Raw genomic sequence first — 80,938 nt, forward strand, 5'->3', positions numbered from 1 at the left:
GACCCGTTGGGGGCCCTCAGGCGGAGGTCAAGAACGGGCGGTGTTAGCCCGCTTTCTTTGCTTACTTTCTTTGCGGCGGCAAAGAAAGTAAGTGCCGCCCCGCACAGGGGCAACGCCTGAAGCACCAGTAACAAAACGCGGATGCCAGCGCAAAGCTCAAAAAAACCAAGAATGAATCGACGTCGAGAAGCGAGCGCGGCGCGCGGACTCAACAAGCCTTCGTTACCGCGCTCGCGGTGACATAGTGCTAGTGCCCGCCCGCGTCGATCTCGCTCAGATGCATGCCTTTCGTTTCCCGCACCGAACGCAGAATCACAATAGCCGCCAGCGCTGCACCGATCGTGAACACGGCAATGCCAAGCGCGATGGTCATATCAGATGCCTTGACGGTCGACAGCACAATGTACGGTGCAATGCCGCCGCCAACCACACCGATGTTGTAGAGAAAGCCCACACCTGAGGCCCGCACATCGCGCGGCAGGTTCTCCGTCAAAATCGTTCCCCAGATTCCCGACGATCCGACCAGGAAGAAACCGCTCAGAAACGCAAAGCATTCGGCCAGCATGAACTGATTGACGCTGTACACGAGCGCCACGACGCACACCGCGCCCGCACCCAGCATCGCGCTGATTCCCGCGCGCCGCCCGATCCGCTCCGCGATAAAGCCCGATGCGAAGAAGCCGAACACCTGCCCGACTGCCGACGTCATCGTGAGCCACGTGACCGTCAACGGATCGAACGACAACGACTTCAGATACGTGGGAAACAGCCCCTGGAACGGCCACGACCCGAAGCACAGCACGAGCATCAGCAACGCAAGATAGCCGACACGGCGCGGATAAAGCCTGAACAGCACGATAGCCGGATTGTCGCGCAGCGGCGTGCGCAACTTTTTGGCGCTTTGCCTGAATGCCTGCGACTCCGGCACGCACATCAGGATAAACACCGCGAGCAGAATCGCCGGAATCACGCCGACGAAGAACATGCCGCGCCAGCCGAAATGCGGATAGACGAGATCATAGGCAATCGCTGCACCGATTGCGCCGAGTCCCCAACCCGTATCGAGAATGCCGATGCCAATCGCGCGATGACGCTCCGGCCACGATTCGGCAACCATCGTCGCGCCGAGCGAAAAGCCCGGCGCCATGCCAAAGCCCAGCAGCAGACGAAACACCGCTAGCGACAGGAAACTCCAGGACAGCCCGGTCAGCACCGCGCCCGCCGTGAACCAGGCCAGCGTGATCACCAGCGGAATCTTGCGCCCGATACGATCGCTCAGACTGCCGAACATCAGCCCGCCGATCCAGCGCACGCCATATGTCGCGAACAGCAGCAGCGAGGCCGTGCTGAGCGGCACGTTGAACTGCTTTGCAATGTCGTTCAGCACGAAGGTGATCGCGAGAAAGTCGACCGCGTCCATCACCCACACGCCCCATGCGGCGATCAGCACGCGCCATTGCGGCCACGAGATTTCCCTGTACCAGGGCAGCGCGTTCGTGGTCGAAACACGTGCGGCTGCATCGGTGGCTTTCATCACACCTCCTCCTGACCGGTTGTCCATACCGGGTCTCCTGTCTCTTGAATTGGATTGCGAGCCGGGCGCTTACATGAAGCGATACCCGGCACATTTAGGCGCGTATAGGAACGTCGTGGCCCATCAGGCCAGCGTCGAATCGCCGAATGCGATCACAGTCTGCTTTTGCGTGCCGAGTCCTTCGACACCGAGTTCCATCACGTCGCCCGGTTTCAGGAAGCGCTCGGGCTTCATGCCGAGGCCGACGCCGGGCGGCGTGCCTGTCGTGATCACGTCGCCGGGTTGCAAAAGCACATGCTGGCTGACGTACGACACGATCGTCGCGAGCTTGAAGATCATGTCCGACGTCGATGAATTCTGGATGCGCTTGCCATTGAGGTCGAGCCACAAGCCGAGATTCTGCACGTCGTCGATTTCATCGGGGGTCACGAGCCAGGGCCCGAGCGGGCCGAAGGTCGGGAACATCTTGCCCTTCACCCATTGGCCGCCGTGTTCCAGTTGCATCTCGCGTTCGGACACGTCGTTGCAGACGCAATAGCCCGCCACGTAGTCGAGCGCGTTCTCTTCCGGCACGTAGAGCGCGCGCTTGCCGATCACCAGCGCGATCTCCACTTCCCAGTCGCATTTCGTCGATCCGCGCGGCAGCACGACGGGATCGTGAGGCCCCGAAATACACGAAGGCGCCTTGTTGAAGATGATCGGTTCGTCGGGAATCGGCGCGTTGGTTTCGATTGCGTGTTGCACGTAGTTGAGACCGATCGCGATGAAATTGCCCGGCTGCGCAATGCACGAACCGACGCGCGGTTGGCCTTCGACCACAGGCAGCTTCGTCAGATCGGCTGCGCGCAGTTTCTCGATCCCGCCTTCCGCAAAGAAGGCAGGCGTGTAGTCGCCGCAAAGCGACGACGCATCGCGAATGTTGCCTTGCGCGTCGAGCAGGCCGGGTTTCTCGTTACCTTCGGGACCGAATCTGAGTAGCTTCATCGTGTTTCCTGATTTTGAAAATTGGGTGTAGCGAGGCGGCTGATTTCGAGCGTGAAGACGCCCGCACCTTCCGCTGCTTCATCGCGTGTCGCCGGGTCTAGACGGTTCAACAGGCGCTCGAGTTGTTGGCGCGCCGCGTCGAGTGTCGAGGTTTCGACCAGCAGCACGCGCGGCGGCACGACATACGCGCGGCCGCGCGCTTCGCGTGTGTCGAGATGGCTGGCGGCATCGTCGGCGACGAACAGATGTGCTGCCAGCACGCCTGTATCCGACGTGATGGCAGGCGCGTCGCCGTCGAATAGCGCACTGGCGTCGAAGTCCGCAGGCAGCGGCAATGTCAGCGCGTGGCCCCCTGTGCTCGCGCCCGCCGTCTTCTCGATGACGCAGATCGAACGCGCTGTGTTGCGAAATGCCCGCACCGTGCTCTGCGTGAGCGGCGTGGGATTGTTCAGGCGATCGAGATAAGCGGGACTGGTCAGCACATCGACGTCTTCAGCTTCGTAGATCGTCAGCCATTCCGTCACGCCGCTGCCGCGATAGCGACGGCCGCGCAGAAAGCCCGGCACTGCCAGTCGCTCGGGTATGTGCTCCTTGTCGTGCCAGCCATAGAATTCATCGCGCCCGGTCTCGATCACGTCGTTCCAGATCAGCACGGCTGCGTTGCCCAGCAGCGACATCATCGGGCTCCCTGGTGCGCGCCGAAAAATTCGGCGATAGCGTCGATCTGGCCGCTGTGCATTTCCTGCCCGGTGACGACATGCGCGCCACGTTCGCGCGCAAGCGCGACGAGCGTGGTCGGGCTTGCTGACGGTCGCAGCACGACGTCACCGACCAGGCTTTCCGTGCCGATCGCACCAGGATCGCCGGGCAAGCCATCCGCATCCTTCATGCCGACGATCGACGCGTTGACGACGATCTCATGCGCTCCGCCATCATTGCCGATGCTCACGTCACACGCACCGAAATGCGCGGCCAACGCATCGCGCAAAGCACGCGCCCGCTGCGCATCGGGATCGACGAGCGAAATCGACCGCGCGCCATGCGCCGCCATTTCCGCGGCAATCGCAGCGCCCGCGCCGCCGCAGCCGAACAGCAGGACGCGCTTCGATTCGATCGACGTGACTTTCCGCGCGGCGCTTACGAAGCCGACGCCGTCGAACATATCGCCCGTCCAGCTTCCGTCTGCCTCGCGGCGCAACGCATTGATCGCGCCGACAATCTGCGCACGCGTCGACAGCCGGTCCGCAAACGCGAGCGCTGCAGTCTTGTGCGGCGACGTGACCAGCAGGCCGTCCAGGTTGCCGAGCGACATCAGGCCGCGCATTGCGGTATCGAACGCATCGCTGCTTGCCTGCGCGGCGAACAGCACGGCGTTGATGTCGTTGCGCGCGAAATGTTCCGTGTAGACCGACGGCGAACGCACCTGCACGACAGGGTCGCCGATAATCGCGTAGAGCCGCGTGGCGCCATCGATATTCATTGCTGTTTCTCCGCGAGCCATTGCGCGATGCGTGCCGAACGGAAGCGGCGTTCGCGCGCGACCACTTCATCGTGAATGCCGAGCCGCTCCGGTTGGAACAGACGCGCATCCATCGTCTTGAGATCCGGCGACACCTGCGGGCGAAACTCCATCTGCGAGAAGATATCGCGTTCGAGATCGACGCCCGGCGCCACTTCGATCAGTTCGAGCCCTTGCGCACCGATGCGGAACACAGCGCGTTCGGTCACATACAGCGCGGTCTGTCCGCGCTCACGCGCAAACGTCGCGTTGTAGCAGACCTGTTCGAGCTTGCGCACGAACTTCTTGTGACGGCCTTCTTCGCGTATCACCGTCTGCCCCGCTTCCCAGCCGATATCGAGACCGCCCGCAGTCAGCGTGCCGCTGAAAATCACGCACTTCGCGTTCTGGCTGATGTTGATGAAGCCACCGACACCGATGATCTTGTCGCCGAAACGGCTGATGTTCACATTGCCCTGCGCATCCACTTCCGCGAACGACAGGAACGCGAGATCGAGCCCGCCGCCATCGTAGAAGTCGAACTGCGACGGCTGCTCGATCATCGCGGCAAAGTTCTGCGCGCCGCCCGAATCGCGGCCCGTAATCGGCGCGCCGCCGATCAAGCCCTGTTCGTTGGTCAGGACGACCTTGTCGAGCAGGCCCTCTTCCGCGGCAACCGTCGACAGCCCCGTCGATACGCCCGCGCCGAGATTGCACACGGCGCCGGGATACAGTTCGAGCGCTGCACGTCGCACGATCACCTTGCGTGGCCCGAATGGCAGCGGCTTGATTTCGGACAGCGGCACGCGCAGTTCGCCCGCGTAGCTCGGGTCGTAATCCGTCGCGTAGGTCTGGCGCTGATCGGGCACGACGACCACGAAATCGACGAGGATGCCAGGAATCTTCACCTGCTTGGGCGGCAGCGTATTGCGCGTCGCCATCCGCTTGACCTGAACCACGACGATGCCGCCTGCACGGCGCGTAGCCTGCGCCATCGCGAGCATTTCGCCGAGCACGGCTTCCTGCTCCATCGTGATGTTGCCGTCTTCATCGGCCGTGGTGCCGCGCAGGAACGCGACGTTGATCGGTATCGGCTTGAAGCGCAGCCATTCTTCGCCATCGAGTTCGAGCAGATCGACAAACGCGGCCGGTGTACGCGGACTTTGCCGTGCACCTTGCTGACGCGGATCGACAAAAGTGTGCAGACCCGTTTTCGTGATCAGACCGGGCCGGCCGCCCGCCATTTCGCGCATGAGTTGCGACAGCACGCCTTGTGGAAACGTGTACGCCTCGATCTTGTCTTCGGCCGCGAGCGTGACGAGGCCCGGTGAGTCGACCAGTGCGCTCGTGATCGCGCGACGCAGCAGTCCTTCATGCGCGAGATGGCTCGCGCCCAGCGCCGCGCGGTCGCCTACGCCGACCACGCTGATCGAAGTCAGATTGCGCGGCTCGCCCGCGCTCATGAAGCGCGCCCCGAGCGCGGCCAGCAGGGCTTCCGGCACGGAATGGCCGCCACCCGAGCCGCTGATCAGAACGGCGTCCTCGTCGCGCACCAGCGATGCCGCCTCAGTCGTAGAAATGATGTGCATGTTGCGTGTCTCGCTTGGTTGGAATTGAAGCCGCCGTCGCAGCCTGAAAGCGCGCCGCCGGTGGAATCAATGTAACCGGTTACACGCATGATGAAAAGCGGTTTCTCAATCCTCCAGGGAAAACCACTAAAGCACGCCTTTTACATCCATATTTACAGTACATTGGCGGATATAGACACATTTGCAACCGGTTTCACATTCAACCGAAAACGTTAGCGGAAACGCTGCAAACGGCGAGACCGTCTTTTCAGGAGCTTTGAGCATGGCCATCAAGGGCGTGGAGATCGGACAGGAATTCAGGTTCGCCAAGACAGTCGGCGAAACCGACGTAACGCTATTCGCGGGACTGACGGGCGACTTCAGCGACACCCATATCAACGAGCAGTACATGCAGGAAAAGTCGTCGATCGGCACGCGCATCGCACACGGCGCGCTGCTGGTCGGCTACATGTCGACGGCATCGACGATCAGCATTGCGCATGTGATCCATCGCACCGATCTCGACGAGTTCCCGGTATCGGCGGGCTATGACCGCATCCGCTTCATTCGCCCCGTGCTGCTGGGCGATACCGTCACGGTGATCTACCGGGTGGCGGAGATCGACGAAGAGAAGCGCCGCAGCACGGCGGACATGGAAGTGGTGAACCAGCGCGGCGAAGTCGTCGCGGCGGGCCGTCACATCATGAAGTGGGCGAAAAAGCTTTCATCGAAGTAAGCGGTGCGCGCGTTGTGCGCGGCCATTCTGAGGCGTTTGTCCGATGACGCCGCCGTTATAATTGCAGCGGAAAACTCTACGGCAATCGACATGGCAAAGGCTGCGCGCCCCACTCCACCTGAACAGCCGGCCACGCCATCCACCTCGGTCCGGGTGGGCACGGCAACGCTGCGCGACGTCGCGGAACTCGCGTGCGTATCGAAGGCGACGGTGTCGCGCTTCGTCAATTCGCCGGAGATCGTGTCGCCGAGCGTGCGCGAGCGCATCCAGGTGGCCATCGATCATCTCGGCTGGGTGCCGCACGCCGCCGCGCGCGCGCTCGCGACGCATCGCACGGGCACCATCGGCGCAGTCGTGCCGACGCTCGCCAACGAGCATTTCGCCACAGCCATTCAAGTGCTGCAGGACGAACTCGAAGAAAAGGGCTATACGCTGCTGCTCGGCTGCTCGGAATACGACTTGCAGCGTGAGTACCGGCAGGTTCGCAAGATGCTCGAACGCGGCGTCGATGCGATTGCCGTGGTGGGCGAAGGCCATCATCCCGATCTGTATCCGCTGCTCGATCAGCGCAACGTGCCGTGCGTCAGCACCTTCACGTTTGCCCCGGACCATCGCTCCGTCTGCGTCGGCGTGGACAACTACCGTGCGTTTTACGATGCGACCCAATATCTGGTCGGGCTCGGCCATCGGCGGATCGCGATGATCGCGCAGAATGCCGATACCAATGACCGAGCCGCCGCGCGCCGCGAAGGCGTGCGCGTCGCGCTGGCCGAGCATGGCATTGCGATACATCCCGCGCATATGGCGGAAGGCTATTGGGGCGTTCAGGAAGGACGGCGCCTGTTCAGCCAGATCATGGCTGCACCGATCGAACCGCCGACCGCCTTCATCTGCGGTAACGGCTCGTTCGCGACGGGCGCCATGCTCGAAGCGATGGCGAAGGGCTACGACGTGCCGGGTCAGTTAAGTCTGATCGGTTTCGACGATTTCGAAATCATGGCGGAATTGCCGATTCCGATCACCACGGTGCGCGTGCCCAGCGCGGAAATCGGCAGGCGCACGGCGGATCTGCTGATCGCGCAACTGAACGGCGACAGGGAAACGCAGAGTATCGAATGCGAGGCGACGCTGATCGTGCGCGAGTCCTGTGCTGCGCCGCGCACTGCGTAGTTGCGCATCGCAAATCGACTAGACCGGGAAGCGAGCGAGGTACTGTCAGGCCAGATGTTTACAGGGCAATGTGCCCTTGCGAGCAGATACCGGAAGCTTTAAGCAGCGCAACTTGCCTTAGCCTGGCGCTCGCGCCGAGAGAGACTTACGTGAAAGTTAACGGCGCAGCGTCGGCATCCGGTCAAATCAGATTGCGCGTCTGACCGCTCGTCCGCCAATCTGCACGACGCCGTCCGCATATCGCGCGATGAGCGTGCATGGCTGGCCGAGCGCGTCGCCCTGCAGCAGCGTCAGGCTGCGTTCAAGCGACAACGCGAGCGCGCCCGCCGCGACGCCCGTCGCTGCGTCTTCGAAACGCGGCTCCAGATGATTGAAATTGCGCCCCGCGTAGACACCTTCATCGACGCGGCAATATGCGTACATGCCCGAAATGCCGTGTTTGCGGCTCCAGTTGGCAATGCCCGTCAAATCCGGGCGCAGCGCCGCCAATACCGATTGATCCGCCACCTCGACCAGCAGCTTTGCGCTGCCAACCGATGCAACTTGCGGTGGGCGCATCAGATCAGCCGAGTCTACCCCAAGCAATTCAGCCGTTTCCGCGACATCGCTCGTCAATGAAGGGCAAGGCTGTGCGCTCATGCCAACGAAAATCTGCTGACCAATCCGCTCGATCTCGAGCGGCTGCCGACGCATGCTCGTCACGTACCTGACCGCGTCCCTCTCCGGATGACGCTCGAAAAACACCGCGCTCGCGGCGAGCGTCGCATGCAGGCAAAGCGGGCTACGGCTATGCGGATAGTAGTAGTCAAGCTCCATCTCGCCAGCAGCGTTCGCTTCAACGAACACCGACGCGCTCGCGTCCTGCTGCTGTGCAAAGTTCAACCGTTCCGGTTCGTTCAGAGCCGAATCCTCGACGACGAGCGCCGCATTGCCGCTCTCGTCATTGCGGCCAAAACACAGCATGCGATGAATTTTCATGGTCGGTCGTGTTGACGTTTGTTTTCGCGGAGACGGGAAATATCCCACACTTCGCCGCGATAAACACGCCCCACCACGCCCAAACACATCCAATTCCATCGAACGAGTTCGTCGGCAAACGCGTACGTCAAACAGTCACCCGCGCTCTACGATCACTTTCATTCGCTACGCAGTATCGCGAACGACACACCACGCGAAACACGACTTTCTCCCATTCCAGAGGACACACATGAAGTTCTATTTCCATCCGTCGCCGAACCCGCTCAAGGTCGCCCTGCTGATCGAAGAACTGGGCCTGCCGTATGAACTGATCGCCGTCGATACCTTCAAGGGCGAGCAGCACACGCCCGAGTTTCGCGCGATCAACCCGAACGCCAAGGTTCCCGCCATCGTCGACGGCAATGTGACCGTATTCGACTCGCAAGCCATCCTGCTGCATCTCGCGGCCAGGCACGAGCGCTTCGTGGCCCGCAACGCCGCCGATCACGGCGCGATGCTGTCATGGCTGATGTTTATCGGCACGGGCCTGTCGCCGTTCTCAGGTCAGGCCGTGCACTTCCTGCACCACGCACCCGAAGCGATCGCGTATGCGCGCAACCGCTATCTGAAGGAAGTGGAGCGCCACTATCGCGTGCTCGATGAGCGTCTTGCCGTGTCGAAGTACCTCGCTGGCGACGAATACACCATCGCCGATATCGCGCTGTGGGGCTGGGCCAATTTTGCGGGCTATATCCTCGGCGAAAAGGGATTGAGCGACTATCCGCACGTCAAGCGTGTCGTCGATGAAATTTCGGCGCGTCCCGCAGCGGTCCGCGCGCAGGCACTGAAGGAAAAGCTGACGCTGAAGGCCGATTTCGACGAAGAAACGCGCCGCGCGCTGTTCCCGCAAAACGCTGCGCTGTGAAGCGTTGATGCTGTAATGCTGTGAAAGGGCGCAACGCATTCCGGATGCGTTGCGCCTGCTCGTGTTCCGCCAGTCCAGGCGGCAGTCGCGCGAGCCAGCGGTCACGCACCGCCGCGACTGATTACAATCGAACGCTGCGCACCTTTCAACCGTTCATCGCGGAAAGGTTTGCCGCCGATTCACTTGACACGAAGCCATGAACTCAGACGATCTCGAACTGTTCGCGCGCGTCGCGAAAACGGGCAGCATCTCACGCACCGCCATGGACCTCGGCGCCAATCAGTCGACCGTCAGCCGGCGCATCGGCATGCTGGAGGCTGAGCTGGGCGTGCGTCTGTTTCGCCGCAGCGGGCGCGGCGTGTGGCTGACCGAGCGCGGCGAGCAGCTGCTCGGCTATGCGCTCGCGATGGAAAAAACCCTCGACGAAGCCCGCATCGCGATGCAGGACAGCGGCAAGCGCGGTCCCGCGACGCTGTCGATCGCCGCGCAGCCGACGATTGCGCGCATCATGTTCGGCCGTCTCGGGCATCGGCTGAAAGCGCGCTATCCGGACACGCGGGTTCGCTTCGTCGAAGGACTGGCGACGCATATCCTCGGCTGGCTCAACGACGGCGAGGTCGATCTCGCGCTCATGTACGTGCCCGAGCATCCTGGCGCGAGCCAGTTCGACACCTTGCTGTCCGAACAGGTGTGCCTCGTGACGCCCGCGGCATCGAACGTGCCGGACGGGCCGTTCGCCGTGAGCGGCCTGGGCAGCATTCCGTTGATCCTGCCGAGTACGCATCACGGCCTGCGCGTGCTGGTGGAATCGCTGGCGGCGCGGCATGGGTTCACGCCGAATATCGCGCTCGAATGCGATGGCTCGATTTCGATCACGAAGCGGCTTGTGATCGAGCGGTGCGGCGCGACTGTGTTGCCGGCGGCCGCCGTGGTCGAAGAGGTCGCGTCGGGGCGTGTGAAGTGCTTTCCGCTGACCGACCCCGTCGTGCAGCGCGAAGTCGCGATTGCGTGGCCGCAGAATCGCGTGATGCCGGAAGGCGTCTGGAACGTCGCGCAGATGGTTCGCGAACTCGCCGCCGATCTGGTCGGCGACGGCAGCTGGCCGGGCACGACATTGCACGCGCCGGCCAATACCTGAACCAAAGGCGCGCAGGCGCCCTTCCTGTTACGCCTGGTCGCGCACCAGCTGACCGTCGACGAGTCTCCAGATCCCGCGCGGATTGTCCGACTGCAGCGATTCGGGCAGCAGCGTATCCGGCACGGCCTGGTAGCAGACGGGCCGCAGGAAACGATCGATTGCCGATGCGCCAACTGATGTCGTGCGGCTATCCGATGTCGACGGGAATGGCCCGCCATGCACCATCGCGTAGCTGACCTCGACACCCGTCGGGAAGCCGTTGAACAACACGCGGCCCGCCTTGCGTTCTAGCGTCGGCAGCAGCTTGCGCGCGAGCGCGTGATCGTCGTCATCGAGTTGAACGGTCGCCGTCAACTGGCCCGACACGCGTCGCAGCACGCGATGCAACTCGTCGATATCGCGGCACGCAATGACGAGCGAACTCGGCCCGAACACTTCGTCTTCCAGCGATTCATCCGCGAGGAAGCTTTCCGCGTCCGTGCGCAGCAGCGCGGCAACGGCCTCGTATGCGCCGCTCGCTGCCTTGCCCGACGCGAGCTTCGTCACGGCGCCTTGCTTCGATAGACGCTCGACACCACGGCAATACGCACCATGAATGCCCGGCGACAGCATCGTCGTTGCAGGCTTCGCACTGAGCGCGTCCACAGCCGCTGCGCAGAACGCATCGAGCGCGGGGCCTTCGATGGCAAGCACGAGACCCGGGTTCGTGCAGAACTGTCCCGCGCCGAGTGTGAGTGAATCGACGAAATCACGCGCAATCGTCGCGCCGCGCGAAGCGAGCGCAGCAGGCAGAAGCACGACGGGATTGATGCTGCTCATTTCCGCGTAGACGGGAATCGGCTCGCGCCGATTCTGCGCGATCCGTTGCAGCGCGAGACCGCCTTGTCGCGAGCCCGTGAAGCCGACTGCCTGAATCGCAGGATGACGCACCAGCGCTTCGCCGATCGCGATGCCATCGCCCAGCACCATCGAGAACACGCCTTCGGGCATACCTGTGTCGCGAGTGGCCTTCGCAATGGCACGCGCAACCAGTTCCGATGTGCCGAGATGCGACGGATGCGCCTTCACCACAACGGGACAGCCGGCCGCCAGCGCCGAAGCCGTATCGCCGCCCGCCACTGAAAACGCCAGCGGAAAATTACTCGCGCCGAACACCGCAACAGGACCCAGCCCGATGCGCCGCAGTCGCAGATCGGGACGCGGCAGCGGCGTGCGTTGCGGTTGAGCCGTATCGATCACCGCGCCGTGCCAGCGGCCATCACGCACGAGACTCGCGAACAGCTTCAGTTGACCGACGGTGCGCATGCGCTCGCCTTCCAGACGCGGCATCGGCAGGCCTGTTTCCAGGTGTGCGCGCTCCGTCAGCGCGGCGCCGAGATCGACGATCGCTTGCGCGATGGCATCGAGAAATTGCGCGCGCTGTTCGTCGGGCAATTGCCGATACGCATCGAATGCTTCTTCCGCCAGCGTGCAGGCGCGCTCGACGTCATCACCCGTTGCCGCGCCGAACGCTGGCTCGAGGCGCTCGCCGGAAGCCGCCGCAATCGCATACACATCGCCGCCACGCGCCTTGAAAGCCTGCTGGCCGATGATCAGTTCACCACGAATGTCCATCGTCGGCCTCACGCTGCGTTCAAACGGTTGGTCGGCGTGATCTGGCGCGGATCGGTGACGAGTTCGATCAGTGCCGCAACGCCCGCCTTCTGCGCGCGCTCGAATGCAGCGGCGAAATCTTCCGTGCGTTCGACGCGTTCCGCGTGCGCGCCGAACGACTTCGCGAACGCGATGAAATCGGGATTCGCAAGGCGTGTTGCCGACACGCGGCCCGGATACTCGCGCTCCTGATGCATGCGGATCGTGCCAAGCATGCCGTTGTTCACGACGATCACGATGAGCGGCGCATTGAACTGCAAGGCCGTCGCCAGTTCCTGCGGATACATCATGAAGCAGCCGTCGCCCGCAAAGCAGACCACACTGCGCTTCGGATCCCGCAGCGACGCGGCGATCGCGGCGGGAAAGCCGTAACCCATTGCACCGTTGGTCGGCGCGAGTTCGGTAGCAGGCTTGCGGTAGCGATAGAAACGATGCACCCAGACCGTGTAGTTGCCCGCGCCGTTCGTGATGACAGCATCTTCGGGCAGCACTTCGCTCAGGTGACCGACGACCTGCGCGAGATCCACGCCCTCGATTTCCGCCGACGGTGCGGGCGGCGTCGAATGCGCGACGTAGTCGGCGCGTGCGTCCGCGGTCCACTGTTGCCACGCTTGCGAGGCAACCGGCTCGATACCGTCGAGCGCCAGCGCGAATTCGCGCAGACCGGCGTTGATCGGCAGACGCGCCTGATACACGCGGCCGAGTTCCTGCGGATCGGGATGCACGTGGACCATCGTCTGCTTCGGCGTCGGGCTTTCGAACACCGTATAGCCCGACGATGTCGTCTCCGCGAGCCGCGAGCCGACGACGATCACCAGATCGGCAGTACGGGCACGTTCAGCAAGCTTCGGCGACACGCCGAGCCCCAGTTGACCGACGTAATGCGGATCGCGGTTATCGAACAGATCCTGACGGCGGAACGAGGCCGCCACCGGCAGGTTGTTCGCAACGACGAAGCGCTTGAACGCGTCTGTCGCTTCAGCGTCCCAACCCGTGCCGCCGATCACAACCAGCGGACGCGATGCCTGCTCCAGCAGCCCGCGCAATTCGCCGAGCGCAGCCGCCGTCGGCGCTGCCTGCACGACACGCGCCGCAGGCGCATCGGCGACGGTTGCCGAACCGAACAGCACATCTTCAGGCAGCGCGATCACGACAGGACCCGGACGGCCCGACATCGCGATGCTGAACGCCTTCGCGATGATCTCGGGAATGCGCTCGATGCTGTCGATCTCCGTTACCCACTTCGCGATGCCGCCGAACATCTGCTGATAATCGACTTCCTGAAACGCGCCGCGTCCGATGAAATTCTGTTCGACCTGGCCGATGAAGAGAATCATCGGCGTCGAGTCTTCGCTTGCGGTGTGCACGCCGTTGGCCGCATGCGTGGCGCCCGGTCCGCGCGTCACGAAGCAGATGCCGGGACGGCCCGTCAGCTTGCCGTACGCATCGGCCATGTTCGATGCCGCGCCTTCGTGACGCGTCGTGATGGTGCGGATGCCGTGTGCGTCGTGCAGCGCGTCGAGAACGGCGAGATAGCTTTCGCCCGGCACGCAGTAGACGGTATCGACGTGATTGCTGGCCAGTGCATCGACGAGGATGCGGCCGCCGTGGCGCGGCTGTGCAAGATCAGACATGAGATTCAAGCTCCATATTGCGGGTTTCCGGAAGGAACACGGCGACGATCAGAACGAGTACGTACGACAACGCAGCCCACACGCCGATCGATTTCGCGAGGCCCAGCGAAGCGCTCGTGATGCCGACGGCTGCCGGCACGAGCGAGCCGATGCCGCGCCCGAAGTTGTACGAGAACCCGCCCGCCGACGCGCGGATCTCCGCGGGGAAAAGTTCGGTGAAACAGGCGCCCATGCCCGAGACGATGCCCGACTGGAACAGACCGAGCGGAAAGCCGAGGATCAGCAGCGTCGACATCGGCAGTTGCAGCCGCGTGTAGGCGAGCACCGTAAGCGCCGCGCCGAGTGCGGACAGCGCGAAGGTCCAGCGCCGTCCGATCGCGTCGCTCAGATACGCCATGCCGATGTAGCCGCAGAACGAACCGAAGATGTTGACGCCGAGATAGAGCGTGGTGAGATTGACCGTCAGGCTCTGCGTTTCGCGCAGATACGTGACGAGCCACGTGAGAATCGTGTAGTTGCCGCCGAGCGCGCCCGCCGCCATCAGCGACGCGAGCAGCGTGCGCGACAGCACGTTAGGCGCGAAAATGCGCGCGAACGTGCCGAACGAATTGCTGTTCTTGCGATACGTTGCAGCCGACTGGAACGCTTCCGATTCATCGATGTTCCGGCGCATCCACAGCACGAGCAGCCCCGGCAGCAGACCGATCAGGAACAGCACGCGCCACGCCATATGCTCGGGCAGCACGCCAAACAGGCCCCAGTACGCCAGCGCCGCGAGCGCATAGCCTACGGGCCAGCCGCTTTGCACCGTGCCCACAGCGCGGCCGCGAATGCGCTTGTCGACGACTTCGCCGATCAGGATCGCGCCCGCCGCCCATTCGCCGCCAAAGCCGAGCCCTTGCAGGCTGCGCGTGATGAGCAGTTCATGGAAGCTGTTGGTGAACGCGGAAAGACCCGTGAACAGCGAGAACCAGAGAATAGCGAGCTTGAGCACCGCAACGCGACCGATCCGGTCAGCCAGCACGCCCGCGATCACCCCGCCAATCGCCGATGAAACCAATGCCGATGTGCCGATCACGCCCGCTTGCGCCTTCGTCATGCTCCAAGTGGTCAACAACGTGGGAATGACGAACGCGAAGAACTGCACGTCCATTGCATCGAGAACCCAGCCGAGAAAACACGCCCAGAAGGTGCGGCGCTGGGCGGGCGCCATGGTGCTGTACCACGGTTGCATGCGGTCTATCTCCATCAGGCAGAGGGCCTGTCGTTGTTGTCGCTTTGGTTCTTGTCGGTGTGCCGTCGCGGCCGCAGCCACGCCGGGCACGCGAACTGACGTCAACGGATTATGCGGTTGGCGTCGTGCCTGCTCATTGCAGGCAGTGCATACCAGCTATGCTTCTCGTGGCGGGAAACGCGCTGAGCGCGCGTGCGGCGGGGGGTTAAGCGTGGGAATCGGCGGGAAACTGCGTCCCCGCCGATGAAGCGCGATGAAGGACGGCAGCAGATACCGTCCGGCGCTGTGTGGGCAGCGTTCGCAGCCGCCCGAGAATCAGGCGTGAGCCGCCGGCTTGACCCGGAAAATCGACACCACGTCGCTGAGTCCGCGTGCCTGATGCGCCATCGATTGCGCGGCCGCCGAAGCCTGTTCGACGAGCGCCGCATTCTGCTGCGTGACCTGATCCATCTGGTTCACGGCCGTGTTGACCTGGCCGATACCCGTGCTTTGCTCGTCCGACGCCGACGAGATTTCCTGCAGGATGTCGTTCACGCGTGCGACGTCGCGAATGATCGTGTCGATGGTGCCGCCCGCGTCGCGCACGAGCGTCGCGCCCGTGTCGATGCGCGAGGTCGCTTCGCCGATCAGCCCGCGAATCTCGCCCGCGGCCGTCGCAACCCGCTGCGCGAGCGTGCGGACTTCCGAGGCGACCACCGCGAACCCGCGCCCCTGATCGCCTGCGCGCGCCGCTTCGACCGCTGCATTGAGCGCGAGAATATTGGTCTGGAACGCGATGCTTTCGATCGTGCCGATGATCTCGTTCATGCGCGACGAACTCGTCGATATCTCCTGCATCGTCTCGACCACGCGGCCTACCACTTCGCCGCCGCGCTGCGCCGTGTCCGATGCCGTGCCTGCAAGCTCAGTAGCGCGCTTCGCGTTGTCGGCGTTCTGTCGCACGGTGGCCGTCAGCTGCTCCATGCTGGACGCCGTCTCTTCGAGCGATGCGGCCTGCTCTTCCGTGCGTTGCGACAGATCCGTATTGCCCGCCGCGATTTCCTGCGCGGCCGTATCGATGGCGCTTGCGCTCTCCCTGACCGTGCCGATCATGTCGACGAGTTTCAGCTGCATCGATTGAAGGCCGTTCATCAACTGGCCCATTTCGTCGTGCGAGCGGACTTCGACGCGCGCGGTCAGATCACCGCTTGCGATGGCCCTGAAGTGCGTGAGCGCTTCCTGCAAGGGTCCGCCGATAGCGCGTTGCAGCGAACGCCACGCGAGCGCGGCGGCAACAAGCGCAAGGCCGACGCCCGCAACGGCAATCGTGACGAACCACTGGAAACGGGTTTGCGCGCGCTCGTAGGTCTCGACGGCGGCGGAAGCCTGCTTTTTCTGCAGGGCATCGATGCCGCCCGTCACGTCCTGATACAGCGCCGACGACGTGTTCTGCACGGCGCTCTTGATGGCCGCCGCATCGTGCGTCGAGATTGCCTGGAAGATCGGCTCGTAGCCCGTCGTGACGAGGCTCTGGAGCTTGCCGTTCAGCTCGTTTGCCTCGCTGGCTTCCGATGCATCGGCGTAAGCCAGCTGGCGATACGCTTCCCACGCCTTGTGCGATTTCTCCAGCTGGTCGCGTGCGTTTTGCGTGAACTTCGGCAGGTCGGGGTTATCGGGGTCCAACGCGATGCGGAACAGCCAGAGCCGCGATCTTGCCAGCGCGACGCTCGCTTCACTGAGTCGTGTGGATGAAGCAAGCTGATCGGTGTACAGGCTCTTGAGATCGCCGTTCGTCATGTTGACGCCGACGATACCCATTGCGCCTCCCGCTATCAGGAGAACGCCGAGAAAGCTCATCGCCAGCGCAAGGCGGGCGCGGATTGTGATTTTTTCGAACATGGTGCCAGACAGTCACGTAAGCGTGCAGAAAGGAATCGGCCAGGGCTCCCGCCTGGATGCAGAAGCCCTCACGGACATTACGGCTGACTGTTCTGGAACTTGAATCGATATTTATGACGAGGGCTTACAAAGACTCTCCTGGTTTGACATCGATCAAACTGCTCGCCATCACCGCGACGCCATCGGCCGCACGAACACCTTGGCCTGCCGGCAGCACGAACAGAGGATTGATTTCCGCTTCGACCAGTCGCGCGCCGAGCCGCACCGCCATCTGCGCAAACGCGACGATCGCCGCTGCAAGTGCGTCGATGTCCGCGCGCGGTCTGCCTCTGAAACCGTCGAGCAGCGCATGGGTCTTGAGTTCACGAATCATGTCTAGCGCATCGTCGAGCGAGAGACCCGTCTGCGGATCCAGCATCCGCATCGACGTGTCATTGATCAGTTCCGCTGTCACGCCGCCCATGCCGAGCAGAATCGCTGTGCCCAGCGGATCGCGATGCAGACCGAGAATGAGTTCCGTGCCGCCCGTCACCATTTCCTGCACGAGAAAGCGCTTCACCTGCGTTCCCGTCGCGGTTTCGACGTCGTCGCGCATTTTATTCATGCGGGCGCCGATCGCGTCGGCCGTTACGCCAATCGCCACGCCGCCCACGTCGCTCTTGTGCGTGATCGTGTTCGACAGGAACTTCAACACGACGCGTTCGCCCAGGGTCCGCGCTGCCGTTTGAGCATCGATTGCATTGTCGACCTGCACTTCGCGAACCGATGGAATGCCGAAGCCGGCAAACAGCGCCTTCGCCTGCGCTTCGTCGAGCGAGCCTTCGGGCAGGTTAGCGGGCGCTTGCATGAGAGATGCGGTTCGGCGCTCGCCGCGCGCGTGACAGCGTGCATGTTCGCCATGCCGCCACATCGCCTGCAACGCACTGGTTGCGCTCTCCGGACTCGTGAATGCTGGCACGCCTTCCTTATTCAACAGGCTGGTGATGCCCGGCGCATGCGGACTCACGTAGGCGATCACAGGCTTGTCCGTGCCCGGCAGTGAATCGCGAATCGCGCCCGCCATCAGGTCCGGCATCGCGAGCCCCGACGACCCGACGATCACCGCGACAGCGTCATAAGCAGCACTGTCCAGCAGCGTGCGGATCGCGCCGCGCAACAGGTCGGGCTGCAAACCCGCCAGGGTGACGTCGATGGGATTGCGGTCGAGCACGGCATGGTCGCCCGTTTGCAACGCGCGCAGATTGGCCGCTGTCGTTGCATCCGGTGCGGGCGTCTCGAAGCCGCTTACGCCGAGGCTGTCCGCCACGAGCGTGCCCGCGCCGCCGGTCGACGTGAGAATGGCAACCCGCTTGCCTGTCAGCTTGCGACGGCTCGACAGCGCATTCGACATATCCAGCAGGTCCGCGAATGTCGTCGCGCGGATCACGCCCGTCTGCTGGAACAGCGCGTCGTACATCCTGTCGGACCCTGCCATGGCGCCCGTGTGCGAAATGGCCGAGCGCGCGCCCGACTCCGACCTGCCAATCTTGAACACCACGACAGGCTTGCCCGCCTCAGCGGCCCGCAGCGCAGCGGCACGGAACCGGTCGGGGCGGCGCAGTCCTTCCATATACAGCGAGATGACCGACGTGGCGGCATCGTCGACGAGATGATCGACGAAGTCGGCCATGTCGAGATCGGCTTCGTTACTGGTCGAGACGAGCTTTGACAGCCCGATCCCCGCAGCCGCGGCGCGCGAGAGCAACGCGCCCAGAATGCCGCCGCTCTGCGACACCACGCCAATGCCACCGACAGTGAATGCATCGGATTCGAGCGCGCCGCTTGCCGACAGCGTGATGCCGTCCGTCAGATTCACGAGGCCAATCGTGTTCGGTCCGAGCAGGCGCATCGATCCTGCGGCCTCGAGCAATTGCGCCTGACGTCGTGCGCCTTCTTCCCCTGTCTCCGTATAGCCGCTCGCGAGCACGATCGCCGCGCTCGCGCCGCGCTCCGCGAGTTCCTTCACGGCGAGATGCGCGCGTTCGGCGCCAAGCAGGACGATGCCGACATCGGGTGCTTCGGGCAACGCCGCCACGCCGGGATAGCACGTGAGACCGTCGATGGATTCATAACGGGGATTCACCGGATACACCGCGCCATCGAAACCATGCTTTCTGAGGTAGGCAACAGGACGGCCTGACGTCTTCGAAGCATCCGCCGATGCGCCAATCACAGCGACGCTTCGAGGCCGCATCAATCGGGAAATTGCGTTCATGCTGGTCTCCACGTTCATTGTTTCTTCGTCAGAAACGCATGCACGGCGTCGCGATGCTCGCGGCTCGTGTAGCACACTGCCTGCGCCTGACTGCCTTGCGCAAACACCTGATGCGCGGACAGTTCGTAGCTCTGGTTCAGGATGCTCTTGCCGAGCGCGAGGGCCGTCGCGGAACCCGCGCTGAGTTCGGCGGCCCATGCGCGAGCCTGATCGAGCAATGCATCGGGCGCGCAGAGACGATCCGCGATGCCGAGTTCAAGTGCCTCTTTAGCTTCCACCTTACGGCCCGTGAAGATGAGATCCTTGGCGCGCGCGAGGCCCACGCGTCGCGGCAGAAAGTACAGGCCGCCGCCATCGGGGATCAGGCCGCGGCGGATGTAGCTCCACGCAAAGCTCGCTTCGTCCGATGCGATGATGAAATCGCACGACAGCGCCATGTCCGCGCCGAGCCCGGCCGCCCCGCCGTTGACGGCGGCGATGGTCGGCTTGGGCATCGCGTGCAACAGGTTCACCGTGTGATGGACGCGCTGCTGGCGCGTCCATCCATTGAACGCAACCTCTCCAGCGGGCGCTTCCATGCGCTGCGCCATGCCGCTCACGTCGCCGCCTGCGCAAAATCCCTTGCCATTGCCTGTGAGAATGACAGCGCGAATGTGCGTGTCGCGTTGCACGCTTTCGAGCGCGTCGATCAGTTGGGTGCGCATGTCATCGGTGATGGCGTTGCGCTTGTCGGGGTGATTCAGCGTGATGACGGCAATGCCGGCTTCGACGGCGAACTGGATAGTCGATGTGTTCATGGTGTCTCGATTGCACGGTGTGAATGTTGTGCAATGGAGCTTAGTCGTGCGTTGTCGCGGCCGCATCCACCTCGTTCCGATGGATGGAACAGTGCGAATCACGTCAACATATTCATCACTGTTCCATCAGTTGAAACATAACTCTTGTCACATCCGGATCGCGACCGATAATGGGACCCAAGCACAGTACCCGAGGCGCGCCGGGTGCGAATGCAGCCCCTAAAAGACCGGAGACATCATGCACACCGCCCCTATGGCGCCCGTGAATTCCACCGCAACCGACCAGCCACACGCCGAGGCCGTCTACCGCAAGGTCACGCTCAGGCTTCTGCCCTTCCTGTTCGTCTGCTATGTGTTCGCCTATATGGACCGCGCGAATATCGGCTTTGCGCATCTGCAGTTTTCGCGCGACGTCGGACTGTCCGATGCGTCGTTCGGCCTGGGCGTCGGTCTGTTCTATCTGGGTTACATGGTGTTCGAGGTGCCGAGCAATCTGTGGCTCGAACGGGTCGGTGTCAGGAAGACACTGATGCGCATCATGGCGCTGTGGGGTCTTGTGTCGGCGGGAACGGCATTCGTGCAGACGCCCACGCAGTTCTACTTCGCGCGCGTGCTGCTTGGCGCGGCGGAAGCGGGCTTCTTTCCGGGCGTCATTCTTTACTTCACGTACTGGTTTCCGTCGGCGCGACGAGCGCGCGTGACGGCGATCTTCATGACGGCCATCTGCGTGTCGGGCATCATCAGCGGTCCTGTCTCGGGGCTGATTCTGAACACGCTGTCGGGCTTCATGAACGTCAAGGGCTGGCAGTGGCTGTTCATTCTCGAAGGCTTGCCGTCCATCATCGCAGGGCTTTTCGCTTACCTCTATCTCACGGATCGTCCGGAACAGGCAACGTGGCTGTCAGCGGATGAGAAAGACTTTCTGCTCGGCGAACTGCACCGCGATGCGCAAACGAAATCCGCACGCGCGCACGCGTCGATCTGGGTCGCGTTGAAGGAACCGAAGTTCTACTTCCTCACGTTCGCTTACTTCAGCGTGCCGTGGGCGAGCATCGTCGTGCATATCTGGGCGCCGGGCGTGATCCAGAAAAGCGGTGTGACGAACTACTGGCATATCGGACTGCTATCGGCAATTCCCTATATCGTCGGTGCGGTTGCGATGTATCTGCTGGGCCGCAATTCCGACCGGATGCTCGAACGCCGCTGGCACTTCATGGCGAGTTCGGTCATGGCGGCGCTCGGTGTCGTATTGCTGCCTGCTTTCGGCAGTCACCCGGGTGCATTGATCGTGCTGCTGTGTATCGCGACAGCGGGTTATCTCGGCATGCTGTCGCTGTTCTGGACCATTCCGCCCGCGTATCTGTCGAGCACGGTCGCGGCCAGTGGTATCGGTTTGATCAGCAGCCTCGGGCAGTTCGGTGGCATCTCCGCGCCCACTGTGATCGGCTTCGCTTCCACGCATTTCGGCAGCAGCGCGATTGGTTTATATGCGGTGGCGATCGTCTCGCTGCTCGGCGGTCTCGCGATCGTATGCGGTATTCCTGCACGCGCTATCAGCGAGCGCTAAAGGCTTCGCTAGCTTTCGAGCTGCATGGTCGCCGACACGATTTCATCGCGCAGAGTCAGCAGCGGCCCTGCGAGTGAACGCACGACGGTGTCGGTCGGATCGGTGGTGCGCACACTGAAGTTGAGCACCATCAGGCTATGCCCCGGGATCGCAAGCGGCGCGGCGAGCGCCGTCACCTCGGGCTGCCAGCTCGCCACGCAATACCCCAGCCGATGCACCGCGCGCACGGCGTCGGCGATGTCCTTCTCCAGCGCGGCCCACCCCGACTGCTTGCGACGCCGGAAGCGCTCGACCATCGACATGAAGTCGCCGGGCGATTGCATCGCGAGCCACGCCCGACCCAGCGACGTGAGTTCCATCGGCACGCGTTGCCCCGACACCACCGTGCGCAGCGATGCGCGCGGGCTATAACGGACCGACTCCAGATACACCATCTCGTCGCAATCGGCGCCTGCAATGCCTACGTTGATATGCAGACGCTGCGCGGTGTCGCGCATCATCGGCGCGGCCGCCTGCAACAGCGTGGAGCCGCTGCGCATCGCCTGGGCGACGCTGAGCACGGGGATGCCAAGGCGATAGGCACGGCGAGTCGCGTCGTGTTCGAGGAAGCCGGCTTCGACCAGTGTTGCGGCAAGACGGCTCACGGTCGCTTTGGGCAGACCTGTCCGCTCGACGAGTTCGCTATTCGTCAGCAATGTCGCGCCTGGACCGAATGCTCGCAACAGGTCGATGCCGCGTTCCAGCGAGCGGTTGGTCGACTTCGATGTGTCCGGCTGTGCGGAGGCAACGCGGGTGTTGGAAGGCATTCTGTTTGGGCGAGGCGAGCGGGTAGCGGGTTAAACGATCGGATTTCACGGTCAGACGAGAACCTCTGTCAAACGAAGCACTAAGCGTCTCTCGTCTCCATACAACATCGACGCCGCACAACATCCTCAAGCCACGCCGCGAAAACCTGAAACCGCCTCGAAAGATGCTGCCGATGCGGATAGAGCAAGCTAACGGGCATCGGTTCCGCGCGATACGCCGGCAGAACTTCAACAAGCTCTCCGGCCTCGATGTGGACCGCGACATCATAAGCAGGAATCTGTATCAACCCGAGACCCGCGAGACAGCAGGCAATGTACGCCTCGGCGCTGTTCACCGTCACGCGCCTTCCGAACTCGACTGCCCGTGTAGTCTCGCCGTCTCTCCATTCCCACGGCGCGAGACGTCCTGTAGACGCAGACGCATAGCCCACATGCGCGTGCCCGCTCAGATCATCCGGATTGCGCGGAACGCCATGCCTTGCAAGATACGCGGGACTGGCCACGTTGATCAGCAAGAGTTCGCCAATGGACCGCGCAATCAGTCTGGAGTCTTCCAGCATGCCGACTCGCAGCGCGCAATCGACGCGCTCTTCGACAAGATCGACAGCGCGATCCGTCACACCGAGTTCAACGTTGATCTGCGGATACGCATCGAGAAACGCGGGCAACGCAGGCGCGACGACCAATCGGCCGATCCGGCCCGGCATATCGACACGCAGCGTGCCGCCAGGCGTGAACGTCGCGTGACGGAACAGGTTCTCCGTTTCCTCCATATCGGCAATCAGGCGTAGACAGCGCTCATAGAGCGCCGCGCCGTCCTGCGTCGTCGTGACCTTGCGCGTGGTGCGGTTCAGCAGCCGCGTGCCGACACGGTTCTCCAGTTCCTGCACAGCCGCCGATACCGACGAGCGAGGCATGCCGAGCGTATCGGCGGCACGCGTGAAGTTCGCGCATTCGACCACACGGGCAAACACGCGAAACAGGTCAATACGGTCCATTTTTTCAGGTTGCCCAATGATTGCCCGGCGAGGCTATCCATTACGACGATTGGTCGCAATCTCTGACAGGTGCTGTCAGAATCAGCCACTTTATAAGCGATTTCTAGAATATATCATCCGCTAGAGAGGGGAACTGCATGGGGCAGTTCCTCCGATCTGGAGATGAAACGATGGCTAAGCATGACATCCAGGGCAAAACGGTATTGATTGCCGCGGTGCGAAAAATCTCGGCGGACTGATTGCGCGCGATCTTGCTGAACACGGCGCGAGAGCGGTCGCGATCCACTACAACAGCGCCAGCTCGAAAGCGGCGGCAGAGGAGACAGTTGCCGCGATCAAACAATCCGGTGCTGAAGCCGTGGCGCTTCAGGCAAACCTGGCCAGCGCGGACGCAGTCGAAAAGCTCTTTGCGGACGCGATTGCGGCTGTCGGCCGCCCCGACATTGCGATCAACACGGTCGGCAAGGTATTGAAGAAGCCGTTCACGGAAATCAGCGAAGCCGAATACGACGAGATGAGCGCCGTGAACTCGAAAACGGCGTTCTTCTTTTTGCGTGAGGCGGGCAAACATGTGAACGACAACGGCAAGATCGTGACGCTCGTGACTTCGCTGCTCGGTGCATTCACACCTTTTTACGCAGCGTATGCAGGCACCAAGGCGCCTGTCGAGCATTTCACACGCGCAGCGGCGAAGGAGTTCGGCGAGCGCGGTATCTCCGTCACGGCAGTGGGCCCCGGCCCGATGGATACGCCGTTCTTCTATCCCGCTGAGGGCGACGACGCGGTTGCGTACCACAAGACGGCAGCCGCTTTGTCGAAGTTCACGAAAACAGGCTTGACGGATATAGGCGATGTGGTGCCGTTCATCCGTCATCTCGTCAGCGACGGTTGGTGGATCACCGGTCAAACTATTTTGATCAACGGCGGGTACACCACCAAGTAGTGACGCAACGCGCCGGGCGAATTCTAGTGCCGGCGCGTGAGCAGATTGACATCGCGATGGTCGGGCCGCTCGTGATGCACAGCAAGTCGTCAAAGGTACTCGACATTCCCGTCGACACTGATCGCCTGCCCCGTAATGTTGCTTCCCGCTGGCGACGCAAGGAATAGCGTCATTGCCGCGATATCGTCGACGGTCACCATACGGCGTAGCGAGATCTTCTTGAGGTACTCGTCGCGCATCGCGTCGAACGGAATACCGAGTGCGTCGGCGCGCGCGGCGATCACGCGGTTCATCCGTTCGCCTTCCACGACGCCTGGCAAGATTGCATTCACGCGGATATTGCCAGGCCCCAATTCCGCGGCCAGTGATTTCACCATGCCCACGATCGCCCATTTCGTCGATGCATACGGCGTGCGAAACGGATAGCCAAGACGCCCCGCCACCGAGGACATCGCGATGATGCTCGCGCAGTCCGACGTCGCCTTCAACACAGGTACTGCCTTGCGCAGAAAATAGAACTGACTGTTGAGGTTGGTGGACACCGTGCTTTCCCACTGCGCGGGATCGAGATCTTCGACGGCACCCGTCGGCCCGGCAATGCCCGCGTTATTGACGAGCACATCGAGTCCGCCGAGTTTCTGCCTCGCATCGTCGATGACGGCATCGACTTGCGCCTGATCGGACACATCGGCGATACCGGCGTGAAGCGCCGGGAACCGCGATTGAGCGCTATCGATTGCCGACGCATTCACGTCGCAGATATAAACCTTTGCCTGCGCCTGCAGAAAGGCTTCGGCGATAGCCGCGCCAATTCCCGCTGCGCCTGCCGAAACGAACACACGCAAACCCGGCTGCGGTTTCAGAAGATCAATGATATTCATGCTGCTGCCTCTTCGATATATGCAAACGGATCACAACGTCAATCCGCCCGTCGCTTCGATTACCGCGCCGTTGATATAGCTCGCTTCGTCGCTTGCCAGAAACGCGTAAATATTCGCGATCTCTTCCGGCGTGCCAAGACGGCGTAACGGCACGTCTTCACGCATCTTTGCGAGCACGTCTTCCGGAATGGTCTTCAGAATAGGCGTATCGATGAAACCGGGCGCAACAGCATTCACGCGAATGCCTTTCGGACCGAGTTCCCGGCTCCACGTCTTCGTGAAGCCGATCACGCCGAACTTGGCCGCCGCGTAATTAGTCTGTCCGTAATTGCCGTAAATACCCACTACCGAACTTGCGTTCAGGATCACACCCGAACCCTGTTCGATCATCGGATCGACGACTGCCTGTGCGGTGTGAAAAACGCCGCGAAGATTGACGTCGACGACATCGTCGAACTGCTGCAACGTCATTTTCTGCAAACGCGCGTCGCGCGTGATGCCCGCATTGTTCACGACGACATCGATGCGACCAAAGGTATCGCGCACCTTTGCCACCATGTCATCCACTTGCGCGCGCTGCGTGACGTCGACGGCGAATGCCTGTGCCTTCGCACCCGCTTCACGGCACATGTGCGCAACTGTCTCGACAGAATCGAGGTTCATGTCGCACGCAATCACGACGGCGCCTTCGCGCGCGAACTTCAATGCTGTTGCTGCGCCGATTCCCTGCCCCGCGCCTGTGACGATGGCGACTTTTCCGTTCAATCTCATTGTTGATCTATTCCTTCCAGAAAACGCAAACTCCGTTATGGTTTCAACTGCGCGGCTGTTTCGCGCGGAGACGCTACACGATCCTCATTGCGAATGGCTTTCGCCAGCAGCGGCACCAGCGCGAGGCCGAGCACCGCAGCGACGAGAATCACCGTGAAGCCCGCATCGCTGCGGCCGGAAGATGTCTCGGCCATCCCGAACAGATATGGCCCGACAAAGCCGCCAATCAGGCCGATTGTGTTGATGAACGCGAGACCCGCTGCGGCCTGGATACCTTGCAAGCGTTTCATCGCAATCGCCCAGTACGACGGCAGCACGCCGCCGCCGAAGAATGCCGTTACCGTGAGCAGGCCGATACGCGCAGCGGGACTCGTCACGCCAAGGTAAGCGCACGCGCCGACGATAAGCCCAGCGGTGAGCACGCCGAGAAACAGGCAATCGTTAGTCAGCCGGCGATGAATGCGCGGTAGCACCAGCACGCCAAGCAGGAACCCGAGCCCGACGCTCGCGGCGAGCAGGCCGACCAGCAGCGGCGAATCGACATGCATTTGATGGACGATCGCGGGCGCAAAGAAATACAGCCCCACGAAGGCTACCTGATTCAGAAAATAGATCAGGCCGATCAGCACGGTTGTGGGCCGCTTGAGTGCGGCAATCCAGTTCGCTGACGAGTACTCGGCGCGTCCGTGCACGTCGATGACCGCATGCGTTTCGAGCACATCGCGCTCTTCCGCCGACAGCCACTTTGCATCACGCGGCCGCTCCGGCATCGCAAAGAACAATACGATGCCGACGATCACGCTCGGAATGCCTTCGATCATGAACATCCATTGCCAGCCGTGCAGCCCGCCGAATCCGTCCATTTGCATCAACGCGCCGCCCAGCGGACTGCCGAGCATCAAGGCGAGCGCGGGCGCGATATAGATCCAGCCGACCACGACAGGACGATCATTCGGTGCGAACCACAACGTCACCATGTACATCAGCGCGGGGAAAAGACCTGCTTCCGCAATGCCGAGCAGCACGCGCAATACATAGAACGAAGACGGGCCCTGCACGAACATCATCGCGGTGGACAGAATGCCCCACGTCACCGCGATACGCGCAATCCAGCGTCGCGGACCGACACGGTGAGCGGCAAGATTGCTCGGCACTTCGAGCAATGCATAGCCGAGAAAGAAAATGCCCGAACCGAAGCCATATGCTGCGGCGCTAATGCCCACGTCGGCGGCAAGCTGAACTTTCGCGAGCGCGACATTGGTGCGGTCGAGAAAGGACATGAAGTAGATCGCGCACATCAGCGGGATCAGCCTGAGCATGGCCTTATGCGTGGCCAGCCGATGCAGTTGTTCGATGCGATGCTCGATGGAAGTGGTATCCATGACGTTGTCTCCAGTATCGTTCGAATAGTTTTGTGTTTTAAGCGTGCAAGCCTATAGCGCGATCTTGTCCGCGCCTTTCAGTCCGAGCATCTTGCGCGCCTCGGCAGGCGTGGCGATCTCGAACGACAGCTCTTCAAGAATTCGCCGGATTTTACGGACCTGTTGCGCGTTCGTCTCTGCCTTCACGCCCTTCGACAGATACACGCTGTCTTCAAGGCCCACACGCACATTGCCGCCCAGAATCGCACTCATGGTCACGAGCGGCATCTGATGCCGGCCCGCGCCGAGCACGGAGAAGTGGTAGTTTTCGCGGCCAAACAACCTGTCTGCCGTCGAACGCATGACAACCATGTTCTCCGGGTCCGTGCCCAATCCGCCGAGAATCCCGAATACCGATTGAATGAAGAATGGCGGCTTCACAAGACCTTGCTCGACGAAATGCGCAAGGTTGTACAGATGCCCCACGTCATAGCATTCGAATTCGAAACGCGTGCCGTGTTCTCCCAGTTCCAGAAGAATGTTGCGAATGTCCTTGAAGGTATTGCGGAAGATCATGTCTTCCATACCTTCAACGTAATCCTTCTCCCAGCCGTAGCGCCACGAAGAAATCTTCGCCGCCACAGGATGAATGGAGAAGTTCATCGAGCCCATGTTCAACGAGCACATTTCGGGTTTCAGCATGCGCGGATACGCAAGACGATCTTCCAGCGTCATGCGCGTGCTGCCGCCTGTCGTGATGTTGATGACCGCATCCGTCGCTTCGGCAATCGCTGGAACGAAGGCCTTGAAAATTTCCGGACTCGGCGTCGGGCGGCCGTCGTTGGGATCGCGCGCATGCAGGTGGATGATCGCGGCCCCGGCCTCCGCCGCTTCGATGGCCTGATCCCTGATTTGTGCGGGCGTGATGGGAAGGTGTTCGGACATCGACGGCACATGGGTTGCGCCCGTGACGGCGCACGAAATGATGACCTTGCGGCTGGTGTCGCTCATTGCAAATTCCTGATCTGTCCGGCGTGCGCGGCGCTGCGCCGCTGCGCGCTGACATAGCACCGCGCACGCTGTCTCCGAGGTTGTATCGATGCGTTGGCCCGGCTTACCTGTTAAAGGCGCAACGCTTGTGAATACCCATCTTAGTGGGATACGATGGCGCCCGTAAGGTCATTTCCGGACACGAGGATGTCTTCGAAGGACATTCTTTTGGAGCTTGCATGGCGTCGACTCGCCCCCCGATCAACGAGCGCATTTACGCGCCGTACAAAATCGCCGCCCTCGTCGAAGTGCTGGCGGAGCAAGGCATTGCGCCCGAAGACAGCCTGAAGGGAAGCGGCCTGAGCCTCGATCAGCTGAATGACGCGTCAGTCATGACGTCGGTCCGCCAGTACGCGATCGTGGCCCGCAACGCGGTGGTGCTGTCGTCCGATCCCGCCACGCCGTTCAAGGTCGGCTCGCGCCTGCATCTGTCCGCGTATGGGATGTATGGCTACGCGTTGATGTCGTGTCTTTCGTTGCGCGATTACTTCCGCTTCGGCGTCAAATACCATGGTCTCGCAACACCGACCGTGACGATCGAATGGACCGAGTATCCGGACAAAGCGGTGTGGACCTTTCCGGATGCTTTTGTTTCGAGTCCTTCGCGCGAGTTGCGTGAATTCATCATCGAGCAGCAGTTTACGCAGCACGTCACGCATCTTCAGGATGTCGCCGGACATAGCTGTCCACCGCTCGAGGCGCGCTTTTCGTATCCGGCGCCCGCTCATGCCAATCTTTATCAGCAGTATCTGGGCTGCCCGTGTGTGTTCGACGCACCGCAATGCGAACTCATTTATGACAGCGCGATACTGAACCAGAAGCCGCAACTCGCGCATCAACTCACTGCAACGCTGTTGCAGGAAACCTGCGACCGGCTGATCGGGCAGGCGAAGACATCAGTGGGAACGTCCGGCGAGGTCTATCAGATCCTGATGAGCACGCCCGGCGTTTTTCCCGGCATGGAAGAAGTGGCGACGCGGCTCAATATGACCAGCCGTACCTTGCGACGGCATCTCGAAGCGGAAGCGACATCGTTTGCTGCAATCGTAGATGATGTGCGTTGCTCGCTCGCGCTCGAATATCTTCAAACGACGAAGATGAGCACCGAGGATGTCGCGATGCTGCTAGGCTTCAGCGACGCAGCAAACTTTCGCCGCGCGTTGAAGCGGTGGACAGGGAAAGGGCCGGGAGAGTTGAGGAAATAGCGCTACGCACCGGCATCCGCAACGGCTATTCCAAGCTCTTGCGCATACGCGGCCAGTTCAGCGCCGACATGCGTTTTCAACATGTCGATAAAGCGTTTGATCTTCGCATCCACGAACTGTCGCGACGAGTACATTGCATATACGCTGCGCTCACAGGTGTGATACTGCGGCAATACGCGCACAAGCTTGCCGTCGCGCAAATCGTCGATAGCGGAAAACGCGGCCAGCAAGCCGATTCCAGCGCCGTCGCGCAGCGCAACGCCCATTGCCTCCATATCGTTTACGCTGAAATGCGGCCCTGCCGGGCGATACGCTGCATTCCCCTGGGTGCTTTCAAGCTGCCATTCGTCGGGCGCGTAATCGACGGTACCTAACAGGATGCACGTGTGATCGGCCAGATCTTCGGGACGCTCCGGTGCGGGATGCTTCTCGAGATAAGCGGGCGACGCAGCCAGCACACAATGACTCGCGCCGATTCGCTGGCTCACGTAGGCCGAATCAGGCAACGCGCGCGCAATCACAACCGCGAGATCCAGTTGTTCTTCTAGCAGATTCGGCATACGTTGCGACAGCAACAGATCGACCGATACATCGGGATAAGCGTCGCGGTAAGCGAGCACCGCACGCGTGATCAACTGACGGCCAAGACCCGGCACGGCATGCACACGCAGCGTGCCGCGCGGTTCGAGCAGCGCGTCGCGCGCCTCCGCTTCGGCGTGTTCCAGATCGGCGAGGATCGCGATACTGCGCTCGTAAAAGCGCCGCCCCGCGTCGGTGATGACGAGACGCCGCGTCGAACGCTGCATCAAACGCGTATTGAGGCCTTCTTCGAGCACCGAAACGGCGCGTGACACATTACCCACCGTCGTGTCGAGATGATTCGCGACCGCCGTGAAGCTTCCCATTTCGACGACCTTCGCGAACACCGACATGTTGTAAAGCTTGTCCATTCCACCCGACCTCGCTGATCTTTCATTGTTCTTCCGGAGCGTATTTCAGCCCGCTCCGGAACGCCCGGCGTCTGCGCAAGCCGCATCATGACACGCGAGAGTCTTATCCTGCAGTCGTCAGGTCGGTAATGCACGACCGTTCTATTCACGATTCAGGATTTTCCCTCCAGCGGAAAGATTGATTCTTTCCCGCCCCACTAAAAGCGCTCGCGCTTCACGCATAGACTTCGTTCCGTAGTCAGGCACTCGTTAGACGCTTCGCTGAGCCATCCGATATTCGAAACCCTGGCGCGGCATTCACGACGGCAACGAGACGTCCACTTACTCCGGATAACGAAATATTCATAAAGCACAGGTGCATATCATGAACGCAACTTACGATCCGCTTTATCTCTTCATCGACGGCGAATGGATCGCCGCCAGCCAGCGCGCAACGGCGTCCGTCGTCAATCCCGCTACGGAGCGCGAACTGGGCCGTGTGCCGCTCGCCACATCCGCCGATCTCGATCGCGCACTGGTCGCCTCGCAACGCGCTTTCGACGTCTGGCGCAACACCGTGCCCGCCGAACGCGCCCGCGTCCTCAAGCGCGCCGCCGATCTGATCCGCGAACGCGCGCCGCATATCGCCCAACTGATGACGCTCGAAGAAGGCAAGCCGCTCGCGGAAAGCAGCGACGAAGTGTTGCGCGCCGCCGAGTATTTCGAATGGTTCGCCGAAGAAGCACGTCGCATCGACGGCCGCGTCGTGCCGTCGAATCGCCCCGGCGTGCAACAGCTTGTGAAGAAGCAGGCAATCGGACCGGTCGCTGCCTTCACGCCGTGGAATTTCCCTGCCATCACACCGGCGCGCAAGCTTTCTGCGGCGCTTGCGGCGGGTTGCAGCGTCATCATCAAGCCGGGCGAGGAAAGCCCCGCGACGGCACTCGCGCTGACCCGCGCGCTCGACGATGCCGGTCTGCCCAAAGGCGTGCTGCAAGTCGTATTCGGCGTGCCTGACGAAGTGTCGAAGCAATTGATCGCATCGCCCGTGATCCGCAAGGTCACCTTCACGGGATCGGTGCCGATCGGCCGCCTGCTGTCGGCGCGCGCCGCCGAAGGCGTCAAGCCGATCACGCTGGAACTCGGCGGCCACGGCCCTGTGCTCGTATTCGAAGACGCCGAGGTCGAAAAAGCCGCCGTCGAAGGCGCGGCGAACCGTTTCCGCGGTACCGGCCAGATCTGCATTTCGTCGACGCGTTTTCTGATCCAGCGCGGCGTCTATGACGTGTTCGTCGAGCATTTTGTACGTGCGGCAAACGCACTGAAAGTCGGCGATGGCATCGAAGCGGGCACTCAGGTCGGGCCGCTCGCGAACGCACGCCAGCTCGCCAAGATGGAAGAACTGGTCGCCGATGCAGTGGCGCGCGGCGCAAAGGTGCTCGCGGGCGGCAAACGTATCGATCGCGAAGGCTTCTTCTTCGAGCCCACGGTACTCGCCGATGTGCCGATGGACGCTCGCGTGATGCGTGAAGAACCGTTCGGCCCGATTGCCGTGCTGATGCCGTTCGACACCCTCACTGACGGACTCGCCGAAGCAAACCGCCTGCCCTATGGCCTCTCAGCCTACGCATTCACGCAAAGCGCACGCACCGCTATCGACGTCGCCGACGGACTCGAAGCCGGCATGATCGGCATCAACCAGTATCGGATCATCGCGACGGAACTGCCGTTTGGCGGCATGAAGGAAAGCGGGCATGGCTCGGAAGGCGGCACCGAAGGCATCGAGTACTACCTCACGCGCAAGTTCATCAGCCAGGCATAAAAGGAGCGCAGCCATGTCACACACCGATTTCAGCAGCCCGCGCGAAGCCGCGCGCGCCTTTACGCCGAAGCTCGCGGCGTTCGTCGACAGCACGCTTTATCCGCAGATCTGGAACGACCCGGCGCTCGCACTGCGCGACCGCAGTCTGATCACGGTCGCCGCGCTGATCGCAGGCGGTCATCTCGACGAATTGCCCGCGCATCTGCGCCGCGCGGTGAGCAACGGCGTCACGCACGATGAACTGTCAGCCGCGATCACGCATCTCGCGTTCTACGCGGGCTTTCCAGCGGCCATTTCAGCGTCTGCGGTCGCGCAGTCCACGCTCGCCGATCAACATGACATCGACCGCGACGCAGCGCGTGCAACGAAGGAATCGCAATCATGAAAGCCATCGCATTCGAACAGTTCGGTGAAGCCGACGTGCTTCAACTCGCCGACGCACCCGCACCCGAAGTGCGCCCCACCGATCTGCTGGTGCGCGTACACGCCGCGGGCGTGAACCGCGCCGACCTCACCCACCGGCACGGCGGCTACGGACGGCCGAACTTCGGTGACTCGACCATCATGGGCCTCGAAATAGCCGGCGAAGTGATCGAAACGGGCCGCGACACGCAGGGATACAAGGTAGGCGATCGCGTGATGGGCGTAGTCGGCGGCGGCGCTTACGCGGAACTCGCGCGTATCGACTGGCGCATGGCCATGCCGATTCCCGCGTCGCTCGACTACGTGCATGCCGCGGCGATTCCCGAAGTATTTGTCACCGCTCATGAGGCAATGCTGCATCTGGGCAATCTGCGCCGCGGCGACTCGGTGCTGATTCACGCCGCAGCGGGCGGTGTCGGCTCGGCGGCGGTACAACTGGCCTATGCGACAGGCGCACGCGTGTTCGCGACAGCCGAAGGAAGCAAGCTCGAACGCATCTCGCAACTGGGCGCCGATGTCGTGATCGACTATCGCAGCGAGGATTTCGCCGAAGTCATCGCAAAGCGCACGGAAGGCCGCGGCGTCGATGTCGTGATCGACTTCGTGGGCGCGCCGTATTTCGCGCGCAATCTGGCGTCGCTTGCCAACGGCGGGCGGCTGATTCAGGTCGGCATTCTCGGCGGCGGCGGACACGTTTCCGCTTCGCTGGACGATATCCTTTATCGACATCTTCAGATCAAGGGAACCGTGATGAAGTCCCGCCCGCAGGAAGAAAAGCATGCAATGGTGCAGCGTTTTCGCGAGCACTGGCTCGATCGGTTCGAAGGCGGCGCGAGCCTCGAACCCGTTGTCGACAGCACGTTTGCGCTCGCGCGCGCAGCGGACGCGCATCGGCGCATGGAGTCGTCGGCGAACGTCGGGAAGATCATCCTGACCATGCAGTGATCGACTCGTCGAGCGGACCGATGAGATGCACTCGATACTCGTGCATATTCGAAAGACGCCATCGACCAGTCGGAGTTGAATGAGGACCCTGACGCGCGACATGCGCTCACCGTCCTCGAGGAACTGGCATGGCAAAAGTATTGTGTGTTCTCTACCCAGACCCCGTAACGGGCTATCCGCCCGCTTATGTGCGTGACGACATTCCCGTCATCACTCACTACCCGAACGGTCAAACGGTGCCGTCTCCGCAAGGGCCGCTCGGCTTCAAGCCGGGCGAACTCGTAGGCTGCGTGTCTGGCGAACTGGGCCTGCGCAGCTATCTGGAAGCGCACGGTCACGAACTCGTCGTGACGAGCGACAAGGACGGCGCGGATTCCACCTTCGACAAACATCTGGTCGATGCCGACGTCGTGATTTCGCAGCCCTTCTGGCCCGCGTATCTGACGGCGGAGCGGATTGCCAAAGCGAAGAAGCTCAAGCTCGCGCTGACGGCGGGCATCGGTTCGGATCACGTCGATCTGAAGGCGGCTGCGGCACATGGCGTCACGGTCGCCGAAGAAACCTTCTCGAACAGCATCAGCGTCGCCGAGCATGTGGTGATGATGGTGCTGTCGCTGGTACGAAACTATCTTCCGTCGCATCAGTATGCGGTGAATGGCGGCTGGAATATCGCCGATTGCGTGAGCCGCAGCTACGACCTCGAAGGGATGCATTTCGGCACGCTTGGCGCAGGGCGAATCGGCCTCGCCGTGTTGCGTCGACTCAAGCCGTTCGATGTCAAGCTGCACTATCACCAGCGCCATCGTCTCGCAGCCGAAGTCGAAGCGGAACTCGGCCTGATTCATCACGAAACACCGGAAGATCTCGTCAAGGTCTGCGACGTCATCAATCTGCAGATGCCGCTTTATCCGTCCACAGAAGGCTTTTTCAACGAGCGGATGTTGGGCCTCATGAAGCGCGGCGCGTATCTGATCAACACTGCGCGCGGCGCGCTGTGCGACCGCGATGCCATCGTAAAAGCACTGCAATCCGGACAACTGGCGGGTTATGCGGGCGATGTGTGGTTTCCGCAACCGGCGCCTGTCGATCATCCGTGGCGCACGATGCCGTACAACGGCATGACGCCGCATATCTCCGGTAGTTCGCTGTCGGGTCAGGCGCGTTACGCTGCGGGCACGCTCGAAATTCTGCAGTGCTTCTTCGAAGGACGGCCAATCCGCCCTGAGTATCTGATCGTGGACGGCGGCAACCTGGCGGGAACGGGCGCGAGTTCGTATAAGTTGAGCTGACCGCTCGCATGCGTCACGCAATCCGGGGCCTGCGCGGCGACGCTTCGCGCAAGCCGCTACGGCGGCCCTGCAGACGGACCGCCGTCGCGCGCCGCGACGGGCAGCCGGGCGACGAACACCCAGTCTCCGTAGGTTTTCGCGTCGTTGAAGCCGCGAAACTCCCCCGAAAAGTGCGAGACCTGAATGGGCCGCGCATGCGACGCGCTATGCACGCCGACAATCGTCTGTCCATCGGGCGAGCGGACCAGTTCCCAGTCGGCCTTGCCCGTCATCGGGTCCGCATACAGCTTGCGCAGGTGCCGCACGACATTCGGATAGCGCGGGTCGCGCACGAGTTCGTCGAGCGTGCGCGGCTGGTTCGGTTGACCCACGGGCGTCGCCAGCGCATAGCTGAGCAACGCGCGCTGAAACTCGCCGCCGACGAACAGCAATTCCCGTTCGGCCGCGCGCCGCTGATAGACGGAGCCAAGCTGCACCGTCGCCGCCGCCGCGACACCGATGATCGAGATCAGGATCAGCAGCGCGAGATACGCGTAACCCTGTTGCGCGTTGCGCGCTTTTGCTCTGCGCATGGCTAAAGCGCCTCGTAGGGCTTGCCGTTGCTGTCCACGCCCTGCGCGCCGCTTTTGATGTCGTAGACCTTGCCGGGCAGCGGTTCCTCGGGCGGCACGATGTGCCACGTCGTCGTGCTGTCGGTGATGGGATCGACGGGAAGTGTGCGCAGATAGTGCTTTTCGACAAGCTCGTCGAGCGAATCCGGATAGCGGCCCGCATCGCCGTAAAACCTGTCGATCGCATCGCGTGTCGCGAGCAGATTCTGCGCGAGTATCTTGTCCTTCGATGCGTCGATCGAATGAAAGTAGTTCGGCAAAGCGATCGTGAGCATCAGCGCGATCACCGACAGCACAATCAGCAGTTCGATCAGCGTGAAGCCTTTTGAAAAACGCGCGCGCGTTGACATCGTGCTCACCATCTGCGGTACGCAATGCCATTGAGCCCGATGCCTACCGACGTCGAATAGACGTCGTACACATCGTCGCCTTCCTGCGGGTCGTCGGCTTCGCTTGCATAGCCGCGCTTGCCCCACGTGGCGGCATCGACGAGTTGCGCATCGGGGTTCATCGGATCGCGCGGAATGCGGCGCAGGAAGTACAGCTTGTGTCCTTTCGGATCGGTCTGATCTTTCACGCCGTCCACAAGGACGTCCAGAGCGGGCGGATAACCCGTCGCGCCCGCCTCTTTCGCGATGCGGCCGTCCTTGCTCGCGGTCTTGTACGCGTCGATCGCGCCGCGTATTTCATGCAGCGCGCTGCGCAATTCCTGCTCGCGCTCCCGCTGCCGCATGACCTGCGCGACGGGCACCGTCATGCAGGCAAGCACGCCGAGAATCGCCAGCGTGACGAGCAGTTCGATCAGCGTGAAGCCGCGCGCGCGGCGCGGTGCGGCGAACGACACGATGGCCTTCGTCATCGCGCGCCTACGCTCAGGCTGTAGGCCGACGGCGGCTGCATCGTGACGGACATGCCGCCCACGCCGAGCACCGAGCCGGGCTGCACCTGAATCGACGTCTGCGCGGCAGGCGCCAGCGCCTTGAAGCTCAGTACGGCGAACGTGGCCTGCGTGGAGCCGCCCGAGCCGCCCGGCGCCGAGTCGGCGAGGATCAACTGGCCGCCCTGCGCGACGCGGTTCGAGAAGCTGGTCTGCGCGCCGCCCTGCTTGAGGAAATCGCCTTCCGTCACGCCGGTGAACTGCAGTTTCGACACGTCGTAGCTCACGGTCGCGGACGCGCTCGTGACGGGCTGATCCGCCTGCATCAGCAGCGCAACCGTCACCGAATCGCCCGTCTTCACTTGCGGCGGCCCCTGAATCGACATTTCGGCCGTGCCCGGCACGCCGCCGCCTCCGACGAGCGGCGTCGTGTCCGCGCCCAGATAGGCGCCTGTGCCTGCCGACGCGCCGTATGAGCCCGTGCTCGTGCCGTTCGCGCCATAGGCCGAGTTGGCCCCGGTCTGCGGATAGCCCGACGCAGCACGTTGCCCTGACGCGCCGAAATCCGCTGCCTGCGTCGTCGCCGAAGAGCCATTCAAAGGCACCGGCGTCACGATCCCGTTCGACTTGACCATGCTCTGCATATTCGTCTCGGTGCCGGACGTGAAATACGCAAGCGACGCGTCCGGATGCCGGATGTTTCGCACCAGGTGCGGCGTGATCGACAGGACGATTTCGGTGTTCTTGTCGTCGTCGGTGGTGGCGCCGAAGAGACGGCCCAGCACAGGCAATTGCCCGAGGCCCGGAATCTTGTTGCCGGACGTGCGCTCCTGGCTGTCGATCAAACCCGCCAGCACATCCGTCTCGCCGTTCTTCAACTGCAGCACCGTGCTGGCCGTGCGCGTGCCGATCTCATACGCAGTCGTGCCTGACGACCCCGTGATCTGGTTCAGCAAACTGCTGACTTCGAGCGACACCTTGATGCCGACGGTATCGTCGAGATAGATGGTCGGTTCGACGTTCAACGTCAGGCCGATGTCGAGATAGTTGATCGACTGCGAGACGAAGCCGGTGGACGTCGCCGTCGACGTGATGTTCGGCACCCGCTCGCCGATCAGGATCTTCGCCTTCTCGTGGTTGCGCACGCGAATGCGCGGGTTGGTCAGCAGCTTCGCGTTCGAGTCCTGGCGGTTCGCATTGACGGTTGCCTGTAGCGACGACACGCCGACGGTGCGCGACGTCTGATTCAGCAGATCGTGCAGCGACAGCGCGGGCGACGCACCCGAACTGCTGGAAGAGGAGTACGACGACCCGGACGAACCGCTGCCCGAGCTGATCGCGCCAAACGTACTGCCCGCAGCCGTCGGCGTGAACGTGACCGACGACGGCCATGCGATGCCGAGATCCTGCATGCTGTTGCGCTGCACTTCCAGCACTTCGACTTCGAGCATCACTTCCGGCTCGGGAACGTCTTCGAGCGCGACGAGCTTTTCTGCCATGCGGATCGCGTCCGGCGTGTCGCGCACGATCACCACATTGAGTTTTTCGTCCGCAACCACATCACGCGACTTGACGATTGTCTTCAGCGTATTGGCGACCGTCTTCGCATCGGCATTCGACAGAAAGAACGTGCGCACGGCCAGTTCCTGATAGTCCTTCAGCTTGGCGGGCGTGTTCGGATAGATCAGCACTGTGTTTTCGTCGAGCACCTGTTGCGCGAGCTGGTTGGTCGCGAGCACATAGCGCACGGCGGCTTCGATCGTACTGTTGCGCAGATAGATCGAGGTGCGCTGATCGGTCTTTACGTCCTTGTCGAACAGGAAGTTGAGCCCGGCGCTGCGTGAGATCACGTCGAACACCTGTTTGAGCGGCGCATCCTTGAAATCGATCCGCACCGGCTTGCGATACGCGCCCGCCAGCGCGGCTTCGACGCGCAGAAAGCCCGTATCGGCGCCCAGCTTGCGTTGCAGCGCGAGCGCGCGTGGGTGCGCGGGCGCTTCCGTCAGCACCTTCGCAACGAGGCCGCGCGCATTGTCGATGTCCTGCTTCGCGGCCAGCGCTTCAGCGCGCTCCACAAGACCGTCGATGCGCACCGCGTTATCGAGCGCCGTGATGCCCGACAGCGCCCGCTCGTTGGCGGGGTCGATGGTCAGCGCATGCTGATACGACTTGCGCGCCGCCCCGCGCGCGCCGCTTGCGGCAAGACGGTCGCCTTCCTCATCGAGATGCGCGACGGCGTCCTCGCGCTCGGCGAGCCACGCGGCACGGTAGTGCGCGTCGCGCGGGTCTTGCGTCACGGCCTGTTGCAGCTTTGCCAGCCCTTCATCGACCTTGCCCTGGGCGACGAGATCCTTGCCGTCGCGATACGCGCGCTCGGCCGCGCAACCGCCCAGCAGGACGGGCACGATGACGAGCAACGCAAGCGTGCGCAGCGTGTTCCGCATGGCGGACGATATTGCAGATGGCGTAGCCAACGATTCACTTCCTTTGATTGCGTTCATCAGTCGGCGCTGCCGATATCCAGGGTTTGAACCAGTTTCAGGGGCAAGTAGACCAGCGTCATGGTCGGCGGCCTGATCGCATCGACGCGATACGTGTCGTCGATCACCATCTGGTCATGCACGATCAAGGTCTCGTCGCCGCGCGTCAGATACACCTCCCAGTTTCCGTCGGCGCCCTGCTTGCCGAGATACGTGAACGGCAGGCTGGGTACCGCCGGTTCCGGCGGCAGCGGCGGTACTTCCGCACCGGCGGGCGCAGCGGAGGGCAAGGGCGACGCCATCGCGCGGCTGCCGAACAGCGCGTGTGGCTCGCCCGTCGTCGCGCCGAGCAGTTCGGTGCGTGCGCGCAGTGCCGCGATACCGACCACTTCCGCGGCCATCGTCGTGCGCGCGGAGGGCGTCGCGGCATGCGCACCGGCGCGAGGCATCGCTTCGACAACCTGATCGGCGCGATTGGTGCGGCCGAATGCGAGCAACCCTGCCGAGAGCAGAAAGGCCAGAGCGAGAATCACGTGCTTACGCTTCATCGGCGCGCCTCGCCTGCATCCGGCGACATCACGGGACGCAGAAAGACCGTAAACCGCAGACTCGCCTCGACGGCCGCGTCATTGGCCGAACTGCGCCGGAAGCGCATATCGTCGAGCGCGGCATACGGCACGCGCAGCAACACCTGTTCGCAAAAGCGCCGCAATCGCGCGTAGTCGCCCTTCACCGGCAAGACGATCGTGTAGGTGTCAAAACGCCCTGCCGCGTCACGCGCCGGTTTGTATTCGGCTTTGTCGAGCGTGACGCCCGTTTCGTCGGCAGCGTCGAACAGATGCGCGACGATCTGTTCGCTGTGCGCCGCGTCGCCCAACGCTGCATAGAACGCCGACAGGCGCGCGGCGGCCAGTGCCGGCGCACTCACCACAGGCTTTGGCGGCGGAGCGTTGCGCGCGCGAGCCACTGCGCGTGTTTGCTGATCGATGCGCGATGCGAGCGCCGGCAACAGCGCAAGCCACAGCAAAGCCGCCGCGACTACCAGCGCACCTGCCAGCATGGCGACGGCGGTTGATCGACAGAAAGCGAGATGCAGCCGCAACAGCAGCCGCGCGACGTTGGGCATGTTCACGATTCCACCCTTCGCCACTGCGCTTCGATCTGAAAGCGGATCACGCCGTCCGTGCCGTCGCGCATGCGTTCATGCCTGACGAGCGTCACGCGTTCGAACAGCGCCTGCTGCTCGAGTTGCTTCAGATAGTCGATCATGTCCTTGCTGCTGGCGCATTCCGCTTCGATCTTGAGCAGCGCGCGCGCCGGTTCAGGCGCGATCGACAGCAGCGCGACGGACGCAGGCGTCGCAGCTTCGACGGCATCGAGAAGGCTGCCCCACGGCAGGTTGAGGCGCGCGACGGCGGCGTTCACGGCAGCCGCCTGTTTCGCGTCTATCGGCGCGTTGCCGGACGCATGCGCAGCGCGGGCCGAACGGTCCGCGCGTGACGCAAGTCGCGCCGCTTCGATTTGAAGCGGATCGAGATGCGCAAGCAGGCGATATGCGCGATATCCCGCGAACACGCACAACAGCAGCGCGATCACCGTCAGCACGCGCGCGACAGGATGCGTTCGATACAGCCCACGACGCCAGCCCGACGGCGCGAAGTCGATGTGAAGACGTTTCATCTTGTCGTGCCGCCTTCGCGTGTTGGGTGCCAATGCACGTTCAGGCCCGCAGCGTCTTTGTGCCAGTCATCGCGCGGAGCACCGTGAATATGTAGTGCAGAGGGCGGCGGCACGTTGTCGAGCAGCGCCGCGCGCGCCAGTTGATCGCGCAGCCACGTGACGGGTGCGGTCCTGTCAGGCAGCGACAGAGTGCGCACGGCGGAAAGACGGCGCGCTTTCGCACCGGCGCCAGCAACGAGACCCAGTGTTAGAGCGCTGTCGCCGAGTGTTGCGACCCATGCATCGTTATCGAGCCGACGCCGTGAGCGATTCCACGCCGCGACGAAGATCGGCGTAACGGAAGCGAGACAGCCACGCTGTGCATCGACCGCGAGTCGCAAGGCTGCGTGCACTCGTTGAGGAACCGCACACGCAAGAAACGGCTTCGCAGCATGCCAGTCGGCGGCAAGCTGCCAGTTCGCGAGCGACTCGCCGTACAGCAACTGGAAACGCACACCCGCTGCCGCGCGCAAGTCGTGCATGCGCGCGCCGTTCGCTGGCGGCGTGACAATGAAGTAGCGCGCCAGATCGTCGTCGATCGTCGCGTGAACAGGCAGGCGCGTGCCGCCAGCCGCCTCCAGCGCCGCGGCGATCGGCGCGGCGAGCGCATCGGGCGTTGCATCCGCAAGCATGGGCATCGGTCGCTCGACGACGACGGGCGCGCCCTTGCGCGAGCCGCTCACGCGCAGCACCGACACGCCATCGCGCGACAGCCGCAGATGGCAGTGTCCGCGCGGCCAGATTCGCATCAGCCTGTCACGCATTGAGCGTCACCCGCTTCACTTCGGCGAGCGTGGTCTCGCCGCGCTTCACCAGATTCAACGCAACGTCCCGCAAGCGGCGCGTGCCGTTCTTGCGCGCCACGTCCTTGATCGCGCGGATCGGCTGCTTTTCGACCACCATGTCGCGGATCTCGTCATCGAGTATCAGGATTTCCGCAATCGCGCGGCGTCCGCGATAACCCGTGCCGCGGCAATCGCCGCAACCCATGCCCTGGCGAAAATCAAAACCGGCGACGTCAGCGCGGCTCAACGATAGCCGCGCGAGTTCGGCATCGGTCGGCACATACGGCGCGGCGCAGTGCGCGCAGTTCACGCGCATCAGCCGCTGCGCCCAGATGCCGTTGAGCGCCGACACGAACGCATACGGATCGATGCCCATATGGCTGAATCGGCCGAACACGTCGAACACGTTGTTCGCGTGCACCGTGGTCAACACGAGGTGACCCGTCAGCGCGGACTGCACGGCGATTTCCGCGGTCTCGCGGTCGCGAATCTCGCCGACCATGATCTTGTCGGGATCGTGACGCAGGATCGAACGCAAGCCGCGCGCGAACGTCAGCCCTTTTTTCTCGTTGACGGGAATCTGCAGAATGCCGGGCAACTGATACTCGACGGGATCTTCGATCGTGATGATCTTGTCGCGGCCGTTGTGAATTTCCGTCAGCGCGGCGTAGAGCGTCGTCGTTTTGCCCGAGCCGGTCGGGCCTGTGACGAGCAACATGCCGTACGGTTCTTCGGCCAGCGCGCGAAGCGCCACCAGCGATTCACTGTCATAACCCAGCGCTTCAAGCGTCAGCGAACCATACGCTTCGATCATCGCGCGTTTGTCGAGAATCCGGATCACAGCGTCTTCGCCGTGAATGCTCGGCATGATCGACACGCGCAGATCGATATCGCGTCCGCCTGCCGCCACACGGAAGCTGCCGTCCTGCGGCACACGCCGCTCGGCGATATCCAGTTCCGCCAGCACCTTGAGCCGCGAGATCACCTGCTCGGCTGTTTCGACGCCGTTTAGCGTGGCCGCCGCGTCGAGCACGCCGTCCACGCGATACTTCAGCGCGAGGCCACTGGACGTGCTTTCGAGGTGGATATCGGAAGCGCCTGCCTTCAATGCGTCGTAGAGCGTCGAGTTCACCAGCTTCACAGCGGGACTCGCCGCCTCGCTGACCGTCTCGAACGACAGCACTTGCGCGGTGCGACCTTCTGCCTGCGACTCGTCGCCGCTTGTCACGAGGCTGTCGATCGCGCGCGTCGATTCCTCCATGCGCGCGTGATACGCCTGCAGATCGGACGGCAGCGCCAACCGTATGTCGATCGCAGCGCCCGCTTGCGCCGCGAGCCAGGTTTGCAGATCGAGATCGAACGGGCTCGTGACCACGCCGACGAACGCTTCGTCCGCATCGCGCAGCAGCGCGCAACGGCGCTGCATCGCGCGCGACAGCGGCACGCGGTCGAAGGCAGGTTTGATCGCCAGCATGTCGGCTGTTTCGATCACACGCATATCGAGCCGTTGCGCGAGCGCCTGCAGCAACTGGCGCGGCTCGACGCCCGTCAGCGCTTCCAGTTCGGCGATGATATGCCGTTGTGTCGCGGCGGCTGCCGTGCGTGCGCGCGCCAGCATGTCGGCGCTGAGCAGCGGCTCGATGCTATCGCGCGCGGTCATGACAGGCCTTCCGCGAGATCGAAGATCGGCATATACAGCAGCACGACAATCGTGCCGACTACGAGCCCGATGGCCGACATCAGCAGCGGTTCGAACATGCGCGTAAAGCGGTCGATCCAGCGGCTGATCTCGCCGTCGTAAAACGCCGCCGATTGTGTGAGCATCGTGCCGAGTTCGCCCGAGCGTTCACCGACGCGCAGCATGCGCAGCGAAATCGGCGTGGTGAGGTCTTCGGCGTGAAAGGAACTGGACAGCGGCGCACCGGACTGAACAGCGGCACGCGCACGCAGCAATCCTTCGCGCAATGCAGGCGATATCGTGCCGCCTGCCGTTTCCATGGCTGTCACGATTGGAATGCCGCCTTCCAGCAGCATGCCAAGCGTCAGATACAGCCGCGATAGCTGATAGATGCGCAGATGCGGACCGAGCAGCGGGATGCGGCCCAGCAGGCTGACGAGTCCGATGCGCGCGATCGTCGCACGCACAACCGCGCCGCCCGCAATCGCAACCGCAACGGCTGCTGCAAACAGAGGCAGCCCATGCGCCGACGCAAACTTGCCCCAGTCGAGCAACATCTGCGACATCCACGGCAAGCTTCTGCCCGTGCCTTCATAGATGGTCGCGAAGCGCGGCACCACGAACGCGATCAGAAACGTCGACACGCCGCCGCCCACCACGAACAGGATGCTCGGATAGATCGCGGAGCTGATCAGCTTGTTGCGCACCATGTCGATGCGCGCCTGGTAATCGACATAGCGTTGCAGCGAGCGCGGCAGATCGCTCGTGCCCTCGGCAGCGCGCACGATCCCGACGTAGAGCGGAGGGAACACATCGGGCTGCTCGGCGAGCAGGCTCGAAAAGCGCTTGCCTTCGCGCAAGCCCGCAAGGAGCCGCTGCAGAATGCCGCGCAGCCTCGCGTTGCCTTCGCGCTCGACCAGCGCCTCCAGACCTTCGACAATGGATAAACCCGCCGTCAGCAGCGCCAGCAGTTCCTGGCTGAACAGCACGAGCGAGATGCCGCCGCGCGAGGCCTTCGCCGAGCGCAGTGTGCCTAATGTGCGCGTTGCGCGCAGTTGCGTCGCGTGCAGGCCGCGCGCTTCGACCTGGCGGCGCGCGTCGTCTTCGTCCTGCGCATCGATGACGAGCGCGACGATCTGGTTGTCGGGCGAGAGCGCCCTTACTTCGTACGGCATGGTGCTGTGCTACCGGCCTGTTATGGTCTGCTTCCCCGTTGCGTCGCGTGCTGTGTCCGCACGTGCCGCACTACCTGTGTTGCGTCATTCGCTGCTGATGTCGGCGTCTTCGCCCGAGCCGCCTGGCTGGCCGTCGCGCCCGTACGAAATCACCGCATAGTCGCCCTTCGTGCCGGGCACCTGATACACGTACGGATGTCCCCACGGATCGAGCGGCACTTCCTTCTTCAGATACGGGCCTGCCCATTTGTCCGCGTTCGCCGGTTTGACGACGAGCGCGGAAAGGTTTTCGTCGGCAGTGGGATAACGGCCGACATCGAGCCGGAAGTTATCGACCGACTTCGTAAAGACGTCGATCTGCGCGCGCGCGATCGTCGCCTGCGACTTGCCGAGCTGCGAGAAATAGCGCGGCCCCACCAGCGCCGCCAGCATGCCGATGATGACCAGCACCACCAGCAGTTCGAGCAGCGTAAAGCCGCCCTGTTTCGGTTTCCGCGCGCGCCTCTTCGTACTGGCGTGCGGCGCGCGACTGCGTGTTACGGACTGCATCGACACTTCCTTCAAAAGTTGGACGCCCGCAAGGCGGGCGTCCATGCAACGTTACGAAAGGGACATCGGTATCACTGACGCGTGCGCTGCGTCGACGTCACGTTGTTGTACACACCGAACTCGAACAGCGAGTAGCCGTAGTCCGTCGAACGCTTCGTGCCGTACAGGCGCACGTAACGCGCTGTCGTGCTCGCGAACGACAGGTCTTCAATACCGCCCTTGCTGTCCGTCGTCGAATAGACGGTGTTCGACCAGTCGAGGTTGTCGTGCGATGTCTGGATCTGATACGCAATGGCGTGCGCGTTCTCCCAGTTCAGCACCACGCGGTTGAAGGTCTGCTCCGAACCGAGATCGACCGTGATCCACGACGGGTCGACAAACAGCGACGACCAGCGCGTGCCCGTATTGCCGTCTACGGCTGCCGATGGCGGCGTGTTGCCGTTCTCGTCGCCGCTCGACGTGGCCGGCCGGTTCAGCGCCAGATTCACGCTCGCCGACAGCGGCACGAAGGTCACGCTGATGCTGTGCTTCGCGGTGACGTTGGTGAACGTGTACGTCGACTGCACGCCCAGGTTCTGGCCATCCACCGTCATCGAGCCCACGCCGTAACCAGCCGCCGGTTGCGCCGTGAACGTCTGCGAACCGCCCTGGATCACGTTCACGTCACCCGACGGGCTGATCGCACCGTTCGCGCCGGCGGTTGCCGTGACGACCAGCTTCGGCGTTGCCGCCGAGTTGTAGACCTCGAACTCGAACAGCGAGTAGCCGTACTGCGTCGCGCGCTGGACACCCTGCATGCGCACATAGCGTGCGTTCGTGACGGGCAGCGAGATGTCCTCGACGCCGCCTGCGCCCGCGCGCTGCGGGATGATGCTGGTCCACGCCTGGTTGTCGTTCGACGCCTGCAGCAGATACGCCTTGCCGTACGCGTTTTCCCAGTTCAGCACGACGCGGTCGAACTGCGTCGCCTGGCCGAGATCGACCGTGATCCACGCGTTGTCGTTGAAGTCCGACGACCAGCGCGAGCCGAGGTTGCCATCGACCGCATTGGTGGCCGCATAGCCGTCGTCCTGCGTGCCGCTCGACGTTGCGACCTTGCCGCGTGCGAGGTTGGCGCTCGGCGTGCCGCCATCGCCACCGTTACCGCCATTGCCGCCATTGCCACCGTTACCGCCGTTGTTGCCGTCGTTACCGTTATTGCCATTGTTGCCATCGTTACCGCCCGTTGCGGCCGTCACGGTCAGCTTCGCCGTCGCGCTCGTCGCGCTGCCGCCACCGTTGGTCACGACGACGCCATACGTCGCACCGTTGTCGGCTGCGATCGTGGTGGGCGGCGTCGTGTACGTCGGATTGCTCGTGATCGCCACCACTGCACCGTTGCGCAGCCACTGGAACGAGAACGGCCCCGTGCCCGTGACACCCACCGAGAACAGCGCAGCCTGCCCTTCGCTGACCGTCACGTTCGACGGTTGCGCCGAAATCACGGGCGCATCGGCCGAATTACCCGACACGCACAGCGACCAGCCCGGCGTGTTGTTGATGATGCCGGGCGTGGACTGCCCCGACGAAAACACCAGATACGCCTGCGTCGGCGCATCCTGCACGCCCGTCGTCGTCCACGTGCCCCACGGTGCCGGGAACGCGCAGGTTGCGAAGTTCGCACGCGCCACCGTCAGTGCTTCGTTTTGCGTCGGCAAACGCATGCCGATAGCCGCGCAATACTGCTTCGCAACCGTCTGCGTGAACTGCGCGCCCTGGTTCGGGAACGTCGTGTAGTACTGCTGCCACACGAGCCCGCTCACGTTGTCCTTCACGTTCGGCACGTACGGACCCGACGGCAGACCTGCGATGGTCGAATTCCAGATACCTTCCTTCGCGCCCAGCAACGTGAAGCGCTCCGTCGCGCCGCCACACTGCGGCGAGTCGAACACCTGGAACTCGAACAGCGAATAGCCATACTGCGTCGTGCGTTGCAGGCCGAGCATGCGGACATAGCGCGCCGACGTGCTCGGGAAGATCGTCGTTTCCGTGCCGCCGTGGCCAGCGATGATCTGGTCGTTGGGCAGCACGTTCGTCCATGTGCTGTTGTCGTTCGACACCTGGATCTTGTACGCCGACGCCGCTGCGTTTTCCCACATCAGCACGACCTTGTTGAAGGTCTGGATGGAGCCGAGATCGACCGTGATCCACGAAGGATCGATCTCAGGCGCCGACGCCCAGCGCGATGCAACCGAGCCGTCCAATGCATACTGCGCGGTGAGACCGCCGTTCTGGTCGCTGCTCGACATCGCCTTGGCGTTGAGCGCGAGGTTGCTGTTGTCCGCGCCGCTTACCGTCAACGTCGCCGGGTCGCTCGTGATGCTGCCTGCGCTGTTGGTGATCGTGACAGCGTAGTTGCCGCCGTCGGTGCCTTGCGCAGATGCAATCGCGATGCTCGCCGAGTTCGTGCCGTACGGCTTGCCGTCCTTGGTCCATTGATACTTCAGCGGTGTGGAGCCGCTCGCGAGCACGTTGAAGCTGACGCTCTGACCAACCGGCACGCTCAGGCTGCGCGGCTGCGACACGATGACAGGCGGCGTCGCCACGCTCACCGTCAGCGTGGCACCCGCCGACGTGATCGTGCCTGCGCTGTTCGACACGACAGCGCTGAATACCGAGCCGCTATCCGACGTCTGCGCAACGGGCGTGTCGTAGACCGGCTGGGTGGCGCCGGGAATAGCCTCGCCGTTCTTCAACCATTGATACGACAGCACCGGCGAACCGTCTGCCGCCACGGTGAACTCCGCGCTCTGCCCCGCCGTGATGCTGAGCGAAAGCGGTTGCATGGAGATGGTCGGCGCGGCGGGCGCCACGACCGTGAGGGTCGCGCCGTTCGACGTCACGCTGCTGTTCGCGTTGTGGATGGCGACGCTATACGTCGTGCCGCTGTCGCCCGTCTGGACGGCGGGCGTCGTGTACGTGTAGCTCGTCGCGCCAGGAATCGGCGCACCGTTCTTCATCCATTGATAGCTGATGGGCGCAGCGCCTGCCGACAGCACCGAGAACTGCCCGCTCTGCCCTTGCGTCACTCGCTGGTTCGACGGCTGCGCGATGATCTTCAGCGCGCCCGGCTCCTGCGGACCGACCACGAGCGCGTTGCCGTTGAACGTCTGCGCTGCGTTCGTCGGCACCACGTTGAAGGTTGCCGTGCCGCTGCCAAGACCCGGCGACGTCGCCGTCACGGTCACGGCGCCTGGCGTGAACTGCGTCTTGACCGCGATGCGCGTCATGCCGCCTTCGATCGACAGGTTCGGGTCGCCCGGCGCGTGATACGACAGTGGCTGATTGTCAGTCACGTAGTGGTCGGAGCCGCCGCGATACGTGCCGGGGCCGCTGACCTTGAACGTCACGATCTGCGATGCATCCGGCACGCGTACGTTATTCGCGTCGACGACGGTCGCCGTGATGATGGCGGCATCCGTGCCGTTCGCGGTGAGTGCGAACGACTCGCCGTCCGGCTTGACCAGTTCAGGCTCGACCGTCAGCTGGATATGATCGGCGGGGCCTGCCGTCACGAGCGAATCGTACGCTGCGACCTGGCGGTTGTTGTCGAGACATTCCGCGGTCAGCGTGCCCGGCGCCCACTGGATGTTGTCCCAGTGCACCTGCGTCGGCAGCATCGTGGTGTTCTGCGTGATGTCGGTGGGCTCGGTCGACGGCGAATTCGGCGTCTGGTCGGCGCCGATCAGTTCGCCATTGAGGCGCAGCCGCACTGCGGGACAGTTACTGAACGCGTTGACCGTCACGGAGCCGGCGCGATTCCACGTGTGCGCGAGCTTCACGACAGGCTTGATCTCGAATGGCGTCCATGCAGCCTGATAGATGTAGTAGATCAGGCGCGGCAGACGGTTTGCGTCCATCATCGACGCCCCATTACCGCGCACGGACACATCGGGAACGCCATCCGTCTGTGTGTTGATTTCACCCGGCGTATCCGCGAGATACCAGTGCGCAATGCCGAACGACTTGCCCGCCACGCTCTCGACCCAGTTCTTCACGTACTTCGCGGCAAACGCGAGCTCGAAGTCATACTTCCATCGACCAACGCCGTCGCCCCAGTATTCCGAGCCCCACGCCGGCGAATTCGGGTAGTCCTTCTTGACGTTGATGTCGCAGCCGTTGCCGCTGCAGCCGAGAATATCGCCATTATTCGGGTTCGGCGTGCGGTCGGCCTGTGCGCGCGTGTTGACGGGATCCCACACTTGTGAGAGCGCCTTCAACGATTGCGCGAATGCCGTGTCCGTTGCGCCGTTGTCGGCTTCCCACGCGAGCACGGACGGGTGATTGCGATCGTGAACGATCATGTCGCGATGCAGTTCGGTCTTCAGCGTGACGTTGTTCTGCGTCATGCACGCGTCGACCTGCGGACCGCCTTGCGCATTGCAGATCACGGCGAAACCGCCTTCACCCTCGCCGCTGGGCTGAACCATCATCACGCCGTAGGCGTCGGCGGCATCGAGGAAGTCGCGGCCCTGGCTCGAATGGCCCGGCCGGTACAGACTGCCGCCCGCCTGCGCGAGCAGGCTCAGATCCTTCCATTGCAGTTCCGGCGGCACGGCCGAGCCCAGCGCCGGATAGTCGTAACGGCCCGACGCGCCCCACAGATAATGCGGATGCCCGTTGATGATCGGGAAGTTCTGGTCCCATGTGATCGTGCGAATGCCGAACGGCGTTTCCGTCGTATCGACGACCACTCCGTCGATGCTGACGGAGTGCACCACGTGATACAGATACGGCTTGCCATAAAGGCTGTTATTCGGATACCAGAGCGTCGGATTGGAAACCGTCAGCACCTGATCGAATAGCGTGGGCTGCAAGCCGGGTTGCACATTGGCAGCTACGTTGCGCGTGTCCTGCGCGGTCGCCACGACGGTGCCGCCCGCGTCGACGATCTGCGTGGTCAACGTCACCTTCCGGTCCATCGCGTACTCGTTCAGCACATTGGTCTGCACGCGGACAGTGGCCGACGACGTACTCGCCGAGACCGTCGCGACATACGTGCCCCACGTATTGAGCACCGCATAGATGTTCTCGGGAATGTGCACGCGGTCCGTGATGTGCATCCACACGGGACGGAAGAGACCCGTATCGTCCTGGCCGAAACGGAATGCGCCCGCGAAGTTCGGCGATTCGAAGAACTTGTCTCCGCGCGCAACTTTCACGGCCAGCACATTGTCCGTGCCGTCGAATTTCACATAGTTCGTGATATCGACGATGAACGGAATAAAGCCGAGCACGTGCGTCGCGTCTTTATTGATCTGGCTGTTGCCGGGAATGAACGTCCCGTTGATATAAACCTGCGCGCCCGTATGCGCGCCTTCGAACTCGATATAGATCTTGCGGTTCGCAAAGGACGGATCGAGCTTGAAGTGCTTTCTGTACCAGTTGATGTTGCCCGTCAGATAGCCCTGATCGCCACCGGACCTCCAGTTGAGGAAGGTGTCGTTGTCAGACGGCGTCTGCGGAACGCCTACCTGCTGCCATGCCGAGTCGTTGAAGCCAGGCTGCATCGAGTTGGGATCGTCGGCGTCCTTGATGTACTGCCAGGGCGTTGCGCCGAGATTGATCCTGATGTGATTGGATGGCGGAAGTGCTTCGCTGGCGACGGCGTGAGTCGCAATGCAAAGCATCATCATCCAAAGTACAACTAAACAGCCTATGAGCTGCCCCGTAAACAACCGTACGCTATAGCGCATTATGGTTTCCTTGTCGTTCTTTCCGGTCTTTCTTTGAATTGATGTGGCTCTATGTTCACGCCGTGCCGTTTAGTGCGGCCTATGCACGAGCAGACACACTCGCCGGTGCCAGTGCGCAATGCGCGCCTTTTGCACCGGCGAGTACGACTGCGCCACTTTCCTGATTGCCGAACATCCCAAATGGCAAGCAAACGTTTGCTCTTCGATTTGAATACGCTTGCTTAAAGACGCCCCAATCCCACTATTTAATTTTTCATGGCCAGGCCAATCGTTGTTTTGATGTATTCCTGTACGCAATAGACGATTGCGTGCGGAATGCCTTTTATTTCTTTGCTACGTATGTACGCGATTCCCGACTGCGCAACGCGATGCGGCAAGCCTGAACCCCCGCGTTGGCGCAGCATTCTTCTTTACTTTTGTGACGGCGATGTTACGAACAATTTCAAATTCGAAGCGATGAGTTAAGTCTGCCGCTTAATGGAAAGTTCTCATTTCAATTGCCATTTAGCGCAAGCTTTCAGTCCGCTCACAGCGTGCCTTACGGTCGGGCATTAGACATTCATCTAATTTTTAAAGCAATAGCAATAGAGTCAACGCGATGTTGCCTGGCGGGAAACACCGCGCGACCCGTTCACTCATCCATTACTCATTCACCCATTACTTTCCGGCATTCAACTGTACAAACTCGCGTGAGAGGAAAGATCTCTGTGCGCTGTCGATCAGATCATGCATCTGCACCGCATCGGCGAAGCTCGGCGCAGCGTGCGTACCATTCGCCACATCGTGCGCGTATTCCCAATAGAGTTCGGCCAGTTCCAGCACGGCAGAAGGCAAACCTGATTCGGGCAAGCGCAGATAGCTCTGCGGCACGTGCAGTCTTTCGAGTGGCTGCCGGTCGCCGTGCGCGCCGAAGATTGCATAGTCGTCGCCGACATCGCCAAATGCCGATTCATTCGTGATACGCAGATCCCCTTCCGTCCCGGTGATATCGATCTGCACGCCCGAGCCGTTGCGCTTGCCGCCTTCGATATGCACTGACACAACCGCGTGATCGTTCAACATGCCAGCAAGCACAAGTTGATCGGGGGTCGATGTGGGCATCGACGCACCTGTCTCGCGAATCGTCACCGACGGGAACTGATTCGGCGTAAGCGCGGCAATCGAAACAGGCCAGCCGGTTCCGGAAAACAGCATGTCGAGAAAGTGGCCGCCATAGATCGAAACCACTGACGAAAAGTTCTCAGGCGGCACCGTCCATTCGAGTGCGCGCGAGCGTGTCGCCTGGAAGTAGTTCATGCTCACGTGCATGCGCACCGAACGCAATTCGCCCACATAGCCTTGCTGAATCAGATCGCGCACATAGCGGTTATGCGGTGCAAAGCGCCGCTGCAATCCGACGACATGCCGCACGCCGCGCTCTTTCGCAAGCTTCAACAGTTCTTTCGATTCGGCGAGCGTCGTCGTCAACGGCCATTCGCAATACACGTGCTTGCCTGCAGCGATAACGCGTTTCACGGTCTGCGCGTGTTGCGGGGCTGTATTGAGCACGACCACGAGATCGATGTCGGCGCTGTCGATCAGTTCATCGATCGATCCGGCCACGCGTGTGATCCGATATTCGCGCGCCGCTGCTTCAGCGGCCTCGCGCCGATGACTGTACACAGCTTGCAGCGTGTACTGCGGCAACAGATCGAGCACGCGCAGGTGGCCGTGCTTCGCCCAGTTGCCGACGCCGATCACACCCACGCGCAACGGCACAACTTGTGATGCTTCCATGATTTCCAGTTCTCCATTCAATGACTGCATGCAACAGCACGCGCATCACACCGACACGACGATGCGTCCAAAGTGCTCGTTGCGTTCGAGCGCGGTATGCGCCTGCACGATCTGATCGAATGCGAAGCGCTGTGCGATCACCGTCTTGAGCGCGCCCGACTGCAATCCGTCGAAAATGAATGCGGCTGCATCGGCCTGGCGTTGCGCGTCCGTGGTAGTCGAAAACAGGTTATAGCCATGCACGGTGATGCGTTTATAGAGCAAGGGCAACACGGGCAGCACGGTTTCATCGGGACTCAATGCGCCATACAACAGGATCGTGCCGCCGGGCCGCGTCGCATCGATCAGACGAGCGAAAGTCCTGCCGCCGACGGGATCGAACACGAGGTCCGCGCCTCGTCCATCCGTGATGCGCTGCACGGCTTCAACGAGATCGTCTTCGTCCGTAACGATGACGTGGTCTGCACCGAGCGCAATCAGCGCGTCGCGCTTCGCGCGCGTTCGCGTCAATGCGACTGCCGTCGCGCCCAGACGCTTCGCCACCTGAATCGCGCCGAGGCCCACACCGCTCGACGCTGCCGGAATCAGCACGACGTCGCCCTGTTTGACGAGTCCATTCTCAGTGAATGCGGCGTAAGGCGTCACGAAAACATTCCAGATCGCCACCGCGTCTACGTGAGAAAGCCACGCGGGACTCTTCACGACAGCGTGCGCAGGCGCGAGCACGAGTTCGCCGTACACGCCGTAATCGTTCATCGAAAACGAAGGCACCGTGCTGACGGCATCGCCGATTGCAACATGCGTGACGTTGGCACCCACCGCATCCACCACACCTGACGCTTCATAACCGACACGCGCCGGCAGCTTTGCGGGCTCGACGTATTCGCCACGCCGCCACATCGCTTCCGCCCGGTTCAGCCCGATGGCCTTTACGCGGATCCGTACTTCATTAGCAGCAGGTTCGGGCGTACCGATCTCGGTGTACTCGAACACATCGGGACCGCCGTGCCGCGCAAAGGTAATCGCTTTCGCCATGATCCATTCCTTTATTTCGTTCAATCCATCACAGGCGTTTCGCCATGAAACGCCGCTTGAAGTGGCTCGAATTATCGGAATCGTGTTCTGAAGGATAAATGCGGCGCCGCAGACATCACTGTTCTTTTGCACCCAACAATCACGTTTTCCACGCGGGAAGCCCCGTGCAGCAAGGTTCGCACGATTGCGGACAGGCGTGTCCGTAGTGCGTGAACCGGCGGACTGTTTTTCTCGCGGATCGCTGCCACTACATTGGCGTCAAGCGTCGCCGGTTATCGGCAACACGCAACAGCTTCCCTGAATATCGGATTGTGGAGATTGAAATGTCCAAACTGTTTTCGAAAGTCACGCTTGGTTCTTACGAAATCGCGCATCGCGTTGTGCTCGCCCCGCTCACCCGCATGCGTGCCGAAAGCGGCGCACGCCCCGGCCCGCTGATGGCTGAATACTATGCGCAGCGCACGTCGGAAGGCGCGCTGCTGATCGGCGAGGCAACCATCGCCGCGCCGAACGGCAACGGTTATCTCGGCGCGCCCGGCCTGTACGACGACAGCCAGATCGCTGGCTGGAAGGCCGTCACCCATGCGGTGCACGCCAAAGGCGGCAAGATCTTTCTTCAGCTTTATCACGCAGGACGTCAATCGAATGCGCAGTTGCAGCCCGATGGCGGCCGTCCCGTCGGACCGTCCGAAGTGCCGCACGGCGGCGTTGCCTATACGGAAGCGGGCTGGGTGCCCAACACGCCGAATCGTGCGCTGGAAACGGCTGAAATCGCTGGCATCGTCGAAAGCTTCCGCACAGCGGCCGAACGCGGCGTGAAAGCGGGTTTCGACGGCGTCGAGCTGCATGCGGCCAACGGTTATCTGTTCGACCAGTTCCTGCAGGATGGCAGCAACAAACGCACGGACGAATACGGCGGTTCGATCGTCAACCGCGCGCGCCTGCTGCTCGACACGACGCGCGCCGTGATCGGCGTGTGGGGTGCGGACAAGGTGGCAGTGCGTCTCGGACCGAGCGGTTCGTGGGGCGACATGTCGGATAGCAACCCCGAAGCGCTGTTCACCTATGTGGCGGACGAACTGAACAAACTCGGCATCGCCTATCTGCATCTGATCGAGCCGCGCATCGCTGGCAATGTCGAAGACGATTCGCGCGACCAGCAACCGGTCGCCGCGAAATCGCTGCGGACGCATTTTCATGGGCCGATCATCGCGGCAGGCGGCTTCAGCGGCGACAGCGCCGAAGCGATCGTGCAATCGGGCGATGCGGATCTGGTCGCGTTCGGACGGCATTTCATCGCGAACCCGGACCTGCCCGAACGCCTGCGCAAAGGTCTGCCGCTGAATGCGTACGACCGCGATACTTTCTTCGGTGGCACGGATGTCGGTTACACCGACTATCCGTTCCATGACGAAGCGGCTGTCGCGGCCTGAAACGCGTGTTCTGACATGACGGTTGATTCGTAGCGAACAGGAGGCGACCAGACGGTCGCTTCCTCGCTGGCGGCTCATGCGGAGCAAGCATCGCCCTCAGTCACTCGCGTCAATTGATCCGATCGACGTCGCCTCTTCTTTCCCCTGTATTTCCTTATGCACGTCGCGCGCGCCGCCGTCTGCGCGCTCGCCGGAGTTTCCCGTTATGGACATCCATCAGTCCGCGTCGCTCGCCGACGCGTCTTTGTCGTCTTCACCCGCAGTCAATCCGCGACGCTGGCTCGCCGTACTCTCAATTGCACTCGGCTCGTTTGCGTTCGTGACGACGGAGTACATGCCCGTCGGCGTGTTGCCGAAAATCGCAACAGACCTCGCGGTCACGCCCGGCACGGCCGGTCTGATGACCACGACGCCCGGACTCATCGCCGCCCTCTCCGCGCCGATGCTGCTGCTCGCGGCAGGTCGCCTGAACCGCCGTTCGATTCTGCTGTTGCTGTCGGTCGCGCTGGTTGCGTCGAATCTCGTTTCGGCTTTTGCAACGAACTTCGCGACGATGCTCGTCGGGCGCGCACTGCTCGGCATCAGTCTCGGCGGATTCTGGACCGTTGCGCTCGGCGTGTCAGGACAGATCGTCGTCGAAGAAGAAAGCGCCAAAGCCAGTGCAACGATCTTCATGGGCATCACGCTCGCGACTGTCATCGGTGTGCCGCTCGGCACCTTCATCGCCGAACTGTCGTCGTGGCGCGTCTCGTTCTTCGCCACCGCCGCGCTCGCGCTCACAGCACTGCTGATGCAGGCGACACTGTTGCCCGATCTGCCGCCGCGCGCCGCCGCACGTATCGCCGATTTCCGCCGCATGCTCGCGCGCGGCACCGTAGTGCGCAGCCTGATGCTCGTCGCCTTGCTGTTCGGCGCCCACTTCTGCGCATACACCTATATCGCGCCCTTCCTCGAGGACAACGCGTTGCTCGGCGCGACGTGGGTGACGGCATTGCTGCTCGGCTTCGGTATCGTCGGCTTCATGTCGAACTTCGTTGCGTCGGCATTCGTCACCTCGCATCCGCGCCTGTCGCTGTTCGCGATGACTGCACTCCTCATGGCATCGCTGGTAGCACTTCCTGTGTACGCACAGATGCACGGCGCAGTGATCGCGGGCGTGCTCGCGTGGGGCGTCGCTTATGGCGCGATTCCGTTATGCCTGAGCGTGTGGATGCAAATGACATCGCCGCAACAACCGGAAGCTGCATCGGCGCTGTTCGTCGGCGCGGTGCAAACGGCTATCGCCGCAGGTTCGCTCGCTGGCGGCGTAGCGGTCGATCACGCCGGCGCAACAGGCGCAATGCATCTTGGCGTATTGCTCTGCGCAATGGGACTCGCTGTGCTTGCATCATTCAGCACCACGCGACGCACGTTGTCCGCTGTGCTCGAAAACCAGGTTGTTAACCGGCGTCGCTTCACGTGAAGTACGTCAACGCATATCGAAGCAGCTAGCCTGCGTGAATCGATCAATCGCGTTGCGCAGAACGGTATCGGCACGGGCAACACGACATCGTTCGTTCACGATGTATGGCGCGTGCCGCCGCACACCACGCCGCAGCCTGGCAACTACAGCGACACAATCGCGGCGACCATCAGTTTCTAGCGTCGTGCGCGAAGGAAGTCCGTACAATGGCACGATCTCAGGCTTGAGACGGGTCGTGTCATGCAAGCTGCTGGCAATCTGAACCTGATCGAAATCGTCGGCTTGCTGGTCGGCGGGCTCGCCCTGTTTCTGTTCGGGCTGGAGCTGATGACTGGCGGGCTCAAGGCCATCGCCGGCTCGCGCCTGCAGTCGCTGCTCGGCACGCTCACTGCCAGCCGCTTTCGCGGCATCCTCGCTGGCGCAGGGATCACGGCACTGCTCAATTCCTCGACGATCACCACCGTGCTGCTGGTCGGCTTCGTCTCCGCCGGGCTCATGACGCTGCAGCAGTCGATCCCGATGATCATGGGCGCCAACATCGGCTCGACGCTGACCGCGCAGATCATCGCCTTCAATATCTCCGCGATAACGCCATTTCTGCTCGCGGGCGGCTTCCTGATGTACAGCTTCGCCAAACGCGAACTGGTGCGCGAACTGGGTGGCGTGCTGCTCGGTCTTGGCCTGCTGTTTCTCGGCATCGAAATGATGGGGAACGCGACGCGGCCGCTGCGCAATTACGAGCCGTTCATCAACGCGATGCAGGACATGCGCAATCCGCTGCTCGGCATCGCAATCGGCGCGATCTTCACGGCCATCGTGCAAAGCTCGGCGGCGACGCTCGCGATCGTGATCGCGCTCGGCAGCCAGGGGCTGATACCGCTCGAATCCGGCATCGCGCTGATTCTCGGCGCCAACGTGGGAACGTGCGGCACTGCCCTGCTGGCATCGATCGGCAAGTCGGCGGAAGCCGCGCAGGTGGGCATCGTGCATCTGCTGTTCAATCTGCTCGGCGTGCTGTTCTTTGCGTTCGTGATTCCGCAGTTCGCCGATCTCGTCCGCGCGATCTCGCCTTCCGCGCCCGAACTGACGGGCGCAGCTCGCCTCGCCGCCGAAACGCCGCGCCAGGCGGCCAACGCGCATACCGTGTTCAGCGTGTTCAGCACTGTCGTGTTGATCTGCTTCACCGGGCCGATCGGCAAGCTTGCTGAAAAGCTTGCGCCAGCATCACGCAAGGCATGGCAGAACCCAGGGGTGCCGCGCTATCTGGATGAAACGCTGATCGATATGCCGGCGCTCGCCATCACGCGCGTGCAGCTCGAACTGGCCGCGCTCGGCAAGCAGATCGAACAGCTGGTGCAGCATAGCGCTGCGCTGGTGGCCGAAGGCAGCGCGCAAGCACTCGCGACGCTCTCCGACGAAGACAAGGCCGCCGACAACCTGAGCACGGCTATCCTCACCTATGTCGGCCGGCTGTCGGACGCTGTCCATACCGACGATGAAGGTCGGCAACTCGTCGATCTTGCGCGCATCGCCACCTGTCTCGATGCGATCCGCGAAGTCGCCACGACCAGCATGCTGGCGCTGAGCCAGCGAAGGCACGCGCAAGGCGCGGACGTGACACGGTTGCGTGGCGCCGAGGCCGTGCGGTTTGCGACTTCAGTGATCGAACGGCTGGGGCTTGCTGTGAACACAATCGCGCATCCGGAGACGGAGGCTGTTGCGCGTGTCGTCGATGCGAAGGGTGAGATCGAGGCGCAGGCGGATGCGGCGCGCGCGCAGATCATGTCCGTGCTGCAACTGCGCAGTGAAGAGGACGCGTTCCACTTCCGTCTTGCCAATGACCTGATCGAACAGTTCAACGAGATTGCGCGGCTCTCGCGTGCGATTGTGAGGGCCAGTCGATCGCTGGATGAAGTTAAGGTGTCTGCTGGATAGCGACTCGCATGGGCGTCGCCCGTTACATATTGATGAAACCAACGTTGCGTATCCTCTTGCGCGCCCTCATCCGATACAACGCTTTCTGAAAGGCTTTAACGATGTCCACCCCGATCGACTACCTCAACCCCGCCCTGCCTCAAGGACTTCAGCGCGTGACCATGCCCGTCGTCGACGCGACGCCCGCGACGCTCGAAGGCTACGGAAAGCTCGTGGAAGACCCGAACGAATGCCGGGTCGAAATCGTGCAATGGCCCGCCACGGGATCGCGGCCCATCGATCCCGGCACAGGCGACGAGGCAGGCACGACGGAAGGCGTATTCGTCAGCGAGTGGCGCGGCGACGTTCTCTACGGTTCAAACGAGGCCGTCGGCGGCCACTACGTCCTTGCGTACGCAACCGAACCCGGCGAAGCGCGCGAAGACCACGCCAATCCGCCTGAGCGCATGTTGCTGTGGCACGCAAACTATCACCCGGACGGCGGGCAACTGTTCTTCCCGCTCGATCATCGCCCGTTCTACGTGCCGCTCGCGTTGCCGGGCGATGACATCACACCCGACAGATTCGTGTGCTTTCGCTTCGATGGGCGTCAAGGGCTCTACATCCATCCGAACATCTGGCACGAAGGCGTGTTCACGCTCGGCGGAACGCAGCGCTTCTTCGACAAACAGGGCGCCGTTCATGCGCGCGTGTCCGTCGAGTTTGCGACGGAGTTCGGTTGTCTGCTCGAAGCGCCTGTCGTGCATCCGTAACGCTTTGGCGCACGCGAGCAGTCGGGGCGGGACGCCTAGAAAACCAGCCCGCCCGCCACATCGATCGTGCTGCCCGTCACCCACGCGGCATCGTCCGACACGGCAAACGACACAGCCGCCGCAATGTCTTTCGGCAAGCCAGCACGGCCAAGCGGCGTCTTCGCGATGAACGGCTGGAGCAGATCGCGCGGCAAATGACTGTTGCCTTCCGTCTCCGTGAACCCGGGCGCGACGCCGACCACACGAATCTGCCGCGCTCCGAGCTCCATGCCGAGCGAGCGCGTCAACACATCGACAGCGCCCTTGGTCGCGCAATACACATGCGCCATCGGATTCGGGCTCTTCGCGACGCCCGAACTGATGTTCACGACCACGCCGCCCTGAGGCAACACACGCGCCGCCGCCTGCGTCATCAGCAACAGGCCGCGCACGTTCACGCTGAAATGCCGGTCGATGCTTTCGGCCGTCAGCGTATCGAGTGAATCGATGTCGTAGATGCCGGCATTGTTGACGAGAATATCGAGCTTGCCGAACGCTTCGAGCGTCGCGTCGACGAGCGCCTTCGGCTCGCCTTCTTTCGCGACATCCGCGCGAACCGCAACCGCTTCGCCGCCCGCCGCGGCAATGCGCGCGACGACGGCGTCCGCGTGCGATGCGTCGCGCGTGTAGTTCACCACCACCTTCGCCCCGTCCGCCGCGAGCCGCTCCGCGATGCCCGCGCCAATGCCTTTCGACGATCCCGTGACGATCGCCACCTTGCCTGCCAACCGACTCATGCCTGCTCCTGATTGTGAAGTCAGACTGTATGCTAGGCTGCGAAAGTCACCGAATAAAGCGGGAAAACAGGATGGACAATGAAGATGCACTTCACAATTCCGCCAATCTCCCGGACCTGCTTCCGGGCATAGCGGCGTTCGCGCGGGTCGCGCATCACCGCAGCTTCACGCGCGCGGCGCACGAACTCGGTGTGTCGACGTCCGCGCTTTCGCAGACATTGCGCACGCTCGAAGCACGCCTCGGCGTACGGCTGCTCGAACGCTCGACGCGCAAGGTCGGCCTGACGGAACTCGGCCAGCGCTTCCTGCAAAACGCGCAGCCGGCGCTCGCGGCGTTGCGTGGCGCCGTCAACGAAGTGCACGACATGCGCGACAAGCCGGCCGGCCTGCTGCGCCTGAACGTGTCGCGCATTGCCGCCGAGATTCTGGTGATGCCACGTCTCACGCCTTTTCTCGAGGCCTATCCGGACATCACCGTCGAACTGCATTGCGACAACGCGCTGATCGACATTGTCAGCGGCGGTTTCGACGCGGGTATCCGGCTGTCGGAAAATCTGTCGCAGGATGTGGTGGCGGTGCCGCTCGGCGGCGACCAGCGCCTCGCCACCGTGGCCGCACCGCATTATCTGAGCGGACGGACTTTGCCCCGCGAGCCGCGCGATCTTGCAGCGCATCGTTGCCTCAATGTGCGGCTGCAAAACGGCCTGTTCCGCTGGGTGTATCAGGCCGAGGGCCGCGAATTCAGCGTCGACACGCCGGGACCGCTTCTCACCAACGACGGCGACTTGCTGCTCTCCGCGATCCGCAGCGGCGCGGGCATCGGCTGCACGCTCGAAGCCGTGATCGCCGACGATATCCGTGCTGGCCGCCTGATTCCCCTGCTGGAACCGTGGTGGCCGCGTTTCCCGGGCTTCCACATCTACTATTCGAGCCGGATACACGTGCCGCGCAAGCTGCGCGCGTTCATCGACTTCATGCAGACACGCGCCTGATCCGGGCGATTGCGCAGATGAAACAGTGTGTCTTCGAAAATAGCGCTTGACTCTCTATCTAGTAGTAGATAAAGTTCGATCCATGGAACCGACCACTACCGTCCGCGAACAGATCCTCGACCACGCCATCACGCTGATGATGCTGCGCGGTTACAACGGGTTCAGTTATCGCGACCTGTCGGAACTGGTTGGAGTGAAGACTTCGAGCATCCATTATTACTTCCCGTCGAAAGACGATCTGGTGCTCGAAGCCGTCAGCCAGTACAGCAACGAGATTCTCGGCGCGCTGGGTTCAATCGACGCTACGCTTGCTGCCGATCAGAAGCTGAGCAAGTACACGAAGCTGTTTGGCAGAGTGCTGGGCGAAGGCGACCAGATCTGTCTGTGCGGCATGCTGGCCGCGGATATCGAGGCATTGCCCGATAACGTGCGCACCGCCGTGCAGGCATTCTTCAAGGCCAACGAAAGCTGGCTGTCGAAGGTGCTGGCGCAAGGCGTGAAGGAACGCACGTTGCATGTCAACGGCAAGCCTGAAAATGCAGCGCGAGCCTTGTACGCCGCCTATCAGGGCAGCGTGCTGGCAAGCCGGTTGTTCAAGACGAAGGCTCGACTCGAAGACGTCGAGGCTTCGTGGAAGGTTTCGAAGTAGCGGTATTCAAGGCGGTCGTCACACATCGCCTTTTGTTAGATCCCGTTATCTATCTAGTAGTAGATAAATAGCGATTGTAGAGAGATGTTGAGGAAGTACAGCGGTTCGCTCCATTGTCTATCTAGTAGTAGATAGCAAAGAGCCGAACCACATTGCAGATTCACTTAACCATTGCCAGTCAGGAGTTACATCATGTCGATCGAAAAAGTTCTGTACCGCGCTCACGCTCACGCTACGGGTGGCCGCGACGGTGCGGGTGGTGAAGGCGCGAACCCTGAACAACTGTTCGCGGCAGGCTACAGCGCCTGTTTCCTCGGCGCGATGAAATTCGTCGCAGCACGCGACAAGACGCCGATTCCGGCGGACGTGTCGGTCGACGGCAGTGTTGGTATCGGTGCGATTCCGAACGGCTTCGGTATCGAAGTCGAACTGAAGATTTCGCTGCCGGGCATGGACCGCGACACTGCTCAGGCGCTGATCGACAAGGCACACATCGTGTGCCCGTACTCGAACGCAACACGCGGCAACATCGACGTCACGTTGACGCTGGTTTGATCGACTTCAACTCATAAACAGAACACCGGAGCAGAAAAATGAAAGCCCTGAAGCCCCTCGTCCTCGCCGCCGTTCTTGCAGCCAACGCCGTGATCGCATCCGCTGCGACGCCCGCCGCGCAGCCGACACCCGATCGCGTCACCGCAGGTTTCCTGAAGCAGCTCAACAGCGGCACGGGTCCCGCCCTCAACACGCTGCCGCCTGCGAAAGCGCGTCAGGTGCTGGTCGACGCGCAGAACAGCGTGAAAGTCGATCTGTCGGGTATCGACGTGTCGAACCGTACCATCGAAGAGGACGGCATCAGCGTGCCGGTGACCATCGTACGTCCGCAAGGCGCGACGGGCACGCTCCCGGTGTTCATGTTCTTCCACGGCGGCGGCTGGATTCTCGGTGACTTCCCGACGCACGAACGTCTGGTGCGCGATCTCGTCGTGCAATCGGGTGCAGTCGCGGTGTTCGTGAATTACACGCCGTCGCCGGAAGCGCGCTATCCCGTCGCGATCAACCAGGCGTATGCGGCAACAAAGTGGGTTGCGGAGCATGGCAATGAGATCGGCGTGGATGGCAGCCGTCTCGCGGTGGTCGGCAATAGCGTGGGTGGCAACATGGCTGCCGTCGTCAGCCTGATGGCGAAGGACAAGCATGGTCCGGACATCCGCTTCCAGGGTTTGATGTGGCCCGTCACCGATGCCAACTTCAACGACGGCTCGTATCTCGCGTACCGCGACAAGCACTTCCTGACGCGCGCGATGATGCAATGGTTCTGGGACGCATACACAAAGGATCCCGCACAGCGTGCACAGATTTACGCATCGCCGCTGCGCGCGTCTGAAGAAGAGTTGAAAGGCTTGCCGCCTGCGTTGATCCAGGTCGCGCAATTCGATGTGCTGCGTGACGAAGGCGAAGCGTATGGTCGCAAGCTCGATGCGGCCGGAAACGAAGTGACGACGACGCGCTACAACGGCACGATCCACGACTTCGGCCTGCTCAACGCACTGGCTTCAGATGCACCGACGCAAGCCGCGACGAAGCAGCTCGCGAATGAGATCAAGACGCGCCTGAAGTAAGCGCAGTCTCTCGCAACGGCATGAAGGCCGCACCTGCCTTCATGCCGTATCTGCGTTATACGCCGAGATGTTTCGCCAGATCGACAAGATCGCTGGCAGTCCAATCCCAAGTCCCTTCAGGCTTCAGGTCGGTTGTTTGCGACGCACCGTGTTCATGAAGACGCGGAATGAACGCTGTTTTAAGCCCGCACTTCTGCGCCGCTGCCAGATCGCTATTGTGCGCGGCGACCATGCATACCTCGCCGGGCGATAACGACAACACCTCCGCCGTGCGCAAATACGTTTCCGGCGACGGCTTGTACGCACGCGCGACTTCCGCGCCGAGAATCGCGTCCCACGGCAGGCCGCCGTGCTTCGCCATATCGATCATCAGCCTGACGTTGCCGTTCGACAGCGGCGCGATGATGTATTTCGATTTCAGTCGTGTGAGTCCCGCGACCGTATCCGGCCATGGATCGAGCCGATGCCACGCCAGATTCAGATCGTCCAGATCCGCAGCAGCGACTTGCCCGATATCGATGCCGAATTCCGGCAACACTTCTTCCAGATTCTCGCGATGCAGTACATCGAGCTTCGTGAACGGCCTCTCACCACTGCGCACGCGTTGCATGGCGGGTTGATAACGCGCACGCCACGCATCCGCAAATTTCTCGGCATCCTGTGCGTTACGTCCGTGCTTTTGCAGAAATGCAGCCGCTTCACGCGCAACACCGCCTCGCCAATCGACCAGCGTGCCGAATACATCGAATACACAAGCCTTTACGTCCATTGAACTCATGTTGCGATTCCGTTGTAACCGAGAGCCTCAAGGCTGCCAGGCTTTGCCATTGGGGAACAGATACGTATCGAGCGACGCCGCTTTCATTTCGATGCTATAGCCCGGCTTTTGCGGCGGCATATAGTGGCCATTCCGGATAACGACGGGATCGACGAAATGCTCGTGCAGATGATCGACATATTCGAGCACGCGGTTCTCTAAAGAAGCCGTCACGCAGATATAGTCGAAGAGCGAAATGTGCTGTACGTACTCGCATAAACCGACGCCGCCCGCGTGCGGACAAACAGGCACGCCGAACTTCGCCGCCATCAGCAGCACGACAATGACTTCGTTCAGGCCGCCCAGCCTGCAACTGTCGACCTGACAGAAATCGATGGCCTGCGCCTGCAGCAATTGCTTGAACATCACGCGGTTCTGGCAGTGCTCGCCCGTCGCGACGCCAATCGTTCCCAGCCGCTGACGTATCGCCGCGTGACCCAGTACGTCGTCGGGACTAGTCGGCTCTTCAATCCACCACGGGTCGAACTCCGCAAGCCGCCGCATGTTCGCGACCGCTTCGTCGACGTCCCACACCTGGTTCGCGTCCATCATCAGCTTGAGGTTCTCGCCGATCTCTTCGCGCAGGATGCGGGCACGCCGCACATCTTCCTCAAGATTGCCGCCCACTTTCTGCTTGAAATGTGTCCACCCTTGCGCAACACCTTCGCGCGCGAGACGGCGGATCTTGTCGTCGTCATAGCCAAGCCAGCCCGCCGATGTCGTGTACGCCGGATAACCTTTCGAGAGCATTTCTTTTTCGCGCTCGCCTTTGGTCGCTTCATGACGACGCAACATGGCCAGTGCTTCGTAAGGCGTAATCGCATCCGTCACGTAACGAAAGTCGAGACAGCGCACGAGTTCTTCCGGGCTCATGTCGACGAGCAATTTCCACACGGGCTTACCGACCGATTTCGCCCATAGATCCCACACGGCATTGACGACTGCAGCTGTCGCGAGATGAATCGCGCCCTTGTCAGGACCGATCCAGCGCAATTGACTATCCGATGTAAAAGCGCGCCAGAAAGCGCCCATATCCGCGGCAATATCTTCAAGCTTCTTGCCGACGATTAGCGGCGTCAACGCATTGACTGCTGTCACGCAGATTTCATTGCCACGCCCGATCGTGAAGGTGAGTCCGTGACCCGTGAGCTTGTGAGGCGAGTCGGTTTCCAGCGTGACGTATGTAGCGGAATAGTCCGGCGCGGCATTCATTGCATCGGAGCCATCGAGCGAACGAGAGGTGGGGAAACGAATGTCGCGAACGGACAGCTTCGTGATCGTGGTCATCTGAGCACCCTCCAGGGGATGGCTATCGGCATGGGCCTGCTAGCGAAGACGAACCGCTTGTTGCGTGCATGATTGGGGTACACCCTGGTAAGTCAAATCAAACTCACTCCAGGCGTTTGCACGCGTTGACAACACTCAATCTGCTTCCTAGCATGCTAGCATGTCTTCTGGAAATCAAGCGTGCCGTGAGCTCTTCTACAGATGTCGCGAGTACCGCCAGCAGCCCATATGTCGCACTGCAAAAAGTCAAAGGCGGCGAACGCGGCAGCCTGACTGACGCAGTGGAACAGGCGCTGAGAGAAGCGATCGTGACGCTGGTGCTGGAACCCGGAATGATGATCGACAAGCTGGCCGTATGCGAGCGCATGGGCGTTTCTCGCTTTCCGGTTTCAGCCGCATTGGCGCGGCTCGAACACGCGGGTCTGGTCGAAGTTTTGCCGCAGCGCGGCACGCGCGTCAAACCGATTGCGCTGCATGACATTCGTCAGCATCTGTTCATACGCAGCGCGTTAGAGGTCGAAACCGTGCGCGCCGTTGCGCTGAAACATGACGCCGCGATAGTCGATGCGCTTGCCGTCAATCTCGATCAGCAACGTGCCGTAGCCGGCAACGGCAATCGTCTGGAATTTCATGTACTCGATCTGAGCTTTCACGAAATCATGCTCGATGCGGTGAATTTGCCGCGCGTGAAAGAAATCGTTGCGGTGTCGCGCAATGCGCTGGATCGTGCAAGGCAATTGCTGGCAAGTCCGGAGCGGCTCGTACATACGCTCGAAGAGCACGAACATATATTCGCCGCTATTCGTGCAGGGAACGCCGATACCGCTGCAAAAGCCATGCACGATCATCTCGACGAAGTGGTCGCCGAATTGCACCGGTCGGCGAAAGAAAGACCCGATCTTTTTGCACCCTGAGGTTCCGGCAATGTCTCCGGCTTCTCTTTGCATACCTGCCTCGCCATGACGCCACTCATTTCCGTCAACAAGCTCTGCAAAAGCTTTCCTGGTGTGAGAGCACTGCACGAAGTGCAGTTCGAACTCATGGCAGGCGAAGTGCATGCGCTGATGGGTGAAAACGGCGCGGGCAAGTCGACGCTGATGAAGATTCTCGCCGGCGTGTACACACGAGATTCCGGCGAAATGCTCTACGACGGCAAGCCCGTCGATTTCACGAGTCCGCGCGAAGCGCAGGCTTCAGGCATCGGCATCATTCATCAGGAACTGCAACTGATGAATCACTTGAGCGTCGCGCAGAACATGTTCATTGGCCGAGAACCGCGCGGACACCTTGGCCTGTTTCTCGACGAAGACAAGCTCAATGCACAGGCACGCGACATTCTGGCTCGCATGCACGTGAATCTGGACCCACGGACCATCGTTGGCTCGCTCACCGTGGCAAGCCAGCAGATGGTCGAGATCGCCAAAGCGCTTTCGTTCGACTCGCGCGTGCTCATCATGGACGAACCGACCTCCGCGCTCAACGACGCAGAGATTGCCGAGCTTTTCCGCATCATCCGTCAACTGAAGCAACGCGGTGTGGGCGTTATCTACATCTCGCACAAGATGGATGAACTCAAGCAGATATCCGACCGCGTGACTGTCATGCGCGACGGCGAATATGTCGCCACTGTAACGACAGCCGACACATCCGTGCCTGTCATCATCGGCATGATGGTGGGCCGCACGCTCGCCGACGTCACGCCGTATGAGGGTACGCAAAGCACCGGCGATATCGCACTGGAAGTGAAGCATCTGAACGCGGGACCGCTCGTAAGAGACGTCAGCTTCACGCTGCGCAAAGGCGAAATACTGGGTTTTGCAGGGCTGATGGGCGCGGGCCGCACCGAAGTCGCACGCGCCGTGTTTGGCGCGGACCCGATCGAATCGGGAGAGATCTTCGTGAAAGGCGCAAAAGCGCACATCAGGAGACCGAGCGATGCCGTCGCGCACAGCATTGGCTATCTGTCGGAAGACCGCAAGCGCTTCGGCCTTGCAACGGGGATGGACGTCGAATCGAACATTGTGATGTCGAACCTCGGCAAATTCCTGTCGTTGAATGTGTTTCTGCGTCGCGCGCAAATTCGCAAGCGCGCGGCGCACTTCATCAATCTGCTGGCAATACGCACGCCGTCTGCAACGCAACCCGTCAGGCTGCTGTCGGGTGGCAACCAGCAGAAGATTGTGATTGCGAAGTGGCTGGAGCGCGACTGCGACGTACTGTTCTTCGACGAGCCGACGCGCGGCATCGATGTCGGTGCAAAGAGCGAGATCTACAAGCTGTTGCGTGCGCTTGCCGCAGAGGGCAAGGCTATCGTGATGATCTCGTCGGAATTGCCGGAGATCCTGCGCATGAGCGATCGTATCGTGGTGATGTGTGAAGGCCGCATCACGGGCGAATTGTCCGCTAGCGAAGCCACGCAGGAAAGCATCATGCATCTCGCCACACAGCGTGAATCTTTGAAAGCAGCATGATCCTCACGAGGTCAGATCAATGGCACTGCAATCGGATACAGCAGCACTGTCCAACGAAAGCCGGGCGTCGGGCTTCAAAGCCCGGCTCTTCTCGCCGACAGCCTTGCAAAAACTGCTCGCTTTCACGAGCCTGATATTGCTGCTGATCTTTTTCAGCTTCGCATCGCCTGCCTTCATGCAGATGGATAACATCCTCGGCATTTTGCAGGCCACGGCCGTAAATGGCGTGCTGGCTATCGCGAGTACGTTCGTGATCATCACGGGCGGCATCGATTTGTCTGTCGGCACGCTGATGACCTTTACCGCCGTGATTTGCGGTGTATTTCTGACGTACTGGCATATGCCAATGTGGATCGGCGTGCTGGCGGCCATCGCAACGGGCGCGCTGTGCGGCACGATATCAGGCACGCTGACGGCGAAAATGAAGATTCCGCCGTTCATCGCGACGCTGGGCATGATGTTGCTGCTCAAAGGGCTTTCGCTCGTCGTCTCGGTCGATAAACCCATTTATTTCACCGACACCGAGAACTTCTACATGATCTCGCAGGACTCGCTGATCGCGTATTTCCTGCCGAGCGTTCCGGTGCCCAATGCAGTTCTGATTCTCTTCGTGCTAGCCATCGTCAGTTCGATCACGCTCAATCGCACTGCATTGGGCCGCTATACCTTCGCGCTCGGCAGCAATGAAGAGGCCGTGCGTCTGTCAGGCGTCAATGTCGACCGATGGAAGATTGCGATTTACGGGTTGGGCGGTGCGATTTGCGGCGTGGCGGGGCTGCTGATTGCGTCGCGCCTGAACTCGGCGCAACCCGCGCTCGGCCAGGGTTACGAACTGGAAGCGATCGCGGCTGTGGTAATAGGCGGCACGTCGTTGAGCGGCGGCTCAGGCACGATACTCGGCACGATCATCGGCGCATTCATCATGAGCGTGCTGACCAATGGCTTGCGCATCATGTCAGTCGCGCAGGAATGGCAGATCGTGGTGACGGGCCTCATCATCATTCTCGCCGTCTACGCCGATATCCTGCGGCGCAGAAAACGCTAAAACGACACACGGTAATAGAACAATGAAGAAAGGAGAGTACCGCAAGGCTCTCTCAACGGCTGGAGGTTGATAGCCCACCTTAGGAGGAGAAAACTCATGTTGAAAAGAAGACTAATCAGTATCGCGGTCGGTGTCGGCGCGCTCGTTGGCGCAAGCATGACGTATGCAGAAGAGCCGTACATTCCGCTCATTTCCAAAGGCTTCCAGCATCAGTTCTGGCAAGCCGTGAAATCGGGCGCAGAGCAATCCGCGAAGGAACACAACGTGCGCATCACGTTCGAAGGCCCTGAAACGGAGGCAATGGTCGACAAGCAGATCGACATGCTGTCGGCGGCGCTCGCGAAGAAGCCGCAGGCACTCGGCATTGCCGCGCTCGACAGCAAGGCGGCCATTCCGCTGCTCAAGCGCGCGCAGTCGAGCAAGATCCCCGTGATTGCGTTCGACTCGGGCGTCGACAGCGACATTCCGCTCACGACGTGCGCGACGGATAACCTCGCGGCCGCCGCGCTCGCCGCCGACAAGATGGCCGAGATGATCGGCAATTCGGGCGAAGTCGGCGTGATCGTGCATGACCAGACAAGCCGCACGGGCGTCGATCGCCGCGATGGCTTTCTGAACCAGATGAAATCGAAGCATCCGAACGTCAAGATCGTTTCCGTGCAGTACGGTGGCGGCGATCACCTGAAGTCGGCGGAAATTGCCAAGGCGATGATTCAGGCGAACCCGAACATCAAGGGCATTTTCGGTGCGAACGAAGGTTCGGCAGAAGGCGCGGCGATTGGCGTGAAGGAATCGGGCAAGAAACTGGTGCTGATCGGCTACGACTCGGGCAAGGAACAGAAAGAGGACATCATGTCCGGCCTGATGGCGGGCGCGATTACGCAGAACCCGGTTGGCATTGGCAAATGCGTCGTCGATTCGGCCGTGCTGGCATTGAAAGGCCAGAAGCTGCCGAAGAAGGTCGATACCGGCTTCTACTGGTACGACAAGACGAACATGACCGATCCGAAGATCGCTGCCGTGCTGTACGACTAGGCAACACGTGATGAAAGAGGAAGGTGCGAGTACTTCCTCTTTCATCCCTTACCGCAAGTCTGCGCGTAACTCGCGCACGCCTCTTCCCAAACGCTGGCGCAGCAGCGTTCTCAACGTCGCGCCGTCTTCATAGCCGACTTCCGCAGCGATCGCTTCCAGATCGAGCCCACTGCCGTGCAGCAGCGATTGCGCACGTTCCACACGCAAGTCCTGAAAGTATGCGAGCGGCGATTTACCGAGCACATCCTGGCAACGGCGTTGCAACGTACGCGCACTCGTCGCCAGCGCGCTGGCGGCGTCTTGCAGCGAGAAACCTTCTTTCAGGTTGTCGCGCGACCAGCGCTCGAAGCGCTGGATTAACGGGTCCGCGAGTGCCAGGTGATTGGGAATGATGTACGGCGCCTGCAGCGAGCGGATATCCGCCAGCAGGTAACGCGACACGAGCGTCGCCAGTTCCGGACTCGCCTTGCGGATCAGCCACAGTGTGAGATCGAGATGACCCAGCGCGGCGCCCGCCGTCACGCCGATATCGGTTGCGACGAGCATGCGCGATTCGTCGAGCGAGACCTTCGGGTAGCGTTGCCTGAAAAGCGGCGCAAGCGACCACGTCGAGGTCGCTTCCCGATGATCGAGAAGACCCGCTTCCGCGAGCAGAAATGTGCCGATGCACGACGCGGCAATCAACGCGCCTTCCGCACGCCACTTCAGCAACTGCGCGGTTGCCTGCTTCACATCCGCACGTTCGAGCGCGGGAAGCAGTTCTTCCGGCGTCGTCTTGCCGAGCGCGGGAACGATGACCCAATCCGGCTTCAGGTCCGGTGTGATCGGCTGAACGGGAATGGAGAAGCCGTGGCCCGAGCGCACGCGCTTGCGCACGCCCACCACAGTGACGTTGAATTTCGGCGTTCCGCCCATCATGCGGGACGCCAGCTTGTTCGCGGCGCCGAGCGCGTCGAGCGTGACGGCTAGTCCCGTATCGAATAATCCATCGAGTGCGAGTACGGTGATGCGCATGGCGTAAATGACCCCAAAGTTGTCATATGCGACGATACCCGTTTTTTGGCCCGACGACTACATTGATCTCCGTCGCGCAGATTCGCGCACTACCGCAAGGAGAGTCACATGAAAGTCATCGCTATCGCTTCCATCGTTCAGCCGCTCACGCCGGAACAGCGTTCGCAGATCATGCCGAACGAGGTGCCTGCCACACTCAAGCTCTATCTCGACGGCAAGATCGAACAGTTCTGGTACCGCTCGGATGCGCCCGGCGTGGTGTTCCTGATGAACGTCGAATCGGTCGACGAAGCGCAGGCCACTGTGCAGGCGTTGCCGCTCGCGGCGGGTGGTTTCGCGAAGTATCAGTTCATTCCGGTCGGCCCGCTGGCGCCGTTGGGTCTGCTGATTCAGAACCGGTGAGTGTGACGTCGCAGATCGAACACCGCGAATAAAAATGGTGTAAATCTACGAGGCAAATGCGCAAATAAAGGATCAGGCCACTCGCATTTCTTTACGACATTTTTTCTTGTGGCGCGCATTTGCCAACTCTAGACTTCAATCAACTCAGGAAGCCTGGAGACACTCCATGTTCACGCAACACGCAGCAACCGCAAAGCGAGCCATAGGCAGCGTGGTGCTGCGGCGCTTCGATCCGTCACGCGACTCTTACGAGCAACTCACGTCGATGCTGCATCGTTCGTTCGCGCGTCTCGGCATGATGGGTCTGAACTGCACATGCGTCGATCAGGATATCGCCGTGACGGAGCAACGTGCGCAAAGCGGCGACTGCTTCGTGGTGGTCAGCGGCGGCCAGATCATCGGCACCATGACGCTTTATGCAAGCGACGGCGAATCGCTCTGCGAGCATTATCATCGCCGCGATGTCGCAACGATTCGCCAGCTCGCTATCGATCCTTCGTGGCAGAACCGCGGCATCGGCAAATCACTGCTGGCGTTCGCAGAGCATTGGGCTGCGACGCGCGGCTACGCGGAAATTGCGCTTGATACACCCTATCCCGCCTCGCATCTCGTTTCGTTCTATCGCGGTCAGGGCTTTCGCATCATCGACGCGGTTCGCTTTGCGGGCAAGGTCTATGACAGCGCGATTCTCAGCAAGGCGCCCGTCGTCGCGCGCACGCTTGCCGCGTGGACGCATCAGATCGTGTTGCCGAGCGCGCGCTTCGTTCGCTTCGCGGCATGACCGCTGCTGACCGCTCCTGATTATTGACTGCCCTGCCGCTTCTTCCATTCCGCGTAAAGATCCGCATGCGCGTCGAGCCGCACCGGCTCGTAACGGATCTTCATCGACTGCTCTGCAAACGGCTTCGCGAGATCGGCATACACAGCCGCCGTCGATAGCCCATACGGTGCGCCATCCTCATTGGAGTACGCGTAAAACACTTCCCCGACCCCCGCCATTCGCATCGCGGCAAGGCACATCGGACACGGATGACCGCTCGCATACACCGTGCAACCAGCGAGACTCGGCGAGCCGAGTTTCTGGCTCGCCGTACGGATCGCGTTCAACTCGGCGTGCGAAGTCGGATCGTTCGTGCGGAAAATTTCATTCACACCCGTCGCGACGACCTCGCCATCCTTGACGATGACCGCGCCGAACGGCCGACCGCCGCTTTCCAGATTCCGGTAAGCGAGTTCGATTGCCTCTGCGAGGTAACGCTGTTGTGGGGTCATCGTGGCCGCTCCTTGTTCTGGCTGTCTAAGTGATCACCAGATCATACGCCGCGCGAGCCGGCAACGAACCCGCATGCGTCGAATGCGCGCCGCCATCCAGCCTGAACATCGCCACAGCAGCCTTCAGGCTCGCGGCCTGATCGGCCATCGCTTGCGCCGCGGCCGTCGCCTGCTCGACGAGCGCGGCGTTCTGCTGCGTCACCTGGTCCATCTGCGCGACCGCCGTGTTGACCTGCTCGATGCCCGTCGACTGTTCCGTCGATGCAGCAGCGATCTCGCTCATGATGTCCGTCACGCGCTGCACCGAGCGCACCACTTCGTCCATCGTGTCGCCCGCGTCGTGCACGAGTGTCGAGCCTGACGTCACATGCGCGACCGACGTCTCGATCAGTTCCTTGATTTCCTTCGCTGCCGCCGCACTGCGTTGCGCGAGCGTGCGGACCTCGCCCGCGACGACGGCAAAACCGCGCCCTTCTTCACCGGCACGCGCCGCCTCGACAGCAGCGTTGAGCGCAAGAATGTTGGTCTGAAATGCAATACCTTCGATAACGGAAATGATCTCCGACACGCGCGACGAACTCGACGAGATGTCGTCCATCGTCGTGACGACCTTGCGCACGACATCGCCGCCTGCCGTCGCCGTGTGCGATGCGTTGCCCGCGAGCGTGCTGCCCTGGCGCGCGTTCTCGGTGTTCTGGCGGACGGTCGAGGTCAGCTCTTCCATGCTCGCCGCCGTTTCTTCCAGCGACGCTGCCTGCTCTTCCGTGCGCTGCGACAGATCGGTATTGCCTTGCGCAATCTCGCTAGCGGCAACCGAGATCGATTCGGCCGAGCGCTTGATATCCGCGACGATCGACGTGAGTCGCGCGCGCATCGTATCCAGCGATCCCATCAGGCTGTCGGTATCGCTGTTCGCGAGATCGACCTTGACGGCAAGATTGCCCTGCGCGATCTGCGCGGCGATTTCCTGCGCGGTGCGCGGCTCGCCGCCCAGTTGCCGCAGGATGCTGCGTGTAATCAGCGTCGCTGTGACCAACGCGAGTGCAATCGACACCGCCACAATCACAGCGATCAGCACGCGAATGCGCGAGTACGTCGCGATCGCATCCTGTTGCGCCTCGACGTTCGCCTGATCCTCGAAGTTCGCCAGTTCGACCGCGCGCGCGAGCCACGTGCGTTGCGTCGGACGGGCGCGTTCCAGCAACACTTGCGTCGCGACGAGCGTGTCATTCGCAAGGCTGAGTTCGACCACCTTGCTCATCGGCGGCACGGCGGCCGCCTCTTCCTGCTTGAGTGCCGCCATCAACGCGCGCTCGCGCGGATCGGTACCCGCTTCTTCCACGAACGTGCGATCGAGCTGTTTATAGGCATCTGCATAGAATTCGCCCTGCTTCGCAATCCGCTCGGCTTCGGCCTGCCTGTCCGCGGCGCTCGTGTAGAGCACGACGTTACGCATCGCGATCGCGCGGTCCTGAATTGATGCGCGCAACTCATTAGCCAGACGCGCCTGCGTGCCGTTGACGCGCGCAATCTCATCCAGCTTGCCATTCAACGCCCACAGACCATAGAAACCAATCAATGCCACGGCAAGCAGCAAGGCCGTCAGCAGGCCGAATCCTGCAAGCAGCCGGGTCGACACCTTCAGATTGCTCAGTTTCATTTGCAGTCGCGCCTATTTTGTTGGTTACAACTTGTTTACGGCAGACCAACGGACGGCTGAAGGTGACTTTATGTCACACTGCGAATAGAACACGGACGTTCGTACACCGCCGTCGGCGATGCGTGACGGCGCTGGCCTCTACCCATCGGGAGATCGTCATGTCGCACAAGGGAAGCTGTCATTGCGGACGCATTGCATTCGAAGTCGAAGGCGAGCCAACCAGCGTCATGGCGTGCAACTGCTCGATATGCCAGCGCAAGGGCTCACTGATGTGGTTCGTGCCCATCGAACATCTGCATCTCACGACGCCCGCTGAAAACGCCAGCACGTACCTCTTTAACAAGCACGTGATCCGTCATCGCTTTTGTCCGGTGTGCGGCATGCATCCGTATGGCGAAGGCACGGCGCCCGACGGCCGCGCAATGGCGGCTATCAACGTGCGCTGTCTGGAAGACATCGATATCGATGCGTTGCCTGTGACGCACTTCGATGGCCGGTCGAGCTAGATTCAGGCTTCATCGGGGCCACAGAACCGCTTTTTACGCTACGCAAGAGTCAGGCGGAACGGGCGCTCTGCTCGCGCGCCCACTCGCGCACCGCGTTTGCGAAAAGATGCAGCGCGGGCGGCGTATGGCGGTTCGCCGGGTAATAGAGGCACCATTGCCCGAATGACGGCCCCGCCGCGGGCAGCACGTCGATCAGCAGGCCCGCTTCGAGCAGCCCGCTGACGAGCGTCTCAGGCACCCACGCAATGCCGATTCCCGACAGCGCGGTCCACACCATCAGGTTCAGGTTGCCGAGCGTCATCGGCCCGCCGACGTCGAGCGACACACGCCTGCCGCGATCTTCGAGATCCCAGCGAAACAGCGCGCCGCTCTCGAAGCGAAAACGGATGCAGCGATGATCGAGCAGATCATCAGGCGTTTGCGGCTTGCCATGCCGCGCGATGTACTCGGGCGACGCAACCGCGCAAAAGCGCATCTCCGGCCCGAAGCGGATCGCAATCATGTCGCGCGGCACGTCTTCCATCACGCGAATGCCCGCATCGAACCCTCCCGCGACGATATCGACGAGCCGCGTATCCACGGCGAATTCCACATGTATCTCGGGGTATTTCTCGAGAAACGACGGCAGCACCTGTTCGATCACCTCTCGCGCGCCGTTCTCCGAACAGTTGATGCGTATCGATCCCGAAGGGCGGTGCTGCGTCGACGTCGCTTCATCGACGGCATCTTCGAGATCGCGAATGGCGGGCCCCACGCGGCGCAGCAACTGCTCGCCGGCTTCCGTCAGCGACATCGAACGCGTGGTACGCGTGAAGAGCCGCACGTTCAGACGCGCTTCCAGTGCGCGCATTGCGTGGCTCAGCGCGGACGGCGTGACGCCCATCGCGCGCGCGGCCGCGCTGAAGCTGCGATGCTGCGCAATGGAAACGAAGGCGGACAGCTCCGAAAGTCCCGGGCGAGGCATTGATGAAATTCTCTCAAAAGGTCTTGCAAAGGAAGGCGGATTGTTGAGCGCAATTATCGAGCCTATTCTGATCGTCCGCATCTGACCATCAAAGAGGAAATCATGCAGCAGCGCGAACTGGGCAAGTCCGGTCTCAAGGTATCGGCCATCGGACTCGGCTGTATGGGGCTGAGCTTCGCATATGGCCCTGCTACGGAAGAGCAGCAGGCCATCCGTCTGATTCAGTCGGCCTTCGATCAGGGCGTCACTTTCTTCGATACCGCCGAGGCCTATGGTCCGCACACGAACGAGACGCTACTCGGCAAGGCTTTGGCTTCGAACCGCGACAAGGTCGTGATCGCAACCAAGTTCGGATTTATCGACGGTCAGCCGCCGAAAGGCGTCGACAGCCGGCCCGAGACGATCCGCGCGGTGACGGAAGCGTCGCTCAAGCGGCTGAATACGGACCGCATCGATCTGCTGTACCAGCATCGCGTCGACCCGGCCGTGCCGATCGAAGACGTCGCCGGCACGGTGCGCGATCTGATCCAGGAAGGCAAGGTGTTGCACTTCGGTCTGTCCGAGGCAGGCGCGAGCACGATCCGCCGCGCTCACGCGGTGCAACCCGTTGCTGCCGTGCAAAGCGAGTACTCGTTGTGGTGGCGCGAGCCCGAAACGTCGATTCTGCCGACGCTCGAAGAACTGGGTATCGGCTTCGTGCCGTTCAGCCCGCTGGGCAAAGGCTTCCTCACGGGCGCCATCGACGCGGCCACGACCTTCGACAAGACAGACTTCCGCAACGTGGTGCCGCGCTTCACTGAAGAGAACCGCAAGGCGAATGCGGTGCTCGTCGAAGCGCTCGGAAAAATTGCGGATAGCAAAGGCGTGACGCGCGCGCAGATCGCGCTGGCATGGCTGCTTGCGCAAAAGCCGTGGATGGCGCCGATTCCCGGCACCACGAAGCTTGCTCGCCTCGAAGAAAATATCGGCGCGGCTGCCATCGTGCTGTCGACCGATGAACTCGCGCAGATCGAGACGGCGCTGAGCGGTATTGCGGTTGTCGGCGATCGTTATCCCGCGCATCTGCAACAGCGTGTCGACCGTTAAATAACGGACTTGATGCGGACGACGCACATTGAATCGTCCGCATCTTTTGCGGCTTAGCGGAACGAGCGGAAACTCACGCGCACTTCTTCCGTGAAGGCTTGCGGCTGCTCCCATGCCGCGAAGTGTCCGCCTTTGGGCAAACGGTTGTAGTGAATCAGCTTCGGATACGCTTTCTCGGCCCAACTCTTTGGCGCTGCGTAAATCTCATCCGGAAACACGCTGACGGCCACCGGAATGGCCACATGCTTCGGCGCAAAGAAGTTGAGCTTGTTTTCCCAATAGAGACGCGCCGACGATTCCGCCGTATTCGTCAGCCAATACAGCGTGACGTTCTCGAGTACATCATCACGCGACAAGCCTTCGGGTTGTCCATCGAATACACGCGCAATCATTGCCTGACTTGCGGCATCGTGATCGAGCATCCACGCTGCGAGTCCAATGGGCGAATCGGCGATTCCATACAGCGTCTGCGGACGGTTCGCCATTTCCAGCGCGTAACCGAGACCATGCTTGTAGAAGTAGTCGAGCTGATCGAACGCGTGCTGCTCGTCGGGCGACAGACCGGCGGGTGCCGGGTTGCCGTACTTGAGTGCGTTCGCAATGTCGTCTGGCACTGTGGCAGGCATGTTGGTGTGAATGGCCAGCAGTTCAGGCGGCGCAATCAGCGCCATCTGTTCGGTGATGGCATTGCCCCAGTCGCCGCCTTGTGCGACGTATCGCTTGTAGCCAAGGCGCTGCATCAGCGTAACCCATGCACGCGCAATTCGCGCAGGATCCCAGCCCGTCGCAGTCGGTTTGCCTGAAAAACCATAGCCAGGCAGTGAAGGAATCACAACATCGAATGCATCCGACGCACTGCCGCCATGCGCTGTCGGATTGGTCAAAGGGCCAATCACTTTCATCTGTTCGATGATCGAACCGGGCCAACCGTGCGTGATGATCATCGGCAACGCATTGCTTTCCTTCGAGCGCACGTGAATGAAATGAATATCGATCCCGTCGATTTCCGTCACGAACTGCGGCAGCGCATTCATTCGCGCTTCCACCTTGCGCCAGTCGTAACTGGTCGCCCAATAGTTCGCGAGCTTTTGCATCGTCGCGAGTTGAACGCCTTGTGAGGCATCGGTGACAGTCTCGCGCTCGGGCCACTTTGTCGCTTTGATACGTCTGCGCAAATCGACCAGTTGCGATTCCGGCACATGCACGCGAAGCTTGCGAATCGCGGTCTTGTCGCCGCCCGCGGGCGTGATTTCAGTGATTGCCTGATTCGATTGTGCGAAGGCGAATGAACTCAGAGAACTTGCCGCGACAGCGGCGGCGGCCACGTCGATGAAGTGACGACGCGACGGGACTGAAGGAAGGTTATCGTTTGGCATGGAAGCTCCTGTTGGCAACAAGCACACATAGGTGGAGCGATGAGCGCCGCAGCGATTTCATGTCCCGGGCACATTGCCTGTTCGTGCCCCAACGGAACGCCCAAACGTCAGGCCAGTCGGCAAAACTCATATCGTCACCGCTTCGCTGCGGGTCGTGAATCGTGGTTCGTGATTCATGATTTGCAGTACGTGAACGGATTATGTGAACGTGAACAGATGACGTAAATATCACCGGCGACACAACACTTTTGATGCCGATGAACAACTCGTTCCCACTGCGCGCATTATTCCGGCTTCGCTTAGGAATGCAGTCGTTACCAGAAAGTCGCCTGCTCATGCTGGAAAGAAATGCACGAACGATGTTGCATCAGGCGTGATCTTAAGGAGCTTGTGTGCGTCACGCAGCGTAAGTGCATCGTTCGATTAGCGCGACGTCAGAGCGTGAATGTCGTTGTTTCTGTGGCGCAAAGTACGTAATCCGAAGCGCAGGGTGCCTATGCCACGTTAAAAGCATCACCATCGGAAGCGTGTCTTTCCTCGCGAGAAAGAATGCTCTCGACTGTTTCCAGTAATCACGCTTCGCACGTGCTGAAACTGCACGACTGTGATCCGATGTTTAATCGGTGGGACTTTCCAGAAGCGTGCGTTCCATCGTTAGATAAATGCAGCGCTCCGTAAAAGCCTCTTGTACGGAACCTGAAAAATGCTTCGATTGAAAAAGCGTTGCGCTGGAATCAGAACGCTTTCGCGAGCTGGAATGCCGAAACAGCTTCGCGCATGGTCTGCGCCTGGCTTTCGAGTGCGCTTGCCGCGGCGGCCGCCTGCTCGACGAGCGCGGCATTCTGTTGCGTGACCTGATCCATCTGACTCACCGCGTGCCCGACCTGCTCGATACCGTCGCTCTGCTCGGCCGTCGCCGTCGTGATTTCACTCATGATGCCCGCGACATTGCGCACCGAGCGCACGATCTCGGTCATCGTTGCGCCCGCTTGCGCGACGAGTCCATTGCCGTTCTGCACGTGATCGATCGACGTGCCGATCAGTTCCTTGATTTCACGCGCAGCGCCCGCGCTGCGCTGTGCGAGCGTGCGCACCTCGCCCGCGACCACTGCGAAGCCGCGTCCCTGTTCGCCCGCACGCGCCGACTCGACGGCTGCGTTCAACGCGAGAATGTTCGTCTGGAACGCAATGCTATCGATCATGCCGATGATGTCCGCGATCTTGCTCGAGCTTGCGCTGATCTCGGCCATCGTATGCACCGCGCGCTCAACCACGTCGCCGCCCTGCTGCGCGAGATCGGCGGCATCCGTGGCGAGCCGGTTTGCTTCGCGCGCGTGCTCGGCGTTCTGCTTCACCGTGGACGTCAATTGCTCCATGCTCGCCGCCGTCTCTTCGAGCGACGCCGATTGTTCTTCCGTACGGCTCGACAGATCCAGATTGCCTGCCGCGATTTCACGCGCGGCCGTATGAATCGCTTCGCAGCTTTCGCGCACGCCGGACACCGTGCGCGTCAGACCCGACTGCATCCGCTGCATCGCCGCGAACAGCTGGCCGATTTCGCTCTTGCTCGCTTCGGGCACGCGCACCGTGAGATCGTTGGAAGCAATGCGATCAAGTACATGCGCCGCCTGCGCGAGCGGCGTCGACACCGTGCGTTGCAGCGCGAAGTACGCGAGCACGATCAGGCCGACGGCGATCGCAATGCCCAGCATCACCGTGCCGACAATCCACTGATAACGCTGATTGCCGCTCGCGAGGGCATCTTCGGAAAGCTGGTTCGCGAGCTTCTGGAATTTCTCGACATTGGTCGAATAGGCCGCGCCCGATGCAGTGATGTCGCGATCGTTGAGCGCCGCATAGGCCGCGGTGTCGCCGTTGCGCAGTGCATCGGCGGCACGGTTGAGCGTCGTGGTGAGTTGCATCGCTGAGTCGAGCAGCTGCTGCTTGAGCGCTGCGTCCATGCCGTCGAACGAGTCGGACTTCTCGAACGCCTGGGTTTCGCGCACGGACAGGTCGAGCGAGCGTTGCGCGCTCTGCAATGCCGAGTCGCGGGTGGCCGTGTCGTTGCGCTCCTTCAGCGCGGAGTAGGCGCGTACCATCGCCGAACGCGTGCGAGTCGTGTCCTTGTAGGCGTCGTTGACGAGGATGGTCTGGCGAGCCATTTCGCGCAGATTCTGCGCATTGCCGTTGGTGATCTTCAACGCTCCGATACCCACCACGCCGCCCAGCAGAATCATCGACGCGAATACCACGAGTAATGCAAGGAGGCTGACCCGTACCGTAACGTTGCGCATGCTGTTCGATGCCAGCCCGCGCCGGCGATGAGAGTAGAGTGAACAGCTTTAACGGCAAAATTGGGGCGTGCTTTAGGGCGTGAAGCGATATAGCAGCACGGGCGCTTTTATTGCAATGTTCAGGTAAATGGTCGGCGAACCGCCGCAGAGATATCTCGCAGCGGGCGAGGTCGTCGACCTCGCCCGCCCGAGAAGCGAGAGGCACTACTTTATTTTAGAGCGCTGGCACTGGTGCGATTCACGCAGTGCGCAGCATCTCCAGCACCCGCACGACATCGGCGTCGGCGAGGTCGCCTTCCGGTTCCTTGCGTGCGAGCAGCAAGTCCATCAGGTCGTTATCGCTCAGTTCGAGCAGGCGCGTGAGCGCGCCCACATCCGCATCACTGAGATCATGCTCATATCGGCTGAAAAAACGCTCGAAGATCAGATCGTTTTCCAGCAGACCGCGCCGGGCACGCCAGCGCAGACGCGCGCGGCGCAACGGGTCGGACTGGTGAGATGCATCCATGTCAGTACGCGCAGGGCCGCTCCCAAGCGTACTGACCGCCCCCTCGGGGGGCAGCGAACCGAAGGAAGCGTGGGGGCTATTCATCAGACCGTCCGGCGCACCATCAATTCCTTGATCTTGCCGATCGCCTTCGTCGGGTTGAGCCCCTTCGGGCACACGTCGACGCAGTTCATGATCGTATGGCAACGGAACAGACGGTACGGATCTTCC

Annotated in this window: 70 protein-coding genes and 2 pseudogenes; 27 read left to right on the forward strand and 45 right to left on the reverse strand. The window is 61.8% G+C overall.

All coding sequences use genetic code 11. The features are described 5' to 3' along the window. The 6 genes from G3O01_RS37625 to G3O01_RS37650 all read right to left on the reverse strand — a co-directional run. Positions 1 to 212 (reverse strand): hypothetical protein (locus tag G3O01_RS37625; protein ID WP_205812141.1); only part of this gene is annotated, 212 nt, incomplete at its 3' end. Positions 213 to 247: 35 nt separating this feature from the next. After that, positions 248 to 1,534 (reverse strand): MFS transporter, encoded by a 1,287-nt coding sequence (locus G3O01_RS37630; RefSeq protein WP_205812143.1) that lies wholly within the window; start codon positions 1,532 to 1,534, stop codon positions 248 to 250. Positions 1,535 to 1,657: 123 nt separating this feature from the next. Next, positions 1,658 to 2,518, reverse strand: a complete 861-nt coding sequence (locus tag G3O01_RS37635) for a fumarylacetoacetate hydrolase family protein (RefSeq protein ID WP_205812145.1) — start codon at positions 2,516 to 2,518, stop codon at positions 1,658 to 1,660. Further along, positions 2,515 to 3,198, reverse strand: a complete 684-nt coding sequence (locus G3O01_RS37640; RefSeq protein ID WP_241024621.1) for a hypothetical protein — start codon at positions 3,196 to 3,198, stop codon at positions 2,515 to 2,517. Before G3O01_RS37640 ends, G3O01_RS37635 begins: the two co-directional genes overlap by 4 nt. Further along, positions 3,195 to 3,998, reverse strand: a complete 804-nt coding sequence (locus tag G3O01_RS37645; protein WP_205812147.1) for a shikimate dehydrogenase — start codon at positions 3,996 to 3,998, stop codon at positions 3,195 to 3,197. Before G3O01_RS37645 ends, G3O01_RS37640 begins: the two co-directional genes overlap by 4 nt. Beyond that, entirely contained in the window at positions 3,995 to 5,605 is a 1,611-nt protein-coding gene (locus tag G3O01_RS37650) for a CoA-transferase (RefSeq protein ID WP_205812149.1), read from the reverse strand. Before G3O01_RS37650 ends, G3O01_RS37645 begins: the two co-directional genes overlap by 4 nt. Positions 5,606 to 5,867: 262 nt before the next feature. Between G3O01_RS37650 and G3O01_RS37655 the strand changes: the two genes are divergently transcribed. Both G3O01_RS37655 and G3O01_RS37660 read left to right on the forward strand, forming a co-directional pair. Then, positions 5,868 to 6,320: a MaoC/PaaZ C-terminal domain-containing protein gene (locus G3O01_RS37655; RefSeq protein WP_205812151.1), complete on the forward strand. Its 453-nt coding sequence runs from the start codon at positions 5,868 to 5,870 to the stop codon at positions 6,318 to 6,320. A gap of 90 nt (positions 6,321 to 6,410) precedes the next feature. Continuing rightward, on the forward strand, positions 6,411 to 7,490 hold the full coding sequence (locus G3O01_RS37660) for a LacI family DNA-binding transcriptional regulator (RefSeq protein WP_205812152.1): 1,080 nt from the start codon (positions 6,411 to 6,413) through the stop codon (positions 7,488 to 7,490). Between the two features lie 186 nt (positions 7,491 to 7,676). On the opposite strand, the gene G3O01_RS37665 is transcribed toward G3O01_RS37660, so the two are convergent. After that, entirely contained in the window at positions 7,677 to 8,468 is a 792-nt protein-coding gene (locus G3O01_RS37665; protein WP_205812154.1) for a PhzF family phenazine biosynthesis protein, read from the reverse strand. 229 nt (positions 8,469 to 8,697) lie between these two features. Here G3O01_RS37665 and G3O01_RS37670 point away from each other — a divergent pair, with 229 nt between their 5' ends. Together G3O01_RS37670 and G3O01_RS37675 are read left to right on the forward strand one after the other, a co-directional pair. Beyond that, positions 8,698 to 9,372: a glutathione S-transferase N-terminal domain-containing protein gene (locus G3O01_RS37670; RefSeq protein WP_205812156.1), complete on the forward strand. Its 675-nt coding sequence runs from the start codon at positions 8,698 to 8,700 to the stop codon at positions 9,370 to 9,372. Positions 9,373 to 9,568: 196 nt separating this feature from the next. Continuing rightward, entirely contained in the window at positions 9,569 to 10,510 is a 942-nt protein-coding gene (locus G3O01_RS37675) for a LysR family transcriptional regulator (protein WP_205812158.1), read from the forward strand. A 27-nt stretch (positions 10,511 to 10,537) separates the two neighbouring features. Here G3O01_RS37675 and G3O01_RS37680 read toward each other — a convergent pair whose 3' ends face one another. The 6 genes from G3O01_RS37680 to G3O01_RS37705 form a co-directional block, all read right to left on the reverse strand. Then, positions 10,538 to 12,124 (reverse strand): aldehyde dehydrogenase (NADP(+)), encoded by a 1,587-nt coding sequence (locus G3O01_RS37680; RefSeq protein ID WP_205812160.1) that lies wholly within the window; start codon positions 12,122 to 12,124, stop codon positions 10,538 to 10,540. An 8-nt stretch (positions 12,125 to 12,132) separates the two neighbouring features. Next, on the reverse strand, positions 12,133 to 13,797 hold the full coding sequence (locus G3O01_RS37685; RefSeq protein ID WP_205812162.1) for a thiamine pyrophosphate-binding protein: 1,665 nt from the start codon (positions 13,795 to 13,797) through the stop codon (positions 12,133 to 12,135). Next, on the reverse strand, positions 13,790 to 15,031 hold the full coding sequence (locus G3O01_RS37690) for an MFS transporter (RefSeq protein WP_205812164.1): 1,242 nt from the start codon (positions 15,029 to 15,031) through the stop codon (positions 13,790 to 13,792). Before G3O01_RS37690 ends, G3O01_RS37685 begins: the two co-directional genes overlap by 8 nt. A 315-nt stretch (positions 15,032 to 15,346) precedes the next feature. Then, positions 15,347 to 16,909 carry a methyl-accepting chemotaxis protein gene (locus G3O01_RS45655; protein ID WP_205812166.1) on the reverse strand — a complete coding sequence of 521 codons (1,563 nt, stop codon included), beginning with the start codon at positions 16,907 to 16,909 and terminating at the stop codon, positions 15,347 to 15,349. A gap of 124 nt (positions 16,910 to 17,033) precedes the next feature. Continuing rightward, positions 17,034 to 19,163 carry an acetate--CoA ligase family protein gene (locus G3O01_RS37700; RefSeq protein WP_205812173.1) on the reverse strand — a complete coding sequence of 710 codons (2,130 nt, stop codon included), beginning with the start codon at positions 19,161 to 19,163 and terminating at the stop codon, positions 17,034 to 17,036. Positions 19,164 to 19,177: 14 nt separating this feature from the next. After that, entirely contained in the window at positions 19,178 to 19,960 is a 783-nt protein-coding gene (locus G3O01_RS37705; RefSeq protein ID WP_205812175.1) for an enoyl-CoA hydratase/isomerase family protein, read from the reverse strand. A gap of 238 nt (positions 19,961 to 20,198) precedes the next feature. Here G3O01_RS37705 and G3O01_RS37710 point away from each other — a divergent pair, with 238 nt between their 5' ends. Beyond that, positions 20,199 to 21,527, forward strand: coding sequence for an MFS transporter (locus G3O01_RS37710; protein WP_205812177.1), 1,329 nt, complete (start codon positions 20,199 to 20,201; stop codon positions 21,525 to 21,527). An 8-nt stretch (positions 21,528 to 21,535) separates the two neighbouring features. Here the strand turns inward: G3O01_RS37710 and G3O01_RS37715 are convergent, their stop codons facing one another. Together G3O01_RS37715 and G3O01_RS37720 are read right to left on the reverse strand one after the other, a co-directional pair. Beyond that, complete coding sequence (locus G3O01_RS37715; RefSeq protein WP_205812179.1) at positions 21,536 to 22,333, reverse strand: IclR family transcriptional regulator; 798 nt, start codon at positions 22,331 to 22,333, stop codon at positions 21,536 to 21,538. Between the two features lie 80 nt (positions 22,334 to 22,413). Continuing rightward, positions 22,414 to 23,331 carry a LysR family transcriptional regulator gene (locus G3O01_RS37720; protein WP_205812187.1) on the reverse strand — a complete coding sequence of 306 codons (918 nt, stop codon included), beginning with the start codon at positions 23,329 to 23,331 and terminating at the stop codon, positions 22,414 to 22,416. Between the two features lie 170 nt (positions 23,332 to 23,501). Between G3O01_RS37720 and G3O01_RS37725 the strand changes: the two are divergent. Then, positions 23,502 to 24,274 (forward strand): annotated as a pseudogene (locus G3O01_RS37725) (SDR family oxidoreductase). 89 nt (positions 24,275 to 24,363) lie between these two features. On the opposite strand, the gene G3O01_RS37730 reads toward G3O01_RS37725, so the two are convergent. From G3O01_RS37730 to G3O01_RS37745, 4 genes are read right to left on the reverse strand one after another with little or no spacing between them, the layout of a single operon-like run. Then, positions 24,364 to 25,155, reverse strand: a complete 792-nt coding sequence (locus G3O01_RS37730; RefSeq protein WP_205812189.1) for an SDR family oxidoreductase — start codon at positions 25,153 to 25,155, stop codon at positions 24,364 to 24,366. 30 nt (positions 25,156 to 25,185) lie between these two features. Further along, positions 25,186 to 25,926 carry a 3-oxoacyl-ACP reductase FabG gene (gene fabG, locus G3O01_RS37735; RefSeq protein WP_205812196.1) on the reverse strand — a complete coding sequence of 247 codons (741 nt, stop codon included), beginning with the start codon at positions 25,924 to 25,926 and terminating at the stop codon, positions 25,186 to 25,188. A gap of 35 nt (positions 25,927 to 25,961) precedes the next feature. Continuing rightward, positions 25,962 to 27,308: an MFS transporter gene (locus G3O01_RS37740; protein WP_205812204.1), complete on the reverse strand. Its 1,347-nt coding sequence runs from the start codon at positions 27,306 to 27,308 to the stop codon at positions 25,962 to 25,964. A 51-nt stretch (positions 27,309 to 27,359) separates the two neighbouring features. After that, positions 27,360 to 28,298: a 3-keto-5-aminohexanoate cleavage protein gene (locus G3O01_RS37745; RefSeq protein WP_205812206.1), complete on the reverse strand. Its 939-nt coding sequence runs from the start codon at positions 28,296 to 28,298 to the stop codon at positions 27,360 to 27,362. Positions 28,299 to 28,516: 218 nt separating this feature from the next. Between G3O01_RS37745 and G3O01_RS37750 the strand changes: the two genes are divergently transcribed. Then, entirely contained in the window at positions 28,517 to 29,542 is a 1,026-nt protein-coding gene (locus G3O01_RS37750) for an AraC family transcriptional regulator (RefSeq protein WP_205812208.1), read from the forward strand. Positions 29,543 to 29,544: 2 nt separating this feature from the next. Here the strand turns inward: G3O01_RS37750 and G3O01_RS37755 are convergent, their stop codons facing one another. Further along, the gene (locus G3O01_RS37755) at positions 29,545 to 30,492 is read right to left on the reverse strand and encodes a LysR family transcriptional regulator (protein ID WP_205812210.1); all 948 of its coding nucleotides are present in this window, start codon (positions 30,490 to 30,492) and stop codon (positions 29,545 to 29,547) included. A gap of 364 nt (positions 30,493 to 30,856) precedes the next feature. Here G3O01_RS37755 and G3O01_RS37760 point away from each other — a divergent pair, with 364 nt between their 5' ends. The 4 genes from G3O01_RS37760 to G3O01_RS37775 all read left to right on the forward strand — a co-directional run bounded on the left by G3O01_RS37760 (position 30,857) and on the right by G3O01_RS37775 (position 34,950). Continuing rightward, the gene (locus G3O01_RS37760) at positions 30,857 to 32,293 is read left to right on the forward strand and encodes an NAD-dependent succinate-semialdehyde dehydrogenase (RefSeq protein WP_205812211.1); all 1,437 of its coding nucleotides are present in this window, start codon (positions 30,857 to 30,859) and stop codon (positions 32,291 to 32,293) included. A gap of 13 nt (positions 32,294 to 32,306) precedes the next feature. Continuing rightward, the gene (locus G3O01_RS37765) at positions 32,307 to 32,678 is read left to right on the forward strand and encodes a carboxymuconolactone decarboxylase family protein (RefSeq protein ID WP_205812212.1); all 372 of its coding nucleotides are present in this window, start codon (positions 32,307 to 32,309) and stop codon (positions 32,676 to 32,678) included. Further along, positions 32,675 to 33,661 (forward strand): NAD(P)H-quinone oxidoreductase, encoded by a 987-nt coding sequence (locus tag G3O01_RS37770; protein ID WP_205812213.1) that lies wholly within the window; start codon positions 32,675 to 32,677, stop codon positions 33,659 to 33,661. The genes G3O01_RS37765 and G3O01_RS37770 overlap by 4 nt, the downstream gene beginning before the upstream one ends. Positions 33,662 to 33,789: 128 nt before the next feature. After that, positions 33,790 to 34,950, forward strand: a complete 1,161-nt coding sequence (locus G3O01_RS37775; protein ID WP_205812214.1) for an NAD-dependent formate dehydrogenase — start codon at positions 33,790 to 33,792, stop codon at positions 34,948 to 34,950. Between the two features lie 56 nt (positions 34,951 to 35,006). Here G3O01_RS37775 and G3O01_RS37780 read toward each other — a convergent pair whose 3' ends face one another. From G3O01_RS37780 to G3O01_RS37845, 14 genes are all read right to left on the reverse strand, one after another. After that, positions 35,007 to 35,522: a type II secretion system protein gene (locus G3O01_RS37780; protein ID WP_205812215.1), complete on the reverse strand. Its 516-nt coding sequence runs from the start codon at positions 35,520 to 35,522 to the stop codon at positions 35,007 to 35,009. A gap of 2 nt (positions 35,523 to 35,524) precedes the next feature. Then, positions 35,525 to 35,923: a type II secretion system protein gene (locus G3O01_RS37785; RefSeq protein WP_205812216.1), complete on the reverse strand. Its 399-nt coding sequence runs from the start codon at positions 35,921 to 35,923 to the stop codon at positions 35,525 to 35,527. Further along, positions 35,917 to 36,420, reverse strand: a complete 504-nt coding sequence (locus tag G3O01_RS37790) for a type II secretion system protein (RefSeq protein ID WP_205812217.1) — start codon at positions 36,418 to 36,420, stop codon at positions 35,917 to 35,919. The genes G3O01_RS37785 and G3O01_RS37790 overlap by 7 nt, the downstream gene beginning before the upstream one ends. Next, on the reverse strand, positions 36,417 to 38,882 hold the full coding sequence (locus G3O01_RS37795; RefSeq protein WP_241024623.1) for a secretin N-terminal domain-containing protein: 2,466 nt from the start codon (positions 38,880 to 38,882) through the stop codon (positions 36,417 to 36,419). The genes G3O01_RS37790 and G3O01_RS37795 overlap by 4 nt, the downstream gene beginning before the upstream one ends. A 56-nt stretch (positions 38,883 to 38,938) precedes the next feature. Continuing rightward, positions 38,939 to 39,466 carry a hypothetical protein gene (locus G3O01_RS37800; RefSeq protein ID WP_205812227.1) on the reverse strand — a complete coding sequence of 176 codons (528 nt, stop codon included), beginning with the start codon at positions 39,464 to 39,466 and terminating at the stop codon, positions 38,939 to 38,941. Continuing rightward, positions 39,463 to 40,044, reverse strand: coding sequence for a hypothetical protein (locus G3O01_RS37805; protein ID WP_241024625.1), 582 nt, complete (start codon positions 40,042 to 40,044; stop codon positions 39,463 to 39,465). Before G3O01_RS37805 ends, G3O01_RS37800 begins: the two co-directional genes overlap by 4 nt. A 2-nt stretch (positions 40,045 to 40,046) precedes the next feature. After that, positions 40,047 to 40,598, reverse strand: a complete 552-nt coding sequence (locus tag G3O01_RS37810) for a PilN domain-containing protein (RefSeq protein ID WP_205812230.1) — start codon at positions 40,596 to 40,598, stop codon at positions 40,047 to 40,049. Then, positions 40,595 to 41,401: a hypothetical protein gene (locus G3O01_RS37815; RefSeq protein WP_205812232.1), complete on the reverse strand. Its 807-nt coding sequence runs from the start codon at positions 41,399 to 41,401 to the stop codon at positions 40,595 to 40,597. The genes G3O01_RS37810 and G3O01_RS37815 overlap by 4 nt, the downstream gene beginning before the upstream one ends. Further along, positions 41,394 to 43,082, reverse strand: a complete 1,689-nt coding sequence (locus G3O01_RS37820; protein WP_205812234.1) for a GspE/PulE family protein — start codon at positions 43,080 to 43,082, stop codon at positions 41,394 to 41,396. Before G3O01_RS37820 ends, G3O01_RS37815 begins: the two co-directional genes overlap by 8 nt. Beyond that, positions 43,079 to 44,275: a type II secretion system F family protein gene (locus tag G3O01_RS37825; protein WP_205812236.1), complete on the reverse strand. Its 1,197-nt coding sequence runs from the start codon at positions 44,273 to 44,275 to the stop codon at positions 43,079 to 43,081. Before G3O01_RS37825 ends, G3O01_RS37820 begins: the two co-directional genes overlap by 4 nt. A gap of 84 nt (positions 44,276 to 44,359) precedes the next feature. Next, a complete protein-coding gene (gene gspG, locus G3O01_RS37830; RefSeq protein ID WP_205812238.1) occupies positions 44,360 to 44,824 on the reverse strand; it encodes a type II secretion system major pseudopilin GspG in 465 nt (154 codons plus the stop codon). A gap of 71 nt (positions 44,825 to 44,895) precedes the next feature. After that, entirely contained in the window at positions 44,896 to 50,499 is a 5,604-nt protein-coding gene (locus G3O01_RS37835) for a discoidin domain-containing protein (RefSeq protein WP_241024627.1), read from the reverse strand. A 717-nt stretch (positions 50,500 to 51,216) separates the two neighbouring features. Further along, positions 51,217 to 52,335 carry a Gfo/Idh/MocA family oxidoreductase gene (locus G3O01_RS37840; protein ID WP_205812248.1) on the reverse strand — a complete coding sequence of 373 codons (1,119 nt, stop codon included), beginning with the start codon at positions 52,333 to 52,335 and terminating at the stop codon, positions 51,217 to 51,219. A 45-nt stretch (positions 52,336 to 52,380) separates the two neighbouring features. After that, the gene (locus G3O01_RS37845) at positions 52,381 to 53,370 is read right to left on the reverse strand and encodes a zinc-dependent alcohol dehydrogenase family protein (protein ID WP_205812250.1); all 990 of its coding nucleotides are present in this window, start codon (positions 53,368 to 53,370) and stop codon (positions 52,381 to 52,383) included. Positions 53,371 to 53,693: 323 nt separating this feature from the next. On the opposite strand from G3O01_RS37845, the gene G3O01_RS37850 reads away from it, so the two are divergent. The 4 genes from G3O01_RS37850 (at position 53,694) to G3O01_RS37865 (ending at position 58,952) form a co-directional block, all read left to right on the forward strand. Beyond that, positions 53,694 to 54,803, forward strand: coding sequence for an alkene reductase (locus tag G3O01_RS37850; protein WP_205812252.1), 1,110 nt, complete (start codon positions 53,694 to 53,696; stop codon positions 54,801 to 54,803). Positions 54,804 to 55,008: 205 nt separating this feature from the next. Then, a complete protein-coding gene (locus G3O01_RS37855) occupies positions 55,009 to 56,265 on the forward strand; it encodes an MFS transporter (protein WP_205812254.1) in 1,257 nt (418 codons plus the stop codon). A 240-nt stretch (positions 56,266 to 56,505) separates the two neighbouring features. Continuing rightward, a complete protein-coding gene (locus G3O01_RS37860) occupies positions 56,506 to 58,200 on the forward strand; it encodes a Na/Pi cotransporter family protein (RefSeq protein WP_205812256.1) in 1,695 nt (564 codons plus the stop codon). 101 nt (positions 58,201 to 58,301) lie between these two features. Next, a complete protein-coding gene (locus G3O01_RS37865; protein WP_205812265.1) occupies positions 58,302 to 58,952 on the forward strand; it encodes an ureidoglycolate lyase in 651 nt (216 codons plus the stop codon). A gap of 35 nt (positions 58,953 to 58,987) precedes the next feature. Here the strand turns inward: G3O01_RS37865 and G3O01_RS37870 are convergent, their stop codons facing one another. Next, entirely contained in the window at positions 58,988 to 59,728 is a 741-nt protein-coding gene (locus tag G3O01_RS37870) for a glucose 1-dehydrogenase (protein WP_205812267.1), read from the reverse strand. Positions 59,729 to 59,799: 71 nt separating this feature from the next. Here G3O01_RS37870 and G3O01_RS37875 point away from each other — a divergent pair, with 71 nt between their 5' ends. The 4 genes from G3O01_RS37875 to G3O01_RS37890 all read left to right on the forward strand — a co-directional run bounded on the left by G3O01_RS37875 (position 59,800) and on the right by G3O01_RS37890 (position 62,991). Further along, positions 59,800 to 60,720: a LysR family transcriptional regulator gene (locus G3O01_RS37875; RefSeq protein WP_241024629.1), complete on the forward strand. Its 921-nt coding sequence runs from the start codon at positions 59,800 to 59,802 to the stop codon at positions 60,718 to 60,720. 82 nt (positions 60,721 to 60,802) lie between these two features. Beyond that, on the forward strand, positions 60,803 to 61,369 hold the full coding sequence (locus G3O01_RS37880) for a TetR/AcrR family transcriptional regulator (RefSeq protein ID WP_205812269.1): 567 nt from the start codon (positions 60,803 to 60,805) through the stop codon (positions 61,367 to 61,369). Positions 61,370 to 61,561: 192 nt separating this feature from the next. Beyond that, positions 61,562 to 61,924: an organic hydroperoxide resistance protein gene (locus G3O01_RS37885; RefSeq protein WP_205812271.1), complete on the forward strand. Its 363-nt coding sequence runs from the start codon at positions 61,562 to 61,564 to the stop codon at positions 61,922 to 61,924. 38 nt (positions 61,925 to 61,962) lie between these two features. Next, positions 61,963 to 62,991 (forward strand): alpha/beta hydrolase, encoded by a 1,029-nt coding sequence (locus tag G3O01_RS37890; protein WP_205812272.1) that lies wholly within the window; start codon positions 61,963 to 61,965, stop codon positions 62,989 to 62,991. A 55-nt stretch (positions 62,992 to 63,046) separates the two neighbouring features. Here G3O01_RS37890 and G3O01_RS37895 read toward each other — a convergent pair whose 3' ends face one another. Next, positions 63,047 to 63,769 (reverse strand): haloacid dehalogenase type II, encoded by a 723-nt coding sequence (locus G3O01_RS37895; RefSeq protein WP_205812281.1) that lies wholly within the window; start codon positions 63,767 to 63,769, stop codon positions 63,047 to 63,049. Between the two features lie 27 nt (positions 63,770 to 63,796). Then, positions 63,797 to 65,095, reverse strand: coding sequence for an L-fuconate dehydratase (locus tag G3O01_RS37900; protein ID WP_205812283.1), 1,299 nt, complete (start codon positions 65,093 to 65,095; stop codon positions 63,797 to 63,799). A gap of 152 nt (positions 65,096 to 65,247) precedes the next feature. Here G3O01_RS37900 and G3O01_RS37905 point away from each other — a divergent pair, with 152 nt between their 5' ends. The 4 genes from G3O01_RS37905 (at position 65,248) to G3O01_RS37920 (ending at position 69,646) form a co-directional block, all read left to right on the forward strand. After that, on the forward strand, positions 65,248 to 66,009 hold the full coding sequence (locus tag G3O01_RS37905; protein ID WP_205812285.1) for a GntR family transcriptional regulator: 762 nt from the start codon (positions 65,248 to 65,250) through the stop codon (positions 66,007 to 66,009). Between the two features lie 45 nt (positions 66,010 to 66,054). Next, complete coding sequence (locus tag G3O01_RS37910; RefSeq protein ID WP_205812287.1) at positions 66,055 to 67,566, forward strand: sugar ABC transporter ATP-binding protein; 1,512 nt, start codon at positions 66,055 to 66,057, stop codon at positions 67,564 to 67,566. Between the two features lie 19 nt (positions 67,567 to 67,585). Continuing rightward, positions 67,586 to 68,611, forward strand: a complete 1,026-nt coding sequence (locus G3O01_RS37915; protein WP_205812289.1) for an ABC transporter permease — start codon at positions 67,586 to 67,588, stop codon at positions 68,609 to 68,611. A gap of 96 nt (positions 68,612 to 68,707) precedes the next feature. Then, complete coding sequence (locus G3O01_RS37920) at positions 68,708 to 69,646, forward strand: ABC transporter substrate-binding protein (protein ID WP_205812291.1); 939 nt, start codon at positions 68,708 to 68,710, stop codon at positions 69,644 to 69,646. Between the two features lie 48 nt (positions 69,647 to 69,694). Here the strand turns inward: G3O01_RS37920 and G3O01_RS37925 are convergent, their stop codons facing one another. Next, positions 69,695 to 70,660, reverse strand: coding sequence for a helix-turn-helix domain-containing protein (locus G3O01_RS37925; RefSeq protein WP_205812293.1), 966 nt, complete (start codon positions 70,658 to 70,660; stop codon positions 69,695 to 69,697). Positions 70,661 to 70,768: 108 nt separating this feature from the next. Between G3O01_RS37925 and G3O01_RS37930 the strand changes: the two genes are divergently transcribed. Both G3O01_RS37930 and G3O01_RS37935 read left to right on the forward strand, forming a co-directional pair. Continuing rightward, positions 70,769 to 71,062: a muconolactone Delta-isomerase family protein gene (locus tag G3O01_RS37930; protein WP_205812295.1), complete on the forward strand. Its 294-nt coding sequence runs from the start codon at positions 70,769 to 70,771 to the stop codon at positions 71,060 to 71,062. 166 nt (positions 71,063 to 71,228) lie between these two features. Further along, positions 71,229 to 71,843 (forward strand): GNAT family N-acetyltransferase, encoded by a 615-nt coding sequence (locus G3O01_RS37935; protein WP_205812297.1) that lies wholly within the window; start codon positions 71,229 to 71,231, stop codon positions 71,841 to 71,843. A gap of 20 nt (positions 71,844 to 71,863) precedes the next feature. On the opposite strand, the gene G3O01_RS37940 is transcribed toward G3O01_RS37935, so the two are convergent. Together G3O01_RS37940 and G3O01_RS37945 are read right to left on the reverse strand one after the other, a co-directional pair. After that, positions 71,864 to 72,334, reverse strand: a complete 471-nt coding sequence (locus tag G3O01_RS37940) for a nucleoside deaminase (RefSeq protein ID WP_205812299.1) — start codon at positions 72,332 to 72,334, stop codon at positions 71,864 to 71,866. A gap of 25 nt (positions 72,335 to 72,359) precedes the next feature. Then, entirely contained in the window at positions 72,360 to 73,994 is a 1,635-nt protein-coding gene (locus G3O01_RS37945; RefSeq protein ID WP_277403081.1) for a methyl-accepting chemotaxis protein, read from the reverse strand. A gap of 158 nt (positions 73,995 to 74,152) precedes the next feature. On the opposite strand from G3O01_RS37945, the gene G3O01_RS37950 reads away from it, so the two are divergent. Then, complete coding sequence (locus G3O01_RS37950; protein WP_205812301.1) at positions 74,153 to 74,500, forward strand: GFA family protein; 348 nt, start codon at positions 74,153 to 74,155, stop codon at positions 74,498 to 74,500. Between the two features lie 49 nt (positions 74,501 to 74,549). Here the strand turns inward: G3O01_RS37950 and G3O01_RS37955 are convergent, their stop codons facing one another. After that, positions 74,550 to 75,464 carry a LysR family transcriptional regulator gene (locus tag G3O01_RS37955; protein ID WP_205812302.1) on the reverse strand — a complete coding sequence of 305 codons (915 nt, stop codon included), beginning with the start codon at positions 75,462 to 75,464 and terminating at the stop codon, positions 74,550 to 74,552. Between the two features lie 102 nt (positions 75,465 to 75,566). Here G3O01_RS37955 and G3O01_RS37960 point away from each other — a divergent pair, with 102 nt between their 5' ends. After that, entirely contained in the window at positions 75,567 to 76,550 is a 984-nt protein-coding gene (locus G3O01_RS37960; RefSeq protein ID WP_205812304.1) for an aldo/keto reductase, read from the forward strand. Positions 76,551 to 76,603: 53 nt separating this feature from the next. On the opposite strand, the gene G3O01_RS37965 is transcribed toward G3O01_RS37960, so the two are convergent. The 4 genes and pseudogenes from G3O01_RS37965 to sdhB all read right to left on the reverse strand — a co-directional run. Further along, positions 76,604 to 77,926, reverse strand: a complete 1,323-nt coding sequence (locus G3O01_RS37965) for an epoxide hydrolase (RefSeq protein ID WP_205812306.1) — start codon at positions 77,924 to 77,926, stop codon at positions 76,604 to 76,606. 734 nt (positions 77,927 to 78,660) lie between these two features. Next, on the reverse strand, positions 78,661 to 80,220 hold the full coding sequence (locus tag G3O01_RS37970; protein ID WP_205812308.1) for a methyl-accepting chemotaxis protein: 1,560 nt from the start codon (positions 80,218 to 80,220) through the stop codon (positions 78,661 to 78,663). A gap of 238 nt (positions 80,221 to 80,458) precedes the next feature. Next, positions 80,459 to 80,728: a succinate dehydrogenase assembly factor 2 gene (locus G3O01_RS37975; protein ID WP_205812310.1), complete on the reverse strand. Its 270-nt coding sequence runs from the start codon at positions 80,726 to 80,728 to the stop codon at positions 80,459 to 80,461. Positions 80,729 to 80,811: 83 nt separating this feature from the next. Then, positions 80,812 to 80,938: pseudogene (gene sdhB, locus G3O01_RS37980) on the reverse strand (succinate dehydrogenase iron-sulfur subunit); the annotation flags it as partial.

This window comes from Burkholderia sp. Ac-20365 (genome assembly GCF_017104715.1).
Lineage (GTDB): Bacteria > Pseudomonadota > Gammaproteobacteria > Burkholderiales > Burkholderiaceae > Paraburkholderia.

Excerpts from the sequence above, each read along its gene's own strand:
- G3O01_RS37945 (WP_277403081.1), bottom strand. The coding sequence starts at position 73,994 with ATGAAACTGAGCAATCTGAAGGTGTCGACCCGGCTGCTTGCAGGATTC.
- G3O01_RS37780 (WP_205812215.1), bottom strand. The coding sequence starts at position 35,522 with ATGCGCAGAGCAAAAGCGCGCAACGCGCAACAGGGTTACGCGTATCTC.
- G3O01_RS37765 (WP_205812212.1), top strand. The coding sequence starts at position 32,307 with ATGTCACACACCGATTTCAGCAGCCCGCGCGAAGCCGCGCGCGCCTTT.
- G3O01_RS37705 (WP_205812175.1), bottom strand. The coding sequence starts at position 19,960 with ATGAACACATCGACTATCCAGTTCGCCGTCGAAGCCGGCATTGCCGTC.
- G3O01_RS37665 (WP_205812154.1), bottom strand. The coding sequence starts at position 8,468 with ATGAAAATTCATCGCATGCTGTGTTTTGGCCGCAATGACGAGAGCGGC.
- G3O01_RS37835 (WP_241024627.1), bottom strand. The coding sequence starts at position 50,499 with ATGATGATGCTTTGCATTGCGACTCACGCCGTCGCCAGCGAAGCACTT.
- G3O01_RS45655 (WP_205812166.1), bottom strand. The coding sequence starts at position 16,909 with ATGTTCGAAAAAATCACAATCCGCGCCCGCCTTGCGCTGGCGATGAGC.
- G3O01_RS37950 (WP_205812301.1), top strand. The coding sequence starts at position 74,153 with ATGTCGCACAAGGGAAGCTGTCATTGCGGACGCATTGCATTCGAAGTC.
- G3O01_RS37680 (WP_205812160.1), bottom strand. The coding sequence starts at position 12,124 with ATGGACATTCGTGGTGAACTGATCATCGGCCAGCAGGCTTTCAAGGCG.
- G3O01_RS37635 (WP_205812145.1), bottom strand. The coding sequence starts at position 2,518 with ATGAAGCTACTCAGATTCGGTCCCGAAGGTAACGAGAAACCCGGCCTG.
- G3O01_RS37655 (WP_205812151.1), top strand. The coding sequence starts at position 5,868 with ATGGCCATCAAGGGCGTGGAGATCGGACAGGAATTCAGGTTCGCCAAG.
- G3O01_RS37755 (WP_205812210.1), bottom strand. The coding sequence starts at position 30,492 with ATGGACAAGCTTTACAACATGTCGGTGTTCGCGAAGGTCGTCGAAATG.
- G3O01_RS37700 (WP_205812173.1), bottom strand. The coding sequence starts at position 19,163 with ATGAACGCAATTTCCCGATTGATGCGGCCTCGAAGCGTCGCTGTGATT.
- G3O01_RS37775 (WP_205812214.1), top strand. The coding sequence starts at position 33,790 with ATGGCAAAAGTATTGTGTGTTCTCTACCCAGACCCCGTAACGGGCTAT.
- G3O01_RS37905 (WP_205812285.1), top strand. The coding sequence starts at position 65,248 with ATGCTAGCATGTCTTCTGGAAATCAAGCGTGCCGTGAGCTCTTCTACA.
- G3O01_RS37900 (WP_205812283.1), bottom strand. The coding sequence starts at position 65,095 with ATGACCACGATCACGAAGCTGTCCGTTCGCGACATTCGTTTCCCCACC.
- G3O01_RS37850 (WP_205812252.1), top strand. The coding sequence starts at position 53,694 with ATGTCCAAACTGTTTTCGAAAGTCACGCTTGGTTCTTACGAAATCGCG.
- G3O01_RS37875 (WP_241024629.1), top strand. The coding sequence starts at position 59,800 with ATGGACAATGAAGATGCACTTCACAATTCCGCCAATCTCCCGGACCTG.
- G3O01_RS37645 (WP_205812147.1), bottom strand. The coding sequence starts at position 3,998 with ATGAATATCGATGGCGCCACGCGGCTCTACGCGATTATCGGCGACCCT.
- G3O01_RS37730 (WP_205812189.1), bottom strand. The coding sequence starts at position 25,155 with ATGAATATCATTGATCTTCTGAAACCGCAGCCGGGTTTGCGTGTGTTC.
- G3O01_RS37885 (WP_205812271.1), top strand. The coding sequence starts at position 61,562 with ATGTCGATCGAAAAAGTTCTGTACCGCGCTCACGCTCACGCTACGGGT.
- G3O01_RS37880 (WP_205812269.1), top strand. The coding sequence starts at position 60,803 with ATGGAACCGACCACTACCGTCCGCGAACAGATCCTCGACCACGCCATC.
- G3O01_RS37840 (WP_205812248.1), bottom strand. The coding sequence starts at position 52,335 with ATGGAAGCATCACAAGTTGTGCCGTTGCGCGTGGGTGTGATCGGCGTC.
- G3O01_RS37770 (WP_205812213.1), top strand. The coding sequence starts at position 32,675 with ATGAAAGCCATCGCATTCGAACAGTTCGGTGAAGCCGACGTGCTTCAA.
- G3O01_RS37960 (WP_205812304.1), top strand. The coding sequence starts at position 75,567 with ATGCAGCAGCGCGAACTGGGCAAGTCCGGTCTCAAGGTATCGGCCATC.
- G3O01_RS37860 (WP_205812256.1), top strand. The coding sequence starts at position 56,506 with ATGCAAGCTGCTGGCAATCTGAACCTGATCGAAATCGTCGGCTTGCTG.
- G3O01_RS37785 (WP_205812216.1), bottom strand. The coding sequence starts at position 35,923 with ATGGTGAGCACGATGTCAACGCGCGCGCGTTTTTCAAAAGGCTTCACG.
- G3O01_RS37650 (WP_205812149.1), bottom strand. The coding sequence starts at position 5,605 with ATGCACATCATTTCTACGACTGAGGCGGCATCGCTGGTGCGCGACGAG.
- G3O01_RS37715 (WP_205812179.1), bottom strand. The coding sequence starts at position 22,333 with ATGCCTTCCAACACCCGCGTTGCCTCCGCACAGCCGGACACATCGAAG.
- G3O01_RS37910 (WP_205812287.1), top strand. The coding sequence starts at position 66,055 with ATGACGCCACTCATTTCCGTCAACAAGCTCTGCAAAAGCTTTCCTGGT.
- G3O01_RS37890 (WP_205812272.1), top strand. The coding sequence starts at position 61,963 with ATGAAAGCCCTGAAGCCCCTCGTCCTCGCCGCCGTTCTTGCAGCCAAC.
- G3O01_RS37965 (WP_205812306.1), bottom strand. The coding sequence starts at position 77,926 with ATGCCAAACGATAACCTTCCTTCAGTCCCGTCGCGTCGTCACTTCATC.
- G3O01_RS37865 (WP_205812265.1), top strand. The coding sequence starts at position 58,302 with ATGTCCACCCCGATCGACTACCTCAACCCCGCCCTGCCTCAAGGACTT.
- G3O01_RS37690 (WP_205812164.1), bottom strand. The coding sequence starts at position 15,031 with ATGCAACCGTGGTACAGCACCATGGCGCCCGCCCAGCGCCGCACCTTC.
- G3O01_RS37670 (WP_205812156.1), top strand. The coding sequence starts at position 8,698 with ATGAAGTTCTATTTCCATCCGTCGCCGAACCCGCTCAAGGTCGCCCTG.
- G3O01_RS37935 (WP_205812297.1), top strand. The coding sequence starts at position 71,229 with ATGTTCACGCAACACGCAGCAACCGCAAAGCGAGCCATAGGCAGCGTG.
- G3O01_RS37750 (WP_205812208.1), top strand. The coding sequence starts at position 28,517 with ATGGCGTCGACTCGCCCCCCGATCAACGAGCGCATTTACGCGCCGTAC.
- G3O01_RS37820 (WP_205812234.1), bottom strand. The coding sequence starts at position 43,082 with ATGACCGCGCGCGATAGCATCGAGCCGCTGCTCAGCGCCGACATGCTG.
- G3O01_RS37855 (WP_205812254.1), top strand. The coding sequence starts at position 55,009 with ATGGACATCCATCAGTCCGCGTCGCTCGCCGACGCGTCTTTGTCGTCT.
- G3O01_RS37970 (WP_205812308.1), bottom strand. The coding sequence starts at position 80,220 with ATGCGCAACGTTACGGTACGGGTCAGCCTCCTTGCATTACTCGTGGTA.
- G3O01_RS37845 (WP_205812250.1), bottom strand. The coding sequence starts at position 53,370 with ATGGCGAAAGCGATTACCTTTGCGCGGCACGGCGGTCCCGATGTGTTC.
- G3O01_RS37740 (WP_205812204.1), bottom strand. The coding sequence starts at position 27,308 with ATGGATACCACTTCCATCGAGCATCGCATCGAACAACTGCATCGGCTG.
- G3O01_RS37795 (WP_241024623.1), bottom strand. The coding sequence starts at position 38,882 with ATGCGGAACACGCTGCGCACGCTTGCGTTGCTCGTCATCGTGCCCGTC.
- fabG (WP_205812196.1), bottom strand. The coding sequence starts at position 25,926 with ATGAGATTGAACGGAAAAGTCGCCATCGTCACAGGCGCGGGGCAGGGA.
- G3O01_RS37915 (WP_205812289.1), top strand. The coding sequence starts at position 67,586 with ATGGCACTGCAATCGGATACAGCAGCACTGTCCAACGAAAGCCGGGCG.
- G3O01_RS37685 (WP_205812162.1), bottom strand. The coding sequence starts at position 13,797 with ATGTCTGATCTTGCACAGCCGCGCCACGGCGGCCGCATCCTCGTCGAT.
- G3O01_RS37920 (WP_205812291.1), top strand. The coding sequence starts at position 68,708 with ATGTTGAAAAGAAGACTAATCAGTATCGCGGTCGGTGTCGGCGCGCTC.
- G3O01_RS37640 (WP_241024621.1), bottom strand. The coding sequence starts at position 3,198 with ATGATGTCGCTGCTGGGCAACGCAGCCGTGCTGATCTGGAACGACGTG.
- G3O01_RS37630 (WP_205812143.1), bottom strand. The coding sequence starts at position 1,534 with ATGAAAGCCACCGATGCAGCCGCACGTGTTTCGACCACGAACGCGCTG.
- G3O01_RS37925 (WP_205812293.1), bottom strand. The coding sequence starts at position 70,660 with ATGCGCATCACCGTACTCGCACTCGATGGATTATTCGATACGGGACTA.
- G3O01_RS37975 (WP_205812310.1), bottom strand. The coding sequence starts at position 80,728 with ATGGATGCATCTCACCAGTCCGACCCGTTGCGCCGCGCGCGTCTGCGC.
- G3O01_RS37805 (WP_241024625.1), bottom strand. The coding sequence starts at position 40,044 with ATGCCCAACGTCGCGCGGCTGCTGTTGCGGCTGCATCTCGCTTTCTGT.
- G3O01_RS37745 (WP_205812206.1), bottom strand. The coding sequence starts at position 28,298 with ATGAGCGACACCAGCCGCAAGGTCATCATTTCGTGCGCCGTCACGGGC.
- gspG (WP_205812238.1), bottom strand. The coding sequence starts at position 44,824 with ATGCAGTCCGTAACACGCAGTCGCGCGCCGCACGCCAGTACGAAGAGG.
- G3O01_RS37940 (WP_205812299.1), bottom strand. The coding sequence starts at position 72,334 with ATGACCCCACAACAGCGTTACCTCGCAGAGGCAATCGAACTCGCTTAC.
- G3O01_RS37870 (WP_205812267.1), bottom strand. The coding sequence starts at position 59,728 with ATGAGTCGGTTGGCAGGCAAGGTGGCGATCGTCACGGGATCGTCGAAA.
- G3O01_RS37660 (WP_205812152.1), top strand. The coding sequence starts at position 6,411 with ATGGCAAAGGCTGCGCGCCCCACTCCACCTGAACAGCCGGCCACGCCA.
- G3O01_RS37825 (WP_205812236.1), bottom strand. The coding sequence starts at position 44,275 with ATGCCGTACGAAGTAAGGGCGCTCTCGCCCGACAACCAGATCGTCGCG.
- G3O01_RS37760 (WP_205812211.1), top strand. The coding sequence starts at position 30,857 with ATGAACGCAACTTACGATCCGCTTTATCTCTTCATCGACGGCGAATGG.
- G3O01_RS37930 (WP_205812295.1), top strand. The coding sequence starts at position 70,769 with ATGAAAGTCATCGCTATCGCTTCCATCGTTCAGCCGCTCACGCCGGAA.
- G3O01_RS37810 (WP_205812230.1), bottom strand. The coding sequence starts at position 40,598 with ATGAAACGTCTTCACATCGACTTCGCGCCGTCGGGCTGGCGTCGTGGG.
- G3O01_RS37710 (WP_205812177.1), top strand. The coding sequence starts at position 20,199 with ATGCACACCGCCCCTATGGCGCCCGTGAATTCCACCGCAACCGACCAG.
- G3O01_RS37895 (WP_205812281.1), bottom strand. The coding sequence starts at position 63,769 with ATGAGTTCAATGGACGTAAAGGCTTGTGTATTCGATGTATTCGGCACG.
- G3O01_RS37675 (WP_205812158.1), top strand. The coding sequence starts at position 9,569 with ATGAACTCAGACGATCTCGAACTGTTCGCGCGCGTCGCGAAAACGGGC.
- G3O01_RS37790 (WP_205812217.1), bottom strand. The coding sequence starts at position 36,420 with ATGACGAAGGCCATCGTGTCGTTCGCCGCACCGCGCCGCGCGCGCGGC.
- G3O01_RS37815 (WP_205812232.1), bottom strand. The coding sequence starts at position 41,401 with ATGCGTGACAGGCTGATGCGAATCTGGCCGCGCGGACACTGCCATCTG.
- G3O01_RS37955 (WP_205812302.1), bottom strand. The coding sequence starts at position 75,464 with ATGCCTCGCCCGGGACTTTCGGAGCTGTCCGCCTTCGTTTCCATTGCG.
- G3O01_RS37800 (WP_205812227.1), bottom strand. The coding sequence starts at position 39,466 with ATGAAGCGTAAGCACGTGATTCTCGCTCTGGCCTTTCTGCTCTCGGCA.
- G3O01_RS37720 (WP_205812187.1), bottom strand. The coding sequence starts at position 23,331 with ATGGACCGTATTGACCTGTTTCGCGTGTTTGCCCGTGTGGTCGAATGC.